Genomic DNA, 115343 nt, shown 5'->3' with positions numbered 1-115343 from the left:
CGGCCAGGTCTACTCGACGATGTCCCGGCTGCTGAAGAACGGGCTCGTCGAGGTCGACGGGATCGAGCCCGGCGGCGGGCCGGAGCGCAAGCGCTACGCGATCACCGATGCAGGCGTCACCGACGTCCAGCGGTGGCTGGCGACGCCGGAGAAGCCCGAGCCGTATCTGCAGTCGACCCTGTACACCAAGGTCGTCATCGCCCTGCTCACGCACCGCGACGCGGCCGGCATCCTCGACACCCAGCGTGCCGAGCACCTGCGGATGATGCGGATCCTGACCGACCGCAAACGCAAGGGCGACCTGGCCGACCAGCTGATCTGCGATCACGCCCTGTTCCACCTGGAGGCTGATCTGCGCTGGCTCGAACTGACCGCCGCACGCCTGGCCAAGCTCGCCGAGGCGGTGGCCCAGTGACTGCTCCCGCCGGTTCCCTGCTCGCCGCCGAGGGCCTGCGCAAGGCGTACGGACCCACCCTCGCCCTGGACGGCGCTGAGTTCTCCATCCACCCCGGCGAGATCGTCGCCGTGATGGGCCCCTCCGGGTCGGGCAAGTCGACCCTGCTGCACTGCCTGGCCGGGATCGTGCCGCCCGACGCCGGCTCCATCGTCTACAACGGCCGCGAGATGGCCGGTATGAGCGATGCCCAACGCAGCCTGCTGCGCCGCAGCGAGTTCGGGTTCGTCTTCCAGTTCGGCCAGCTCGTCCCCGAGCTGACCTGTGTGGAGAACGTGGCGCTGCCGCTGCGGCTGAACGGCACCTCCCGCAAACAGGCCGAGCAGACCGCGCTGTCATGGATGGCCCGGCTCGAGGTCGACGACCTCGCGGGCAAGCGGCCCGGTGAGATATCCGGCGGCCAGGGCCAGCGCGTGGCCGTGGCCCGCGCCCTGGTCACGAACCCGCGCGTGCTCTTCGCCGACGAACCCACCGGTGCCCTCGACTCGCTCAACGGCGAGCGCGTGATGGAACTGCTCACGGAGGCGGCCCGCTCCACCAACGCCGCCGTCGTCCTGGTCACGCACGAGGCGCGGGTGGCGGCCTACTCCGACCGCGAGATCGTCGTACGCGACGGCAAGTCCCGGGACATGGAGCGCCTCGTATGAAGCTCCGTCAGTGGTCGAGAGACCTGGTGATGGGTGCCAGGTTCGCGTTCAGCAGTGGGCGCGAGGGATGGGTCCGGCTCCTGCTGACCGGCTTCGGCGTCGGTCTCGGCGTGGCGCTGCTCCTGCTCACCACCGCGCTCCCCAACGCGATCGCGGTGCGGCAGGCACGGAACGACGCGCGCGCGGACCACACCTACAGCCAGGAGAAGAAGCCGAAGGCCGACAACACCCTGGTGATCGCCGACATCGACACCACGTACCGGCAGAAGGACGTCCGCGGACGGCTGATGGAGCCCGAGGGCGCCCGGGCACCGCTGCCGCCCGGCCTCGACAGGTTCCCGGAGCCGGGCACGATGGTCGTCTCGCCCGCACTGCAGAAACTGCTCCAGTCCGACGACGGAGCCCTGCTGCGGCAGCGGCTGCCGTACCGGATCACCGGCACCATCGCGGAGAGCGGGCTCATCGGCTCGCACGAACTGGCCTACTACGCGGGCGCCAAGGGGCTCGCCGCGAAGATCGACCCCCCGAACGTGGCCCGGATCGACATGTTCGGGGACGAAGAACCCACGTCCGAGAAGACGGACCCCGTCCTTCTCCTGCTGACCCTGGTCGTCTTCGTCGTCCTGCTCATGCCCGTCGGCGTCTTCATCGCCGCGGCCGTGCGGTTCGGCGGCGAGCGGCGCGACCGCAGGCTGGCGGCGCTGCGGCTCGTGGGTTCGGACAGCGGGATGACCCGGCGGATCGCCGCCGGCGAGGCGCTCGCGGGGTCACTGCTCGGACTGCTCTTCGGCACCGGGTTCTTCCTGCTCGGCCGTCAGCTCGCCGCATCCGTCGAGGTGTTCGGCGTCAGCGTCTTCCCCAGCTACATGAACCCCTCTCCCACGCTGGCCCTGCTCGTGGCGGTCGCGGTCCCGGCGGCCGCGGTCATGGTCACCCTGTTCGCGCTGCGCGGGGTCGTCATCGAACCGCTGGGCGTGGTGCGCACGGCGAAGCCCGCGCGGCGCAGGCTGTGGTGGCGCCTGCTGCTGCCGCTGGCCGGGCTCGCGATGCTCTACCCGATGCTCGGCAAGGGCCACACCAACGGGAACTTCAACGAGTACCTGGTCGTCGGGGGCGTCCTGTTGCTGCTGGTGGGCGTCACCGCGCTGCTGCCGTGGGTCGTCGAGACGGTCGTGGCCCGACTGAACTCCGGTGGCGTAGCCTGGCAACTTGCCGTTCGCAGGCTCCAGTTGAGCAGCGGCACCGCCGCCCGCATGGTCAACGGCATCGCCGTGGCGGTGGCCGGCGCGATCGCCCTGCAGATGCTGTTCTCCGGCGTCGAGGGCGACTACACGAAGCAGTCGCGGCAGAACGTGTCACGGGCGCAGATGCAGGTGAGCCTGCCGAGCGACGTCCGGGTCGCCCCAGCCGCCGAGGAGTTCGGCCGGACCAAGGGCGTGCGCCAGGTCATGGCATTCTCCGGTTCGGAGATGGGCGACCGGCGCAAGGACCCACAGACCAGCAGTGACGTGACCGTCGGCGACTGCGCGGCCCTGCGCGAGGTGGCACACCTGCCCTCATGCCGGGAGGGCGACGTCTTCGTGCTGCGGGGCGCCGAATACGACACCGACACGCCGGCCCTGGCCAAGCCGGGCCGCACCCTGTACCTCGACCCCTCGTACGGCGGCGAGAAGGGCACGGAGTTCGCCTGGACGGTGCCGCAGGGCCTCAAGCAGGCGCAGTCCCGTGAGGACCCGACCGGTGTGCGGCGCGGCGGTTTCCTGTTCACCCGCGGCGCCCTGCCCACACAGGCGGAGCGTGGCTTCCGGGGGGAGATCTACCTGGCGCTCGACCGCTCGGTTCCGGACGCCCCCGACCTGGTACGGAACACCGCGGCGCGGGTCGCCCCGTACTCGACCCCCATGACCTGGGCGGCCACCGAGCAGTCGGTGCGGTTCACCTCCATCCGCAGGGGGTTGTTCGTCGGCGCCACGTGCGTGCTGATGCTGATCGGCGCGAGCCTGCTCGTCTCCCAGCTCGAGCAGTTGCGCGAGCGCAAGAAGCTGCTGTCGTCGCTGGTCGCCTTCGGCACCCGGCGCCGCACGCTGAGCCTGTCGGTGCTGTGGCAGACGGCGATCCCCATCGCGCTCGGCCTGCTGCTGGCCTCGGTGGTCGGTCTGACGCTGGGCGCCGTCCTGCTGAAGATGTCCGCCGCCACGGTGAGCGTGGACTGGGCGAGCGTGCTGACGATGACCGGTATCGGGGCGGGGGTCGTGCTGCTGGTCACCGGGCTCAGCCTGCCGCCGCTGCTGCGGCTGATGCGGCCGGACGGACTGCGCACGGAGTAGCCGGTGCGGGGCCCGGTCAGTCGCCGGGCCCCAACACCCGTACGGGCAGCGGCCGAAGCGCCTCGCGCAGGGACGCGGCCAGCTCCTCGTACTCCGCACCCCGTGCGGCGCCCGCGCGCATGGCGAAGGCGACGCGCCGGGTGGGAGCCGGATCCGCGAAGTAGCCGGTGAGGAGCCGGCCGTTGCGGGTCGTCTCCACCTCGACCGCGGTACGCGGCAACAGGGTGACGCCGAGGCCGCCCGCGACGAGCTGGACGAGGGTGGACAGGCCGGCCGCGGTCGTGGTCACCGGGATGTCCTCACGCCCCGCCTCCCGACAGATGTCGAGGGCCTGGTCGCGCAGGCAGTGCCCCTCGTCCAGAAGCAGCAGGTTCAGCTCGCGCAGCGCCTCGCGGGGAATCCCCTCCCGGCCGCCGAGCCAGTGGTCGAGCGGGGTGACGAGAACGAAGTCCTCGTCGAAGAGCGGCAGTTCGACGACTCCGGGCACGCCGAGCGGGACCGCGAGCAGCAGCAGGTCGAGGCGGCCGGTGGTCAGCCCGTCGAGCAGGTTCGCGGTCTGCTCCTCGTGGACCTGGAGGTCGAGGTGCGGATAGCGGTCGTGGACGAGGTTGAGGACGGTGGGCAGGAGGTACGGTGCCACCGTCGGGATCACGCCGAGCCGCAGCGCCCCGGTGAAGGGGGCGCGGACGGCATCGGCCTCCTCCATCAGCGCGCCGATCTCCTCCAGCACCGCCTTGGCCCGTACGGCGAGGCGCTCACCGGCGGGTGACAAGAGCACCTTGCGGGTGGTGCGCTCCAGCAGGGTGACGCCGAGGACCTCCTCCAGGGCGGAGACGGCCCCCGACAGGGCGGGCTGGCTCATGCCGATCGCGGCGGCGGCGTCCCGGAAGTGGAGATGCTCGGCGACGGCGGCGAAGGCGCGCAGCTGGGCGAGCGTGGGCTGGCGGCGACCGTTGGTCCTGGACCCACCCACGGCCATGCCCTTACTCCCGGTTACTGATAGCCGACACCGATCAACGCGACCGAGTGTAGCTATTTCCCTAATCAATGCACCCTGTGCCAGCATCGCAACAGTCCAACCCGTGAGAAGCACCTTGCGCTCGAGGTGCTTCTGTGCTGCAAGGAGAGCGTGTGCTCACTGTCGGTGACAAGTTCCCCGAGTTCGAACTGACCGCCTGCGTCTCGCTGGAGAAGGGCAAGGAGTTCGAGCAGATCAACCACAAGACCTACGAGGGCAAGTGGAAGATCGTCTTCGCATGGCCCAAGGACTTCACCTTCGTGTGCCCGACCGAGATCGCGGCCTTCGGCAAGCTGAACGACGAGTTCGCCGACCGTGACGCCCAGATCCTCGGGTTCTCCGGCGACTCCGAGTTCGTGCACCACGCCTGGCGCAAGGACCACCCGGACCTGCGCGAGCTGCCGTTCCCGATGATGGCCGACTCCAAGCACGAGCTGATGCGCGCGCTGGGCATCGAGGGTGAGGACGGCTTCGCGCAGCGTGCCGTCTTCGTCGTCGACCCGAACAACGAGATCCAGTTCACCATGGTGACGGCGGGCTCCGTGGGCCGTAACCCCAAGGAGGTCCTGCGGGTTCTGGACGCGCTGCAGACCGACGAGCTGTGCCCGTGCAACTGGAACAAGGGCGAGGAGACCCTCGACCCGGTCAAGCTGCTGGCTGGTGAGTGACGTATGTCCCTCGACTCCCTGAAGTCCGCCCTGCCGGACTACGCCAAGGACCTGAAGCTCAACCTGGGCTCGGTCATCGGCAACTCCGAGCTGCCGGCGCAGCAGCTGTGGGGCACGGTGCTGGCGACGGCGATCGCGTCGCGCTCGGCGATCGTGCTTCGCGAGCTGGAGCCGGAGGCGAAGGCGAACCTCTCGCCGGAGGCGTACACCGCCGCGAAGTCCGCGGCGGCCGTCATGGCGATGAACAACGTCTTCTACCGCACGCGGCACCTGCTGTCGGACCACGAGTACGGCAGCCTGCGGGCGGGACTGCGGATGAACGTCATCGGCAACCCCGGGGTCGAAAAGGTCGACTTCGAACTGTGGTCGTTCGCGGTGTCGGCGATCAACGGCTGCGGGATGTGCCTGGACTCGCACGAGCAGGTGCTGCGCAAGGCGGGCGTCGAGCGTGAGGTCGTCCAGGAGGCCTTCAAGATCGCGTCTGTCGTCCAGGCGGTCGGTGTGACGCTGGACGCGGAGGCGGTTCTCTCCGAGTGATCCGGCCGTCGAGGGCCTCGCTCACCCTTGGTGGGCGGGGCCCTCGACGTTGTCGTAGCCGTCCCCGGGGGCTGCGCCCCCGGACGCCTCTCCGGCCGGAACGACTTCGTCCTCGATCTCCCCGAGAGGGGGTGCCTCCGGAGGGGCCGGTTGCTGCCGACCGGTGTCACCGAAGGCCTGTTCGGCGGCGTAGGACCGCAGGTAGCCCACCACCGTGTTCGTCACCGCCACCAGCGGTACCGCCACCACGGCGCCGCCGATGCCGGCCACCATGCCGCCGGCCGCGACCGTCAGGACCACGGCGAGGGGGTGGACGCGGACCGCGCGGCCGAGGATGAACGGCTGGAGGATGTGGCCCTCGATCTGCTGGACCGCGAGGACGACCAGGAGGGTCATCACCGCGGTGAAGACGCCGTGCGTCACCAGCGCCACGATCACCGCCAGCGCGCCGGAGGCGACTGCGCCCACCAGGGGGACGAAGGAGAACAGGAAGATGAAGACGGCCAGGGGGACGGCCATCGGCACGTTGAGGAAGTAGATGCCGATGCCGATGAAGATGGCGTCGATGAGGGCGACCAGGACCGTGCCCCGGACGTAGGCCGTGAGGGTGCGCCAGGCGCGCGGGCCGGCGCCGGCCACACCCGGGCGGGCGGCGGCGGGCACCAGCTTCAGGAACCACTGCCAGATGCGCTCGCCGTCGTAGAGCAGGAAGAGCGTCGAGAAGAACACCAGCAGGATGCCGGTCAGGGCCTCGACGATGACCTGTACGCCCTCCAGGCCCGCGGACGTTATCTGGTCCGTGTTGGCGCCGATCGCCTCGCGGAGGTTCTTGGCGATCTGGTTGATCTGCTTGTCGGTGACGTGGAACGGGCTCTTCAGCAGCCAGTTGCGCAGGTCGTCGATGCCGTTCTGGATCTGGGTGGAGAGCGCGTCGATGTTCTCCACGACCTGCCAGGTCACGAACCAGCCGAGCAGGCCCAGCAGGACGAAGCCCAGGATCACGGTGAGCGCGGTGGCCGGGCCGCGTGGCACACCGCGACGTTTCAGCCGGGCTACCGTCGGCTGGAGCAGCGCGGTCATCAACAGCGCTATGACGAAGGCGAACACCACCAGCTGCACGGTGCTGATGACCCTCATCAGCACCCACACCGTGCCGGCGAGCACCAGAAGCCGCCAGCCGGCCTCGGCCGCCACCCGTACGCCCCAGGGCACTGCCTGCGCGGGGTCGGGGCGGCGTCCGCCGGACACCGGCGGGGGCGGTGCGACGGGCCGCGGGGGCACGACCGGGGCGGGGCGTGACGGTCCGGGCTCGGCGTGCTCCTTCTCCACCTCGGCGCGGCGCTCGTCCAGGCGCTCGCTGATCTCGGTCAGCCCGGCCCCGAGCCGACCCAGCCACCCTGGCACTCGCGACATGATCCGTCCTCTTCCCCCGCTTCTCCGGGTGCTCCCCACCACTCCCCCCTGGAGTCGTCGGTTCCGACCGTACATGGTGGGGGCGGCGGTCCCTGAGACGGCCGCAGCCCCTCACCCATAGACGGTGAGAGGCTGTGCAGGGTTGAGCGCCGCACGCGGGCGGGCTCGTCGGCTCAGTACCAGCTGTTGGCCTGCCAGAAGGACCAGGCCTGGCAGGGGCTGCCGTAGCGGCTGTCCATGTAGTTGAGGCCCCACTTGATCTGGGTGGCCGGGTTGGTCCGCCAGTCGGCGCCGGCGGAGGCGTACTTGCCGGCCGGCAGTGCCTGGAAGAGGCCGTAGGCACCGGAGGAGGCGTTGACCGCCTGGTAGTTCCAGCTGGACTCGTGGTTCACGATGTTGCTGAAGCACTGGAACTGGTCGGCCGCCACCATCTGACGCGCCATCGCCTGGATCTGCGCGACGGTGTACGAGCTCTGGACCGGGAAGCTGGAGGAGTCACGGCTCGCGCTGCGGCTGGCGGCCTCCGCCTCCTTGCGCGCCTTGGCTGCCTCTTCGGCCTGCTGCGCTGCCTTCTGCTTGGCGATCGCGTCCGCGGCCGCCTGCTTGCGGGCCGCTTCCTCGGCGTCCTTCTTGGCGAGCGTGTCCGCGGCGATGGCCTGCACATCCGCCTGCTGCGTCAGCGAAGCCGTCTGGACCTGGGCCTGCTGACCGGCGGGTATGTCGGCGAGGAGCGTCGAGTCGGCTGCGGTCGCCTCGGCGTCGTTCGTCTGGGCAGTGCTGCCCGAGGCGACTCCGACGACGCTTCCGACAGCGGTGACCGCCGTGGCCGAGGCCACTGCGAATCCCCGGACCGAGATCGGGCTCACACGGTTTCCTTCCAGCATCGCCCGCTTCGGTGACCCTGGCGGACGCGATCGTGCCCCTGACACTGGCCTCCCACCTGCGGGGTCACGGGAGGCACGGGCCCGGTGGGCGACTCCCGCTGGGGAGCGCCGCGTGGTGCGCGGGCGGCATACGACGGCTCTATGCAATTGGTGTTCGTGTGGCGCTGCACCGCTGGCGGTACAACTGTGTCGTATGCGGGGCCTGACAGGAACGAGACTCTGCCGTAATCCGGCGCCGCGTTGCAATTCCGAGATGAGTGTGAAAGCTCACATCCCGTTTGGACCACGCGATTCTCGGGATCTCCCGCACATGACAGCGCCGCCCGGCTAAGCTCTACGCCTTTGCCGGACGGCGCCAACTCATGGGTAGCTATCCCATGTTGCACACCTGGGTCAGATCTGCCCGTCCTCGAGCATTTCGGTCACAAGGGCAGCGATCTGGGACCTCTCGGACCGGGTGAGTGTGACATGCGCGAAGAGCGGATGCCCCTTCAGTTTCTCCACCACGGCGACGACTCCGTCATATCGCCCGACACGCAGATTGTCCCTTTGCGCCACATCATGGGTCAGAACGACCCGCGAATTGGCGCCGATTCGGGACAGAACGGTCAGCAGTACGTTCCGTTCGAGTGACTGCGCCTCGTCCACGATCACGAACGCGTCGTGCAGCGAGCGGCCGCGGATGTGGGTGAGTGGGAGGACCTCCAGCATCCCGCGCGCGGTGATCTCCTCGATGACCTCGCGGGTGGTGACCGCGGAGAGGGTGTCGAAGACCGCCTGCGCCCAGGGGCTCATCTTCTCGGCCTCGGTGCCCGGCAGATAGCCGAGTTCCTGCCCGCCCACCGCGTACAGCGGGCGGAAGACCATCACCTTCTGGTGCTGCCGCCGCTCCAGCACGGCCTCCAGTCCGGCGCACAGCGCGAGCGCCGACTTGCCGGTGCCGGCCCGGCCGCCCATCGACACGATCCCGACGTCCGGGTCGAGCAGCAGGTCGAGCGCGATTCGCTGCTCGGCGCTGCGCCCCTTGATGCCGAACGCCTCCCGGTCCCCGCGCACCAGGCGGACGTCACCCTCCGCCGTGACCCGGCCGAGCGCCTTGCCCCGCTCCGACTGGATGGTCAGACCGGTGTGCACGGGCAGGTCGGCCACCTCGGGGACGCGCACGTGGCCGTCCTCGAAGAGGATGTCCACCTGTTCGGCGGACAGGGTCAGTTCGGACATCCCGGTCCAGCCGGAGGAGTCCGTGATGGCCAGTTCCGCGCGGTACTCCTCGGCGAGGAGGCCGACGGAGGACGCCTTGATCCGAAGCGGCAGGTCCTTCGACACGACAGTGACGTCGAACCCCTCCGCCTGCAGGTTGCGGGCGACGGCGAGGATGCGGGAGTCGTTGTCCCCGAGGCGGTATCCGGTGGGCAGAACGCTGGGGTCCGAGTGGTTGAGCTCCACCCGGACGGTTCCGCCGAGGTCCCCGATCGGGATGGGGGCGTCGAGCCGGCCGTGCCGTACGCGGTAGTCGTCCAGGTGGCGCAGGGCCTGCCGGGCGAAGTAGCCGAGTTCGGGATGGTGCCGCTTGGCCTCCAGCTCCGTGACCACGACGATCGGAAGCACGACCTCGTGCTCCTCGAAGCGGGTCATGGCTTTGGGGTCGGCCAGCAGGACGCTGGTGTCGAGAACGTAGGTGCGCCGGTCTGGCTTGGGGCGCTTTGTGCTGGTCACCACGGAAGGACGTACCCCCTCGGATGAGGTCGGGGAGCGACGAGGCGGAGCTGGACCGGTCGTCGGCCGCGATGCACGGGCCGAGGACCGGCCCTCCGCGTCTGCGTCCGTGCTGTGACCGCACGGTCGGGCTGGTGCAAAGGGCCTCCCGGGCGGACGGCCCCGTGCCGTCCGCTGAGATACGACACCCGTGGTTCGGGTGTCGACCTGTCTGGCTTATGCCCTCGAAAATGCGCCGCCATGCCACGGCATATGACGGCGCCCCGGTGAACTCCTCGTTACATCCCGTCCCCCGGGCGGGTGACGCCAGGGGCGGCACGCGGGTCCCGATGGCCTGCGCGCGGGGTGTCCTAGCCGCCGTAGCGGCGGTGCCGCGCCGCGTAGTCACGCAGTGCGCGCAGGAAGTCGACCTTCCGGAAGGCCGGCCAGAAGACTTCGCAGAAGTAGTACTCGGAATGGGCCGTCTGCCACAGCATGAATCCCGACAGACGCTGCTCGCCGCTCGTACGAATCACCAGATCGGGGTCGGGCTGGTCACTCGTATAGAGGTGCCGGCCGATCATGTCGATGTCGACGGACTCGGCGAGGTCCTCCATCGAGGTGCCCTTCTCCTGGGCGTCGAGGAGCATGGAGCGTACGGCGTCGGCGATCTCCTGACGGCCGCCGTAGCCGATGGCGACGTTGACGAGTATGCCGTCGACGTGCGCGGTGGCCTCCTCGGCCTCCTTGAGGACGGTCTGCATCTGCGCGGGCAGCAGGTCGAGCGCGCCGACGTGGTGCACACGCCAGCGGCCGTCGGCGGCGAGGGAGCGGACGACGTCCTCGATGATCCCGAGGAGCGGGACCAGCTCCTCCTTCGGCCGGTCGAAGTTGTCCGTGGACAGCAGCCAGAGGGTGACGACCTCGACGTCCGTCTCGGCGCACCAGCCGAGGAACTCCTCGATCTTGTCGGCTCCGGCCTGGTGCCCCTGCGCGGTGGTCGATCCCGCGGCCTTCGCCCAGCGTCGGTTGCCGTCCATGATGACGCCGATGTGCTTGGGCACCTGAGCGTGGTCCAGGTGGCCTTCCACCCGGCGTGCGTACAGCCTGACGAGCAGGCCGCGCAGCTTGTCGCGCAGGTTCACGTGATTGTCAGCCCCTCCGTGCGGATCAGACAGGCGCGGTCGTGCGCGATCCCCGTCAAATGGCGGTCCCCGAAGCCGAAGCCTACCGCCGGAGCGGGCGGGGGCGGCCAACGGGTGTCAGCGGGTTGGTTTGGGTTCGTGGGTGTCAATGGGAGCGGGCGTGGGGGGATTTGAGCTGATTGCCCACCCGCGTGCGGGGATACGGAACCGGGTCTGTTCAGCTCGTCCGGATGGGGTTTCCCCTGCTCGGGTGACTTGGGAACCGGGGAGGACGTGGTCGGGTCGGCAGCGGGGGGGACGTGAGGCCGCGTTCTCCGGCCCGGGCAGGGCTCTGGGGGCGGACTCCGGGCGGAACGGGCAGGGGCGGCGGGGGCGAGACCTTCGGTGATGCGCGGCGCAGGGGCCGCCCGCGGGCGAAAAGGAAAACGGGCCGGTCCGTGGGGGGGAGACGGACCGGCCCGAGGGGGGGTTTCCACCATAACCCTTCGTAAGGGATCCCGCGCGCATCGGCGTACAACAACTACTCTCCGAAATCATCCGGCAACGCCCCGATGGCCCCGGAACCCCTCATTCAGCGCCTGATCATGGCCGAAATCCGGCGGATTCCCGGGTAATCCGGCCGAAACCCAAGGGATCCAAGGGGTGCGCGCCTCTTTGTGGGGCGCATGACGACACGCTCGGCCATACTCCGCCCGAGTGACTCGCGCCAGGAGCGCCACTTGACGCCGTCGCTAACGTCGCAGTCGTGCCCATGCTCACCACCGCGGAGACGCCGCACCCGGTGCCACTGGAAGTCGCACGGTCCGCGCGGGCCCGCCGGCGCGGGCTGCTCGGGCGCGACGGGATCGACGGCGCGCTGCTGCTGAGTCCGGCGAGCGCGGTGCACACCCTGGGGATGCGCTTCCCGATCGATGTGGCGTATCTGGACCGGACCTTGCGGGTCCTGGCGGTACGGACGATGCCGCCGGGCCGCATCGGCCTGCCCCGCCCGCGTGCGCGCCACGTCCTGGAGGCGGAGGCCGGGGCGATGGAGCGCTGGGGGATCAGACGCGGCGTACGAGTCGCCGTACGGGATCCGTGACGCGGTACCGGCGCGGAGGGCGGCACCGCGCAGCCCCCTCCACTGCGCGGTTCCGCCCGCGCAGCTTCACTTACGCGAATTTACCTTGGTCTGAACTTATACGAGCCACCGCGGCCGACGGGAGTCGGCCCCCATAACGATGCAGAAAATCTACGTCCCCGGCTTGCGCGTCTCGATCAGGAACCGCGTGCTGTGCGCGACAAACGGCCCCTCCGACACGATCCGCTCGTGCAGGGACCGCAACCGGTCTTCGTACCGCTCCACGGTGAAGTCCGGCACCATCCAGATCACCTTGCGCAGGAAGTGCACCACGGCCCCGATGTCGTGGAACTCCATGCGCAACCGGGCCTCCCGCAGATCCGCGACGTACAGTCCGGCCGCTTCGGCCTCCGCGCACGCCCGCCGCGGATCGCGTCCGCCGCGCACCTCCTCCGGCTGCGGTCCAAGGAAGTACTCGACGACCTCGAAGGCGCTCGCCGGGCCGACCTGCTGCGAGAAGTACGTGCCGCCGGGGCGCAGCACACGTGCGATCTCGTCCCAGTAGGTGCGCACCGGGTGCCGACTGGTGACCAGGTCGAACGCGGCGTCAGCGAACGGAAGCGGCGCGTCCTCCGCCGAGGCGACGACCACCGCACCGCGCGGATGCAGCAGAGCGGTGGCCTTGGCGACGTTCGGCGGCCACCCTTCGGTGGCGACGATGACCGGCGGCAGCGTCGGCGCGAAAGCCAGGACCTCCCCTCCCCCGGTCTGGACGTCGAGCGCGGCGGACGCGCGGGCGAGCCGCCGCGCCATCGACCGGGCGTACCCCCACGGCGGCCGCTCCTCGGTGGCCCGCCCCTCGAACCAGGAGAAGTCCCAGCCCTCGACGGGGGCCTCGACGGCCTCGCGGACGAGCTCTTCGAACGAACGGTGGGAGGACATGCCGTGATCTTCCCAGCGCCACGGAACCGGACGCGACCGATTTACGGGTGACCGGATCATGGGTGACCGGCCCAGCGCCGGAACCGGCCCAGCGGGCCGGCCGGCCTACGGCACGAGCGGCCGTACCTCCTCGGCCACGAACCGCACGAACCCCTCCGGGTCCGGTTCGTCGCCGGTCGGCTGCAGGACCACCGTGTCGGCACCCGCCTCCGCGAGTTGCTGCACGGCCTTGGCGACCGTGCCCGCGTCCCCGGCCACGCCATGTGTCGCCCCGCCCTCCTGCTCGATCTCGGCGCGCACCCGGGCGGCGGCGTCCGGGCCGGTGGCGGCACGCAGGTAGACGACGACGGGGTGGGGGTCGTTGCGGCCGCCGCCGCGCGTCCCTCGTCGACGATCCCACGGGCCGCCCGCACGCCCTCCGGTGACGTGGCGGCGGTGAGGAGCGTGCCGTCCGCCGCCTCACCGGACAGCCGCAGCGACCGCGGACCGGTGACCCCGGCGAGGACGCGGACGGCCTGCGCCGGCGGCCAGTCCAGGGCGACGTCGTCCAGCTTCACGTACCGCCCGTCCGTGGTGACCCGCTCGCCGCGCAGCAGGGCCCGCAGCGCGTCCAGGTACTCCCTCAGCAGCGTCATGGGCGACTCGGCGCGGGCACCGACCTGCCCCATCCAGCTCTGGACACCATGCCCGACGCAGAGGACGGCCCGCCCGGGGAACATGCGCTCCAGCGTGGCGGCCTCCATCGCGGTGAGCGCGACGTTCCTGAGCGGGACGGGCAGCAGTCCGACGCCCACGCGCAGCCTTTCGGTCCAGGCGAGCGCGGCGGACGCCGTGGAGATTCCCCCTTCCAGGAAGCAGTCCTCCCACAGCCACAGCTCCTCCAGGCCCGCCTCCTCCGCGAGCCGCGCGATCGTCCGCAGTCGCTCCGGGGGCAGTTGGGGGCGGAACACAGCACCGAGTCCAGTCATGCGGCCTTCCTACCCAGCGGATGTCGGCCGGGCAACACCTTTACGGGCGGCCCGTCTCGGGGCGCTCGTAGTGCAGGAGCACGACACCGTTGCCGAACCGGCGGGAGTCGATCAGCCGGAGGGCGGTGAGTGCGTCGCCCTCCGGGAACAGTCGTTTGCCGCGGCCGAGGAGGACCGGGTGGACGTACACGCGGAACTCGTCGACGAGGTCGTGCCGCAGGAACTCCGCGGCCAGTTCGGCACCGCCGAGCGCGAGGTCGCCGCCCTCCTGTGCCTTGAGCGCGAGGATGTCGTCGACGACCACGTCCCGGACGATGGTGGTGTGCCGGTCGGCGTGCTGGAGGGTGCGGGAGAACACGACCTTCGGCATGTTCCGCCAGATGCGTGCGAACTCGACGACGGAGGCGGAGGCGTCGGGGTCCCGGTCGGCGTCGGGCCAGTAGCCGGCCATGAGCTCGTAGGTGACCCGCCCATCGAGGAAGGCGCCCATCTCCTTCAGGACGTCGTTGAAGTGCTGGTGGAGTTCCTCGTCGACGAGATGCCAGTCGATCTCGCGGTTCGGACCCTCCATATAGCCGTCGAGGGACACCGACATCATCAGGACGATCTTCCTCATGGTCCACCTCATCGACGTTCGACCGGCACCGGCGCCCACGGTACTCAGCGCAGGCGTCTCCTGATCGGTTCCTCCCGGAGTGTCAGCCACCGGAAATCGCCGCGCCGCCGTCGCCCGACGTACCGGCACCCGCCGAGCCTCCCCTCGGGAACGACACCTCCACCCGGCGGTTCTTGCGGCGGCCCTCTTCCGTGGAGTTGTCCGCGATCGGGTAGTCCTCGCTGTAGCCGCGCACCTCGAAGGTGACGTTGCCGCCGAGGCGGGCGGCCAGTTGGTCGTGGACCGCCTCCGCGCGCTGTTTGGACAGGGTCAGGCCGTGGGCGTACGAGCCGAGGTTGTCGGTGAAGCCGAAGACGCGGACGGTGGTCCCGTTCTGCTTCTTGATCTCGTCCGCGATCGCGTCGATACGGGAACGCGCCTCCGGGTTCAGCTTGGAGCTGTCCTTGGGGAACAGCACTTCCGCCTGGAGCGCGAAGGTGACGTTCTCGTTGGTGTCCTCGCGGCGCTCCTCACCACCGAGGTCCTCCACGACGGACTTGATGTCCAACACCTTGGCGGGCGCGAGAGCGGCCCCATCAGCGAGCTTCAGACCCGGGCTGGCGGGGTCGATGGAGGGGGGTGGGGAGGTGGTCACGGCGCCGGGGGGTGCGCTGGGGTTGTCGTCGGCGACGGCTGTGGGACCACCTGCCAACATGAGGGCCGTCAGACACGTCAGCACAGTGGCCGGTCGGTGGGGGCGGCGCATGGGTCGGTCACCCCTCGGAGATGTCGATGGAAGCAGGGGGCATGGAGCCGACCTGGAAGTCGACCTTGTCGGTGCCTTGGGGCGGTGCGGGGAACTGAGCGAACCACTGCACGGTCTCACCGTTCTTGACTCCACCACTGAATTGCGTGCAGAGACAGCGGCCGGAAGTGTCACGCAAGATGAGGTACCTCTTCTTGCCCTTCTGATCGATCAGGCTGGCACCGGCGATTGACCCGCCATTCTTGGCCAGTTCCTGCTCGTCTCCGCGCCACGTGCCCCCGACCCACGGGCTGCCAGTGTTGTTCGTGACGGTTCCCTCAACTGTTACGAAACCCCCGTTGTCGCGCTTGGCGGAGGTAACTGTCAAGGTCAGGCCATTCTCCCCTTTCACCTCAGCGAGCGCCGCCTCCGACTGAGGTGCCTGCGATTGCTCCTGATGTCCGTTGCTGCTGCTCCGGGCAGGAGCGGACGCAGTCGTCGTTCCCTTGTCCGACGTGTCGTCACCTCCTCCACCACAACCGGCCACCGTGAGGAGCAGCCCAGTCGCCACCGCGACCGCACTCAGCGCCCTGCGGCCCTTCAGGGTGTGCCGAAAGTCCATCGGTACGGCTTCCTTTCACTCGGCCAGATATACGGAGAACAGCACGGACGCGTCAGGAAGGTCGACTGGTTTGAAATCCTTAGGGTCGATGTCCACGATCTGGCCGTCGCAGTTCAGTTGCACGGGCTTCTTGGGATCAGCGTTCGAGTCGAAGTCGCATCGTGGTTGGATGACTGCAATGGCATGGGCCCTCGCATGGATGCCCTCCGTGCCGGGAATGACCGAGTCACCCACCGTGTAGTTCGTCCGCACAGCCACCTGGAATCCGGGATAGCCACCCCTGGTTACCGGCTGGATTCCGCCCTCGACGGTCGAGTCGTTCTCAGCGGCCAATCGCTGCGCGGCGGCGGTGGGGGTCCCGTCGTCAGCGGGCAGTCTGCCGCCCAACCAGGTCAGCCAGTCGTCATCCTGCCCGATGACGGCCTCGAGACGGTCCATCAGTTGGTCGCGGGCATCCTGTGCCGCCGCCAAAGCGGCGGCGTCCGCCGCGGACTGAGCTCCGTTGCGGGCAGACGCTGCTTGTGCGAAGGCGAAGAAGGCGAACGCGGCGAACAGCAGGATCCCGGTCAGCCAGATGTAGATAGGGAGGGTCTGTCCACGGTCGTTCAGCCGCTGGGTGAGGGTCAGCCGCCGGTGACGTTGTTCACGGCGCGCAAAATCGCCTGCGAGATGATGTTGTCGAGACCCAAGCCGTGGACCATGGTGAAGATGGCGGCGACGATGATCATCAGCCCCGCATACTCCACGAACCCCGCCCCCGCATCCCGCCCGGCCCCCCGCATCCGGGCCACCACGGTCCGCCCCCACGTGCCCACCCCGCGCCTGATCCTGCTCATCATGGCCCCGGCCCTCCCACCCGATGCGGCAACCACCAACCGAAACACCGTAGGTGAGAGCTCCCTCACTCTTCGTGGGCCCAGGGGCCCAACTTCCGGGCGTCGGCGCGCTCATCGGCTCCACCCCTCGCGAGCCGTCCCGAGCCAGTGAGCGATCGCTTCGCTCCGCGATGAACTGTGCAGCTTCGCGAAGATGCGGTTGATGTGGTTCTTGACCGTCTTCTCGCTGATGAAGCAGGCGGCGGCGATCTGCCGGTTGTTCATACCGGCCGCGATGAGGTCCATGACCTCCACCTCCCTCGAACTCAGCCCGAAGGCCGGCCACCCCGCGGCACGGCGCCGCAGTCCCCCCGCCCGGGCGGGCGGAACCCCCGACGACTGTGCCACAACTGGTTGCAGGTGCGAAGAGACTTCCTTCTCTTCGTAGGAAACGCCGAGCGAAGACCGGACAGCGCACGGGGACACCGTCCGTCGGCCCTCCCTGAGACCCCGTACGGCCGCGATCAGTTCCGCCGCGGTGAACTCCCCGTGGACCAGGTAGCCCGAGGCCCCGCGGCGCAGTGCCTCCGCCACCACCTCGGGTTCTCTGCTGTACGTCAGCATCATCACGGGGGCCTGGGCGGCCAGTCGCGGCAGTGCCGTCAGGCCGTCCGTGCCCGGCATGCGGTGGTCCAGGAGGACGACGTCGGGACGGTGCCGGGCGGCGTACATGAGGGCCTGCGTGCCGTCCGCCGCCTCCGCTACCACCTCGATGTCGTGGTGGACGGCCAGCAGGGCGGTCAGGCCCGCCCGGACGACGGGATTGTCGTCGGCCACGAGGACGCGCAGACGCGGGCCGGGATGTGCCTGGTCAGGCAGGTCAGGCATGTGCGGCCTCCTCTTGCGGGGTGGGGGAAGCGGTCGCGGGGAGGGGGACGTGCAGGTGGATCTCGGCGCCGCCCAGCGGTGAGCGGCCCAGGCTGAGGTGGCCGCCCAGTGACGCGGCGCGTTCCGTCATGCCGAGCAGCCCGAAGTGGCCGGTTTTCGCCAGGCTCTCGGCCGTGGTCGACGGGGGCAGACCGACACCGTTGTCCTCCACCCGCAGGTCCAGCGCCGCGTTGCCGGGCGCCTCGAGTTCGATCCGTACCCGGCTCGCTCGGGCGTGGCGGTGGGTGTTCTCCAGCGCCTCCGAGACGATCGCCAGGACGTGCTGGGCGGTCGTGTACGGCAGGAGCGGGAGGGCGTCCGGTCCTCTCAGGGCCACTGGCGTGTCGGTGCGGTTCTCGAAATCCTCCCTCAGGAGGGCGAGTTCGGCCGCCAGGTCCAGGTGATCCGGTGTGACGCCCGTACGGCGGCGCAGGTCGGAGAGCAGGTCGCGGGACTCCGCCGCCGCTCTGCGTGCGGCCCCGGCGACCAGCGTGGCCTGGCGCTTGAGCGTGTCCGGGTCGCCGTGTTCCGCCGAGGCTGCCAGTGCCTGTGCCGCCAGGGCCAGGCCGTGCAGCGTCTTCGCCACCGAGTCGTGCATCTCCCTGGCCAGGCGGGCCCGTTCGGACTCCACCGCCTCCGCAGCGGCCAGGCGGGCATTGGCTTGGGACAGCGCCTCGCCGGCCGCGCCGAAACGGAACATCAGGTTGCGCAAGGTCACGCCGATGATGCCGGCGGCGACGCAGAAACCGGCGATGAGGAGCGTGCTGGTGGCCGCGCCGGGGTGGTGTTCCCAAGCCCGGAAGACCGAGAACACCACCGCGAGTTGCAGACCCGTGAGGACCCCGGCGCCGCGCCAGCCGTACAGCAGGCCGGACAGCAAGGGCGTGCAGGCCGTGGCGTACGCGAGGGGGGAGGCCGGGGAGGCGGTCAGGAGCAGTGTGGCGACGAAGAGCAGGTCCAGCGCCATCAGCGTGGGGTGCGCGAGGAGGCGCGGGCCCACGCGGTCCCAGTCACGGAGCACGGCGTACGAGGCCGTGACGCCGAGGACGGCTGCCGCGACGACGGCGTGGCGGGGGCCGTCTTCGGGCGTGTTGGCCAGGGCGAAGGGTGTGCCGATCAGGATCAGGGCGAGGCGTACGGCCACGGTCTGGCGGCACAGCGCCTGGAGCGCGCCGAGCTGGAGGCGGACGCTGGCGGGAGCGGGGGCGTCGTCCTCCAAGTACCCGGGGGCGGGGTGACTCGTGCGGCTCATCGTCATCGGCCCAGAATCGATCCGAAGTCCGTCCCCGACCCCAGGAACATCCCCGTCGCGATCAGGATCATCGTCGCCGGGAGCATGAACACCAGGGTGACCAGCGTGGCCTTGGGGATCGTCTTGGCGGCGCGGCGGCGGGCGTTCTGGGCGTCCGTGCGGCGCATGTCAGTGGCCAGCTGGATGAGGGTTTCGGCGATGGGCGAGCCCAGTTCCTCGCCCTGTTGCAGCGCGGAGACGAACTGTGCGACCTGTTCGGAGGAGTTGCGCCTGCGCAGTTCGTCGAAGGCCTGGCGGCGGCTGACGCCCATGTCCATCTGACGCAGGGTGATGCGCAGCTCGTCCGCCCAGGGGCCCTCGTACTTCTCCGCGACCCGGTCGAGGGCCTGCCGGAAGCCGAGGCCGGCCGAGACGACGACCGCGAGGACGTCCAGGAAGTCCGGCAGGGTGCGGTCGATGACGTCCTTGCGTTCGCGGATGGCCTGCCAGATCAGGGCGTCGGCGGCGAACAGCCCGAAGGCGAACGTCGCGGCGGCAAAGAGCAGTTGGCCGTTCGTGAGGAACATCAGGCCGAGGACCAGGCCGAAGATGCCGTAGACCGCCCGGCGTGCGGCGTAGCGGTTCAGGGTCAGGCCGCCGGGGTTGCCCGCCATGTCGATGCGGCGGCGTTTGGCCTCGACTCGGCGCGGACCCATGAGGCGCAGCACGAGTGGGGCGAAGCGGATGCCGAGGCGGTCGACCGCCGAGCCCGCCTTGGAGACCCGGGTCGCGCCGACCTCCAGGGCGAGTGCGAGATCGCTCGGAAGTCTCACGTCCGCGCGGATCATCCGGATGCCGAGGAGGACGCCCGCGACGGACACCGCCATCAGCAGGGCGAGGAGCAGCGGAAGCATCGCGTTCTCCCCCTCACACTTCGATCTTGCCGAGACGGCGGATGACGAAGAAGCCGATCGTGTAGAGGCCGAGGGAGAGCAGGACCAGGCCCTGGCCGAGCGGGGAGCCGGTGACACGGGCCAGGGCGCCCTCGTTCGAGGAGTTGACCAGGATCAGCGAACCCAGGCCGAGCATCGGGACCGTGAAGGCCGTCGCGTTGACCTCGGAGAGCATCGTGCGGACCTCGCGCCGGGTCTCCTTGCGGTCCTCCAGGGTCTGGGTGAGGTTGCGCAGCGAGTTGACCACCGAGCCGCCCGCCTTGTTCGCCAGGACGAGGGTGGTGACGAGGACGATCAGCTCGCGCGACGGGAGGCGTTCGGCCAGTTCGTCCAGGGCGTCGTCGACCGAGCGGCCCAGCGACAGCTGGTCGGCGACCCGGGCCAGTTCCTCGCCCGCCGGAGCCTCCAGCTCCTCCGCCGCCATGGCGAGCGCGGTGCGCAGGGCGAGTCCGGCGGCCGTGGCGTTGGCCAGCAGACGGGCCACGTCGGGCAGCTGGTTGATGAACGCCTCGATGCGCTTCTGCCGCTGCCAGTTGAGGAAGACGGCGGCGCTCCAGATGCCGACCAGGCCGGCGATCGGGCCGAAGAAGGGCGCCAGGGTGGACGCGGCGATCAGCCACAGTGCCACGACGACGGCGGTGACGTAGGTGAAGAACTCCCCCGCCGTCAGATCGAGGCCCGTCGCCGAGAGGCGCATGTGGATGGCGCGTCCCAGGCGGGTGCGGCGCAGCCTGCGGTCCACGGCCGCAAAGCGCCGTACGCGGCCGTCCGCCGTGCGGATCGGGCCGCCCGCGGCTCCGGAGAGCCGGTCGACGAGCTCCCGGCGCTGGGCGCGGCCGGAGGCGTATGCGTGCACGCCCGCGACGGCGAGGGTGCCGGTGAGGACGGTGGCGCCGAGGGCGAGGAGGGCGGGGTCGTTCATGACCGGCTCCTGAGGTGGGCGGGGATCATCCGATGGCCTGCCTCGTGTTCAGTACGTCGAGGGCGTCCGCGACCCCGAAGGCCGGCGGAAGCGGTTCGCCCGCGCCGTACAGCTTCTCCGCGATCGACCGCGGCAGCGGAAGGTGTTCGAAACGGCCGCGGACGATCCGGTCGGGGCCGAGGGGCTGGGGCACGAAACGGGACACGGTGGCGACGCGGAACTGTTCGCGGCCGTGGGACACGACGAGTGCGATCTCCACGACCTTGCGGGAGCCGTCGGGGTACCGGGCGAGCTGCACGACCACGTCGACGGCCGAGTTGATCTGGTCCTTCAGCGCCTCGAAGGGGATCAGGACCTCCGACATCGAGCCGAGGGTCTGCAACCGCATCAGCGCGTCCTCCGCCGAGTTGGCGTGGACGGTGGCGAGGGAGCCGTCGTGACCCGTCGACATCGCCTGGAGCATGTCGAGCGTCTCGCCGCCGCGGACCTCACCGACGATGATCCGGTCGGGCCGCATCCGCAGGCTGTTGCGGACCAGGTCGCGGATGGTGATCTGGCCCTTGCCCTCGACGTTCGGGGGGCGGGTCTCCAGTCGGATCACGTGCTCCTGCTGGAGCTGGAGTTCGGCGGAGTCCTCGATGGTGATGATGCGTTCCTGGGAGGGGATGAGCCCGGACAGCGCGTTGAGCAGGGTCGTCTTCCCGGAGCCGGTGCCGCCGCTGACGATCAGGTTGAAGCGGGCGCGGACGAACGCGGCGAGCAGCATCAGCATCTGCTCGTCCAGCGAGCCCAGGCCGATGAGTTCGGGGAGCGTGTAGGCGCGCGGGAAGCGGCGGATGGTGAGGGTGGGCCCTGTCAGAGCGAGCGGCGGGATGATGACGTTGACGCGTTCGCCGGTGGGCAGGCGGGCGTCGACCATCGGGTTCGACTCGTCGACGCGGCGGTTGACGGTGGAGACGATGCGTTCGATCGTCTGCATCAGCTGCTCGGAGGAGGCGAAGCGGAGCGGGAGCTGTTCGACGCGGCCCGCCCGCTCCACGAAGATCGAGTCGGGGCCGTTGACCATGATCTCGGTGATGGAGGCGTCGGCGAGGAGCGGTTCGAGGACGCCGAGGCCGAGGGCCTCGTCGACGACCCGGCGAATCAGCTGGGAGCGCTCGGCGGAGGACAGGACCGGGCCCTCGCGGCTGATGATGTGCCCGAGGACGCGTTCGAGCCGGACCCGGCGTTCGGCGGTGGCGAGGCTCGACATCTCGGCGAGGTCGATCTCCTCCAGGAGCTTGGCACGGTAGACCGCGACGAGGTGTCCGTCCTCACGGGCGGCTCCCCCGTCGTCGGGGGCGGCGATACGGGAGCGGAGGCTCATGCCGGTCGTCAGCTCCTTCCCGGGATGATGGGTTCCGGGTCGTTGGGCATGGTGGCGCGGCGGGTGACGGTCCAGCCGCTGAAGAGGGGGATGACTGCCGGAACGCGGACGGTGACGGTGGCGGTGGCGGTGTCGGCGCCCTTGGGAGCGTTGACCTCGGGGCTGAGCCAGCCGCTGACGGACGCCATGCCCGCGGCTGCCCCGTCCCTGTTCTGTGAGGCGGCCCGTGCGGCGGCCCGCGCGCCCGACCCGGCCTGGTTGATGCCGTAGCCGATGAGGCCGAGCTGGATGGTGGCCATGCCGATGACGAGGAGGACGGGCAGGAAGCCGGCGAACTCGAGCATGGAGACGCCTCGGTCGTCCCAGCGGCGGGTCGGCCGTCCCGTCCGGGGCGCCCCTCGGCGGCGGAGGCGGGGCCTCATCGGCCGTTCCCCTCCAGTGCCGCGCCTGCCGAGCCGTCGACCTGCCAGCCCGGGTTGACGCCCGGGAAGAACAACGGGACGTCGGCATGGACCGTCGCCTTCATCACCGGCCCCGCCGGGGTGCAGGTGATGTCCGCCCCCTGCCAGGCGTCCGGCAGATGCCGGGCACCCGCCGCCTGGCACGCGCCCGCCACATCTCCCCCCACGGCGAACGCCGCCGTGGCCGCCCGAGCCGCCTCGTCCGCCGCGTTGCCCGCCAGCGAGTACGTGTAGCCGTACAGCACGCACTCCCACAGCAGCGCCAGCACGACCAGCACGAGCGGGAACATCCCGGCGAACTCCAGGGTCACCGACCCCCGGTCGCCACCCTTGCGCCACAGGCTCAGCGCGCCCCGGTCCGACGGCGCCCTGCGCCGCCGCCCGCCGCCCTCCTGCGCCTTCACCAGCTCCAGCTCCCCCGCCAGCGCCCACAGCGCCTGCTTCACGGTGGAGCGGGCGTCGAGGTCCTGGAGGCGTCCGGCGTCCACGACCGACTGGAGTTCCTTGAAGGCGGCCGGGACCGCGGCGCGGGCCACCTTGGTGCCGGTGACGCGTTCGACGAGGGCGGGCTGGATCTCCGTACCGCGCGAGTGACGGTTGACGACCGTCAGCGTCTCCTCGGCCTTGCGGATCTGGAGCCGGTCCCACAGGCGGACCATCCGTTTGGCCGCGCGGACCGCGACCACGTCCGGGGTGACCAGCAGCACCGCGTGGTCGGCGGTCTCGACGGCCGCGGCGGTGGCGGCGGTCATCTGCGAGCCGCAGTCGACGATCACCACGTCGTGACGGGAGCGCAGCGCGCCGAGGATCTGGCGGGTCACCCGGTCGGTGACCTCCTCCCCGCGTTCCCCCTCGGCGGGCGCGAGGAGCAGTCCGATGCCGCTGTCGTGGGTGTAGAGGGCGTCCTGGAGGACGCGCGGGTTGATGTCCGCGATCCCGGCGAGGTCGGCGACCGAGCGCCGGAACTGCACGTCCAGGTACGAGGCGATGTCCCCGGACTGGAGATCGAGGTCGACCAGCGCGACCGTACGGCCCGACGCCCGGGCGGCGAGCGCGAGGTGCACGGCCGCGACCGTGGCGCCGACGCCGCCCTTCGCGCCGGTGACCGCGACCACGGTCCCTCCGGGTCCGGCGTACGGCTCGGGGGCGCCGCTGCTCAGGTGGCGCCGCATGCCGGCGGACCAGGCGGCCGCGGCCTGGACGCGCTCGGCGAGGGCGTCGTAGCCGAGGGGCAGGGTGACGATGCCGCGGGCGCCGGAGTCCATCGCGGCGGTGAGCACGCCGGTGCTGGTGTCGGCGGTGACGAGGACGACCCCGACCGCGGGGAACCGCATCACCAGGTCGCGGATCAGGTCGAGCGCGGGCACCGGCCCGATCCGCTCGTGCACGAGGACGACCTCGGGCAGCTCGTCGAGAGAGTCCCCGGCCAGGCGCGCCAGGGTGTCCAGCAGGGCCGTGGAGTCGTGGACGGGCGGGGCGGGCTCGGCGTCGGGGAGCTGGCCGAGCAGGGTGGTGAGCGAGCGGGCGGCGTCGAGGTCGCCGGCGGCGGGGAGGACGCGGACGGTCATCGGCGACACCCCGCACCGTCGGACAGCGTGGGGACAGGCCCGCTGGGGGCCGGTACGGACCTCATGCGCGGCCTCCTACTTGTCCTGGTCGAGGGTGTACGTACGGTCGCCCGGCGCGATGGTGGTCTGGGAGCCGCCCGCGACCAGGGCGAGCCGGACGTGTGTGGCGAACGACTCGGCGTACGCGACCCGTTGGGCGTCCGCCGTGTCGAGCGCGAAGGTGATGGGGACCGCCTCGGTGGCGGTGCGCCGCCGGTCGTCGCTGGACTGGCCGGGGTCGAGGGCGGTGAGCTTGCCGACGTCGAGGACGCGGGCGTTGGTCACGATGACCTTGGACTCGTCCTTGCCCTTGTCGTTGTCGGCTTTGAAGGTGGCGTAGATGTTGACCCGCGAACCGGGGTCGATCTTGCCCGCGACGCCGGTGGAGGCGTCGATCATGATGGCGATCTCCTGCTGCCCCGGCTGGAGTTCGGGCCGGTCCACGATCATGTCGCTCTGGAGCAGGGAGCCCTTCTCCAGCCGGGTCACGGCGATCTTCCCGCGGATCCGGGCCAGATCGGTGACGGCAGTGACGGGCAGCCACCGCTTCGGCATGGAGATCTTCTGGAACTGGTCGGGCGTGAGTGCCTTGTAGGGATCGATGCCGTTCTTGAGGCGGTACGCCGTGACCTCGGGTCCGACCTTGGAGTTCACGTCGCGGATCACCGACAGCACCCCGGCGAAGGCGCCGACGGCGGCGAGGGCCGAGAGGACCAGCAGGATGACGCCGCGGCGCTGGCGTGAGTTCATGACGCGGACAACCTCGATCGGGGCGGGAACGGCGGGTCGGGCGGTCGGACTGTCGAGCGGTCGAGCGGTCAAGCGGTCGAGCGGTCGAACGTTGTGCGAGACGTACTGCGGACCGACGCTTACGGGGCTACGTGCCGCCGCGCGGCAGCGCGGCGCGGACGGTCGTGGCCGCCGGTGGCTGTTCGGGGGGTGGCGGGAGGGGTGCGGCGCAGAACCCGCAGCGGTCGCCGATGAGTTCCAGTCCGCACCAGTGGCAGGTCTCGCGCCGTACGGACGACACGAGCTGGTAGAGCACGGACACGTCGTGCAGCCCGGCCGCGAACTCGACGAGCCGGTTCGTGCCCCACCAGCGGGCGGAGTCCTGGGGCAGCGGCACGGTCCCGACGCCCTGGACCCGCCAGGCGGGGGCGAGGGAGGCGGTGACCCAGTCGGAGGGCGGCTGCCCGGAGGCGACGAGCATCCGGGTGCCGAACTCGGGGCCGGGTAACTCCTCCTGACCGACGCGGACCAGCCGGGGGCGGGGGCCCGCGAGCACGGCGAACTGTGCGCCCGGCACCCACGACTTGGCGTGGGAGGCGAGCGGGACGGGGACGCGGTCGAGCTTGGCGACCGAGCCGAGGAGGGCGCCGGCGTAGATGTAGTGGGCCAGCAGGCGCGCGGAGGACGCCAGGACACCGGGGCTGAAGTCGCAGACCGACAGCTGGCGTAACTGCTGGGCGAGCAGCGCGAGTCCGAGCGGGGGCAGGTCGATGCCGATCAGCGCGACGCGGTCGCTCTCCAGGACGGAGCGGACGGTGCGCAGCCGCTGCACGGCCGGATCGTCGCCGGAGGCGGGGTGCAGGGCGATGACGTAGCCGTGCTGCTCGATCAGCGCGTGCATGCCGGTCAGGGACGCCTCCAGCGTGGGCTGGGGCTGGACGGCGGCGGGCGGTGTCTGCCGGTCGAGCGGTGGGAGCACCAGGTCGGGACTGGTGACGGCTATCGCGGTCGGCACGGCTGCTCACCACCCCGTTCACTGCGGCGGGGTGGTCAACCACCGCCTCAGATGGCCCCTGTGACGTTCTGTTGCGTCGTCCTGCAACAGCACCATATCCACGGCATGCCCCGCTCAACACAGAATCGGGAAGATCATCTCACCGAAGGTGGGGACGTGATCCACACAGAGTAGGGGCATATGCCCCAACTCCGGACGCCCGCCGGACCGTTGAAGATGCACGAACCCTTGACACCGGGATTGGTCTGGACCAAATTCTTGGAGCATCAGGCGGTGGCCACCGTTCCGCAATGCCCTCCTGCGCCTTCCTCCCTTTCCTTCCCCACATCGGAGGCCGAAGTGGACCGCGTACCAGCCCTGCCCCGCCGCAGACGGACCCTCGCCGGGGCCGCCGTAACCGCGCTCGCCCTCTCCCTGCTGGGCGTCGGCCACGCAGCCGCGGCGGACGTGAACAACGCTAAGAACGCCGGCTTCGAGTCGGGCCTCGCCGACTGGACCTGCTCGGCGGGCAGCGGCACGACGGTGCCCTCCCCGGTGCACGGCGGCGCGGCCGCGCTGAAGGCCACGCCCGCGGGCCAGGACTACGCGCAGTGCTCCCAGACGGTCCCGGTGAAGCCGAACTCGACGTACACGCTGAGCGCATGGGTGCAGGGCGGGTACACCTACCTGGGCGCGACAGGGACGGGCACGACGGACGTGTCGACGTGGACGCCCGACTCGACGAGTTGGAAGCAACTGTCCACGACGTTCACGACGGGCGCCTCGACGACGTCGGTGACGGTGTACCTGCACGGCTGGTACGGCCAGGCGGCGTACTACGCGGACGACGTGTCGGTGTACGGCCCGGACGGCGGCGGGGGCGGCGACCCCTCCCCCACGGTCCCCTCATCCCCCACGGGCCTGGCGGTCTCCGGGACGACGTCCTCCTCCGTGTCCCTGTCCTGGAACGCGGTGACGGGCGCCACGGGCTACAACGTGTACCGCAGCGGCACGAAGGTGGCGTCGGCGACCGGTACGTCCGCGACGGTGACGGGCCTGTCCCCCTCGACCTCGTACTCCTTCCAGGTGACGGCGACGAACGCGGCGGGCGAGTCGGCCAAGTCGGCGGTGGTGACGGCCACTACTGCGTCGTCCGGCGGCGGGGGCGGCACCGGGCTCCCGAAGCACGCGGTGACGGGCTACTGGCAGAACTTCAACAACGGCGCCACGGTGCAGCGGATCTCGGACGTGCCGTCGCAGTACGACATCATCGCGGTGGCGTTCGCGGACGCGACGAGCACGCCGGGCGCGGTGGGCTTCACCCTCGACTCGGCCGGCCTGGGCGGCTACACGGTGGACCAGTTCAAGGCGGACGTCGCCGCGAAGAAGGCCGCGGGCAAGAAGGTGGTCGTCTCGGTCGGCGGCCAGAACGGCACGGTGTCGGTCAACGACGCGACGTCGGCGACGAACTTCGCGAACTCGGTGTACGCGCTGATGCAGACGTACGGCTTCGACGGGGTGGACATCGACCTGGAGAACGGACTGAACGCGACGTACATGTCGCAGGCGCTCAGGCAACTGTCTTCGAAGGCGGGATCATCGCTTGTGATCACGATGGCCCCGCAGACGATCGACATGCAGTCGACGTCGAACGCGTACTTCCAGACTGCGCTGAACGTCAAGGACATCCTGACGGTCGTCAACACCCAGTACTACAACAGCGGTTCCATGCTGGGCTGCGACGGCAAGGTGTACTCACAGGGTTCGGTGGACTTCCTGACGGCCCTGGCCTGCATCCAGCTCCAGGGCGGCCTGTCCCCGTCGCAGGTCGGCCTCGGCGTCCCCGCCTCGACGAGCGCGGCGGGCAGCGGCTACGTGTCGCCTTCCGTGGTGAACAACGCCCTGGACTGCCTGGCGAAGGGAACGAACTGCGGCACGTTCAAGCCGTCGAAGACGTACCCGGACCTCCGGGGCGCGATGACGTGGTCGACGAACTGGGACGCGGCGTCCGGGAACGCGTGGTCGAACTCGGTGGGCCCGCACGTGCACGCGCTGCCGTAGCGGCCACGGGATCACGTACGGCCTGACGCACACCGACGGCCCGCCGCCCCGATGGGGACGGCGGGCCGTCGGTGTGCCAGGACGTCCGGGTCTCAGTCGGTACCCGACTCGATCGCCGCGTGGTCGAGCAGTTCGGCCTCGTCGGCGGTGCCCTCGCCGCGGGAGGCGATCGTCTCCGCGCCACCCTCGGGCATCGCGCCGATCAGGCCGGTCGAGGCCGCCTGGGCGGCGCCGATCAGCGCCGGGTCCGGGCTGCCGCCGACCATGCCGAGCCGGGCATACTGCTCCAGCTTGGCGCGGGAGTCGGCGATGTCGAGGTTGCGCATCGTGAGCTGGCCGATACGGTCGACCGGGCCGAAGGCGGAGTCCTCGGTCCGCTCCATGGAGAGCTTGTCAGGGTGGTAGCTGAACGCCGGTCCGGTCGTGTCGAGGATGGAGTAGTCCTCGCCGCGCCGCAGTCGCAGCGTCACCTCTCCGGTGACCGCCGTCCCCACCCAGCGCTGCAGCGACTCGCGCAGCATCAGCGCCTGCGGGTCCAGCCAGCGCCCCTCGTACAGCAGCCGGCCGAGACGGCGGCCCTCGGTGTGGTAGCCGGCGAGCGTGTCCTCGTTGTGGATCGCGTTGACCAGACGCTCGTACGCCGCGTACAGCAGCGCCATGCCCGGCGCCTCGTAGATGCCCCGGCTCTTGGCCTCGATGATCCGGTTCTCGATCTGGTCGCACATGCCCAGGCCGTGCCGGCCGCCGATCGCGTTGGCCTCCAGGACCAGGTCCACCGGGGAGGCGAACTCCTTGCCGTTGATGGTGACCGGCCGGCCCCGCTCGAAGCCGATGGTGACGTCCTCGGGGGCCACCTCGACCTCCGGGTCCCAGAACCGCACGCCCATGATCGGCTGCACGATCTCGATGCCGGTGTCGAGGTGCTCCAGGGACTTCGCCTCGTGCGTCGCGCCCCAGATGTTGGCGTCGGTCGAGTAGGCCTTCTCGGCGCTGTGCCGGTAGGGCAGGTCGCGCTCCAGCAGCCACTCGGACATCTCCTGCCGGCCGCCGAGCTCGCTGACGAAGTCGGCGTCCAGCCAGGGCTTGTAGATGCGCAGGGAGGGGTTGGCGAGCAGACCGTAGCGGTAGAACCGCTCGATGTCGTTGCCCTTGAAGGTGGAGCCGTCGCCCCAGATCTGGACGTCGTCCTCGAGCATCGCGCGCACCAGCAGGGTGCCCGTGACGGCCCGGCCGAGCGGGGTGGTGTTGAAGTAGACGCGCCCACCGGAGCGGATGTGGAAGGCGCCGCACGCCAGGGCCGCGAGCCCCTCCTCCACGAGCGCGGCCCGGCAGTCCACGCTCCGGGCGACCTCGGCACCGTAGGCCGTGGCACGCCCGGGCACGGAGGCGATGTCGGGCTCGTCGTACTGGCCGAGGTCGGCGGTGTAGGCGCAGGGCACGGCGCCCTTCTCGCGCATCCACGCGACCGCGACAGAGGTGTCGAGACCGCCGGAGAAGGCGATCCCGACTCGTTCACCGACAGGCAGGGAAGTCAGCACCTTGGACACGAGGCTAAGTGTATGCACACTCTCGCATGATTATGCAAGCCCGGGGTCGCGACGGCTCTCCTCCCGTGTCGCAGAGACGGCCACCCGGGCGCCTCGCGCCCTGGACGGAGTGATCTGTCCGGCGAGCAGCGCGGCCAGCGCGAGGACGAATCCGGTCAGCTGGAGGCCGGTGAAGGACTCGCGGAGCAGGAGTACGCCGAGGGCGGCGGCGACGAGCGGGGACAGCAGCCCCAGCAGGGCCGTCGCGGTGACCGGCAGGGTGCCTATGCCGCGGAACCACAGGGTGTAAGCGAGCAGACCGCCGACGAGCCCGAGCCACAGGTAACCGGCCACCGCCGGAGCGCCGATCCCGTCCGGGACGCCCTCGGTGAGCAGCGCGGCGGGGAGCAGCACGATCCCGCCCGCGGTGAGCTGCCAGCCCGCGAGCGTCATGGCCCCCACGCCCGCGGGGCGCCCCCAGCGTTTGGTGAGGGTGACACCGAGCGCCATGGCCCCGGCGCCGGCCAGCCCGGCGGCGATGCCGAGCGGGTCGAGGGCGGCGGTGGGCCCGATGACGACGAGTCCGACGCCGACCACGCCGATGACGCCCCAGGCCAGACGCCACACGGAAGGACGTTCCCGTAGAACGGGCACGGCGAGGAGGGCGACGACGATCGGCTGGGCCGCGCCGAGGGTGGCGGCGACACCACCGGGGAGCCGCTCGGCGGCGAGGAACAGCAGCGGGAAGAACACGCCGATGTTGAGCGCACCGAGCACGCCCGCTCTCACCCACCACGCACCGCGGGGCAGGGTGCGGGTCAGGGCCAGGACGAGCAGCCCGGCGGGCAGTGCCCGCATGAGCCCGGCGAACAGCGGATGCCCCTCGGGCAGCAACTCCGCCGTGACGCTGTACGTCGTCCCCCACACCGCGGGCGCTATCGCCGTGGCGAGCGTCGCAGCGGCCCGGCCGGCCGGGACGGCGGGGGCGGCGGGGGCGGCGGGGGCGGCGGGGGCGGCCGTCGCGGCCCCGTTCATGCTTGTCGTAGTCACTTGCTCACTGTCGGACCTCCCCGTCGATGAATCCAACACATGCTTGTCATGGCATCCATCTCTGCGGAAGATCGATGTGTGGATCTCCAGCAGATGCGGTACGTCCTCGCGGTGGCCGAGACCGGCAGCTTCACGCGGGCCGCCGAGCGGTGCTTCGTCGTCCAGTCGGCGCTCAGCCACCGGATCGCGAACCTGGAGCGCGAACTGGGCCTCAAGCTGTTCGCGCGCACCAGCCGCCGGGTGCAGCTCACCGCGGCGGGGGAGGCCTTTCTGCCCGCCGCCCGGCAGTGCCTGGAGGCGGCCGAGCGGGCGAGCGTGGACGCCGCGGCAGCGGTGGGAGAGGTACGCGGCCGTCTGGCCGTCGGAGTGATCCCGACCGTCGCCGCGGTCGATGTCCCGGCCGCGCTGCACCGGTTCCGCGACGAGCATCCGCGGGTACGGATCGCGCTGCGCGTCGGCTCGAGCGACGAACTGGCGGCCGGGGTGCGCGAGGGCGGACTCGACGTCGCCTTCCTGGGGTTGCCCGAGACCGACCGCCCGCTCGGCGTGCGGGCACGGGAGCTGGCCCGCGACCGGCTCGTGGCCGTCGTCGGCACCGCACACCCGCTCGCCGCCGCCGCCGAGGTCGACCTGGCGCGGTTGGCCGAGGAGACATTCGTCGACTTTCCAGCCGGCACGCCTGGCCGCGCTCAGAGCGACCAGGCCTTCACCGCCGCCGGCCTCGGCCGTGAAGTCGCGTTCGAGGTCACGGCCGCGGACCTGATGACGCGTATCGTCCGGCAGGGCCTCGCGGTCGCCCTCCTGCCGGCGGCGTTCACCCACCATGTGCGGGACGTGGTCACGGTTCCGGTCGCCGACGGGCCGGTGAGGGTCGAACACCTGGTCTGGAGTGACTTCAATCCGAGCCCGGCGACGCTGGCGTTCCTGGACGTACTGACCGCGCATGACCCGTGCATCGGGTGATGGAGATGGGGGTCGCGCGGGCAACGGTCAGTCGCACCGGGCTGATGCAGGTCACCGGTGCTCGTGCTCTGACCGGGACGATGCGGGCGGGATGCTCTGTTCGTACTGGAAGACGTTGTGCGGGTCGTACTTCGCCTTGATTTCGCGCAGCCGGTCGAAGTTGGAGTCCCAGTAGGCGGTTTCCCAGTCCTGCTGCCCGATGTTCGGCACGTTGACGTAGGCGCCGTTCACGTAGGGGCGTAGCGCCTGGCTGAACTCGGCGATCCAGGCCTGGCACCGCGAGGTGAGCGGGTCGCAGACGCCTGGCTGGGTTCCACGCTTTCCCCAGCCGACGCCGGGCTCGGAGTAGAAGAGCGCGTCGCGGTGCGGGAACGCGGTGCCGCCGCGGGGACTCTTCCTGACGTTCCCGCCGAAGGCCTGGACGAAGAAGTTGGTGTCATCCGTCGGGGCGTCCTTCACGAACGAGGTGACGATGTCGATCGCTTCGCTCGGGAACGGCTTTCTGGTGAACTGCGAGAAGAACTTCCAGTTCGCGGGTTCGAGCTCGGTCGGAATCTGGAACCCTGCATATACGTCACCCCAGTTACCGACCTGCGTAGTGACGTCGGGGCTGTCGATCGACAGGATCGGAGCCAGCAACTGCTTCGCCTCGTCCGGCGTTCCTTCGGGGAGAACCCCGAACAGGAAGATCTGGTTTCTGTGGATCTCGAGTTGGGTTCCGAGGCGGTCGTCGGTGGTCGGCGCCGTACGCTGGTATGCGTCGAAGATGGCATGGAGGTCCCCGATGCCCTTCCATGTCGCCGTCAGATAAGTGACGCTCTTCAGCGGCGCCACTTTGTAGGTGAGCGACGTGACGATTCCGAAGTTGCCGTTCCCCGCCCCGCGGAGCGCCCAGAGCAGGTCCGAGTCGTGATGCAGATCCGCTTTGATCACCTCGGCGCACTCGTCACCCGACGGGACGACGATCTCGGCTCCCACGAGGCTGTCGCAGGCCATGCCGAGCCAGCGGGTGAGGAAGCCGAATCCGCCGCCGAGCGTCGCACCGGACAGGCCTACGCTGCCCTCCGTTCCGGTGGTCACCGCGAGGTTCTGTTTCGCGAGCGTGGTCACCGCTTCCAACTGGTTGAGCCCGGCGCCGACTGTCGCGATGTGAGAGCCGGCGTCGATGTGGACCGACTTCAGCTCGCTGATGTCGATCACGAGGCCGTTGTCCACGTTCGACCAGCCCTCAAGGCTGTGGCGGCCGCTCCGCACCCGCAGCGCGACGTCATTCTGCCGCGCCCACGTCAGGGCGTTGACCACGTCCTGGGTGTTCTGGGCGAAGACGATGACCAGCGGGTAGTGAGAGAAGAGTTGGTCCCAGCCGAGGCGCGCATCTGTGTACCCGGAGTCGTTGGGGCGGACGATGCGGCCGGTCAGCTCCGCCGGTTTGCATTTCGCGCCTCCGGGCCTCTTGGTGGCGGCGCTCGCGCTCGGGGCCTCCGCGGCCATAACGCCCGGCACAGCGACCGCGCCTGCACCGGCGGCCGCGGTCGCCTTGAGCAGGCCGCGACGAGAAAAGTCGTGCAATGGTCCGCATCCTCTCGAGCGCACCACGCCAGTTTTAAATGAGGCAAACCTTTTTCGCCGGCCGACGTGGTCAATTTCTTTTCGGGCAATCCCTCGGGCCCGAAGATTAACCGGCGCGGCTGGGATGCCGTTCCGGACACGCCAACTGAGGACCATGACGACATGCTGAAGGAGGATATGGCGGGTGGGCCTGAATTCGGCTCAGCCGAGTTGATCGGACGGGGACTCCACGCCTTGGCACGAAGGAGCGCGACGCGGTGCTCCGGGCGTGGACAGCGGTCGGCGTGCCCACGGACACGGAGCGGACGGAGCGGGCGGACCGGCTGCCTGTGAGTCAGCCCATCGGGCGGTAGTGCCCTAGCACTGCCGCCAGTTGGGCGAACCACTGCTGCGACTCCTCGCGGCGTTTGGCGTTCACCACGCACTCGAACACGCGGCCGTCGACGTGCACGACCGCCACCATCAGCACCTTCTCGTCGGCACCGGGGCGGTAGTGGACGCTACGGATCACCGGCCACGGGAAGTCCGCCGTCAGACCGCGCATCTCGAAGGCGACGCCCGCGGCGTCCACCACGACCGAGTTGTGACGGTCGGCGGCCAGGAAGTCGGGTCCAGATGGCACCTGGGGTGCCGAGGGAGCGTACGACGGGTAAGGGGTGTAGGCCGGTGGCGGCGGTCCGAAGCCCGGCGGTCCGGCCGGTGGCGAGGGGTGGCCGTATCCAGGGGGACCGGATACGGGGGGACCGGATACAGGGGGACCGGATACAGGGGGACCGGATACAGGGGGATTGTGTCCAGCAGGCCCGTATCCAGGGGGACCGAATCCCATGGTCAGTCGTCGTCCTTCTCGACGGCGGCGGGTTCCTCCTCGCCGTCCTCGAAGTACGCGTCCAGCACCTCGTCGAGCCGGGTCTCCCACTCCTCGAAGCGTGCGCGGGAGTCGGCCTCGATCTCGATGGGGTACCAGCGGCGTTCCGGGGTGTGCACGGTCACCGTGAACCGCTTCCCGAAGCGCGCGGTCTCCGTCTCCACTGCGCCGATCTCGTCCCAGCGGAACTCGCACTCCTGGTCGTCCAGGCGGAGTCGTACACCGCTGCGGTCGGCGACGATCCGGGCGCGGCGGTCCGCGGCCTCGAACACCGGGCCGTCAGGGGCCTCTTGCTCCCCGCCGGGGGACTCCTCGCCGGGGACTTCCTCGGCGGCGGCCTCCTGCTCCGGTGCCCCGACGGCGGCCTCCTTCTCCGGAACCACATTTTCCGGCTCTACGGAGTCCTCCGGCTCCACGGAGTCGTCCGGTTCGACGGAGTCCTTCTGGTCCACGGACACGGGTGAGGTGAGCCCGGGGATGAAGGCCGGGTCGATCCCGGCGCCGTCCAGGGGCTGGCTGCTCGAACCAATGCGCTGCTCCACAGCGGGCAGTATGGTCCAAGATCCTGTGCCGGACACAGCCAGCCCCTGCATCGTTATACGAATCCAGCCCGATGTCCTACGTCCCGGGTGTCTTGCGTCCGGCCCTCATGTCGTATCACCGGACGGCTAGACGAAGAGGCTCACCACCGCCGCCACCGCGAACCCGGCCACCGACAGCACGCTCTCCAGCACGGTCCACGTCCGCAGCGTGTCCCGTTCGCTGATCCCGAAGTACTTGGCGACCATCCAGAAGCCGCCGTCGTTGACGTGCGAGGCGAAGATCGAGCCGGCCGAGATGGCCATGATGACCAAGGCCGTGAACGCCTGCGAGTGGTGGTCCTCCGTCAGCAGCGGCGCGACGATGCCCGCCGTCGTGACGATCGCGACCGTCGCCGAGCCCTGGGCCACACGCAGGACCAGGGAGATCAGGTACGCCAGCACGATCACCGGCAGACCCACGTCGTGGAAGGTGTCGGAGAGCGCCTGCGCGACCCCGCTGCCCTTGAGGACCGCGCCGAAGACCCCGCCCGCGCCGACCACCAGCAGGATGTTGCCGACCGGCTTGAGCGAGGCGGTGGACACCGTCTCCAGCGACTTGCGGGACCAGCCGCGACGGATGCCCAGCAGGTAGTACGCCAGCAGCAGCGCGATCGTCAGCGCCACGAAGGGGTGGCCGAAGAACTCGATGACCGAGCGGGGTGTCGAAGGGTCGAAGGCGATCGAGGAGAAGGTGGCCAGGAGGATCAGGACCAGGGGTGTACCGATGATCGTGAAGACGATCGAGAGCGGTACGGGCTTCTCCGGCGGTGTCACACCGGCCGCCCGCTGCTCCCGCTCGAGCGCCGCCTTCGCCTCCTCGGCCGCCTCGACCATGTCCTGCGGCACCGGGACGAAGATCCGCCGGCCGATCCACGCGGACCACGCCCACGCGGCCAGCACGGCCGGGATGCCGCAGAGGACACCCATCAGGATGACCATGCCGAGGTCGACCTTGAGCAGACCGGCGGCGGCGACCGGGCCCGGGTGCGGCGGCAGGAACGCGTGGGTCATGGACAGGCCCGCGAGCAGCGGCAGGCAGTAGAGCAGGATCGACTTGCCGCCCCGCTTCGCCGCCGCGTACACGATCGGCGCGAGGACGAAGATGCCGACGTCGAAGAAGACCGGGATGCCGAAGATCAGGCCGGTCAGGCCCATGGCGAGGGGTGCGCGCCGCTCGCCGAACAGGCCCAGCAGTCTGGACGCCAGCACTTCGGCGCCGCCGGAGACCTCGAGGACCGCACCGAGCATCGTGCCGAGTCCGATGATGATGGCGACATGGCCGAGGGTGCCGCCCATGCCGGACTCGATGAGGGAGACGGCGTCGGAGCGCTGGACCGTGCCGAAGAGTTCGGTGACCGACAGGCCCGCGCCGAGGCCGACGGCTATGGAGACCGCGAGCAGCGCCACGAAGGGCTGGAGTCTCACCTTGATGATCAGGACGAGCAGCAGCACGATACCGAGCGCGGCGACGGTGAGCAGGCCGGCGGTGCCGTGGACGAGGGCGAGCAGGCCGCCGGTGTGGGGTGGGGGTGGTGGCGTGGGGGACGCCGCGAGCGAGGAGAAGGGCATGGGCATGACAGGGGGTCCTCTTGCTTCTCGTAATTCCATGGGGTTCGGGGCAGGGGTGATCGCGGCACGGTGTCCCAGGGGTGGTGGGCACCGCGCCGTGACGGCGTACGGAGTGCGGGAGTGAGCGGGAGCCGACGGGGCGTCAGCCGAGGACGGCCAGCGCGTCGATCTCGATCAGCAGGCCGGCCGGGAGGCCCACGTAGACGGTCGTCCGGGCGGCGGGCGGCTGGGTGAGGCCCTGCTCCTCGAAGTAGGCGTTGTAGATCTCGTTCATCTCCGCGAAGTGGTCGACGTCCGTCAGATAGACGCGGATCATCATCACGTCGTCCCAGGTCGCGCCGCCCTCATCAAGGATCGCCTTGACGTTGGCGAGGGTCTGGAGGGTCTGCTCGCGCAGGGTGGGCCCCGCGGGCGTGGGCGGCTTGCCCTCCTCGGTGGGCAGGAAACCGACCTGGCCGGCGACCTGGAGGATGTTCCCCTTCTTCACGCCGTGCGAGAACTTCGCGGGCGGGGTGGTGTGGGTCTTCGGGGTGAGGGCGATCTTGTCCGTCATTCGGGGTCCCTTACTGGTGTTCTGCCGGAGTACTCGCCGCTGATCGCGTCCGCGGTACGGCGCACCTGCGGGAGCAGGGTGAGGAGTTCCTCGGCGGTGACGACGACGTTCGGTGCGGAGACCGACATGGCGGCGACCACCCGTCCGTCGGCGCCGCAGATGGGGGCGGCGACGCAGTTGATGGACTCCTCGTGGCCGCCGAGGTCGGTGGCCCAGCCCTGTTCGCGCACCTGCTCCAACTCGCGCAGGAACGCTGCAGCGTTGGGGGTGGAACGGGCCGTGTAGTGGGGGTAGTCGAGCTTCTCCGCGAGGGCGCGGCGCTCGGCGTCGGGCAGGTCGGCGAGGAGCAGCTTGGCCACGGCCGCGACGGTGATGGCGACGGGCTTGCCGATCCGGGAGTACATGCGGACCGGGTAGCGGCTGTCCACCTTGTCGATGTACAGCACCTCGTTCTCCTCGTAGACGGCGAGGTGCACGGTGTGGCCGCACTCCTCGTTGAGGCGGACGAGGTGGGGGTGGGCGATCTCGCGGATGTCGAGGTTCTCCATCGCCTCCTGGGCGAGGGCGAAGAGACGGGCGCCGAGGCGGTAGCGCTGGTCGGACTGGCGGTAGACCAGGCCGTGCTCGTCGAGGGTCCGCAGCAGGCGTAGCGCGGTGGACTTGTGCACGCCGAGCCGGTCGGCGACCTGCCCGAGATCGGCGGGTCCCTCCGCGAGCAGCGGCAGGATGCTCAGCGCCCGGTCGACGGTCTGGCTCATGGCGTGACTACCTCCTCCTCGGCCCGCGGTGCGGCTTCGGTCCAGCCGGGGCCGAGTCGAAGTGTCCCCCACGCGGTGTCGTCGAGGGCGGCCAGGCGGTCGGCGTGGTCGCGGGCGGGGGGCGTGGCGAGGTCGCCGGGGACGGTGAGCGCGGCGGCGGCCATCAGGTGGCCGTGGCGCAGCCGGTCCCGGACGGGCAGTCCGCGCAGGGTCGCGGAGAGAAAACCGGCGGCGAAGGCGTCCCCGGCTCCGACGGCGGCCACGACGTCGACGTCCAGCGCGGGCACGAAGGTGGCGGCGCCCGTGGCGTCCTCGCCCGCGCCGTCGGTGTCCTTGCCGAGCGCCGTCGCCCCGCCCCGGCCCTGCTTGACGACGACGATCTCCGGTTCGGGCAGCGCCTCCCGGACGGCCCGGGCGCCGTGCAGTCCCCACGCCTCGCGTGCCTCGTCGTCCCCCACGAACACGATGTCCGCGCCCCGCGCCAGTTCCAGCAGCACCCGGGCTCCCGCCGCGTCGCGCCAGAGTCCGGGACGGAGGTTGACGTCGAAGGAGACCAGCGGGCGGCCGAGGCTGGGCGCGGTCAGCTCGCGCAGCAGGTCCAGGCAGGGCCCGGACAGCGCGGCCGTGATCCCGGACAGGTGCAGCACGCGGCCGGCGCGCACGGCGTCCAGGTCGACGGTGTCCACCGTCATCGCGGAGGCCGCCGAGCCGGCCCGGTAGTACGCCACCTCGTGGGCGTCGGTGGCCCGGTCCCCGGCCGTGCGGAAGTAGACCCCGGTGGGCCGCGCCGCGTCCCGCCGTACGGACGACACGTCGACGCCGTACGCCCCGATCGTCGCGACGAGGTGGTCGCCGAAGCCGTCCGCGCCGACCCGGCTCACCCAGCGCGCGGAGTGCCCGGCGGCCGCGAGCACGCAGGCCACGTTGGACTCGGCGCCGCCGATGGCGCGCTCGAAGGACGGAACGTCGGCGAGCCGCCCCGGCACCGTGGGCAGGAACGTGACCATGGACTCGCCGAGCGCGACGACGTCCACGACGTCGGGGGCCTTGCGGGATCCGCCGGTGGTCACGATGGTCGTAGCTCCTCTGTGGGGTGCGGGTCCGGTCGGTGTCCGTTGACCCCGCGTCGGCCGAGATGTTAGACAGCCGTAAGCGATACATGCAATGGCCGTTGCAAGCAGTGCAACGGCCCAGATCAGGAGGCTCCATGGGCACCGAGGCGCTCGTCCACCTGGCCGATGAACGCGTCGACCACCGCTTCAAGGGCCTCCCGCCGGATGCCGAGGGCCTGACCGTCGGCGAGCTGGCCGCCCAGCGCCGCAATCTGTTCACCGGCGGATTCACGACACCCGTGCTGGCCCTCTCCGCCGAGCGCCTTGAGCACAACCTGACGCTCATGGAGACGTACGCGGCCCGCCATGGCCTCGCCTTCGCCCCGCACGGCAAGACGTCGATGGCACCGCAGCTCTTCCACCGCCAGATCGAGCACGGCGCGTGGGGCATCACGCTCGCGATGCCCCACCAGGTGCGCGTGGCACGGGAGTTCGGGATCCAGCGGGTGTTCCTCGCCAACGAACTGCTCGACCCGGCGGCCCTGCGCTGGGTCGCCGACCAGCTGGCGGCGGACGCGGACTTCCGGTTCATCTGTTACGTCGATTCCGTACGCGGCGTAGAACTCATGGACGCGGCGCTGACCGGAACCGCCCGTCCGGTGGACGTGGTCGTGGAGCTGGCCGCCGGCGAGGGGGCCCGCACCGGTGTGCGGACGGAGGCGGAGTGCGCGGCGGTCGCGGACGCGGTGGCCGCCACCACGACGCTGCGGCTGGTCGGGGTCGCCGGATACGAGGGCGAGGTGCCGCAGCCGGACCCCGACCGGGTGCGTGCGTGGCTGCGCCGGCTGGTCGCGCTGGCCGTCGACCTCGACATGGCCGGGCGCTTCGCCGGATGCGACGAGATCGTGGTGAGCGCGGGCGGCAGCGCCTGGTTCGACGCGGTCGCGGACGTCTTCACGGAGATCCCCGAACTCTCCGCGACCGTCCTGAAGTTGCTGCGCTCGGGCGCGTACGTCTCGCACGACGACGGCCACTACCGCAGGATCACCCCGTTCACCCGGATCCCGGAGGAGGGCGTGCTGGAGCCGGCGTTCCGGCTGTGGGCGCAGGTGGTGTCCCGGCCCTCCCCCGAGCAGGCCTTCGTCAACGCGGGCAAGCGGGACGCTGCCTACGACCTGGACCTGCCCTTCGCCCAGGTGGTGCGCCGGGACGGCGAGGAGCGGCCGGCCACCGGCGTCTCGGTGACCGCCCTGTCCGACCAGCACGCCTGGTTGCGCACCACGCCCGAGGCGGACGTGGAGGTCGGCGACTGGATCGGCCTCGGCCTGTCGCACCCGTGCACGTCGTTCGACAAGTGGCAGCTGATCCCGGTGGCGGAGGCGGACGGCACGGTCGTCGACTACATCCGCACGTTCTTCTAGGCCGACCACAGCGCACGTTCTTCAAGGTCGACCACAAAGCACGTTCTTCCAGGTCGACCACATCGCACGTTCTTCGAGGAGGCCCCGTGGACGGTATGGACCCCGTGGATTTCACCGACCTCGCCGATCTCGTCATACGGGACGCCGACGTCGTCGACGGCACCGGCGATCCCTCCTACCGCGCCGATGTGGCGATCAAGGACGGCAGGATCGTCTCGATCGTCAAGGAGGCCGCCCAGGCGGGCTGCCAGCGCCCCCGGGCGGTGCGGGAGCTGGACGCCGAGGGTCTCGCCCTCTCCCCCGGCTTCATCGACATGCACGCGCACAGCGACCTCGCCCTGCTGCGCGACCCCGACCACAGCGCCAAGGCCGCACAGGGCGTGACGCTCGAGGTCATCGGGCAGGACGGGTTGTCGTACGCCCCGGTCGACGACCGCACGCTCGAAGAGGTGCGCCGCGCCATCACCGGCTGGAACGGGTACGGCGACGACATCGACTTCACCTGGCGTTCGGTGGGCGAGTACCTGGACCGCCTGGACGAGGGCATCGCGGTCAACGCGGCCTATCTGATCCCGCAGGGCACGGTCCGGATGCTGGCCGTCGGCTGGGAGGACCGGGAGGCGACACCCGAGGAGCTGGACCGGATGCGGCGGCTGGTCGCGGAGGGCATGGAACAGGGCGCGGTCGGCATGTCGTCCGGGCTCACCTACACGCCCGGCATGTACGCGAAGGACGCCGAACTCACCGAACTGTGCCGGGTGGTGGCGTCCTACGGCGGCTATTACTGCCCGCACCACCGCAGTTACGGGGCGGGCGCCCTGGAGGCGTACGAGGAGGTGGTGGGCCTGGCCCGGGAGGCCGGCTGCCCGCTCCACCTCGCCCACGCCACGATGAACTTCGGCGTGAACAAGGGCCGCGCCCCCGAACTGCTGTCCCTGCTCGACGAGGCACTGGCGGCCGGCGCCGACATCACGCTGGACACCTACCCCTACACCCCCGGCTCCACGACGCTGGCGGCGCTGCTGCCGAGCTGGGCGAGCGAGGGCGGCCCGGCGGAGATCCTCAAGCGGCTCACCGACGACACGACGGCCGAGCGGATCCGCCACCACTTGGAGGTCGTCGGCGCCGACGGCTGCCACGGCGTGCCCGTCGAGTGGGACACCATCGAGATCTCGGGCGTCACCGACCCTGCGCTCGCGTCGTACGTCGGCAGAACCGTCCAGGAGTCGGCGGACCGGCGCGGCGAGAGCCCGTGGACCGTCGCCCGCCGCCTGCTGACCGGGGACCGCCTCGGCTCGACGATCCTCCAGCATGTGGGCCACGAGGAGAACGTGCGGGCGATCATGCGGCACCGCGTCCACACCGGCGGCTCGGACGGCATCCTCCAGGGCGACAAGCCGCACCCGCGGGCGTACGGGACCTTCCCCGAGTATCTGGGCCGGTACGTACGGGACTTGGGGGTGCTGTCCCTGGAGGAGTGCGTGGCGCATCTGACCGGCCGCCCGGCGGCCCGCCTCCGCCTGCCCGACCGGGGCCTTGTGCGCGAGGGCCACCGCGCCGACCTGGTGCTCTTCGACCCGGCCACGGTCGCGGCGGGCTCCACCTTCGAGCGGCCGCGCACGCTGCCGACGGGCATCCCGTACGTCCTGATCGACGGCCGCTTCGTGATCGAGGACGGCCGGCGGACGGACGTACTGGCGGGGCGGTCGGTCCGCAGGACTCCCGTGTGACCGCCCGCCCCGCGGCGGGTGGTGCTACGGCTTGGGCAGGACGCAGCCGCTCGCGTTCAGGTTCAGCTTGTTGCCGACGCCGAAGCAGGCCGGGATCTGGTAGGTCTCCTCTGCGTAGTTGATGCCCTGGCGGACGGTGACGTTGCCGCTCGCGTCGACCTCGCAGGGGTTGTTCTCCGTGCAGCGCTCACCGTCCTCGTTGCCGGTGTTGTTGACGGCGACGACCTTGCCGGTGGCGTTGTCGATGACGGGCGATCCGGAGGTGCCGCCGATGGTGTTGCAGGCGGAGGTGTAACGGACCGAGTCCTTCCAGGTCCAGTCGCCCTCCTTCAGGCGGTACACGAACCCGTCGATGTTGCAGCTGTAGATGCGCTTCCAGTAGCCGGAGACGACCTTGATGGCGGTGCCGGCGACGGGGTGGGTGTCGGCGACAGTGAGCGGGCTGATGCCGTACGAGCTCTTGATCTGCGCGTAGGTGCGGGTGAGCTGGTAGATCGTGATGTCCGTGTCGGTCATCGTCGAGTACGCGACCTTGCTCGCGCGCAGCGTCGCGATCCTGGTGCCGGACGAGTTGAGCAGGCCGAAGGAGCGGCTGGAGGCCTGGTCGACGATGACCTCGCCGGGCCCGGGGAACCCGGTCTCCAGGCAGTGGCCGTTGCTCAGGACGAGCGCGGGGTCGCTGTCCGCGGAGTTCGGGAAGCGGATGACGGAGCCGGAGCAGTTGCTGAGCGAGACGGTGCCGGCGAAGTCGACGGCCTGGATCGTGGCCGTCCTGTCCTTCGTCGCCGTCCCGGCGGCCGCGGCGGTGGCCGCTGGGGCGGCCGTGACCGTCGCCGTCCCGGCGACCGCGGGTGCCGCGACCGCCGGCGCCGCGCCGGCTCCGGCCAGGGCCAGAGCGAGGAGCGCGGCGGCGAGAGGCTTTCTCATGTGGGGGGTCCCCTCTCGATGAGGTGCGATGACGTGGACGGCCGGAGGTCTTCCGGCCGCCCATGATTTGTCATGCGCATTGTGAATGGAGGGGCGTGCGGGGACAAGGAGCGGTTTTCGGCCGCAGGCTCCGGGCGGCTGTCCTACTTCGGCCCCTTGGTGGCCCCTCGTCCGCGGCCGGGTTTGCTGCCGGAGTTGCCCGGCGCGGTGGCGCTCATGGTGCCGGTGGGGGAGGCGGAGGACGCCCCGGCGGCGGGCGCGGCGGACGTGGGCGCCTCGGAGGCCGGCACCGGGGCGGCGCCCCGTGCGGCGCCGGGCGTGGCGGACGCCGTGGCGCCCGCGGCCACGGATGCGGCGGTGCGGGTCGGCTCGGTGGCGGAGGAGGGGGCGGCGGTCCCCTCGGTGGGCGACGCGGACGGTGCCGCCTTGGGCCGGGCCGACTGCCCGGCGTCCGTGGGTGCGCCGGAGGAACCGGAGCCGAAGCCGCCGGCGAGTGCGACGGCGACGCCCACGGCACCGAGCGCGCCCACGGCGAGGGCCGCACGGCGAGGCAGCGGGGAGCGCGACGGGGTCCGGGCCCGGCGCCGCGAAGCGCGGGTCTCCCCGACGACTCCGTGATCGCTGACGCCATCGGGGATCACAGGCGTCACAGGCAGCTCGCGGGTCTCGTCGTAGGCGTTCTGCCAGCCATGGGCGGCCGCCGGATCGGCGTAGCCCCCGTAGTCCGGCTCTCCTACCGCATACGGGTGATACACGTTCGGCTGATTCCGGTCCTCGCCGCCGTCCGGATGCGAGCCACCGGCGGGGTATCCGGCTGCCGCACCGTTCGCGGCGTTCGACCCGTATGCCCCGTCATTCGGGCCGTACGCCCCGTCACCGGGGTGATGCTGCCATGACATGTGGGCGCATTGTAGAGGCGAGAGGGATTGGTGGTGCAGTCGCGGTGACAACCGGCCGATCCGTCCCGTCTCACGTGGTGGAAAACACGCCGCGCGCGCTGTTACGCGGCCGTAAGCTCGCGGACATGCAGGTGATCCAGTCCACGAAGCTCGCCAACGTCTGCTACGAGATCCGGGGTCCGGTTCTCGAGGAGGCGATGCGGCTGGAGGCGGCGGGTCACCGCATCCTCAAGCTCAACACCGGCAATCCGGCCGCCTTCGGCTTCGACTGCCCGCCCGAGATCCTCGAGGACATCCTCCGCAACGTCTCGACGGCACACGGCTACGGCGACGCCAAGGGCCTTCTGGCCGCGCGCCGGGCGGTCGTCATGCACAACCAGACCCTCGGCATCGAGACGGACGTCGAGCACGTCTTCATCGGCAACGGCGTCTCCGAGCTGATCGTGATGGCCATGCAGGGCCTGCTGGACGACGGCGACGAGGTACTCGTACCGGCACCCGACTACCCCCTGTGGACCGCGGCGGTGTCCCTGTCGGGCGGCACGGCCGTCCACTACCGCTGCGACGAGCAGTCGGACTGGATGCCGGACCTCGCGGACGTGGAGCGGAAGGTCACCGACCGCACCAAGGCGATCGTCATCATCAACCCGAACAACCCGACGGGCGCGGTGTACGACGAGGCGGTCATCCGGGGCCTGACGGACATCGCCCGCCGCCACAACCTGCTCGTCTGCTCCGACGAGATCTACGACAAGATCCTCTACGACGGCGCGCGGCACATCCCCACCGCCTCGGTGGCCCCGGACCTGCTGACCCTCACCTTCAACGGCATGTCGAAGGCGTACCGGGTGGCCGGCTACCGGGTGGGCTGGATGTCGATCTCGGGCCCCCGGGCGCACGCGGAGTCGTACATCGAGGGGCTGACGATCCTGGCGAACATGCGCCTGTGCGCGAACATGCCGGGCCAGCACGGCGTGGTGGCGGCGCTCAGCGGCCGCCAGACGATCAACGACCTGGTACTGCCGGGCGGACGGCTGAAGGAGCAGCGAGACGCGGCGTACGACCTGCTGACCCAGATCCCGGGCGTGACGTGCGTGAAGCCGAAGGGCGCACTGTACCTCTTCCCCCGCCTCGACCCGCAGGTCTTCAAGATCAAGGACGACCGGCAGATGGTCCTGGACCTCCTGCGCCGCGAGAAGATCATGGTCGTCCAGGGCACGGGCTTCAACTGGACCGAGCCGGACCACTTCCGGGTGGTGACCCTGCCGACGGTGGTGGACCTGACTTCGGCGATCACCCGCATCGGGAACTTCCTGGACGGCTACAGCCAGCCGTGACGCTCGTGATGCACGAACACCGACCGATTCTGCGATTCAGCCAACTTTAGACGACTTCTAAGCTAAGATGGCTTCCTGTCAGAGCACGGGAGGCCATCTCATGTACGAACCGATCCGCACCAAGTCGGTCCACACGATGGCCGACGCCACCGACGCCGACTTCCCGCACCGTTCACGCGAGGAGGAGCTGGACATCCAGCTCGCGGGCCATCTGGCGGCGCTGCTCACGGTGACGGACGAACTGCGCGCCCTGGCCCCCTCCGCAGACCTGGACACGGCCGCGGAACGGCTCGCCGGGCAGGTGACGCGGTTGCGCGGCGGTGTACCGCCGACCCGGGCGACGGCGACGACCCGCGGGGCGCGGGTGACAGCCCTCCACCGCCGCGCCCACGCGCTGGCGGGCCGCGCCCTGGTGGTGGCGGCCTCCCGCGCGGACACGGCGGCGGCGATCCTGTCGGCGGAACGCATGGACGCGCACAGCGCCGCACTGGTCGACCCGCGCGAACCGATCACCGCGGGCTGACCCTCCGAGCCGCCCGACGGCTCCCCCGACGGCCCCGGTCCGCGTGGACACCCAGAGACGCGCGGACCGGGTGCCACAGCACTACGGTGTGAGCACCTTCGAGCCCAGCTTGCTCTGCGCGAACTCAAGGTTCTTCATCACACGTTCGCGATGCTCAGCAGGGAGCTTCCCGCCTTTGAGGAGGCGTTCGCAGCACCTCTTCGACTCCTCGTACTGTCCGACCCAGAAGGCGGAGACCGCGAGTTCGTCGAGCACGCGCCACTCGTACCAGGCGAACTCGACGAACAGGATGTCGTTGGGGCGCGGGAGCGCCGCCGCCCGCCGCGCAGACTTGTACGCAACCTCCCATCGCGGTCCGTTGAGCCGGGCCAGGCGCGCCAGGTCGCCGAGGGCTTCCACACGTGAGGGACGGCTCTCGTGCGCGCGAAGGTACCGGTGCATCACCTCGACCAGCGGCCGCTGAAGTTCTTCCGCGAGCCGTGCGGCATAGAGGCCGGCGCAGTAGACCTCCTCACCCCAGCCTCCCATGGCGACGCGGCGGTCGTAGGCTTCGAGGGCCTTCTCCGGCTCACCGGCGTCGCGCCAGCTCTGGGCGAGGTAGAAGACGTAACGGGCGTTGTCCGGCTCCTTGAGCAGACCTTCCTGAAGGATCTCCGCGTCGCGCAGGTACTTCTTACGCAGGCCCTCACCCCTGAGGCGGCCCCCGCCACCCACGATGAGCATGTTGACGCCGTCGAGAGTCCCTTGAGAGAACCGTGCGTCGCACTCGAGGTACTCGTGCAGGACGCCGACGTACCGCCACGGCAGCCGCGTGGAGACCAGGGTGGTGCGCCAATGGACGAGGGGCCCGTGGTGGATTGCGACCCGGTAGGCGTCATGGGTCAACTTCGGCATGCGAAAGCCGGGCTGCACCTCCATCACGTCGTCGGCGTCGATGAAGAGGAGGTAGTCGGCACTGCTGCGGGCGAGTTCGATCGCCTCGGTGCGGCTTCCGTCGTACCCCTTCCATGGCCGTTCGTACAGTTCACCGGGCAGATCGCTGTAGACCTCTCGAATGACGTCCTGAGTACCGTCGGTCGAGCCCGTGTCCACGATGACCCAGGTGTCGATCAAGGGCCTGACGGATTCGAGACAGCGTCGGATCACCGGAGCTTCGTCCTTGACGATCATGTTCAGACAGATCGTTGGCTTCACGTGTCCCATCCAACTCAGCGGCAGCTAATGACCGATATGTGACGGTATCCAGCCACTCGAGGCGACGCAAAGAGGCGGGACCGAAGCAGCGTTTTTCCATAGGCGAACCAGAGGCCCGGTGGGTGCATTCGGGTGGTCTGGTGCCCCAAGTGCCTGCCGAATGGCGGCGTCTTCAGGACGGCCTCGTAACGTCGGCGGAAATGACGGTGGTTGGATTCCGGTACCGCTGGCGCCGTCACGGTCTGTTCTGCGTCGGCGACCCGAGATCAGCCACACCCATCCGCCCCTCACTATTCCAACGAGATGTGACAAGTGAAACGTACGAGATTGTGGGCAGGGCTGGCCGGAGCCGCGGCGATCGCCACCGGCGTGACCTTCTGGGCGATTCAGTCCGAGTCGGCCGAGCCTCCGGATTCCAAGGCCATGTCGGCGACCCAGAAGGCACAGGAAACGAGCCGGCTCCTGCAGACCGCCCTCAAACAGCAGCAGCAGCGGGACTCCCAGGGTGCCACCCTGACGTACAGGCGCGTACTGGACCTGGATCCTGACAACAAGTTCGCGTGGTACGGCCTGGGCGTCGTCGCGCAGACGAGCGGCAACACATTCGGCGCCCGTGCGGCCTACGACAAGGCGCTGAAGATCGATCCGTCATTCATGTCGGCGCTCTACAGCGAGGCGATGATGCTGAAGTCGAGCGACCCCGACCGGGCCGAGGGGCTTCTGAAGCGTGCCGTGGCTGCCGAACCGAAGGCGGCCATGCTCCAAATGCAACTCGGGCAGATGCTGGCAGCGAAGGGCCGCGACAAGGAAGCCAAGGAAGCGTACCGTCGCGCCGCCGCGGCCGATCCCTCGCTCCGCCCTCAAATTCCGGAACCGTACCGGGATTCCGTAGGCCACTCGTCGACGCCAAGCCCCGCAGAGAGCATCGGATGACGTCGTCCCCGGGTTCATTGGGGGGCCTCGGCCCTGTGTGATCCCGGTCAGTATGGCCACGGCCGAGGAGACGGCCGAGCCCTTCCTGCTGGGTCTTTGGCTCCCGCAGGAAGGGCTCGGCCATGTCCCATGCCCGTCCATGCCTCCCGCACTGCCGCCCGTGAGGCAACCGGCGCGTCGCTGTCCGAGGTCGTGGCACGCATCCACACCGGCCAACAGGGCCTGCAGACACCCACCGCGCAACTGGTGGCAGGCGCGGGCACAACGCGGACGATGCCCCGAAACCCAGGCATCGGAGCATCGTCGCTCATTCCCGCGTGAAGCAAGCAGTCCGTTACGGACCCGGAACCACGCCGCAGACCACCCAGGCGGTGAGACTGCCCCCACTTCCCGCTCTGGTAACCGTCCACCCGGAGGCCGGGGAACCCACGACACCGATGGGATTGCTTGCCCTGAGGGGGCCAGTTTCCGACACGCCTCCACCGCCGAGGGCGATGTCGTTCCCCACACAGTCCACGCTCGCTGTGTCGTCAGCAGCGGGATCAGTCGGGCTGTCGAAGACCGGCGCGGACACCAGGATGTAGGTGTCCTCAGGCGAGCCGGTGGCCCCTGTGCCACCGGTAGCGCCGGTGCCACCGGTGGCGCCCGTGCCACCGGTGGCGCCCGTGCCACCGGTGGCGCCCGTGCCGCCGGTAGCACCCGTGCCGCCGGTAGCACCCGTGCCGCCGGTAGCACCCGTGCCGCCGGTAGCGCCGGTAGCGCCCTCACCCGTCGCACCCGTAGCACCGGTAGCACCAGTGGCACCAGTGGCACCAGTGGCCCCCGTCGCGCCGGTAGCACCAGCACCAGTTGCACCCGTCGCACCCGTGGCACCCGTGGCACCCTTAGGACCAGTAGGGCCGGTGGCACCGGTAGCACCCTTCTTGCCCTTTTCGCCCTTCTCGCCCTTCTCGCCCTTGGGCCCGCGGTCGCCCTTCGGTCCGCGGTCGTGGTCGCGGTCGCGGTCGCCGCCGACGGCACTTACAGCGCCGTTCGGATTGCCGGACCTGTGGATCGCGTCGGCGATGGCCGTCGCGCTCGGGGCGACATTGAGCGCTACGGCAAGCGCGCCCACCGACACCAGCGTGGCGGTCTTCGCGCGTGAACTTCGGATCGTTCTACGGCTCACCAGAGAACCTTCCTGGAACGTGGATTGACCACACCTCAAGCGCGGGCACTTGATTTTCCTCCGCATGAGTGTCACAGCGCCTGCGGCTACGGACGGAGTCATCCTCAACCCTGGGCGAATGAATGATTACTGATCGGACCCGTGTCCCACGTCAAGATCACCCGTGCGGCCCCCTGAATGGCACTTAGTCATGCATGTCGAGGAGCAATGAGACGCAACTTCCTTTCCTTCGCGGCAAATTGCCAGGACGCCCCCGCATCGGCAGACACTCTTGCTCCACACCTTCCTCACGGGCGGCCTTACCACGTGGGCACCTACTCATTTCGTCGTGGTACTGAATTCACGAACGCTGGCGAAGCTCAGCGATTCGCGGCGCACCTTCAGGTGCGGGCAGGGCTTCCGGGTCCTGTCGTAACCACCTGCGCGAAGCCTGCGGGCCCACGGTGTCACCCTGACGGCACTCCCCCTTCTCCGATAAAGAGATCAGCGGGCTAATTCACCGGCTCGAGGACACCTCCACAGGCGACATCGCCGCGCATGACTTCCATTCAGGTGATCGCTCGACCCGTCCGCCGTTGCGGCTGCCCGGCCCTATATATAACGGGGCAGTTCCTGCAACAGACCATGGGAGACCCACATGGTGATCGCCGCGCCGCTTCCCCAGCCACGCGAGGAAATCCGGAGCACCGATGCGGTCCAACCCGCAAGACGCAGAACGGGGCTGTGGTGGTGGCCGTGCGCCCTCACCCTCGCCCTGAGCAGCCATGGCCTCGCCGCCTCTCTGCTGAGCCGCGACGAACTGGTCACCTGGGACGTGGTGAACCGCGACACCGGCCAGATCCTCGCCACTCTGAAGAACGTCGACGCCGTGCACGGCACCTATTACCTGCTGATGCACATGTGGGTTAGCCTCTTCGGCGATTCCGTCATTTCCCTGCGACTTCCCTCGGTATGTGCCGTGGCCGGAGCCGCCTCCGTCACGAGCCTGATCGGAAACCGGCTCTTCGGGCACCGCGCCGGAATCCTCGCCGGAATCCTCTTCGCCCTCGTCCCGGCGGTGAGCCGTTACGGTCAGGAGGCGCGCAGTTATGCGCTGGTGATTCTCATGGTCGCCCTCGCGACACTCTTCGTCCTCCGGGTTCTGGACAACCCCCGCAGTCCGTGGCGCTGGGCGGCCTACGCGCTCACGCTGACGGGGGTCGGACTTCTCCACCTCATCGCACTGTCCGTCGTAGTCGCCCACGCCTGCGTGCTCGCTGCCCACGCACGACACGACCGCTCCGTCTGGTGGAAGTCCGCCCTGGTCCTCTCGGCCGTTGCCGCCTGCGTCACCCCGCTGGCCCTGCTCGGCCGTTCCCAAGCCCACCGCCAGCTGTACTGGGTCCCGGAGCCCGATCTCTGGGCGCTCTCCTCCATCTGGCCCGAGGTCTTCGCATCCGCCGTGTGCTGCGGAGCGCTGATCGGCCTCGCATGCCTGGCCCACCCGCCCCGCAAAGCCCCCGCGCTCCTGTGCGCCGTCTGGGCCGTTCTACCGTGCGTCCTCGTCTGGCTGGCCTCCCACGGAGACGTCTCCTACTTCCGTCATGTGTACATCCTCTTCACCCTCCCGGCCTGGGCACTCCTCGCCGGCGCCGGCCTCGCCGCGACCTTTCACTCCCCGAAGGCGACCGCAGCGCTCCTCGCGGCACTGGCCGTCCTCACGCTGCCCGACCAGAAGCGCATGAGGGAGCCGTTCGAGCACAACGCCCCCGTCCCCCTTGACTACGCCGCCGCGGCGGCCGTGGTCACGAAGTACCACCAGCCCGGCGACGCCGTCGTCTACGACCGCCAGGACACCTGGAAGCTCGACAGCGGTGTGCAGTACTACCTGCCCCGCGACCTGAAGATGCGAGACGTGTTCCTGGCCAGGACCCCCACGGCCATCAACGATCTGTACGCGGTCCAGTGCCCGGTCCCGGACCTGTGCCTCAGAGGCGAGCAGCGCATCTGGCTGCTGACCCAGGGCACCGGCCCGGACCCCTTCGCCGCCATCAGCACGGAGCAGGCGAGCGCATTGCGGACCCGGTACCAAGCGACCATGAGCACATCCATGACGGGTATGACCGTCACCTTGCTCGTGCGGAAGGAGAAGAGCTGAAGCACCTGAGGTGCTCAGCCCGTCCTCCGGAACCCCACGGCAGGTCCGGAGGATCGTATGCCTGTTGTCCGCGACGGCGACGCCGCCCGGGGCCGAACGGGGGAAGCGGGCCGTAACGGGCGGGTCGTGCCTGCGGCCCGCTCCGCCGTGCCACTACGGGTGAGGCATGGCACTACTCTCTCCTACCGCCGCCCAGGACACTTGCGCTGTTCCCGCCCCGGAGACAGAGCACGACCGGTGGATGACATCCGTCGGCCTGTGGCTGTGGCCTTCGGTGGTCACCCTGGTCGTGGCCACCTACCGGATCGGCGAACCGCTGCTCGGGCGCGACGAGTTGACCAGCTGGGACATGTCCGGTCGCAGCACCGGCCAGGTACTGGCCACAGTCCAGCACGTGGACGGGGTGCTGGGTGCGTACTACCTGATCCTGCACGGATGGACCAGCCTCTTCGGGGACTCGGCCACGGCTCTGCGGATGCCCTCCGCATTGGCCATGGCCGGCGCCGCCGCCTGTGTGGCACTGATCGGACAGCGGCTGTTCGGCCGCCGCGCCGGAGTGGCCGGCGGCGTGTTGTTCGCCCTTGTTCCCGGGGTGAGCCGATTCGCTCATGAGGCCCGTCCCTACGGCCTGGTGATGCTGGCCGTGGCCCTGGCCGCGCTGCTTCTGCTGCGGGCCCTGGACCGCCCGGACAGCCCCTGGCGATGGGCGGGTTACGCCCTCGGCCTGGCGGCTGTGGGACTGTTCCATCTGCTCGCGCTGACGTGTCTGATCGGGCACCTGGTTCTCATGGCCCTGCGGGCCCGGCGCGAGCGCCGAGCGTGGTGGGGCTTCTGTCTCGCGGTCCTGGTCGGTCTCGCCTCGCTGGTCCCGGTGGTGTTGCTGGGCAGGGCACAGACCGTCCGGCAGATCTGGTGGATCGCCAAGCCGACGGCCTGGAGCCTGATCGACATCTGGCCGCAGGTGTTCTACACCGCCCCGTGCGCGGGGACGATGATCCTGCTCGCCATGGTGGCGTGCCGACAGCGCCGCGACGCCGTCGTCTTCTGCGCCGTTTCCGCCGTGGCGCCCGTCCTCCTCATCTGGGCGGTCTCCCACGGGGACATCTCTTACTTCTACTTCCGGTACATGCTGTTCACCCTGCCGGCCTTCGCCGTCCTCGCCGGGGCCGGGCTCGCCGCCGCGACACGGTCCCGGCCGGCGCTCGCGTCGGTCTTCGCGGCTCTCGCTGTGCTCACGGCACAGGAACAGGCATCAATGCGGGAACAGTTCGGGCACTACTGGCCGGGCGGCCCCGACTTCGCGGCTGCCGCGCAGACCATTCAGAAGTACTACGTGCCCGGCGACGCGGTCGCATATCCGAGGAGGGAAGAGGAGGCCATCTCGCTGGGCGTCCGCTACTACCTTCCTCGCGCTCTGAAGCTGCGCGACGTCTTCCTCGCTCAATCGCCCACCGAACGCAACGATCTGGCGGCGACCGAGTGCCCGGAGCCGGCCCGATGCCTGCGGGACGAGAAGCGGATCTGGCTGGTGGTCAGGGGGAACGAGACGGATCCGCTGAACGCACTGACGGCGTATCAGTCAGCGGCTCTGCGCGCCCACTACACGCTGTCCGGGGTCGAGCGTCCCAGCGGTCTGGCAGTGGCTCTGCTGGTGCGCACCTCGTAGTTGCGTGGGCCGCCTGATGTCCAGCCCGTGGATTGGCACCGAATCTCTCCGCCGATTCCGACAGTTGGATTCCGTGCCCGAACAGGCCCGGGCACCACAGGAGCCCACTCCGCGTCGCGGGCGCGCCAGGCGATGCCTCGGGGCCTCGAGGGCACCTCGCAGCAGGAGGCGGAAGTCTCGGGCCTGGGCCGGGACATAGCCTGCCTCACCAGGCTCGCCCGCCGCAGCGGCATCATCGCCCTGGCGCGGCCGGACCATACCGGACACGCCGCACATGCCAGCCGGCGCGGGGATCGTGGCTCCATGCCACCGCCGCGGTGTCTCGCTTGGTGCCGCTGCCGTTGTGGGTGTTCAAAGGCCCGTAATACACCGGTATGGCGTGTCTGCGCACCCCTGACCTGCACCGGTGTATAGGTTCGCGAACGATCGTCCACAACGGCGGAATGAGTCCAACCGATGAGCACGATGCCGACCGTTATCCCTGCCCAGCCCGCACAGCGCGACAGCACACCTCCAGCCGCCCCGGCGCCCCTGCAACAGCGATCGCGCAGACTGGTACGGCGCTATGGGCCGGCCGTCGGATGCTACGCGGTATTGAAACTGGTGGGCTTCGCGGTCTTCATGCGACTGGTCGACTATTCCGGCTACTACCTCACGAAGTCTCCGCGCCTCGGCGGCGGCGCCCACCCCTGGGACGTGCCCGCTTCCTTCGACGGCTGGTGGTACCAACTAATCGCACAGTTCGGGTACGACCCACAGCTGGTGCCGATCACCAATTCCCCCTGGTACACGTTCCAGGAGAACTCGGCCGCGTTCTTCCCTCTCTACCCGGGCCTGATGCGCCTGGTCTCCGAGATCACCGGCCTCGGCCTGTACGGTGCCGGGATGCTGGTCGCGGTGGTTGCTTCGCTGTTGGCCGCGGCCGGCGTCTTCGCCGTGGCGGAGCGGCTCGGCGGGGTTCGCGCCGGTGTGATCGCGGCCGGCCTCTGGGCGGTCATGCCGGGATCCGGCGCGGAGTGGGCGGTCTACTCGGACTCCACCTTCGTCGCGCTCGCCGCTTGGTCCTGTTACGCGGTGATTACCGGGCGATGGATCACTGCCGGGGTACTCGCCCTGACGGCCGGGCTCAGCCGGCCGACCGCGGTGACCCTGATCGCAGCAGTGGGCCTGGCAGCACTCGTAGCGCTTTTCCGGCACAGGGACCGAGTCGAGCGCCCTCTGATCGCTATGACGCTGGCGCCGCTCGGGCTCCTGGGATACGTGGGCTGGGTCGGCTGGCGGATGGGCGACTGGGGCGGCTACTTCAAGCTCCAGCGCGGCGCCTGGCTGCACTTCTTCGACGGTGGCCAGTTCACTTTCGCCACCATGCGGAGCATCATGCTCGGACGCAACGACTACGTGTTCGCCGCTCCCGTCCCAGACCTCCTGGCCGCACTGATCATCCTGGCACTGCCGATCCTGATCGTCCTGTTGGTGCGACTGCGCCCACCCGCCGTCCTGATGGTCCATACCCTGGCCACCGTGGCGATCCTCGTCTGCAACCAGCAGATCTTCTCCAACGTCTCTCGCTTTCTGCTGCCCGCCTTTCCGTTGCTCATCCCGCTCGCCATCGCCCTGAGCAGGCTCAGCCGACCCGCGCTGGTGACTGTGCTCGGCACTTGTGCGCTCGCCTCCGGTTGGTTCGCCGGATTTGCGATCTTCGAGCTCGGTGCCCCCTAGTGCTGTGACCGGAAAGGTTTGCCGGAAAGCTCACGGCGTCCGGTGCTGGGGGTACCCCCACGCCTTTCGGGCTGTGGGGGAGCATCGCAAGGCGGAGCATCGCCCGCGTACTGGATGTACTCCGGTGATGCGACAACGCAGCGAGGTGCCGTGCCGGGCGTCGCGAGCCGGTGAACCTTTCCGGTCGCAGCACTAGCAACTCCGGCCTGCCGACGGCGGGCCGGAGGCAAGCCCAGCGTTCGTGCATGAGGCAGGGGCCCGCCCCGTACGCCGTTGTACGGTGCGGCCCCCGGCCTCTGTTCGCCGAGTTCATACGGAGTCGTTCAACGCCTGCAGCGTCCTGCTGGTCCCCGACCCAGGTCCAGCGGCCTGGCGCCGGGCGTGGACCCCTGGGTCGTCAAGAAGGGGCCCTCACAGAACTACAAGCGGCCCTTATCTCTCCGGGATCCCACCGAAGTGTGCCGTGCCCGAATCGTCCAGGGCACGGCACACATTCGTATAGAGCTTCGACCAATCAGACCGCTCCTCTCGACCAATTTGGCGACCGTTCCGTGCGCCTTCCATATTTTGACGTCCAGTCAGCCCAAAGATGCCGATGAGGTTCGAATGCACCTCTGGAGGTCACTCCATTCGTTCCACAAGGAGCAATTCATGAGTCCTGAGAACAGGACCGCGTCAACCGGCCTCGGCCCGCTTCCGCAGCGGGGCCGAAGGCTCGCGGGCGCCACGATGGCGACACTCGCCCTCGTGATGCTGGGCTTCACCACCCCCGCACTGGCGGGTACGCCGGCGGGCAAGATCGGCGGCGACGACTGCAGGGACGGGAAGAAGGCCGACGGCACTCACCTCGCGGTAGGTGCGGTAGGTGCGGTAGGTGCGGTAGGTGAGGACGGCAGGTGCAAGGAGAAAGGCAAGACGGGCGCCACAGGCCCGACGGGCCCGATCGGGCGCACGGGAGCCACCGGGGCGACGGGGGCAACCGGGGCCAGCGGGGCCACCGGGGCGACGGGGGCCACCGGGGCCACCGGTGCCACCGGCAACACGGGGCCGTGTATCGAGTGGGACTCCGTCATCACGGAGGGCGTGGAGTACGACGCCGTCATCTTCGCTGGGAGGGTGTTCGCCTCTGCAGGGCCGCCCGGCACCCCCGCAGGGCCCGCCGGCTTCATCGTCGTGGCCGATGCGCCGCCGAACCTCTGCGCCCTCGGGGTAGCCGTTGACCCGGGAGCGACTCCCTCACCGGACGACAACACCTTCTACATCAAGGGAGTGGACACCGAGGGTTTCGCTCACATCACCACCTGCACCGGTACGAACCCGAACCTCGTTTGTGCCCCGTTCCCACCCACGCCGGCCGCCGCGCTCCGCTCCCACAAGCCGCCTCGCGGGTCGGTGTCGGGCGCGCCACGGAACGGCGCGGATCTCTCCATCAAGGACCTGAAGACGGGCAAGGGTTTCCTTAGGGACTGAATCGCCGGACAGAGCCTCATGGAGCCGCCACATGGGCCGACGCCCGCACCCGTACCCCGTTGTACGGGTGCGGGCCCGGCCCGTTGGAACACGGTGCTGCCACCGCGGCCGGTCCTGTCGACGTCGCAGGTCAGGGCAAGTCCGACCGGCCGCGGAGTTCAAACGGGGCGTCAGCCCAGGCGCTGCACCAGGGCGCGGTACTCGTCCCACAGCTCCTTGGGGGTGTGGTCGCCGAAGGTGTTGAGGTGCTCGGGGACCAGGGCGGCCTCCTCGCGCCACACCTCCTTGTCGACCGTCAGCAGGAAGTCGAGGTCGGACTCGGAGAGTACGAGGCCGTTCGTGTCCAGGGCACCCCTGGCCGGGAGGATGCCGATCGGGGTCTCGACGCCCTCGGCCTTGCCCTCCAGGCGCTCCACGATCCACTTCAGGACGCGGCTGTTCTCACCGAAGCCCGGCCAGACGAACTTGCCCTCGTCGTTCTTGCGGAACCAGTTGACGTAGTAGATCTTCGGCAGCTTGGACTGGTCCTTGTCCTTGGCCACGTCGATCCAGTGGGCCATGTAGTCGCCCATGTTGTAGCCGCAGAAGGGGAGCATGGCGAAGGGGTCGCGGCGCAGCTCGCCGACCTTGCCCTCGGCCGCTGCGGTCTTCTCGGAGGCGACGTTCGCGCCGAGGAACACGCCGTGGTTCCAGTCGAAGGACTCCGTCACCAGCGGGACCGCCGTGGCGCGGCGGCCGCCGAACAGGATCGCCGAGATCGGCACGCCCTTCGGGTCCTCCCACTCGGGCGCGATGATCGGGCACTGCGAGGCCGGGACCGTGAAGCGGGCGTTGGGGTGGGCTGCGGGGGTCTCCGACTGCGGAGTCCAGTCGTTGCCCTTCCAGTCGGTCAGGTGGGCGGGCGACTCCTCGGTCATGCCCTCCCACCAGATGTCGTTGTCGTCGGTGAGGGCGACGTTGGTGAAGACCGCGTTGCCCCACAGCGTCTTCATCGCGTTGGCGTTGGTGTGCTCACCGGTGCCGGGCGCGACGCCGAAGAAGCCTGCCTCGGGGTTGATCGCGTACAGGCGGCCGTCCTCGCCGAAGCGCATCCACGCGATGTCGTCGCCGATCGTCTCGACCGTCCAGCCGGAGATCGTCGGCTCCAGCATGGCGAGGTTCGTCTTGCCGCAGGCGCTCGGGAAGGCGGCGGCGACGTACTTGGACTCGCCCTGCGGGGGCGTGAGCTTGAGGATCAGCATGTGCTCGGCCAGCCAGCCCTCGTCACGCGCCATGACCGAGGCGATACGCAGCGCGTAGCACTTCTTGCCCAGCAGCGCGTTGCCGCCGTAGCCGGAGCCGTACGACCAGATCTCCCGGGCCTCCGGGAAGTGCGAGATGTACTTGGTCGAGTTGCAGGGCCAGGGCACGTCCTCCTGGCCGGGCTCGAGCGGGGCGCCCAGCGAGTGGACGGCCTTGACGAAGAAGCCCTCGGAACCGAGCTCGTCGAGGACCGCCTGGCCCATGCGCGTCATGGTGCGCATGGAGACCGCGACGTAGGCGGAGTCCGTGATCTCCACGCCTATCGCGGAGAGCGGCGAGCCGAGCGGGCCCATGCAGAAGGGCACGACGTACATCGTCCGGCCGCGCATGGACCCGCGGAACAGGCCCTTCTCGCCCTGGAAGATCTCCCGCATCTCCGCGGGCGCCTTCCAGTGGTTCGTCGGACCCGCGTCCTCCTCCTTCTCGGAGCAGATGAACGTCCGGTCCTCGACCCGGGCCACATCCGTCGGGTCGGAGGCGGCGTAGTACGAGTTCGGGCGCTTGATCGGGTCGAGCTTCTTGAAGGTGCCCTTGCGGACGAGCTCATCGCACAAGCGCTCGTATTCGGCCTCGGATCCGTCACACCAGACCACGCTGTCCGGCTGCGTCAGTTCGGCGATCTCGTTGACCCACGAGATCAGGTCCTTGTGCTGGGTGGGGACGGTTGAGGGAGCCGCGATGTCGCGCGCCACGATCGCTCCTAGATGAGGGATTTTGTGTTGATTGCCCCGTGGGGGCTGCGACCCGGATGCTTCGTAGCCGCTCATCCGGTGCCGACCGCACTCATTTGATCATCCGACGAGATTGCGCATCTGTCCAGAGGACGTCACACCTGAGCGGAGTGGGGATCGCCACATGTCGCCGCGTTTCTTTGCGTGCGCGTAGAGTTCGACAGAAGGTTTTTTTGCGCGGCGGCCGTATCCGCACAGTCCGGACGGGCCGGGTGATATCGGTCGCACTCTGATCCACTACTTACGGTTCCGTAGGTACCATGCCGCGCATGACTGCGTCCGTCCCCGACGCGCCCACGGACTCGCCGGCAGCAGGCCGCGGGCCCGTAGCGCTCTCCCTGCCCCACCCGGTCAAGCCCAAGCTCCGCGGCTGGCTGCACCTGGGGATGTTCCCGGCCGTACTCATCGCGGGCCTCGTCCTCACGGCCCTCGCGAACTCCACGCGCGGCAGAATCGCCTGCGGCATCTACGTCCTGACCGCCTGCCTGCTCTTCGGCGTGAGCGCGCTCTACCACCGCGGCAACTGGAGCCCGCGCATGGACGGCGTGCTGCGCCGGCTCGACCACGCGAACATCTTCCTGATCATCGCGGGCACCTACACGCCACTGACCCTGCTGCTCCTGCCGGGCACGAAGGGGCGGTGGCTGCTGTGGGGGATCTGGGCCGCCGCGGCGGCAGGCATAGCCTTCCGGGTCTTCTGGGTCGGCGCCCCACGCTGGCTCTACACGCCCTGCTACATCGCGATGGGATGGGCGGCGGTCTTCTTCCTCCCGGACTTCATGCGGGCGGGCGGGATCGCGGTGCTGGTGCTCGTCGTCGTCGGCGGCCTTCTGTACAGCGCGGGCGGCGTGATCTACGGCATCAAGCGGCCGAACCCGTCACCGCGGTGGTTCGGCTTCCACGAGGTCTTCCACTCCTTCACGCTCGCCGCGTTCGTCGTGCACTACGTGTGCATCTCCCTGGTGGCGTACCAGCACACCTAGCGGCTCTCAGCGTCTTCCCGGCCACGGCTCCTGGAGCCGTGGCCATTTTCGTGTGCTCGGAGAAGCTCTCTCTTGACTGTAGAATAGAATTTGATAGTTACTCTCACTTCATGGTGACTGTCACGCACGACGAAGCGGTGCGGCGCGATCGCCGCCGTTGGTGGGCCCTCGGGGCCCTGGTCGCGAGCATGCTGGTGCTCGGTTTCGACATGACGATCCTCAACGTGGCGCTGCCCACGATGGCTCGGGACCTCGGCGCTTCCACCGGGCAGCAGCAGTGGATGGCGGACGCGTACGTCGTGGTCTTCGCGGCGCTGATGCTCCCCGCCGGCCTCCTCGGCGACCGTTTCGGGCGGCGGCGCATGCTGATCACCGGACTCGGCCTCTTCCTGGCGGGCTCCCTGGTGGGCGCCCTGGCCGGGGGCGTGACCGGCGTGATCGTCGCCCGTGCCGTCATGGGCGTCGGCGGGGCACTGATCATGCCGCTCGCCCTGTCCGTGCTGCCCTCACTGTTCACGCCCGAGGAGCGCACCAAGGCCGTCGGCGTCATCTCGGCCGCATCGGCACTCTCTATGCCGCTCGGCCCGATCATCGGCGGCTGGCTGCTGAACCACTTCTGGTGGGGCTCGGTCTTCCTGATCAACGTGCCGATGGTCGGTATCGGCGTCGCGGCCTGCGTCCTCCTGCTGCCCGAGACCCGCGACCCGGCTGCTCCAAGGGTGGACGCCGTCTCCACCGCGCTCACCGCGAGCGGCCTCGGCGCGCTCGTCTACGCCATCATCGAGGCACCCGGGCGGGGCTGGGGCGACCTTCTCGTCCTCGCCCTGTTCGCCGTCGGCACCGTGCTGCTGACCGGCCTCGTCCTGCGGGAGCGCCGGGCGATCCGGCCCATGCTCGACATGACGCTGCTCGCACAGCGGGGCTTCCTGCTCAACACGATCGCCGCGACCCTGGTGATGTTCGTGCTGTCCGGCCTGATGTTCGTGCTACCGCCCTACCTCCAGGCCGTGCTCGGCCACGACGCCTTGGGTACCGGACTGCGTCTGCTGCCGATGATGGGCGGACTGATGATCGCCGCCCGGGGGGCGCAGCCGGTCGTCGCCCGGTTCGGCGCACGGGCCGTGGTCAGCGCCGGCCTGGTGGTGCTCGCGTTCGCGGCGTTCCTCGGCAGCCGTACGACGGTGGACTCCGGGTACGGCTTCACCGCGCTGTGGCTGTCCATCGTGGGCGTCGGCTTCGGCTTCTCGGTGGTCCCGGCCATGGACGGGGCGCTGGCCACCCTGCCCAAGGACCGGGCGGGCAGCGGCTCCGGACTGCTGATGACCTTGCGCCAGGTCGGCGGCGCCATCGGCATCGCCCTCCTCGGCAGCCTGCTGGCGGGCGCCTTCCGGGACCGCCTCGACGTGACCGGGCTGCCCGCACAGGCGGCGCACACCGCCGGGGACTCGGTCGTCGCCGCGCACATCGTGGCCCAGCAGGCGGGCTCGGCCCACCTCGCGGCCTCGGCGAACAGTGCGTACGTCCACGGCATGAGCATGGTCCTGCTGGTGTGCGGCCTCGCCGCTCTCGTCTCGGCGTTGCTGGCCGCGGCGTTCCTGCCGGGCGCGGCCGCCGCACGGAACGAGCCGCGTGAGACCTCCGAGATGGTCACCTCCCAGGCCGATGCCGGACAATGACCCGCATGACGGCCGCACGTTCCCCCTACTCCCCCGCCGACCGCCCCCGACTCGGACTGCGGGAGAGGAAGAAGATCAAGACCCGCGAAGCGATCCGTGCCGCGACGTACGCGCTGATCAGAGAGCAGGGGTACGACGCCACGACGATCGAGCAGATCGCCGACCGGGCCGAGGTGTCGCCGTCCACCGTCTTCCGTTACTTCCCGACCAAGGAGGACATCGTCCTCACGGACGAGTACGACCCGCTGATGCTGGAGGCGTTGCGCGCACGGCCCGAGGACGAGCCGTGGATGGACTCCATCCGGTACGTGATGGGCAAGGCCCTCGACCTGAGCGAGCAGGAGGATCCCGAGGTGCTCCGGCTGCGGGCGCACCTCGGGGTCCAGGTCCCCGCCATCCGCTCCCGGTACTTCGAGAGCATGTCGGAGACCGGGCGCCTGCTCCGCCAGGCCCTCGCGGAGCGCACCGGCCGCGACCCGGAGAGCCTTGAAGTGCGCGTCTGCGCCATGGCGCTCATCGGCGGCATGATGGAGGTCTCCATGTACTGGGCGGAGAACGGCTTCGACGGCGAGCTCCGTGATCTGATGGAACGGGCGCTGGACGTCATGGAACACGGACTCGAGCGGAAACCCGAAGGCTCCTGAGCGGCCCGCGTGCCATCCTGACCAGGTGAACGGACCCGAGATCCACATCGAGTTCGCCCCCGAGCTGGGGCTCTTCGTACCGCATGCGCGGCGCGGGCGCCCCACGCAGGTCGTCACCGACGGGGCGTCCACGCTCGGTCATGTCGTCGAGTCGCTCGGTGTGCCGCTGACCGAGGTGGGGGCGCTCGTCGTGGACGGCCACACCGTGGCCGCGTCCCATGTGCCGGCTGCCGGGGAGACCATCGAGGTGCGCCCCGTCGAGCGGCCCCAGCGGGTGCCGGGCGCTCCGCTCCGCTTCCTCCTCGACGTCCACCTCGGCACCCTGGCCCGCCGGCTGCGGCTGCTCGGCGTGGACGCGGCGTACGAGTCCACGGACATCGGGGACGCGGCCCTCGCGGCACGGTCCGCCGCCGAGCGCCGGGTGATGCTCAGCCGTGACCGGGGGCTGCTGCGCCGCCGCGAGCTGTGGGCGGGCGCGTTCGTCTACAGCACCCGGCCCGAGGAGCAACTCCGCGACGTGCTCGACCGGTTCGCGCCCGAGCTGCGGCCGTGGACGCGCTGTACGGCCTGCAACGGCCTGCTCCGCGACGCCACCAAGGACGAGGTCGCCGACCAGCTCGAACACGGCACGCGACGGACGTACGACGTCTTCGCCCGCTGCCTCGACTGCGGCCGCGCGTACTGGAAGGGCGCGCACCACGACCAGCTGGAGGCGATCGTGGAGCGCGCCCTCGCGCAGGGATCGAGCCCGGGCTAACGCCTCTTCATGTCACCCCGGGAGCACGCCACCCCGTCCCCGTTCGGGTCGAGGCCCAGCGGGTCGTCCTTGCCGTTGACCTTCAGGCGGCCGTAGTCGTTCGCCTTCAGCCAGGCGCAGCGGGCGGCCGTCGTCTTCTCCACCTCGGGCGGGAAGACCGTCGGCACGCACACGTTGACCGAGCCGTAGTGCCGGTCGCAGCCGGAGATGGTCGGGCTGACTTTCTGCGAGGTGCGCTTGGGACCCGCGCTCGTCGTCCTGCCCTCCAGGGAGTCGGCGAAGGAGTGGACGTGGGCGGTGGCGGTGTCCGCGCTCAGGGCCGCCGGGCCCCGCAGGTGGATCCACTGGGCCACGGACGGGACGCCGTTCGCGTCGGCCGCGAAGAGCATGTACCAGCCGGGCGGGGCCAGGTCGGGGTTGCTCGTCACGTTCAGGTCGACGTTGTTGCCGTCCGCCGACAGCGGCAGGTCCACGAACCGCTGGTTCGGGTCGGAGGAGTGGGTGACCGCCGCGGGCCGGATCAGCTCCGCCTTCGCGATGGGCCGGTCGACCGTGATGCGCTGCGTGGTGCCGTACGTCCACTCGTTCGTGATCACCGAGGTGATCGTCGGGCGGGTGCCCTTGAACAGGTACGGCGGGGAGTAGACCGACACGTTGTGGTTCCACGTGCCGTTGCCCGGGTTGTCGCCGGTCGCCATGACGCGGCCGTCCGGCAGCAGGAACGCGGAGGAGTGGTAGCCGCGGGACTCGGGGTCGGCGGCCACCGGGTCGAACGTGGAGGTGTTCGGGTCGAAGATCGACGACTCGTAGACCGGGTCGGCCCGGTTGTGCAGTGCGCCACCCGTCTCCAGCACCTTGCCGTCGGGCATCAGGACCGCGGAGACGTACATCTTGCCCTGGTTGCCGGTCTCGGCGACCTTGCCGCTTCCGAGGTCGACCGTGCCCTGCGGCAGCGGCGGCCCGGCGACGTAGGACGGGTTGGCCTGCTTGAGGTCGATGATGTCCGTCAGCCGGCCCGCGTCCGGGTTGGAGTCGATGTTGCCGCCGCCGATGGTGAGGACCTTCTGGTCCTGCGCCGGGGGCAGCAGCACGCTCGCCGACTGGTCGCGCTCGTCCTTGTTCTGCAGGCCGGGGATCTGCGTGATCGTGTTGGCGTTGTAGTCGTAGATCGCCGAGCCGGTGCCCGGGATGTTGTTGCCGAAGACATGGCTGCCCGAGTAGAACAGGCGGCCGTCCTGCATCAGGATCATCGACGGGTACAGGCCCCAGTACGACCAGGTCTGGTTGACCTTCCACAGCGGCAGCCACTGCTGGTCCTTGTCCGACCAGTACTCGGTGGTCACCGAGCCTGTGGAGTCCTCGCGCAGTCCGCCGAAGGAGATGACGTCACCGTTGCCGAGCTCGGTCGCCGACGGGTACCAGTGGCCGTCGTTGAGGTCGTTCGTCTTGGAGTACGTCTCCGTCTTCGGGTCGAAGATGTACGAGTCCTTGAACCCCTCGTAGCCGTGCCCGCCCGGCACCGGGTACGCCTTGTTGCCGCTGAGCACCAGCACGCGCCCGTCCTGGAGCTGGATGTGCCCGGCGCAGAACATGTCCTTCGGGGTGGGGATCACCTTGTACGAGCCGTTCGACGGGTCGTAGACGGCGCTGGTGAACGAGCCCGCCGCGAAGTTCTCCTCGCTGTTGCCGGAGCCGGCGATCAGCAGCACCTTGCCGTTGTTGAGGACGACGGAGTGCATGGAGCGGACCGGGTTCTGGGTGGGAAGGACCGTCCAGCTTCCGTTCGCGCACTGGTCGGCGGTACCCGTGCACTGCGCGGGCGGCAGCGGGTCGGCGACCTGCTCCATCGTGTAGTCGTCGGTGGTGACGGACCCGGTGCCGTAGACCGACACACCCCAGGTGATCAGGTCGGTGCCGTCCGGGACCGCCGGGGTGCGCACGCTCGCCTGGGCCCAGGCGGAGCTCATGTCGAGGGTCTTGAGGTCGGTCCAGTACTGCCAGCCCGCCGTCTTGTCGTGCCGGAACAGGGTGACCGAGGTGTCCGGGGTCGTCGACTTGTACCAGAGCGACAGGTCGTACTGCTTGCCCGGCGTGACCACCGGAGCGCAGTTCGCGGACTCGGTGATGAGCGCCTTGCGGTCGCCGCTCACGCGGCGGGTCAGCTCGACCTTCATGGCCTTGCCGCCGGTGTGGGCGTCGCTGGTGGTGGTGAAGGTGAAGTCGTTGTCGCCCCAGCCGGACTTCTCCCAGCAGTACGGCATCCCGTCGGTTCCGGCGGTCTCGAAACCGGGGTTCTTGATGAGGTTGGCGGCGGACGCGGGCTGCGGCGAGGTCAGGAGCAGGCCCGCGGTCAGGCCCGTCACGGCGAGCAGGGCGGTTCTGCGTCTACGGGATATGCGGAGTCTGCGGACGGTTCTCATACGGCTCTCCTTGCTGTGCGGCTCCCGCTCTCCGGGGCGCGGCCCCGGCGGGGGAGGTAGACCAGCGCCTCGGTCCCCACGAAGCGCAGGACGAAGGTCATGACCAGCGCGAGCGCGGTGGCGGGCAGTACGCCCACGCCGAACGTGCCGACCAGCAGTGCGATCAGCGGGATGCGCAGCACCAGGTCCGCGTTGGCGAGGAGCGCGAACCGGCCCACCCGGTCCCACCAGCGACGGTGCCGGCGCCGCTCGCGGAACAGCAGTTGCTCTATGAGCAGGAAGTTCCAGGCGACGCCGAGCTGGTTGGCGAGGATCTCCGCCGGCAGGTAGTGCACTCCGAGCCTGGTCAGCGCCCACAGGCCGACCAGGTTCGGTACGAAACCGGACGCGCCGATCAGCCCGAAGGCGACCATGCGCGCGAGCGGGGAGGCGGTGCGCAGCCCCACCAGGTGGCGCAGGAAGCGGAAGCCCTCCTGCGCCGTCGACTTGGACCGGCCCGCGAACCGCTCCTGGAAGACGAACGGCACCTCGGTCACCTCACGCGGCCTGCTGCGCACGGCGAGTTCCAGGAGGATCTTGTAGCCGAGCGGCCGGAGGATCTCCGCGGTGACCGCGCTGCGGCGGATCGCGAAGAAGCCGCTCATCGGGTCGCTGATACCGCGCAGCCTGCGCGGGAACAACGTCTTGGTCAGCCAGGTCGCGCCGCGGGAGACGGCGATCCGGTAGCCGCCCGCGAGGCCGGCCCGGCTGCCGCCCTTGATGTAGCGGGAGGCGACCACGAGCCCGGCGTTCGTGCGCTCTCCGGTGCCGATCAGCTCCGGGACCAGGGAAGGCGGGTGCTGGAGGTCGCCGTCCATGACGACGATCCAGTCGGAGCCGGCCGCCTTCAGTCCCTCGACGACGGCCCCGCCGAGCCCGCCGACCGGCTCGTCCCGGTGCAGGACGGTGACCGGGAACGGGCAGTCCTGCGCCTCGCGGACGATCACGTCCGGGGTGTCGTCGGTGGAGTCGTCGACAAAGAGGACCTCGCAGGGCAGGCGGGACGGCACCGACTCGGTGATCCGATGCAGCAGTTCACGGATGTTCCCCGACTCGTTGAAGGTCGGGACGACGATGGTGACGGCCCCCGGCTCGGGTGGCTCGGCGGCCCTTACGGCCGGATCGCCCAGTTCGCCGGGGACGGTGGATTCCTGGCTCATCGGCCGCCTCCCGCCGACCGGTCGACCCGGCGGATCTCGATCCGGTCCGGCCCGGTGCCGAAGGTGGCGACCGGCGTGGAGTGCTGGAGAGCGGCCCTGACATTGGGCAGGTCGACCGCGTCGCGCCGCACCGTCGGGGACGCGACCACGTAGTCGAGGTCGCGCCAGCCGCGCGGCATCGTCCTGGTCACCGCCGGGTCGAGGTCGGCCTTGTAGAACCAGACGGCGCCGAGCCCGGGCCGGTACCCGGCGTGCACCAGGTCGAGCCAGAGGGCGTCGTCGACGAGGACCCGGGTGTCCTTCGGGTCGCTCACCTGGCTGCCGAGCCAGTGCGAGGCGGCCCGGTAGGGGGCGTTGGCGTCGGCGGTGACGGCGGTGCGGTCGCCGTCGTACCAGCGCGGCACGACGTACGCCCCGGCGGCGGCCACGAGCAGGGCCGCCACGGCGTACCGCGCCCAGGTGACGTACGGCATCTCGGTCCCGCCGCGCCACCGGCGCGTCACCAGGTGGACGACGCTCGCGGCGGTGCCCGCCAGGACCAGGGCGAGGAAGGGCAGCGCCTGGATGACGTACATCGCGGGCAGGTAGCCGCTCGGCCGCATCGCGACCAGGGTGAGGACGGCGACGGCGAGCGCGGGCCCGGCGAGCGTCCGGGCGGTGACCGACCAGCGCAAGGTGAGCAGGACCAGCAGCGCCCCGGCGAGGCCGCCGAGCGGCAGGACACGGTCGTAGTAGAGCCAGGAGTGCAGGACGCCGTAGGAGCCGGAGCCGGGGTCGAGGATGAATCCGGAGCCGGCCCGGCTCATCTGGTAGCGGATGCCGTCCCACAGGGAGACATGGCCCGCGCCCGGCAGCAACTCGCCCTTGAGCAGGGCGAAGAGGGGGTACGACAGCCCGATGAGCGCGCACGCCGTGATCGCGCCGGTGAGCGCGAACTTCCGGGTGTCGCGGTGGCTGTGGCGCCACATGGTGAGGAAGACGGCGGGCAGGACGACGAGCATCGTCTCCTTGGTCAGGACGCCCGCGGCGGCGGCGAGCCCCGCGCCGAAGTGGTGCCAGAGGTGACGGCTCGGGGAGGCGGCCAGGGTGAACGCGAGCAGCGTCCACATCACCGCGATGTTGTCGAGGAAGATCTCCCGCTGGAGCACCACCGACAGCGGGGAGAGCCCGAAGAGGACCATGGCCAGTCCGGAGGCCCACATCGGCAGCTTCAGACGGCGGGCGAGGACGTGGACGAGGACCGCGCTCACCGCGCTGACCAGCAGCATTGCGACCCGCATCGAGCCGACCGTCATCAGGCCGGCGTCAAGGTGGGCGGGGATCCAGGTGAGCAGGGCGATCTGGATCCAGCCGAGCGGCGGGTGGTCGTACCAGTAGGTGTAGTGGGCGAGCCCGTGGCCGTTCTGCACGGCCCATGCCTGGGCGAGGTAGGTGCCCTCGTCGTCGCTGAGGGTCGGGTAGTCGGCGATGTTCCAGCCCTGCACCGTCAGGATCGCGGCGAGGAGCACGCCGCACAGGATCAGATCGGGACGAGAGCCGCGGAAACGGAACGCCGGACGGGGGACGGGGACGGTTTCGGGGACAGGTGTGCCCTGCGCGGGGACCTTCGTCTCGGTCGCCGCGGGAAGAGTGGAGGTCACGCAGCAACGTCCTCTCGGGACTCGCGGATCACGCCGGTCGTGGCCAGGTGGGCGCCGACGTGGCTGGTCAGCTCCCAGTCGTTGCGGCCGCGCTGCTCGCGCCAGACGGCGCGGATCGCGGCGCCGGCGAGGAGCACCTGGTAGAAGGGGCCGCCCACGACGAGCTTCCCGTAGTGGACCAGGCGCACGCGCAGCCCGTACTGCTTGCCGAAGTCGTGCAGTCCGACGACCTCGAAGACGAAGGTGACCGCGGCGGTCACGAGCGGAAGGAAGGTGAGGAAGGCGACGCCGACCGGAACGTCCAGGAAGAGGGCGACTGCGGCGTTGAGTGGGATGACGACGCCGGAGAACGCCTGCAGGAACGGCGTCATCAGGGTGTAGCGGGCGAGCAGCCGCTGTCCGAAGCCGGGCAGTTGCCTCCAGTCCTTCTTGCGGTAGACCTGGAGGAAGCCCTGGTTCCAGCGGGTGCGCTGCTTGAGCAGAGACATCAGCGAGCCGGGGGTTTCCTCCCGGGTCACCATGTCGGAGTCATAGGCGACGACGACCTTCTTGCCGACGCTGGAGAGCCTGACGCCCAGGTCGCAGTCCTCCGCGAGGCAGTCGGGGTCCCAGCCGTCGGCCTCCCGGAGGACGTCGGTCCGGACGAAGACGGTGTTGCCGCCGAGCGGGATGAACCCCTTCTGCGCGTGCAGGTGCAGCCGGGAGCGGAACCAGAAGAAGTACTCCAGGCAGTTGCGCAGGCTGTACCAGCTCGAGTGGAAGTTGATCAGCTGCACCCCGCCCTGGACCACGTCCGCGCCCGTGGTGCGGAACGCGTGGTCGACATGGGCGAGCAGCTCCGGGTGGACCTGGTCCTCGGCGTCGAAGACCCCGACGACATCGCCGCGGCAGTGCGGCAGCGCCGTGTTCATGGCCTTCGGCTTGTTCTTCTTCTCGTGGTGGTCGACGACGACGCGGACCCGTGCGTCCCGGGTCGCGGCCCTGCGGGCGACCTCGGTGGTCTCCGGGTCGTCGTGTCCCACGATGACGATGATCTCGAAGTCGGTGTGGGTGGACTCGAGCAGCCGCTGGATCGTGTGGTCCAGCACGGCCTGCTCGTGTCTCGCGGGCAGCAGCAGCGAGAACGACACGTGCTCGGCGCCGTCCGGACTGCTGAACCGGGTGGAGGCGAGCACCTCGGGCGTGCGCCACGCGTGCATCTGCCACCACAGAGTGAAAGCGGCCATCCAGAACAAGGCCAGCGAGACGACGGCAATGAAGACAGACGTCAGCAAAAAGATCCCCCCAGATCCCCAAACCCCCTGTCGCGACAGGGTGTTACTTCTGTCGCGCCACCATGGAGAGACTAGGAGGGAACTGTGAAGCCCGGGAGCTCTTCAGATAAATAGCTTGTTTCGGAACAGCCGGTTCCTTACGGGGATCTATCCGAACACCTGCTCAATCCGACCATCTGGAACCAATCGTTCCATGAGGCGTTTCAGCCGCTCAGCGCCGTGCGGAGCCGTTCCGGGTCGGTGGTTGGGGCATCACACGTGAAGTTACGGCAGACGTACGCGGTCGGTTCATCACCGACCAGGATCCGGTCAACCAAGAGCGGCAGCTCATCACTCTCCGGGGTGCCGATGGCCACGACCGCGCCGGGTGCCGTGCCCAGAAGTGCCGTGCGGTGCAGGGCCCTCGTGGCGGGGTCGTCGAGCGCCGGGCCGACGACCGCGACCTCGCGCGGCCCGTCGAGGAGCGCCTCGGCGACCGCGAGCCCCCACCCGATGAAGCGCGGCACCCGCGGCCCGAGCGCCTTGACGACACCCAACGCCCGCTCGGCGGCGGCACGGTGGGGTTCCGAACCGGTCTGGGCGGCGTACGACAACAGCGCGCCCGCGGCGGCGGTCCAGCCCGACGGGGTGGCGTTGTCGGTGGGGTCCTGGGGGCGGCGGATGAGCTTCTCGGCGTCCGCGGCGGTGTCGTAGAGCGTGCCGCTGTCGTCGGTGAACCGCGTGAGCACGTGGTCGAGCAGGAAGCCGGCGAACTCCAGCCACACGCCCTCACCGGTGACGGAGGCGAGCGCCAGGAAGCCCTCGGCGACGTCCGCGTAGTCCTCCAGCACACCCGCGTTCGCGCCCACCCGGCCGTCCTTCGACGTACGGGCCAGGCGGGCGTGCTCGTCCAGGTGCAGCCGTACCAGCAGGTCGGCGGCGCCGAGTGCGGCGTCCACGAGGTCGGGGCGGTCGAAGTACGCGCCGGTCTCGGCGAGCGCGGCGATCGCGAGGCCGTTCCAGGCGGCGACCACCTTGTCGTCACGGCCCGGGGCGGGGCGCTCGGCCCGCTTCTCCAAGAGGCGGCGCCGGATCGACTCGATCCGCTGGGCGTCGAACACGCCTTCGCGCTGGGGAAGCTGGAGCACGGAGGAGCCGTGTTCGAAGGTGCCCTCCTCGGTCACCCCGAAGTACTGCGCGGCGAGTTCGGCGTCGTCGGCGCCGAGCACCTCACTGAGCTGTTTCGGCGTCCACACGTAGTACGCACCCTCGACGTGCCGGCCCGTTCCGCCCTCCCGTCTCCCGCCACCGCCCTTCTGAGGACGCTCCCCCAGGCTCCGTCCGGGGGGACCCCCATCGCGCGGCGCCTCCTCTTCGCTGTCGGCGTCCAGCGCGGAGGCGAACCCGCCCTCGGCGGTGCGCAGTTCCCGCACCATGAAGTCGGCGGTCTCCAGGGCGACCCGGCGGGCGAGGTCGGAGCCGGTGGCACGCCACAGGTGCGCGTAGACGCGGCACAGCAGCGCGTTGTCGTAGAGCATCTTCTCGAAGTGCGGCACCACCCAGTCCCGGTCGACGGAGTAGCGGGCGAAGCCGCCGCCGAGCTGGTCGTAGATGCCGCCTCGGGCCATGCGCTCACAGGTGTCCTGCGCCATCTGCAGGGCGCCCTCGGAGCCGGTGCGGGCGTGGTGGCGCAGCAGGAACTCGATCACCATGGACGGCGGGAACTTGGGCGCCCCGCCGAAGCCGCCCCGCTGCGCGTCGTACTCACGGGTGAGTCCGAGAAGTGCCTGGGCGAGCTCCTCCTCGCCGGGCGCCCGCGTGTCGCCGTAGCTGATCTCGCGCTGGGCGAGGTCCCGCGCGATCTTCCCGGCGACCTCGGCCACCTCGTCCCGCCGGTCGGCCCAGGCCTGCTGGACGCCTTCGAGGACCTGCCGGAAGGCGGGCATGCCGTGGCGGGGGGCGGGCGGGAAGTAGGTGCCGAAGTAGAAGGGCTCGGCGTCCGGGGTGAGGAAGACGGTCATGGGCCAGCCGCCGTGGCCGGTCGCGGCCTGGACCGCCTCCATGTAGACGGCGTCGACGTCGGGGCGTTCTTCGCGGTCGACCTTGATGCTGACGAAGTGCTCGTTCAGGTACGCGGCTGTCGCGTCGTCCTCGAACGACTCGTGAGCCATGACATGACACCAGTGGCAACTGGAGTAACCGACGCTGAGCAGCACCGGCACGCCCCGTTCACGGGCCTCGGCGAAGGCCTCGTCCGACCAGGGCCACCAGTCGACGGGGTTGTCGGCGTGCTGGAGCAGATACGGGGACGTCTCATGGGCCAGTCGGTTCACCGTTCCACTCTCCCACGGCAACGGGCACCGCGGAGAACAGCGGTCTGACCGGGCGGGCCCACAAGCGCGTTTCGCGTGTGCGGGCGCCTTCCGGCCACGGCGGTGTCGCCCGGCGGTGCCGAATCGGCCGGAACCGTTCACGGCACCGCGGAGCGCAAGCTCATCCCGAGGCGAGAGCAGCCGGGGACGAGCAGGGAGCCGCCGGCTCGGCTGAGCCGTCAGCCCTGCTGAGCCTTGGGCGTGCCCTTGGCCGCCGCCGTGCCCGAGCCCTTCTTCCCGGCTTCCTCGCTCGAGGCATCGGCGTCCTCCTCGAAGGACACCTTGCCCATGTGCTTGTTCATGGACTTCATCAGTCCCCACACGGCCAGTGCCATCACCGCGAAGACGATGAAGCCGAGGACACCGGGGGTGACCTTGTTCTCGTCGACCTCGGCCAGCGGCACCAGGTGCGTCACAGCCAGGCTCACGCTTGCGCTCATGTCAGGCATTGTCCCTCAGGACCGGCGGACGCCTGCAAAGAGGTCGTCCTCCGGGAGCGAGGTGTCCACGAGCGACTTCGCAAGCTCGTACTCCTCCGTCGGCCAGATCTCCTTCTGGAGTTCCAGCGGGACCCGGAACCAGCCGCCGTCGGGGTCGATCTGCGTGCGGTGCGCGATCAGCGCCTTGTCGCGGATCTCGAAGAAGTCGGCGCAGGGGATGTGGGTGGTCAGGGTGCGCTCGGCGCGGTTGAACTCGTCCCACCGCTTCAGCCACTCCCCGTACGGGGACTCCAGCCCACGCTCGAGCAGCGCCTTGTGCAGGGCCTCGGTGCGGGGCCGGTTGAAGCCCTGGTTGTAGTACAGCTTCAGCGGCTGCCACGCGGGGCCGAACTCCGCCTCCGGGTACTTCTCGGTGTCCGCCGCGCCCTCGAACGCCACCATCGAGATCTTGTGGGTCATGATGTGGTCGGGGTGCGGGTAGCCGCCGTTCTCGTCGTAGGTGGTGATCACCTGCGGGCGGAAGTCGCGGATCTTGCGGACCAGCTCGCCGGCCGCCTTGTCGACGTCCTCCAGCGCGAAGCAGCCCTCCGGCAGCGGGGGCAGCGGATCGCCCTCGGGCAGACCCGAGTCGACGAAGCCCAGCCACTCCTGCTTGACGCCGAGGATCTCGCGGGCCTCGTCCATCTCCTTCTTGCGTACCTCGTGGATGTGCTCCTCGATGTACTTGTCGCCCTGGAGCTTCGGGTTGAGGATGGAGCCGCGCTCCCCGCCCGTGCAGGTCACCACGAGCACGTCCACCCCCTCGGACACGTACTTCGCCATGGTGGCCGCGCCCTTGCTCGACTCGTCGTCGGGGTGGGCGTGCACGGCCATCAGTCGCAGTTGGTCAGTCAAGACTCGATCCTCGGTCAGTCGGCAAGTCGGCGCCCGGTGTGATGCGGCGCGATGGGCGGCTTCTATAGTGACCGAACCGGGGGGCGAAAAAATTCCGGGCCCGGTCCCCGGACGTCCTTTTCGGGACATCCGTCCCGGCCCCCGGTCGAGAGGACGATCATGACCACGGTGAGCACGCGGCTGCCCGAGGACCGCTACGGGCGCTCCTCGGACGAGCGCGCCGACCGCACGCTCAAGATCGTCGGCAGTGCGCTGGGAGCGGTGCTCCTCGCGCTCGTCGGCTGGTTCGCGTACCACTATGTCGGCCAGAACGAGATCAGCGGCCAGGTCATCACGTTCGAGGCCTCGCAGGACACGGTCAAGGCCCACCTGGAGGTACGCAAGGACGCCGACGCCACCGGCTACTGCACCCTGCGGTCCCAGGCGGCGGACGGAACCGAGGTGGGCCGCGCGGACTTCCGTTTCGGCGGGCACGCCACAGAGATCGACAAGGTCGTCACGCTGCGCACCACCGCGCCGGGGACGACGGCGGAGCTGCTGGGCTGTCACGCCGACTGACATCACTCGTGTCGCGTAGCCGCTGACCTGCGTTGACGTAATTCTGATGGCTTATGTCCTCCCCCTTTCGCCGGTGAATTGTTAGGCTCGTGGTTTCGCCCACCCATGGAGGAACATGCTTCTGGGTAGGGCGATGCTTTGTATTCCAAGTACCGACGAGGAGCACCTGTGACCCAGACCAGCGAGAACGTCACCTGGCTGACCCAGGAGGCGTACAACCAGCTCAAGGCCGAGCTGGAGTACCTTTCTGGTCCTGCGCGCACGGAGATCGCCGCCAAGATCGCGGCCGCGCGCGAGGAGGGCGACCTGCGTGAGAACGGCGGGTACCACGCGGCCAAGGAGGAGCAGGGCAAGCAGGAGCTCCGTGTGCGCCAGCTGACCCAGCTCCTGGAGAACGCCAAGGTCGGCGAGGCTCCGGCGGCCGAGGGCGTGGTGGCACCGGGCATGGTCGTCACGATCGCCTTCGACGGTGACGAGGACGACACCGTGACCTTCCTGCTGGCCTCGCGCGAGTACGCGAGCGGCGACATCGAGACCTACTCGCCGCAGTCCCCGCTGGGCACGGGCGTGAACGGCAAGAAGGTCGGCGAGGACGCCGAGTACGAGCTGCCGAACGGCAAGAAGGCCATGGTGCGCATCCTCAAGGCCGAGCCCTACCAGGGCTGAGCCTTCTCCCGACACTTCGCGGCCCCTGGGCGCTTCGGGCGCGCCCCGGGGCCTCGTCGTGTCCGGAGGCCTTGTCACCCCGGGGCCGAGAGCCGGTGGCCTCCGGCCGAGCCGCCGGAGGCCACCGTGGTGTCATGCCGTCGCCGAGCGGTACTTGCGGACCGCGAGCGTACGGAAGACCAGGAGGATCACCACCGACCAGATCAGCGAGGCCCACACGGGGTGCTGCATGGGCCAGGCGTCGGGCGTCCGGAAGCCCGGGGGAAGGTTCCCGAACAGCTCGCGGCACGCCTGCACGGTGGCGCTGAACGGGTTCCACTCGGCGATGTGCCGCAGGAAGGACGGCATCTGGTTCGCGTCCACGAACGCGTTCGAGATGAAGGTCAGCGGGAACAGCCAGATCAGGCCGCCCGAGGTCGCCGCTTCGGGAGTGCGCACGGACAGGCCGATCAGCGCGCCGATCCACGAGAACGCGTAACCGAGCAGCAGGAGCAGGCCGAATCCGGCGAGCACCTTGCCGAAGTTCTCGTGCGCGCGCCAACCGACGATCAGGGCGACGACCGCCAGGACCACGAGGGTGAGCGCCGTCTGCACCAGGTCGGCGATGGTACGGCCGGTCAGCACCGCGCCCCGTGCCATCGGCAGGGAGCGGAAGCGGTCGATGAGGCCCTTGTGCATGTCGTCGGCGATGCCCGCGCCCGCGCCCGCCGTCGCGAACGTGACGGTCTGGGCGAAGATGCCGGCCATCAGGAACTCGCGGTAGGCCTGGGTGGTGCTGGACGAGCCGACCTGGATCGAGCCGCCGAACACGTAGGTGAACAGCACCACGAACATGATCGGCTGGATCAGCCCGAAAATGAGCATCTCGGGAATCCGGCCCATGCGAATCAGATTCCGCTGGGCGACGACCAGTGAGTCGCGGACGGACTGGACGACGGGGTTGGCGGGCGCCGCGACGGGCACGGCGTCGGTTCCGGCACTCACTTGGCGGTCTCCTTGGTGCGCTTGCGGGCCTTGGGGTCCTCGGCCGCGCCGTTCTCCTCGGGCTTCTCCTCGGCGGCGTGGCCGGTCAGGGACAGGAAGACGTCGTCGAGGGTGGGGCGGCGCAGCCCGATGTCGTCCATCTCGATGCCGCGGCTGTCCAGCTCGCGGATGATCTCGGCGAGCAGCTTGGCGCCGCCGACGACCGGCACCGTGAGCTTGCGGGTGTGCTCCTCGACCGTGGTGTCGGCCTTGCCGAAGCGGCCCAGCACCTCGGCGGCGGTGGCGATGTGCTCGCGCTCGTGCACCACGACCTCGACGCGCTCACCGCCCGTGCGTGCCTTGAGCTGGTCGGAGGTGCCGCGTGCGATGACGCGGCCGTGGTCGACGACGGCGATGTCGTGCGCCAGATGGTCGGCCTCTTCGAGGTACTGGGTGGTCAGCAGCAGCGTCGTGCCGTCGGAGACGAGCTGCTTGATGACCTCCCACAGCTGCTGGCGGTTGCGCGGGTCGAGACCGGTCGTCGGCTCGTCCATGAACATCACGGGCGGCCGGACCACCAGGGCGGCTGCGAGGTCGAGGCGGCGGCGCATACCGCCGGAGTACGTCTTGGTGGGGCGGTCGGCGGCGTCCGTGAGGTGGAACTGCTCCAGCAGCTCGGCCGCCCGCTGCTTCGCCGCCTTGCCGCGCATCTGGTAGAGCCGGCCCACCATCTGGAGGTTCTCGCGGCCGGTCAGGTACTCGTCGACCGCGGCGAACTGCCCTGACAGGCCCACCGAGCGACGCACCGCGTCCGGGTCCTTCAGCACGTCGATGCCCGCGACGAGCGCCCTGCCGCTGTCGGGGCGCAGCAGGGTGGTCAGGCAGCGGACGGTGGTGGTCTTGCCCGCGCCGTTGGGCCCGAGGAGGCCGAGCACGGTGCCCTGGGGGACGTCGAGGTCGACGCCGTCCAGAGCCCTTACGTCGCCGAAGGTCTTCACCAGGCCTTCGGCATGGATGGCGCCTGGCATATGAGTTCTCCACGTCGTCGGAAAAAACGGCGAGCCGCCGGGGACAGGGGTATGGCAAAGTACGCGCAAAACGCGATGAGGGCGAGACCCGTCACAAGGTGACGAGACACACACCATAACGCGATGTATCGCGTCTCTCAACAGATTTTCGCCACTGCTTCCGACACCGCCCCCGACCTCAGTCGATGACGGTGTAGCCCGCCTCCCGCAGCGCGTGCCCGACCTCCACGCAGTGCTCCGGGCCCTTCGTCTCGAGGTGCAGCTCCACCTCCGCCTCCGTCAGCCCGAGCCGGGGATCGGTCCGCACGTGGCTCACGTCGAGGACATTGGCGTCCACCAGCGACAGCACCCCGAGAAGCGTCGCCAAGGCACCCGGGCGGTCGGTCAGCCGCAGCCGTACGGCCAGGTAACGGCCCTGCGCGGCCATGCCGTGCCGCAGGATGCGCTGCAGCAGCACCGGGTCGACGTTGCCGCCGGACAGCACCGCGACCACCGGGCCCTCGAAGGCGTCCGGATCGCTCAGCAGCGCCGCGACCGGGCTCGCGCCGGCCGGCTCGACGACCAGCTTGGCCCGCTCCATGCAGAGCAGCACCGCGGCGGACAGCGCGTCCTCGGACACCGTGCGGACCTCGTCGACCAGATCTCGGACGATACGGAACGGCACGTCACCGGGCCGCCCCACCCTGATGCCGTCGGCCATGGTCGCCGCGCTCTCGACCGACACCGGCCGCCCGGCCGCCAGCGAGGGCGGGTACGCGGCCGCGCCCTGCGCCTGCACGCCCACCACCCGCACGTCCGGCCGCAGCGCCTTCACCACGGTCGCGATGCCCGCGACGAGCCCGCCGCCGCCGGTGCCGACGACGATCGTGCGCACATCGGGGCACTGCTCCAGGATCTCCAGGCCCACCGTCCCCTGACCCGCGATGATGTCCGGGTGGTCGAACGGGTGGATGAACACCGCGCCCGTCTCCGCCGCGTACTCCTGCGCGGCGGCCAGCGTCTCGTCCACCACCTGGCCGTACAGCCGTACGTCAGCGCCGTACTCGCGGGTCGCGCTGATCTTCGGCAGCGGGGCGCCCTTCGGCATGAACACCGTGGAGCGCACACCGAGCAGCGCGGAGGCGAGGGCCACGCCCTGCGCGTGGTTGCCCGCGCTCGCGGCGACGACTCCCGCGGCACGCTCCTCGGGCAGCAGTCCCGCGATGCGCACGTACGCGCCGCGCAGCTTGAACGACCCGGTCCGCTGGAGGTTCTCGCACTTCAGGTGCACCGGGGCGCCGACCAGCTGGGACAGGTGCCTGCTGCCCTCCATGGCGGTGACACGTGCGACGCCCGAGAGCATCTTCTGGGCGCCCCGGACGTCGTCCGGCGTCACCGTCGGCAGGGAGTCGGCCGTGCTGTAGTTCATGACCACCAGTCTCGCAGTTCACGCCCGTCCGCAGCGGGTGTGACCAAGGCGCGGAACGGGTTTGCACAGCCCTGGTACGTCTTGCGCCCCGGCCGCGTACCCTGTCCCCCAACCCAGCTCCCCACGCACGAAGTGAGCCCCCGGCGATGCCCACAACACCTGAGATGTCGATGGACATGACCGAGATGAGCGCTGTCGGTGACACCGGTCTTCTGGACACGCTGCAGCACGAGGTCGCGGTGTTCGCGCGCCGTGCCGAGCAGACGCGGCTCGGCGGGGTCGGGCAGGTGCGCAACTCCATGGACCGTGCCGCGTACCTGCTGCTCAACCGCTTGGACAAGGAAGGCCCCATGGGCGTCAAGGCGCTCGCCGCGAGCATGGGCATCGATTCCTCGACGGTCACCCGGCAGGTCGCCCCGCTGGTCGACACCGGTCTCGTCAAGCGCACCTCGCACCCGGAGGACGGTCGCGCGGTGGTGCTCCAGCTGTCGCCGCGCGGGCTGTCCCGGCTCGAGGAGGTACGTTCCTCCAGACGCCAACTCATGGCCGAACTGACGCACGACTGGGCGCCGGAGGAACGCGAGACGTTCACCGCGCTCCTCACCCGCTTCAATGGCGCGCTCTCCGCCCGGCAGGGCACGCAGGGTGTCGCAGGACCGGAGTCCCAGCCGGCGTCCTGAGCCTCGCACGCGTACGCCGTGACGCCGACACACGCGCGTGCGGGTGCTCCAAGGCTCTTGACCCGGGGGGCGCCGCCGGTCTCCTATGAGAGCGGGTCCCTGTCGTCCGTACGCCGTCCGGTGTGCCGCACGCCCTCGACGTCGTACGTACGCGACGGGTCCCGTCCCCTCACGGTCACCCTCAGGCGGGAGGCGCGGTGCGAGAACGGCATGCGTCCCACGGTGCCCGCCGGGCCCGGGAGTTCCAGGCGTTCGTCGCGGGCGCTGCCGGGCGGCTGCTGCACGCCGCGACCCTGCTCACCGCGGAGGCCCCCGACGACAACCCGCGCGCACGGCGCCTGTTGACGCTGGCCCTCGCGCAGACGTACGCCTCCTGGGACCGGCTGCGCGGCGAGGACCCCTACGCCCGGGCACGCCAGCACCTGGCCACCCGCTTCGCGCGCGAGGCGTGGCACCAGTACGGGGCGATCGGCCGGCACCGGCCGGCCCCGTGCAGCCCGCTGGTGAACCTGACGCCGCAGGAACGGCTGATCCTCGTCCTGAGGATGTACGAGGGGGTCGCCGAGGAACAGACGGCGGCGCTGCTCGGCCTGCCCGTCGAGCGGGTCCGGGCCATCTGCGCCCGGGCGATGGCGACACTGCTGCATCCCCCGGCGAGGACGGCGCCGGCGAGGACGGCACCGGAGGTGGCGCCGTCGTGACCGTGCCGTACGCGGACGTGCGCGGCCCCCGGCCCTCCGCGCACCGCCGAAGTGCCCTTCGCGGGCCGTGCGCCCGAGGAGGTGCCCGGTGAACGTGTCCGAACGGGAGGCGACCGTGCGGCGGATGCTGGAGCGGACACCGCCACCGGTGCCGCCGGACCTGTACGGGGACGTGGTGCGGCGCGGCAGCCGCCTGCTGCGCCGCCGCACGGTGGCCCTCCGTGTGCTCTGGCTGGCCCTGCTGGCCGCGGCGCTCGCCTTCACCGTATGGGCGTCGCTCGCCCGCCCCTGGGTGGAGCCGCCGTCGACGACGACTCCACCGATCAGCGACTGGTGAGGCCGAGGGTGAGGCGGTGCCTCAGCCGAGGGCCTGCTTCAGGTCCTCCAGCAGGTCGTCGACGTTCTCGATGCCCACGGAGAGGCGGACCAGGTCGGCGGGGACCTCGAGGGCCGAGCCGGCCGCGGACGCGTGCGTCATGCGCCCCGGGTGCTCGATCAGGGACTCCACACCGCCGAGCGACTCGCCGAGAGTGAACACCTCGGCCCGGTTGCAGACCTCGACGGCCGCCTCCTCGCCGCCCTCCACCCGGAAGGACACCATGCCGCCGAACGCCTTCATCTGCTTCGCCGCGACCTCGTGACCGGGGTGCTCCGGCAGGCCCGGGTACAGGACGCGCTTCACGCGCGGGTGCCCGCCGAGCATGTCGGCGACCTTGGTGGCGTTCTCGCTGTGCCGGTCCATGCGCACGGCGAGCGTCTTCGTGCCGCGCAGCACCAGCCAGGAGTCGAACGGGCCGGCGACCGCGCCCATCGCGTTCTGGTGGTACGCCAGCTGCTCGCCGAGCTCCTGGTCGTTCACGATCAGTGCCCCGCCGACGACGTCGGAGTGGCCGCCCATGTACTTGGTCAGGGAGTGCACGACGACGTCCGCGCCGAGCGCGAGCGGCTGCTGGAGGTAGGGGGTGGCGAACGTGTTGTCGACGACGAGCCGGGCGCCCGCGTCACGGGCGATCTGAGCGACGGCGGCGATGTCGGTGATGCCGAGCAGCGGGTTGGAGGGGGTCTCCACCCACACGACCTTCGTCCTCGGGGTGAGGGCGGCCCGCACGGCGGCCGGGTCGCTGGTGTCGGCGACCGACCACTCGACGCCCCACCGGGAGACGACCTTGGCGAACAGGCGGAACGTACCGCCGTAGGCGTCGTTCGGGATCACCACGTGGTCGCCGGGGGCGAGCAGCGTACGCAGCAGGCAGTCCTCGGCCGCCAGTCCGGACGCGAACGCGAGGCCTCGCCGGCCGCCCTCCAGGGCGGCGAGGTTCTCCTCCAGGGCGGTGCGGGTGGGGTTGGCGCTGCGGCTGTACTCGTAGCCGCCGCGCAGCCCGCCGACGCCGTCCTGCTTGTAGGTGGAGACCTGGTAGATCGGCGGGACGACCGCGCCCGTGAGGGGGTCGGCAGTGTTCCCCGCGTGAATCGCGAGGGTCTCGAAGTGCTGACTGATGTGCCTGTCGCTCATGGGCTCCGAGGGTAGTGCGCCGACGGCCCGGACGCGGGATCGCGAGGCCGGGCGCCCCGGAACGGGGCCGCCGCAGCTGGGAACGGTGCCCTCCGCAGCCGGAATCGGGGGCCGCCGCACCCGGGAACGGGCCCGGGCGGCGGGGTTTTCCACAGGCGCGGCGACCGGGATGGCCAAGTGTCGGACCGGTCTGGTTCGCTTGGGCCCATGGTGATTCTTTGGGTCCTGATGGCACTGGCCCTGTTCAGCATGGTCCTGCTCCCCGTCCTCATGCGCCGGCGAGCGGGCATCCAACAGGTCTCGCCGGGCGACCCGGACGCCGCGGACCCGGCGAACTACGGGTTCGTGCGCCAGGAGGAGCTGGACGTCCGCATGCCCGGCCCCGACGAGGACCTGCTGGACGTCCTGGACGTGGTGCAGCACACGCAGGACTACCGCGCGGCCGCCCAGCTCCTGGCCGGTACGGAGGCGGAGGGCGAGACGCGCTGGCAGCGCGTGCAGGCCTTCGCGGGCGCGGCGTCCCTGGAGCTGCAGCAGCGGCCCGGCGGCGTGAGCGAGACGCCGGGCGGACAGTGGCTGCGGGTGTGGCGGGCCGAGGCGTCCAAGGACGCGGGGGGCGCGGCGGTGCACGCGGAGTTCCTGGTGCAGCAGGCGTGGCGCACGTCGACGCCGGGGACGGAGGACTTCCGCATCATCATGGAGGAGGCCAGGTCGGCGTGCGGGGAGGCGGCGCTGCTGGCCCCCGGCGACCCGGTCCCCTACATCGTCGAGCTGTCCGTGGCCCGCGGCCTTGCCTACCCGCAGCCCGAGTTCGAGCAGCTGTGGCTGAAGATCCTCGACCGGGCGCCCACCCACATGGGCGCGCACCTGGCGGCGCTGCACTACTGGTGCGAGAAGTGGCACGGCTCGCGGGAGCTGGCGTACTCCTTCGCGGAGGCGGCCGCGGCACGCGCCCCGCAGGGTTCGCTTCTCGCGGCCATGCCCCTGTTCGCGGTCTTCGAGCACCTTCCCGAGGTGAACCTGGTCAGCAGCTTCTACCGGAGCGAGGTCGTGACGAAGGCCATCCACGGCGCGCTGCACGCGGTGCACTCGGCCCGCCCCGACGACCCGATGCTGGCGCACGTCCGCCATCTGCTGGTGTTCTTCCTGGTGCGCAGCGAGCGCTGGGCGGAGGCGATGGCCCAGCTCGTCCACATCGACGGCCACGTGGGCGCGTTGCCCTGGACCCTGACCGCCGATCCGGCGGCGGACTACGCGGTGTACCGGGCGCTGGCTGTGGCCGGGTACGAGGCGAACGGGGGGAGCCCGGCGACCCTGTCGCGCTGAGCCGGTCGACGGCCCGCGACGGCTTCGAGTGGGCACTGCGCAACGCGCGCCTGTCGACCTACCCACGTGGCTGCGCTCCGATCCGCAGCTGGGGGTCGGGCCGAGGCCGGCGCATCGCCGGCCTCGGTGTCACGGGCTCTGCGTGTAGGGGTCACCGAGTGAGGTGGACGGTGACCTGCGTGTCTGTGCTGCTGATGTTCACGGCGTGGACGTAACCGCCGGCGGTGCGGTAGAGCCCGGTCCCTCCGGTGATCGCGAGATCGACCTCACCCGAACCGGCCGGGGTGACGGAGAACCGCCCCTGAACGGTGATCTGCCCTTGGGCCAGGGTGAAGCTTGCGACGCACTGCAGATCGAAGTGGTCCACCGGGCCGACGCGCGTCAGCGTGCACACCTCTCCGTAGGTTCCGACCGTCGCGCCCTGATTCAGCAGCTCGCCGCTGATGACGAATTCGTCTCCCTGGCTGGGGCCGGAGGGATTCACGTCGACGGAGCTGGTCTGCGTCGACCTGGCCACCAACTGGAAGACCTCTTCGCGTGGGACTCCCGGGCCGCTGCTTCCGGCGGCCGTCGCAGGTGAAGCGCAGGCAAAGGCGATGGCCGTACCGACGGCCACCCCCAGGGAGCGTCGCTTGATCGGCTGCATTCCGGTTCTCCTCGGTAGCGGCTGATGACGGAGCCCGAAGGTATCCACCGTGGCCGCACGACGGTGGGAGCCACCGAAAGGCATCCGGGTGATCACCGCTCAGGCCTCCGGGTGACCTCGGCGGAAGCGCTGCGACACGGAGCCCGGCGAGCGGGATCTCGCTCAGTCACCCAGGGGAGGGCGCCTTCGCGGCGGCTCACCCCGGCGCCTCACGCACCGTGAAATCATATTCACCGAAATACCGTTGCACAGATTTTTGGAATTGCGACGACCGGGTACTGTCATCTGACTGGCGAAACGATTCTCCGTCGATTTATTCCCCCAAATGCCGGATACCTGGGCGCCCGGTGGCGCTCGTTAGGTGATCGTGACTTGGAACGAACCGGAAGATCAGATCCCCGTCGGAAGTGGCGCCGGCTGGCACGAGTCGGCCGGCGGTGACGTGCGCCTCAAGGGCTGTTCCGACCTTCTTGAAGACTTCCTCAAGAAGATCAGCGACATGGAGAGCGAATACCTGCGCGCTCTGGACGGAGCATCCTGATACAGAGCTCGGAGGAACTTCGAGAATGGACAGGCTTCAAGGCGAGCCAAGCCTCTACGACTTTCAGTTCGCCCTGAGATCCGATCATGATGTGCTCGGCCAGCACTCTTATCATGTCGATCCCCTTGAGACGCATCCCGTGTGGAGCGCCCCCGGCCCGGACATCGCGCCGAACGGCTGGGACCCCGACGAAGAGCTGGCCCAGATGCTCTCCACCGTGTCGGCCGTGGACCCCGCTCCGCCCTCGCTGGACGGCCAGCACCGCCACCGGATCGACCGGCGGCGGCCCCGGCCGGCCCACCACATCCTTGACGGCGGTCAGCGGCTCAGCCCCGTCACGCTCCTGGTCGCCACGATCGCCGCGTGCGCGGTGGCGATGCTGGGCTGGTCCACCGCCTACTCCTACAACCAGCTGCGCGAGATCGCCGCCACGGTCCTGCCGGCGCCGCTCGCCCAGTGGTGGCCGCTGACGGTGTACGGACCGTGGTTCGTGGCCGCGCTGTCCATCCTTCGGGCAGCCTTCCAGCACCGCACCGCCCGGCGGTCCTGGTGCGTCATCCTGATCGCCTCCGCGACGGCAGTGGCCCTGTGCATCAGCCACTCCTCGTACTCCGTGCTCTCGATGGTGATCGTCGGGATTCCGCCGATCACCGCCCTGGTGTGCTTCCGGGAGCTCGTCGGCCAGGTGTCGTGCAAGTACCGCCCCCGGCACGCCGCCCCCGGCAAGGAGCCGACCGGCGGCGGCTGACCCAGGACTCCGCGCGAACGACACACACGGATCGGCACCCGCCGCGAGCGAGCGGGTGCCGATCCGTGTGGTGCGCTGTCATCCCGCCATGGACGGGGCGTACGGCGACAGGGCCGGAGCGAGCTGCACACCGGGGGCCAGGCCGAGTGCCACCAGGGCGTCGGGCAGACCGCGTCCGACGCGGGTGGCCTCCAGCGTTCCGGGGGCGGCCAGTTGGCGGCAGCTCCCGGCGATGATCTCGAACAGGTGCTGCACCCGGCCGGGGCCACGCGGCAGCAACTGGCCGTGGAAGTCCTCGTGATGGGCGAGAACGAGGGCGGCGAGGCCGGCGACATGGGCGGAGGCGGTGCCGGTGCCGTCCAGGGCCGTGTAGCCGCCGCGCGGGGCGCACGACAGGACCGCCACTCCGGGGGCGGCCGCGTCCACGCCGGGGCCGTAGCAGCTGAACGGCGCTGCGAACAGCCCTTCGGGGGTCAACTGCGGCCCGACGTGGGTGGCTTGCGAGGTGTCCGGCGGGTACGAGCCGAAGACTCCCAGCGCGCCGACGGTGAACACGGTGGGCAGCGAACCCGGGAAGTTGACCGGGCCACCGGTGTCGCCCGCAGGTGCGACGCAGGCGATGCCCGCCGCGTAGGCGTCGGCGAGTTTGCGGGAGACCAGCGCCGAAGGGTACGGCGTGGCCACCGCGAGATGGGCGATGTCGACCTCGCGCTCGATGCAGTGGTCCAGAGCGGCGATCAGGTCGCTGAAGTGCCCGCCGGGCAGCACCTGGCAGACCTCGATCTCGGCGTCGACGGCGATGCCGATGATCCCCTTGCCGGTGTCCGCGCCGGCGATGATGCCCGCCGCGTGAGTGCCGGTGCCCAGGGTGTCGTGGGCCCAGCCGTTTTCGGTGCCGCGCACGAGATCGACACCGGAGCGCACGCGTTGCCGCAGATCGGGGTGCTCGGTGCTGACGCCCGAACCGATGACCGCGACCCGGACGCCGAAGGCGCGGAACGTGGGCGGCAGCCGGTCCAGGCGCATGGCCTGCTGGCCCCAGCCGTACTGCTGCCGCTGCTCCAGCTCCGGGTAGACCTGGGCCAGCGGGGTGAGGGTGACCAGGTTCTCCTGGGTCGCCGACAGGTCGGGCCGGTGGATCCAGCGGTCGGCGTAACCGCCCGCGGGGCGGACGTAGAGGGACTGGACGGTCTCCGCGGTCTCGGTCGCCAGGGTGAGGGTGACCGTCCCGTCGGCCGCGGTGACGCCCTGGCTCGGCCAGGTCGCCCCGATCAGGAACACCCCCGCGCCCGCCAGCGGTTCACCCTCCGGGCCGCACACGCGCAGCGAGATCTCCGCGGGCTCCTCCAGCGGCATGACCAGCCCCGGATCGCGCAGTGGCAGCACACCCGCGGTCGGCGCGGCGGCGGGTCCGGTTCCGGACAGCGGCAGATCCGGTTCGATGTGCACATGCAGCGACCGCATGGCCGGCACCTGGGCCTCGGCCGCCTCGACGACCGCGATCTCCGGGCATGAGGGGTGCAATCCGGCCGACTTCAGCTTCTCCGGCGACCGGAGTCTGCGGGTCACCGTCACCTCGGGCATACGCTCCAGCCGGTCGCACAGCGCGTCCATGCCGAGTTCGGCGACTCCCGGCGGGAGAAGACTCTGCGGCAGGGGTGTCACCATGTACCGGGCCCGGCGCGGCTGCACCGTGATCGGTGACGGGCCGCCCTTTCTGTGCGGCCCCGTCTCTTTGCCCTCGGGTCCCGTCCCACCGGAAATCGATCCCTCGGACCCGCTCTCCCGGTTGTTTCCGGGTCTTTCCTTGACCATTGCGTCCACCTTCACCACGCCTGCGTCGTTCGTCTGCTCCTGATCCGGTGACGGGCGGCCGCGCTTCCACAGTGATGCGGTGTGCCCGGGAACCGCTCCTGGGCACACCGCATCGCGCGCCGCCGGACGTCAGCCGATACCGAAGGGCATCTGGCCGAAGCCGAAGCCGGGCTGCTGGTACTGCTGCTGGTAGGGCTGACCGAACTGCTGGCCGCCCGCCCCGCCGGGGCCCCACGGCTGCATGCCCTGCTGGCCCTGCTGGCCCTGCTGGCTCTGCTGGACCAGCGTCAGGATCGCGATCGGCAGCGCCTGCTGCACGGACTGCTCCACCGCGTGCCGCACGCCCTGGCGCAGCGTCGTGTGCAGCGCGATGGCCAGGTACGGGTGCGCCTGGTGGGCCATGCCCTGCTGCTGAAGCTGCTGCTGGACCTGCTGGATCTGCTGAAGCGTCTGCTGCATGCGCTGCGCGATCTGCTGGCTCGCCTGCTGACAGGCCTGCTGGATGGTCTGCTGGACGACCTGCGCGATCGGCTGCTGGCCGAACTGCTGCTGGCCGAACTGCTGGCCGAACTGCTGCAGGGGCTGGGTACCGGTCATCACCGACATGAATGCTCCGTTCGATGGCACCAGGGGTGAAAGCCGACATAGAGAACCTATGCGGACTTTGTCGGAAGATCCCGACGCCCTGAAGCTAAGGTGGCGCACTCACGATCGCAATCCGATGACCATCTCGACCGACAGTGCGATGGGACCGGTTCGGTGACGCGCTCGGTGCGCGCCAAGCCCCGCAGCGCAAGGCCGGCGCGGCCGGGACAGGGTTTCGGCCCGGCCGCCCGCTCGCACCTCCAACCGGATGAACCTCAGTCCCCGCCGCTCCCGTACGGCCTGGTCAGAATCTCCATGTTGTGGCCGTTCGGGTCGTCGAAGTACGCGCCCCGGCCGCCGTCGTTGTGGTTGATCTCGCCGGGGCGGTGATGGTATGGGTCCGCCCAGTACCGCAGGCCCCTGTCCCGGATACGGGCGAAGATCACGTCGAAGTCGTCCTCGGAGACCAGGAACGCGTAGTGCTGCGGAGTGATCGAGCCGGTGGTCTCCATGTAGTCCAGCGTCACGCCGTTGGGGATCTCCACCGGGGTGAACGGGCCGAACGGCGGCGCCACCTCCAGGCCCAGCAGGTCGGCGAGGAAACGGGCGGACGCCTCCTTGTCGTGTGCGGCGACGATCGTGTGGTTGAGCTCCACGGACATGGTCGGGCCTCCTGTCCCCCGGTTGCCGGAACCACTTTCCAGGCTAGGCAGCGGGAGGGGGCGGCACATCGGTCTTCGGGCCCACGCCGCTGCGACCTTCGACCGACGACGCACGTGAGGCGGCCACTGGGGCCGCCTCACGTGGTGCTGTCGGGGGGATTCTCAGATGGTGGCCGTGTCGATCACGAACCGGTACCGGACGTCGCTGCTCAGCACCCGCTCGTACGCCTCGTTGATCTCGGAGGCGCTGATCAGTTCGATCTCGGCGCCGATGCCGTGCCCCGCGCAGAAGTCCAGCATCTCCTGCGTCTCACGGATGCCGCCGATCATGGAGCCCGCGAGGGTCTTGCGGCCGCCGATCACCGAGAACAGGTTGAGGGAGATCGGCTCCTCGGGGGCGCCCACATTCACCAGCGCGCCGTCGACCTTGAGCAGCGACAGCAGCGCACCGAAGTCCATCGGCGCCGAGACGGTCGAGACGATCAGGTCGAAAGTGCCCTGCAGCTCCTCGAAGGTCTTCGGGTCGCTGGTGGCGTAGTAGTGGTCGGCGCCCAGCTTCAGCCCGTCGTCCTTCTTGCGCAGGGACTGCGAGAGGACGGTCACCTCGGCGCCCATCGCGTGCGCGATCTTGACGGCCATGTGGCCGAGGCCGCCGAGGCCGACGACGGCGACCTTCTTGCCGGGGCCCGCGTTCCAGTGGGCGAGCGGCGAGTACGTGGTGATGCCCGCGCACAGCAGCGGGGCGGCCACATCGAGGGAGAGGCCGTCCGGGATGCGTACGACGTAGTTCTCGTCCACGACGATCTTCTCGGAGTAGCCGCCGTAGGTGGTCTCGCCGTCCTTGTCGAGGGCGTTGTACGTGCCGACCATGCCCTTGAGGCAGTACTGCTCCTCGCCGCGCAGGCAGTTCTCGCACTCGCGGCAGGAGTCGACCATGCAGCCGACGCCCACGCGGTCGCCGACCTTGAACTTGGTCACGCCGGGGCCGACCTCGGAGACGACGCCCGCGATCTCGTGGCCCGGAACCATCGGGAAGATCGCCTCGCCCCAGCCCTCGCGGACCTGGTGGATGTCCGAGTGGCAGATACCGGCGAACTTGATGTCGATCAGGACGTCGAACTCGCGGACCTCGCGGCGCTCGATGGTGGTGCGCTCGAGCGGGGCCTTCGCGGCGGGTGCGGCGTATGCGGCAACGGTGGTCATGCGGAGTTTCTCCTAGGGGTCGCGCGCCCGGCTGCCTTCCACCGGGCACGGCGTCCAGCCTGCCGGACGGCGGCGGAGGCACCCAGACCACAGCTCTGCCTACGACCGGCCGTCCTACTACTGGCGGGGTCAGGCTCCAGGTCGTACGACCCGGAATACTGGACGTATGGATGAACAGCTCGACTCCCTGCCGGAGCCCGCAGCGGGAGCCGGCCAGGCCCTGGACCGGCGCGCCGAGCTCAGCGAGTTCCTGCGCACCCGCCGGGCCCGGCTCAAGCCGGAGGACGTGGGGCTGCCGGACTTCGGTCGCCACCGCAGGGTGCCCGGGCTCAGGCGCGAGGAGCTGGCGCAGCTGGCAGGCGTGTCCGTGGCGTACTACACACGCCTGGAGCAGGGCAACGGACGGAACGTGTCCGCGGAGGTGCTCGACGCGATCGCCCGCGCATTGCGGCTGACCGACGCCGAGCATGCGCATCTGACGCACCTCGCCAAGCCGAAGGCCCACAAGAAGAAGCCGGCGACCAGGACGCAGCAGGTGCGGGCGGCGCTCAGGCAGCTGCTGGACTCCTTCGACGGGGTTCCGGCGTACATCGTCGGGCGGCATGCGGACATCCTGGCGTGGAACCGGATGGCCGCGGCCGTCTTCGGGGACTGGGCTCAGCTGCCGCCGCAGGAGCGGAACTGGGCGCGGATGACGTTCCTCAAGCCCGAGTACCAGGACCTGTTCGTGGACTGGGAGCAGAAGGCCATCGACATCGTGTGCCAGCTGCGCTACCAGGCAGGGTGTCACCCGGACGATCCGCGGCTGTCGGCGCTGGTCGGAGAGCTGTCGGTGAAGAGCGAGGAGTTCCGGCGGCTGTGGGCGACGCACGACGTCAAGGAGAAGAGCCACGGGCTGAAGCGGTTGCGGCATCCGCTGGTGGGCGACCTCGCGCTGCACTTCGAGTCGTTCCGGGTGCCGGACGACGGTGAGCTGGCGCTGGTGACGTACCACGCCGAGCCGGGCTCGGCTTCGGCGGAGGCACTGCGGCTGCTGGCGAGCTGGGGCACGGACGCCACCCGCGCGGGCGCGACCGCGCCGCACGCCTGACGGGCTCGACTCAACCGCGTCGCACCCTCACGGCCGGCGGGCACGACCGCATCGCACGACGGCCCACCGGAGGCATCGCTTCCGGTGGGCCGTCCGCCGTCTAGCGGCTCACTTGGCGTAGAACGCGTTGTAGACGGAGATCGTCGACTTGTTGCCCTTCTTGTCGGCGATCTTGGCGTGGAACGACAGGCCCTGGCCCTTGGCCGGGTTCTTGTAGGTGATCCGGCCGTTCTTGACCGTCAGCTTGGTCCAGGTCCTGCCGTAGTCGTACGACACCCACACCGAGAGCGACCGGAGGTTGCGGCCCGCGGCCGCGCCCTGGACGGTGACCGGGATCGTGACCTTCTTGCCGGCCTCCACACGGCTGTCCGGACCGGTGGTCGCGCCGAAGCGGACGGTCGAGGCGGGCAGCTGGGCGCTGTCCACCTTCTTGGACTTGAACGTCCAGCTCGCGTCGATGCGGGTGGACGCCGCCGCGACCTTCACGCTGCGGATGACCGAGGTCGTCAGCGTGTACGTGGCCTCGGCAGAGGGAACGGCGAAGGGCTTCACGCCGAACAGCGGATCGTCGTTCGTGCCGACCTTGGTGCCGCCCCGGTACAGCGTCGTCTTCACCGACATGAACTCGGACGATCCGGCGTGCCCCTGCCCGTCCGCGAACAGCGGCAGGTACCCGTAGATCTCGTTGCCGACCCGGAAGAGGCCGTAGTCGGAGTTGATCAACGGACCGAAGACCGCGGTGTTGAGGGTCTTGGTGTAGGTCTTGCCGCCGGTGAGGATCTGCGGGCCGCCCAGCGTGTAGTACGCCTCCGGGACCGGGAAGCCGTCCGCGTCCTTCTTGCCGCCGTACTGCGAGAAGTCGAACGTCCACTGCGCCTTGTCACCCGTGGACACGTAGAACGTGCGCGCGCCGCGCAGGTTCTGCTCGACGGAGATGTTGGAGCCGCTGTCGGTCGGTGTCTCGGCGTAGGCGCCGACCGCGCCGGTCTTGCCGCTGCTCGCGGCACCGAGGTTCAGCTTCAGCGTGGCCAGTTCGTCCGCCTTGTAGTGGCGTACGTGCGCGCCCTGAAGCTGCTTGACCGCGGAGCCGGTGAACACGTCGTACTCGGCCGTGCCGCCCTTGGCCCACTGGCCGAACCAGGACTGGGAGAGACCGGAGGGGACCGCCTGGCCGGCCTGCGCCAGGCGGATGTCCGCGAACGACGGAGCGGACAGGGCCAGTCCGGTGCCCGCCGGGTCGTAGACGTACGACACCGTCGCGGACAGCGGCTTGGCCGACGCGTCCGGGACCGTGATGTCGGCGGACCTGGCCTTGTCGAGGTCCAGGGTGATGGCGGTGTCCCTGGTGACGCTCACCTTGGGCTGGACCAGCCAGTCGACGCCGCCCTCGATCGAGGTCGGGTCCTTCATGGACAGGGAGTCCAGCAGGTACGTGCCCTTGGGCACGCGGATCTTCACGGTCGTCGCGGAGCTCTGGGAGAAGTACTCCTTGCCCGCGTCGGCGCCCGAGGCCGCGACCAGGTCGCTGAGGTGGACGGGCGTCTGTCCGTCACGGCCCACGTACTTGAGGGTGACGTCGTACGACTCCGCCTCGCGTTCCACGGCCGCGGCCGTGCGCACGCTCTGGCCGCCGCCCGTCGCCGTCACATACGCCGAGTACGCGCCGTCGACGGTGCCGCCCAGCTTGCTGTTGACGGCTACCGGGACCGACGCCGTGCCGCCCGCCGGGACGGTAACCGTCTTCGCGCCGAGCGTGAAGAAGCCCGAAGGAGCCGCCTGGCCCTTGGGGTTGGTGGTTGTCAGCGACAGCGTGAGGGTGACGGCGGCCTTGCCGGTGTTGCGGTACGTCAGCTGCTTGGTGACCGGCGTGTCGTCGGTGTGCGGCCACTGCGCGGTGCCGAAGCTCAGGGACGACGGGTCGGCGAGCACGGTCTGCCTGATCGCCTTGTCCACGGCTATGCGGCCCGAACCCTGCTGGAACGGCGTGTATTCGCCGCCCTTCGCGGAGCCCGTCAGCGCCGACTTCAGCTCGGCGAACGTCCAGCCGGGGTGCTCCTGCTTGAGGATGGCGGCGGCGCCCGCGACGTGCGGGGTCGCCATCGACGTACCGGAGATGGTCAGGTACCCGGCCGGGTTCTCGCCGACCTCCTGGTCGATGAGGCTGCCCGGGGCCGCGGCGGCGGTGATGTCCACGCCGGGCGCGGTCACATCGGGCTTGATCGCACCGTCGAGGCCGGGGCCACGGCTGGAGAAGTCCGCCAGCCTGTCCTTGTCGTCGACCGCGCCGACCGTGAGCGCGTCGGCCGCGCTGCCCGGGGAGCCGATGGTCTTCTCGCCGCTCTCTCCCTCGTTGCCCGCGGCGATGGCGAACAGGATGCCCTTCTGCTCGGAGAGCTTGTTCACCTCGGCCTCGAGCGGGTCGATGTCGGGCGTGTCGGCGCCGCCCAGGCTGAGGTTGACGATGTCGGCGCCCTGCTGGGCGGCCCACTCCATGCCCGCGAGGATGCCGGAGTCGTCGCCGTAGCCGTCGTCGTCGAGGACCTTGCCGCTGAGGATCTTGGCGCCGGGCGCGACGCCCTTGTACTTGCCGTGCGACTTCGCGCCGGTGCCGGCCACGATGGACGCCACGTGCGTGCCGTGGCCGACCTTGTCGGCGGTGGTGGCGGAGGTGGAGAAGTTCTCGGCCTCGATCACCTGGCCCTTGAGGTCCGGGTGGTCGGCGTAGACGCCCGTGTCCAGCACGGCGACCTTGACGCCCTTGCCGGTGTAGCCCGCGGCCCAGGCCGCCGGGGCGCCGATCTGCGGCACGGACTTGTCGAGGCTCGCCTTGCGGACGCCGTCGAGCCAGACGTGCGCGATGCCGGAGGCGGTGGCGTCGCCGTCGGTGACGGCCTTCCACAGCTCGGCCGCGTCCCGCTGGGGCGTGAGGACCGCGTCGGCGTTCAGGGACGTGAGGGTCCGGCGGAGCGTGCCCGCCTCGCGGACGTCGGCCTTCGCGGTACGGGCGGCGCCCTTGTAGCCGACGATGACCTTCAGGCCGTTCTTCTGGTCCGCGCGGGTCCGCGACGAGTTGAGCTCGGTGACGTCGAACAGGCGCCGGTCGATCTTCCCCTCGGCGATCAGAGCGGCCGCGTCGGTCGGCACCACGTAGGTGTGTCCGGCGGCCTTGCGGACCTGAACCGGAACGTTCTCGCGGCCCTTCGCCCGCTCCAGGCCCACGACACGGCCCTTGGCGTCGACGACGACGCGGTCACCGGTGATGAGAGTGATCCGGTGCTGAGCCGTCAGGCCGCCGGCGGGGCCGTGGGCCGCGGGGGCGGGCTTCGCCGACGCCGGGCTGGTCATGCCCGCCGCCAACGCCACGGCGGCCGCTGTTGCGACGGTCGCCGCGCATGCTCTTTTCACTTGTCTGCGCAAGACTCCCCCTGGAGATGAGGTGCCGGGCGAATCCCCGTTCACCCGGCCGGGGGTGGTCTCGTGCATGCACACGTCATCCCCCGGATCACGCAGTATGTCGGGGGATGATCAACGCCTCAATACGGGGGCCGTAACGACTTGCACCGGCCGGGCGTCCACGAGACGACCTGCCGAACGTCCTGCCGAAGGGCCTATGGAACGGCCTACCGAGCGGCCTACGGGGCGGCGTTCTCCTTGACGGTGATCCTGCCCTTGCGGATGGTCGCGAGCCGGGGGGCCTTCTTCGCGATCGACGAGTCGTGCGTGACCATGATGAACGTCAGCCCGTGCTCCTTCCACATGCGTTCGAGCACGTCCATGATCTCGTCGCGCATCGACTCGTCGAGGTTTCCGGTGGGTTCGTCGGCTAGCAGCACCTTCGGCTGCTTCACCAGCGCGCGGGCGATGGCGACGCGCTGCTGCTGACCGCCCGACATCTCGCCCGGCAGATGCCCGAGCCGCTCTCCGAGTCCCACGGAGTGCAGTGCCTCGGCGGCCCGTTCGCGCCGCTCCCCGGACTTCACCCCGAGGGGGACCAACGCCGTTTCGACGTTCTCCTGCGCGGTGAGGGTGGGGATGAGGTTGAAGGACTGGAAGACGAAGCCGATGTTCTCGCTGCGCACCTTGGTGAGCCGGGCCTCGGAGAGCCTGGCCAGGTCGACGCCGTCCAGTTCGACCTGCCCGGTGGTCGGCTTGTCGAGTGCGCCGAGCATCTGCAGCAGCGTGGACTTGCCGCCGCCGGTGGGGCCCTGGATGACGAGCCGGTCGCCGTCGCCGATGGTGAGGTCGACGCCGTCCAGGGCGTTGATCGTCTCCTTGCCCCGCGTGTAGCGCTTGGTGACGCCTCTGAGTTCGTACATGGGTCAACTCCTGGGATGCGGAAGGGGTGCGGGGCGGGTGCTACTCGACGCGGCGCAGGGCGTCCGCCGGACGCAGGCGAGGCGCGCCAGCCGCCGAAGGCGCCGGCGATCAGACCGCCGGCCACGGCGAGGGCGACCGCGAGGGCGATGGTGGTGAGGCTGACCGGCGCGGTGAGCGCGACCTGAAGGGTCCGCGCGGCCTGCCGTCCCGGACCGCCGAAGCCACCGCCGCCGGGGCCGCCGCCGAAGCCGCCGCCACCGCCACCACCGCCGAGCTGGGCCTGGAGCGTGGGGCTGATCGCGGTGACGGCGTACGCGCCCGCCAGGCCGAGCGCGATGCCGATGGCGCCGCCGACCAGGCCGTTGACGACGGCCTCGCCGACCACCTGCCGGGTCACCCGACCCGACTTCCAGCCGAGCGCCTTGAGCGTGCCGAACTCACGCACCCGGCGGGAGACGGCGGAGGAGGTGAGCAGGCCGGCGACCAGGAACGCGGCCACCAGCACCACGACGGAAAGCCACTTGCCGACGTTGTCGGCGAGGCTGGAGGCGGTGGACAGCGAACCGGATACGGTGCTCGCCAGGTCGGCGGAGGTGGTGACCGTGGTTCCCGAGACGTTGGTCTGGATGGCCTTCTTCACACCGGCGATCTGCTGCGAGTCGGTCGCCTTGACGTAGATCGTGGTGACCTTGTTCTTCGCGTCGGCGAGCGTCTGGGCCTGCTGAAGCGGGATGTACAGGTTGGCCGCCGAGTCACCGCTGTCGGCCGTGGCGATGCCGATGATCTGGAACTTGACGCTCTTGATGGTGACCGTGCCGCCGACCTCGAGCTTGTTCTCCTTGGCGTAGGCCGAGTCGACGACGGCGACCTTCGCGTTCGTCTCCGACGTCTTGAAGGTACGGCCGCTGGTGATCTTGGAGGAGGTCAAGGGGCCCAGTGCGGGCTTGGTGACGTCGGTGCCGTAGACGGAGTAGTTGTTGACGTCGAAGTTGGCGCCGCCCCCTTCCACCTGGCCCTGCGGCTGCCCGCCGCCGAAGCCGCCGCGTCCGCCCTGCTCGCCGCTGTTCTGGTTCTGCCGGAACTGACCCCGCGTGAACTGTCCGCTGATCTTGATGACCCGAAGGCTCAGCCCACCGACGGCCTCCGAAACGCCCTTCTGCGTCCCCACCTTGGTGACCGTGCCGCTCGCCAGCGTCTGGAAGCCCTGCACCATGACGCGGTCGCTGCTCTGGGTCTCCTTGGAGTCGCTGCCGCGCGCGTCGAAGTTGAAGCGCGGCCGCTGCGAGCTGCCGGAGGTGGGGTCGGCCGCCTTGGTGACGGTCATGTCGGTGCCGAGTCCGTACAGCGACTGCAGCACCTTGTCCTGTGCCTTCCCCATCCCCGAGGACACGGAGTTGACCACGATCACAAGTGCGATGCCCAACGCGAGCCCGGAGGCGACGACGAGGGCCGCCTTTCTCCGGCGGCGCAGTTCGCGCCTCAGGTAGGTGAAGAACATGGCCGCAAGCTAGGGAGGCACCCTGATGAACCCATAAACCGGACATAAGAGAACGATGAGAAGCGCGCCCGCCCGGCATCCCGTGAACACGACGATGCCGCCGGCTGCCCGCGAGGGCGGCCGGCGGCATCGAGCGGGGAGGCGTCGACCCGGGCGTCAGACGGCCGAACCCGCCTTCCACTGGGCCCAGCTCATGTTCCAGCCGTTGAGGCCGTTGTCCGGGGCGACCGTCTTGTCGCCGGTGTTCTGGACGACCACCACGTCACCGATCAGCGAGTGGTTGTAGAACCACGCGGCCGGCGTGCTCGGGTCGTTCGCGCCCTTCTTGTCCTGCAGGCCGACACAGCCGTGGCTGGTGTTGACGTTGCCGAAGACGGACGGGGCACCCCAGTAGTTGCCGTGGATGAAGGTGCCCGACGTGGTCAGGCGCATGGCGTGCGGCACGTCCTTGATGTCGTACTCGCCCTTGCCGTCGGAGTCGGTGAAGCCGACCGTCGCGCCGTTCATCCGGGTCTGGGTGAACTTCTCCGAGATCACCATCTGACCCTCGTAGGTCGTGTGATCCGGCGCGCCCGCGGAGATCGGTATGGTCTTGACGACCGTGCCGTCCTGCGTCACCTTCATCTGCTTGGTCTTCGCGTCGACGTAGGAGACCTGGTTGCGGCCGATCTTGAAGGTGACCGTCTTCTGCTGCACGCCGTATATGCCGCTCGCGCCCTCGACACCGTCGAGGTTCAGCTTCATGGTGACGGTGGAGCCCTCCTTCCAGTACTGCTCGGGACGGAAGTCGAGCCGGTTGGCGCCGAACCAGTGGCCGACGACCTCCTGTCCGCTGCTGGAGGTGACGCTGATCCCCTTCTGTACGGCGGCCTTGTTGGTGATCGCCTTGTCGAAGTTGATCGAGACGGGCATGCCCACGCCGACGGTCGTGCCGTTGTCGGGTGTGAAGTTGCCTATGAAGGAGTGCGCCGGGGCGACGGTCGTGAAGGAGGCGTTCTCGTGGGCGTCGCGGCCCGCGGAGTCCTTGGCCGTCACGGCGATCTTGTACGTCGTGGCCCGCTCGAGCTGAGTGGTCGGCGCCCAGCTCGTCTTGTCGGCGGACATCTGTCCGGCGACCGCGGTGCCGGACGCGGTGGTCATGGTGACCTCGGTGAGCGTGCCCTTGGCGACCGTGACCTTGGCGGCGTTGTTGATGGAGGCGTTGTCGGAACCGTCCGCCGGCGTGATCTTGATCTGTGCCTCGGAGGACTTCTTGGCGGCCGCCTCGTCGACCGAGGCCTGCGAGTCCTTGTCGTCCCCGCCCCCACCCGCCGCCGAGCTGCCTCCGCTACACGCGGAGAGCATCAGCACCCCGCCGAGCAGTGCGGACGCGGCCATCAGGCCCTTGCGCCGCTTACTGTTCGTCATCACACGCTTCTCCATGGTTGCCGAATCCCCAAAACCCCGTTGAGTCCCCCGCAGGAACCCTCAACGCTACGACCGGTTCGTCCGGTTCCACATCCGTGGCCGGTGTGGGACACACCACGCCGGCCCGACGGGTGCCCGATGAGTCCCGGTGCCATGCGGGACACCAGGGAACGCCTTTTGAGACGACGGTGCCCCGGGCGCCGGTTGCCACCCGGGGTCACCATTTTCCCAAGACATGTCAGCCGAGTCGGACCCCCTCGTCGTCCTCGTCTCCGCCCGGCTCATCATCCTCTCCGAGCGCCCAGTCCGGCGAATCGGGGTCGTAGTCGACGATTTCGCTGCTCCAGGAGGCCTGGGCGAGTTCGACGCCCGGTACCTCGCCCAACAGGACGGCCGGCTCGACGAGATACGCGACGGCCTCGGCCGTGTCCTCCGTCACCGCGCTCTCCGTGTAGGCGCGCTCACCCTCGGGCATGTCCGGGTCGTCCGCGATCCGGCGCAGGGCGGCCTTGGCGACCGCGTCGACATCGTCGATCTCGACGACCAGTTCCACGCGAAGGCGGACATACCGTGATGTCTCAGAAGTGCTCATGGCGCGCAGCGTACGGCCCGGAGAGCTCGCGACTTTCCCACGACCCGCGCCTTTCACTAGCATCGCTCCACACGGCCAATTCGTAAGCGCCCCAGGGGGATCGGAATTTCGTGTCCGCCGCACGTCGATCGTCGTCCACCGCCCGCCGGACGTTGCTGACCGCCACCGCCGCGGGGACCCTGCTGGGTGCCCTGTGGTTCGTGCCGTCCGCGAACGCGACCCAGAACACACCGGAGAGTCCGCGGATCGCGACCTCGACGACCACCGACCGGACGACGGCGGACACGGCGGGTGTGACGGGCGCGACAGCCCACACACAACTGGCCGACACCGGCAGCGTGGACACGACGCCGTACGTCATCGGGGGGACGCTGTTCCTGGCCCTGGGAGCGGGTTTCGTGGCCTATTCGGTACGACGGGAACGCATCGAGGGCTACTGACGCCCACCGTCCCGGAAGCCGGAAACCGGCGCACCGGCGGCTGTGGGCCGCCCGTCGCGCCGGTTCCCCGCTCGGTGGGATCAGTTGACCCGTACGATCTGCCAGAGCTGGTTGTTCCCCCCGTTGTCGCTCCACTGGATGACCGACGCGCCGTTGGCCGTCGAGGCGCCGGAGACGTCGGCCAGTAGTCCGCTGCCGGCGTCGACCAACTTGTAGAAGCCACCGCCCGCGGCCGTCAGCGTCCACTTCTGGGAGGCCGCGCCGGACGACGCGCTCTGGACCAGTGAGGTACCCGTCGAGGTGGAGCCGTTCTGCACGTCGAGATAGAGGCCGCTGTGGACGTTCCTGAGCGTCCACGAGCCACCGCTCGCCGTGAAGGTCCACAGCTGGCAGTCACAGGCCGTGTTCTGCCACTGGTCGAGCGCCGTGCCCGCGGTGGTCGAGGCGCTCGGGACCTCCAGGTACTTGCCGCTGTTCTTGTTGACCAGGACGTACTGGCCGCTCGACAGTGTGGGCAGGGCTGTCTGGTCGAGCGTCCACCGCTGGCAGGCGCAGCCGGTGTTGTCCCACTGCCCCGCCGCGGTGCCGACGGTGGTGGAGGCGCTCGGGATCTCCAGGTACTTGCCGCTGTTGCGGTTGACGGCCGTGAAGCCGCCCGCCGGGCTGGGGGCGACGGCCCACTCGTGGTCGAGGGTGCCGTTGTCGTCCCACTGCAGGACCGTGGCGCCGTTGGCGGTGGAGGCGTTCTGCACGCCCAGCACCTTGCCGCCGGCCACGTTGAAGATCTTGAAGTAGCCGGAGGCCTGCTGGACGAAGCGCCACTGCTGGTCGGTGGCGTTGTCGGCGTTCTGCTGGGTCGCGCTCACGCCGTTGGTGGTGGAGCCGCCCGCGATCGTCAGCAGCAGGCGGCTGTTGGCATTGGTGGCCGTGTAGGTCGCGCCGTCCGATATGCCGCCGCCCAGGTCGATGGTGCCGTAGGTGACGGGGTTGAGCCCCGTACTCGTCAGGTGGCCACCGCTGAAGATCTCCAGGCTGTGGCCGTCTGCCAGCGGGACCATGCCGCGGCTGTAACCGCCGGGGGTGTTCGAAGCGATGCGCGTCCAGGTGCCCGCCGCGCCGTTCTGCGTGTTCAGGAAGATGTCGGTGCTGCTGTTGGCGCTGACCGCCAGGGTGCCGTTGGGGCCTCCGGTGGGCAGCCAGACGATGTACGGGGAGCTGGTGGGGACGTAGCCGTCGGTGGTCTTCAGCGCGATGCCGGTGGCGGACCCGAACGCCTCCGGGTTGGAGGAGATCTTGTAGTACACCGCGAAGCCGCCCTCGGGCGCGCCCCAGTACTCGTACGTCATCACGTAGTTGCCGTTCGGCAGCTTCGCGATCGTCGGCATGCCCGGGCGGTCGCTGTACGTGGAGGTGGCGACGTCGTTGACGACCGGCCCCCAGTTGATGCCGTCGGTGGTGACCTGGTGCACGATCTTCTGGCCGTAGTTCGGGTCGCGCTGGTCGGAGTAGTAGACGATCAGCTTGGAGCCCGAGACCATCAGGAACGGCTCCCACACGGGGGTCTGGCCGTTGGTCGGGTCCGCCTTGCCGCCGGTGGCGATGGTGCTGACGAACGACCAGGTGCTGCCGTGGTCCGTGCTCGCGTACAGGTCCAGCTCGGTCGTCGACAGGTCGCTCGGGATGGAGTTGCCCGCGGCCAGGATCGTGCCGGCCGGGAAGCCGCCGACGGCGGTCGGCAGCTCGTACAGGAACGGCTGGTAGCGCATGCCGTAGCCGTTGTGCGTGTCGCTGATGCTGGAGATCTGCGTCCAGCTGTTGCCGTTGTCGGTGCTTCGGTAGATCGGGAAGACAGGGGTGCCGGAGGAGTACTGCTCGAACGTGGCGAGCAGGGTGCCGTTGGACGAACCGCTGTACTGCAGGCGCACGGCCCGCGGATAGAGCGAGCCCGGGGAAGGAGTGCCCGACGGCGGGGTGTACAGGGTCTGCGAGGCCCGCGAGACGGCGTGGGCCTTGGCCGGTGCGGGCAGGACGAGGGCGGCGGCCGCTGCGAGCAGCGCGAGCAGCAGCGTGATGACGTGGGGACGTGGAACGGCGCGGTGTCCGGCGCCTTCCCTGTCGGTGGACATGTGCGGCTCCCTTGGGCTTGGGGCAGGGAAGGGTGTGCATGTGGTGCAGGAGACCCCGCCGCCACCGAGCACTGGGCGGTGACGGCGGGGGCCGGCGGGGTGACCGCCGGGGGTCGGCGGGGTGACAGGCAAGCGGCAGAGATGTCGTCCCCGCCGCCACCGAGGCCGGTGAGCGGTGACGGCGGGGGGTCGGTGGGACGTCAGCCGGCGGTGGGGCGCAGCCGGACGACGTTCCAGGAGACGGGCGGCAGGCTCACGGTGAGGCGGCCGTCGGTGACCGCGCCGGTGTCCGCGCCGCGCGGCCGGATCCTCTCGGGGTCGTGCACGGTGTTGGTCGCGCGCAGGTCCGGGTCGGCGAGGACGGAGTGCTCCACCGGCGCGTAGCCGGGGAAGGCCCGCAGGTCGAGGGCGAGTTCCACGTCCTCGGTCTGGTGCCGGTTGACCGCGAAGACGGTGAGTTCGTCGGCACCCTCCGCCTCGGACACATGAGTGGCGACGGCGTCCAGGACGGGAACCTCGCCGAACCGTGCCGTCTCGTACACGGGGGCGACCGGCTCCACCCGCAGGACTGCCCCCCGCGCGTGGCGGGCCGCCTGGGCGAACGGGTGGAACGTCGTCTGCCGCCAGCTGGGGCCGCCGGGCTCGCTGCGGATGGGTGCGATGACGTTGACGAGCTGGGCGAGGCAGGCGGCCGTGACGCGGTCGCTGTGCCGGAGCAGGCTGATCAGCAGGCCGCCGACCACGACGGCGTCGGCGACGTTGTACTCGTCCTCGATGACCCTCGGCGCCACCGGCCAGTCGGTGGGCTTCTCCTGGTTCTCGAAGCGGGACAGGTACCAGACGTTCCACTCGTCGAAGGAGAGATTGATCCGCTTCTTGCGGCGCAGCTTGGCCCGGATGTGGTCGGCGGTGGCGACCACCGACTCCACGAAGCCGTCCATGTCGACGGCGGAGGCGAGGAAGCTGCCGAGGTCGCCGTCGAGTTCCTCGTAGTAGGCGTGGCAGGAGATGTAGTCGACCTGGTCGTACGCCTCCTCCAGCACGGTCGCCTCCCAGGCGCCGAACGTCGGCATCGAGGAGCTGGAGCTGCCGCACGCGACCAGTTCGAGGTCCGGGTCGATCATGCGCATGGCGCGACCCGTCTCGGCGGCCAGGCGGCCGTACTCGGCGGCGGTCTTGTGGCCGGTCTGCCAGGGGCCGTCCATCTCGTTGCCCAGGCACCACATGCGGATGCCGAAGGGGTCCTGGGCGCCGTTCTTGATCCGCTGGTCGGACCAGGTGGTGCCGCCGGGGTGGTTGGCGTACTCCAGCAGGTCGAGGGCCTCCTGGACGCCCCGGGTGCCGAGGTTGAGGGCCATCATGGGCTCGACGCCGGCCTTGCGGGCCCAGGTCGCGAATTCGTGCAGCCCGAAGGCGTTGGTTTCGGTGCTGTGCCAGGCGAGGTCCAGACGGGTGGGCCGGTCGGCGACCGGGCCGACGCTGTCCTCCCAGCGGAAGCCGGAGACGAAGTTGCCGCCGGGATAGCGGACGGTGGTCACGCCCAGCTCGCGCACCAGCTCAAGGACGTCACGGCGCAGACCGTCCTCGTCGGCCTGCGGATGGCCGGGTTCGTAGATGCCGGTGTAGACGCAGCGGCCCATGTGCTCCACGAACGAGCCGAAGGTCCGGGGATTGACGTCGGCGACGCGGAAGGCGGGGTCGACGGTCAGGGAAGCGTGCAGCATGGAAGGTGGCTCCGGGGGGTGCGCGGGGTGGCCGGGAGAGGAGGTCGGGCAGGGATCACTTGAGGCTTCCGACGGTCAGACCGCCGCGCCAGTACCGCTGCAGCAGCAGGAAGGCGATGACCAGCGGCAGGATCGCCACCAGCGAACCGACGACGACCAGGCTGAACAGCGCGTTGGCGCCGCTCTGCACCATCGCCCCCTGGTACCAGGACGTAAGGCCCACGGTGAGCGGGAACAGCTTGTCGTTGTTGAGCATCACCAGCGGCAGGAAGAAGTTGTTCCAGGTGCCGACCATGGAGAACAGCAGCACCGTGACCAGGGCGGGCCTCAGCGTCGGCAGGGCCACCGACAGCAGGACGCGCATCTCCCCGGCGCCGTCGACGCGGGCGGCTTCCAGCAGCTCGTCGGGCAGCGACTCCTGCACGTACACCCGCACCAGGTAGACGCCGAACGGGTTGAGCAGCGAGGGCAGGATGACCGCCCACATCGTGTTGGTCAGCGCCACCTTGCTCAGCAGCAGATAGGTGGGGATGGCCAGCGCGGTCGCGGGCACCATGATGGCGCCGAGGAGGCTGGAGAAGAGCAGGTTTCGGCCGGGGAAGCGGTACTTGGCGAAGGCGTACCCGGCAAGGGTCGCAACGGCGGTGGCACCGACCCCGCTGACGCCCGCGTAGACCGCGGTGTTGCCGAGCCAGCGCAGGTACTCGCCGTCGTCGTACGTGAACAGCTGCTGGAGGTTGGTGAAGAAGGAACCGGGCGAGCGGAACCACAGGGCGGCGGTGGTGAACAGCGCGTCGTTGTTCTTGGTGGAGGCCACCAGCAGCCACCAGAACGGCAGCAGGAAGTAGAGGATCATCGCCACCATCACCACGTTGACGGTGACGCGCCCCTTGGCGGCGGTGGGGCGCCGGCGGGGGGCCGGGACGGCGACGGCAGTGGTAGCGGCGGTCGTCACTTCAGTCCGCTCCTTCGGCGCGTGAGGAAGAGGAAGATGTAGGAACCGATGAAGACCACCGCTCCGAGGGCGAAGGAGATGGCGGCGGAGTAGTTGAACTCCGAGTACTGGAACGCCAGGTTGTAGGCGTACAGGTTCGGCGTGTAGTCCGGGCTGATCACCGAGGACGCCGTCGGCTCCAGGACCCGCGGCTCGGTGAAGAACTGGAGCGTCCCGATGATGGTGAACATCAAGGTGAGCACCAGCGCCGAAGAGACCATCGGGATCTTGATGCGCAGGGCCGTCTGGATCTGGCCGGCCCCGTCCAGCTTGGCCGCCTCGTAGACCTCGCGGGGCAGACCTTGCAGGGCCGCGTAGAGGACGATCATGTTGTAGCCGGTCCACTGCCAGGTCACGATGTTGCCGAGCGACGTCAGCATCAGGTTGTGCGAGAGCAGGTTGACCGATCCGAGCCCCAGGGCGTTGCTGATGGAGTTCACCGGGCCGAACGTCGGGCTGTACAGGAAACCCCACATCAGGGCGCCGATCACCGCGGGCACGGCGTACGGCATGAACAGCGTCATCCGGAAGACCTTGGCGAGCCTGCTGGTGACCTCGTCGATGATCAGCGCGCCGACCAGGGCGAGGGCGAGCATGACCGGGATCTGCACCAGGCCGAAGAGCACCACGCGGCGCACGCCGGACAGGAACTGCGGGTCGGTGAAGGCCTGCTTGTAGTTGGCGAACCAGCTGAAGTGGTCGCCTCCCACCAGCGTCGAGGTCCTCAGGCTCAGCCAGAAGGCATAGCAGAGCGGGGCGATGAGGAAGGCGAGGAACAGCAACGTGAACGGGGTGACCAGCAGCAGGCCCATGCCGCGGTGCCGGGTCCGGGCCTTCAGCCGCCCAGGCCGCGGGCGGCACCGCGGCGGCCGGGACATCACGGCCCTTGGCGGCCGCCGCTGCCGAGGGCGCGGCCGCGGCGGCCGCCGGTGACCCCTGTCGGAGCAGGCTCATCAGATCTCCTTGAGCGTTGGGGCAGGGCCCCCGCCGACGGTGAGGAGGCACGGCGGTCGGCGGGGGTGGCGGGCGGGGCGAGACCCCGGAGGGTTACTGGCTGACCTTGAATCCCTGCTTGGACGCGTAGCCCGCCACCTGCTGCTGGATGTTGTCCGCCACGGACGACCAAGGGGTCTGGCCCTGGAGGGCCTTGCCCACCTCACTGGTCTGCGTGTTGTAGGCGTAGTCCTGGAACGGGCTCCAGTCGAAGGTGCCGATGTTGTTCGCCGCGGGTCCGAAGATCTTGTTGACCTGCTGGCCGCCGAAGAATTCGTACTTCTTGTCCTGGAAGTACGAGCCGTTCAGGATCGGGGTGGCGAGCGGGAACAGGTACGCCTGGTCGATGCCGATCTTCCAGGCGGCCTCGGAGGTGCCGAACAGCTCCCGGGCGACCTCGGTGGCCTGCTTGGGGTTCTTGGTCTGGCTGGTGACCGCGAAGGTCGAACCGCCCCAGTCGCCCTGGGCGTTGCCACCCGCCGTCCACTGCGGCAGCGGGGCGGCGCGCCACAGGCCTCCCGTCTTCTTGGCCACGCTCTGCAGGTAGCCGGGGCCCCAGCCGGCGGCAAGGTAGGTGGCGTACTTGCCGCTGCTGAGCCCGTTGTAGAAGTCGGTGGTGGCGTACGACGCGGTGTCGACCAGCTTGTTCTTCACCAGGTCGCCCCAGTAGTCGTACACCTTCTTGGCGCCGTCGTCGTTCGTCTTGACGCCGATGTTCGGCAGCTTGCTCGCCGAGTAGGTGTACGGGCGGGAGCCGGCCTGCCACATCAGGCCCTGCAGCCAGCCCGCCGCGGACTCGTCGCTGCCGAAGTCGGTCATGTACGCCTTCGGGTCGGCGGCGTGCAGCTTGGCCGCCTCCTGCTTGTACTCGTCCCAGGTGGTGGGGACCTTCAGCTTGTACTTCTTGAAGATGTCCTCGCGGTACAGCATCGCCATCGGGCCGCCGTCCACGGGGATGGCGTAGACGTGGTCGCCGTCGGAGACCTGGTTCCAGGCCCAGGGAACGTAGTTCTTCTTGTCGTCGTTCGCGCCGTACTTGCCGATGTCCAGCAGACCCTTGGTGAGCTGGATCGTCGGCAGCTCCTGGAACTCCAGCATGACGACGTCCGGGGCGCCCTGACCGGCCTTCAGCGCCGTCTTCAGCTTGGTGTACTCGTCCTGACCGACGCCCGCCTGCACCCAGTCGACCTGGACGTCCTTGTGGGTCTTGTTGAACTGGTCCACGACCTGCTTGAAGTCCGGGTACCAGGCCCACACCTTGATGTGCACCGGGCCGCCGCCCGCCGCGCCGGAGCCGCTGCCGCCGCCCGAGCCGCCGGAACCGCAGGCCGCGACGAGCACGCCGGCGAGGGCGGCGGACGCCGCCACGAACGCCCCGCGGAGAAGGCGGGGCTGCCGGCGGGCCACGCGACGGGAGCCGCCTATCGGATGCTGTCTGCTGGTAGACATGCGCATTCTCCTGAGTGAGGTGCCTGGGAGCGGAGGCTGAGGCCGGGAGAGGAGGGTGCTGGGGGTGCGGAAGAGGAGGGACGATTCGGTTCGGTTCGTTCGATATCCCGAACGTCATTCGGCTGGCAGATCAGCGATGGGTGTTCGGGATGCTGTGCTGGGTTCGGTTCAGACCATCTCTGCTACGCTTCTGCAGCGCTGCAGAAGTGTTAACCCACAACTTGCCGCGCTGCAAGAGGTAACGCAGTGGAAACTTCAACCGGCTCGAACCCGGCTGCACCGGACGAAGGTGAGATATGGGAAGAGGCGTGACCCTGCGCGACGTCGCGGCCCGCGCGGGCGTCTCCAGCCGCACCGTGTCCAACGTGGTGAACGGCTACGCACCGGTCTCCGAGGCCACCCGCGCCCGCGTGCAGCAGGCCGTGGACGAACTCGGCTACCGGCCGAACGTGCTGGCCCGCAACCTCGCCGCCGGGCGCTCGGGCCAGATCGCGGTGGTCGTGCCGTACCTGGACACGCCGTACTTCGCCGAACTGCTGCAGGGCATCATCCGCGCGGCCCGGGTACAGGGTTACAACGTCCTGATCGACCAGACCGACGGCGACGCCGAACACGAGAAGATGTTCCTCAGCCGCGGCTCCCAGCAACTGCTGTTCGACGGGGTCATCTTCAGCCCGCTCGGCCTCGCCCAGTCCGACCTGGCCGCCCGCGATCCGGCCCTTCCGCTGGTGGTGCTCGGCGAGCGGGTCAGCGACGGCGGCTTCGACCACATCGGCATCGACGACGTCACCGCCTCCCGCGAAGCCACCGAGCACCTGCTCGGCCTCGGCCGGCGGCGTGTCGCGGCGATCGGCGACCAGCCCTACCGCACCGGTGAGGCGGCCCAGCTGCGCACCCGCGGCTTCCGGCTGGCACACGAGCGCGCCGGGATCCCGGTACGGGAGGAGCTGATCATCTCCACCCCGCGCTTCAACCGCTCCGACGGCGCCACGGCGATGGCACACCTGCTGGACCTCGAGGAGCCGCCGGACGCGGTGTTCTGCTACAGCGACCTGGTGGCGCTGGGCGCGATGCACACACTGGCCGCACGCGGGCTGCGCGTCCCGGAGGACGTGGCGATCGTCGGCTACGACGACATCGAGGACGGCCGCTACTCCAACCCGTCGGTCACCACGGTCTCCCCGGACAAGAGGATGATCGCGGAGACGGCGGTGGAGCGGCTGCTGAAGCGGATCGGCAACTCGACGCCCGTACCGGGGCTGGAGATCCGGGCGCCGCACCGGCTGGTGGTGCGGGAGAGCACGGTGGGCCGGCGGGCGGCGGAGGCCGAGTAGGCGAGCGGCCTCTGCCGGGCGCCGCCGCGGCAGGACGATGGTGGGCCGACGGGCAGCGCAAGCGCGTGGTGTCAGTCGGCGGTGGCGCGGCCCGGGGCGACCAGTCCCGTCTCGTAGGCGAGGACGACGGCCTGGGCGCGGTCACGGAGCGCGAGTTTGGCGAAGATCCGGGCGACGTGGGTCTTCACGGTGGCCTCGCTGAGGGTGAGGGTTTCGGCGAGTTCGGTGTTCGAAAGGCCCCGGCCCATCAGGGTCAGCACCTCCAGTTCACGGGGGGTCAGCGGAGCCAGGTCGGGGTGGACCGCGGCCGTGCGGGCGGCGGCCGCCGCGGTGGCGGGGCGGTGAGCCGGGCCGGCCTCCTGGGCGGTCGCGTAGCGCTCGACCAGCCGACGGGTGATGGAGGGGGCGAGCAGCGCGTCGCCGGTGTTCACCAGTCGCACGGCTGCGGCGAGGTGGGCGGCGGTGACGTCCTTGAGCAGGAAGCCGCTCGCCCCGGCGGCGAGCGCCGCGTAGACGTAGCGGTCGAGGTCGAAGGTGGTGAGCATGATGACCCGGCAGTGCGGGAGCAGCCGCAGGATGCGCTTGGCGGCTTCCAGGCCGTCCAGGTCGGGCATCCGGATGTCCATCAGGACCACCTCCGGACGCAGCCGTTCGGCTTCCGCGACGGCCTGCACGCCGTCCGCCGCCTCGCCGACGACCTCGATGCCGCGTGAGGTGAGGATGAGGCGGAAGCCGGTTCGGATGAGCTCCTCGTCGTCGGCGATGAGGACACGCGGGGCGCCGGAATCCCGGCCCGGGTTCGAGTCCGAGTCCGAATCCGAGTCCTGCGGGTTCGGAACCCGGCTCGGGGCGTGGTGGGCGCGGCGGTCGGCGGCGGACTCGGTCACGGGCGTTCCAGGGGGATGCGGGCGCGGACACGGTACCCACCGCCGATGCGGCGCCGGGCGTCGAAGTGGCCTCCGTAGACGGCGACGCGCTCCCGCAGGCCGATCAGGCCCCGCCCCGCTCCGTCGCCCTCGCGCTTGCGGGTGCCCGGTCCGGCACCGGTGCCCGCCTGATCGGCGGAGAGCACGCTCGGTCCGCTGTTGAGCACCTCGACCCGCAGACTGTGGTCGGCATAACGCACCGTCACCGCCGCCCTGCCGCCGTCGCCGTACTTGAGGGCGTTGGTCAGCGCCTCCTGGACGATCCGGTAGGCGGTGACGTCGATGCCGGGCGGCAGCGGGCGCGGTTCACCGGAGATGCGCACCTCGACCGGCAGGCCGGCGAAGGCGATCCGGTCGACGAGGGTGCCCAGGTGGCTCAGACTCGGTTGTGGTGCGAGCCCGGAGAGGTCTCCTTCGCCGTACCGCCCGGCCCGGTCGTCGTCAGCGTCGTCGCCGTCGGGCGACGGCGCCAGCAGTCCCAGCAGGTGGCGCAGTTCGGTCATCGCGTCGCGCCCGGCGCCCTCCACCGCCCGTAGTGCGGTCTCCGCCTCGCCCGGCAGGCTGGCCAGCACCTCGCGGGCGGCGCTCGCCTGCACGACCATCAGGCTGACCTTGTGGCTGACGATGTCGTGCAGCTCGCGGGCGATGCGGGCGCGCTCGGCCGCCACCGCCGTGCGGGCGGCGGCCTCCCGTTCGCGCTCCAGCAGCCGGCGCCGGTCCTCCAGGACCTTGGCGTGACGGCGGCGGGCGCGCACCAGCAGCACGGCGCTGCCCCCGGCCACCGCCAGGCTCACCGCCGCGAGGGCGATGAGCAGCCGACCCGTCCCCGATGTCCACACGTCGTCCATCGTCGTCCATCGTGTCAGGCAGGCGGCGAGCGGGCGTCCGTCTGCGGGCCCACCCCCGTACATCGCCAGGATGACCACCGCCGCCGGTTACCTCCGGGGGCTGACGCCCGCGCGTTCCACGCCGCCTACCGTCCCTGCCATGACCACCGAAGACATCAGCGGCGCAGCCCCCGGGGCCGATTCGGCCGGCGTGCGTGACCGGGCAGTCGTCCGGGTGGGCGGCCTGCGCAAGGAGTACGGCGACACGGTCGCCCTGGACGGGGTGTCTCTGGAGATCGGCGCCGGGGAGGCGGTGGCGGTGATGGGTCCGTCCGGCTGCGGCAAGTCCACCCTGCTCAACATGATCGCCGGGCTGGACCGGCCGAGCGCCGGCTCCGTGCACGTACACGGCGAGGACCTGGGCGGGATGAGCGAGACCGCTCTGGCGCTCTTCCGGCGCCGCCGGGTCGGCATGATCTTCCAGTTCTTCAACCTCATCGACGACCTGCCCGCGATCGACAACGTCGCCTTGGCCGCCCAGCTCACCGGAACGCCGGCCCGACAGGCCCGGCGCCGGGCGCTGGAGCTGCTGAACGAACTCGGCATCGCCGACCGCCAGAACGTCTACCCCGCCGCGCTCAGCGGCGGCGAGCGACAGCGGGTGGCGGTGGCCCGTGCGCTGATGAACCGCCCCGCGCTGCTGCTGGCGGACGAGCCGACCGGCGCCCTGGACAGCCACGCGGGCGAGCAGGTGATGGACCTTCTCATCGACCTCAACGAACTGGGCCAGACCCTGCTGCTGGTGACCCACGACCAGCGGCTGGCCACGCGCTGCGCCGGCCGCCTGGTGACGATGGCGGACGGTCGGATCACCGGCGAGCGGACCCTGGAGCGGTCGGCATGAGCGCGGTGTGGCGGGCCTCGCGTGCGGCCGTGCGCCGCCGCCGGCTGCAGACCGCCGTGATCGGGGTGGTGGTCCTCGTCTCCAGCACGGCCCTCGTGGTCGCCCTCGGCCTGCTGGACGTCGCGTCCGGGCCGTTCGACCGGCTCTTCGCCCAGGCGCACGGCGCGCACGTGGTGGCGACCTTCGACGCGGCGAAGGTCTCCCGTGCCGAGCTGGCACGGACCGCGCACCGTCCGGGCGTGCGCGCCGCGGCCGGGCCGTTCCCGGAGGCCGTGGTCGAGGTGCCGCCGAGTGCGACGTCCCAGATTCCCGGGGTGGCGCCCGGCGGCCCGCTGACCTTGGTGGGGCGGGCGGCCCCCGGTGGCCCGGTCGACCGGCTGGACCTCTTCGCCGGGCACTGGGCCACCGGCTCCGGCCAGCTCGTCCTGGCGTTGCCGGACGCACCCGGGCTGGCCAAGGGGCCGCACTCTCCGGTCGGCAAGCGGATCCGGCTGCCCGGCCTGGCACCGCTCACCGTGGTCGGCCTCGCCGCCGGCGTGAGCGGGACCGCGCAGGCATGGGTGGCCCCGCAACAGATCGAGGCCCTGCACCCCGCGACGTACCAGATGCTGTACCGGTTCGAACGGGCCGCCACGGCCGACCAGATCACCGCGGGCACCGCGGCGGTGACCGCCGGCCTGCCGTCCGGCTCGCTGGTCGCCCACCAGTCGTATCTGACGCTGAAGGCACAGGTGGCGGCCTCGCCCAACGCCTTCGTGCCCTTCCTCATGGCCTTCGGGATCCTCGGCCTGCTCGTGGCCGTGCTGATCGTGGGCAATGTGGTGAGCGGTGCCGTGGTGTCCGGCTTCCGGCACATCGGGGTGCTCAAGTCCCTGGGATTCACGCCGGGACAGGTCGTCGCGGTCTACCTGGTGATGGTCTGCGTCCCCGCGACGGCGGGCGCGCTGGCCGGCACGGCTCTGGGCGCCGTGGTGGCACAGCCGCTGCTGCACCAGGTCTTCCAGGGTGCGGACCTCGGCACGGTGATGGTCACTCCGGCGATCGCCTCCTGGGTGTACGCGACCACGGCGCTCGGCATGCCCGCGGTGGTGCTGCTGGCGGCGCTGATCCCGGCGCTTCGCGCGCACCGGCTCCCCGCGGCACGTGCGATCAGCGCGGGCAGCGCACCCAGTGGCGCACGGGGGTCGACGATCCAGCGATGGCTGGCCGGGGTGCGGCTGCCGCGCTCGGTGACGCTGGGCCTCGGCCTGCCCTTCGCCCGGCCCGGACGGGCGCTGCTCACCGTCTGCGCGGTACTGCTCGGGGTGGCGACGGTGACCTTCGCCACCGGTCTGTCGGCCACCATGGTCTCCTACGGCGACGCCGTCGAGGGTGTCGGAAAGGTGCAGGTGCTCGTCCAGCGCGGGGAAGCCAGGTTCGGGCAGACGGACCCGCGGCACGGCGACGCCGCGACCCAGACGCTGTTGCGCTCTCTGCCGCACGCGGCCGATGTGTCCGCCGTGGGCTTCGCCGACGTGCGGATGCTCGGACAGAGCCAGGACGTGTCGATCGAGGGGGCGCGCGGGGGGCGCTCCGTACTCCAGGACGACCTGGCCAGGGGCCGGTGGATGCGGGCGCGCGGAGAGGTGGTGGCCTCCGGCAGGTTCCTGTCCAAGTACGGTCTGCGTCTCGGCGACTCGTTCACGCTGGCCGCGGCGGACGGCCGACAGGAGCGTGCGACCCTGGTCGGGGAGGTCATGTCCGGGCCTGCGGACTGGATGCGCGCGGACTGGACGACGGTGACCGCCCTGATGCCGGATGCGCAGGCCGACCAGTACTGGGTGCGGCTCACCCCCGGAGCCGATGTGGGCGCCTATGTGAAGGCCGTTCGGGCCGCCGATCCCGGCCTGTACCCGAGCGAGAAGACGTCGGTGAACGCCGGGACGGTGACCGTGATCAGTTCCGCGTCCGCGCTGACCCTGATGCTGTCGGTGGTCGCCGCGATGGGGGTGTTCAACACGGTCGTGCTGAGCAGCCGGGAGCGGCGGCGCGACCTGGGGACGCTGAAGTCGATCGGCATGGCACCACGGCAGGTCACGGCGATGCTGGTGGTGTCCATGGCCGGGCTCGGCCTGCTCGGCGGGCTCCTGGGTCTGCCGCTGGGAGTCGCGGCCTACCGTCTGGTGATCCCGATGACCGAGCACAGCGCCCATCTCGCCTTCCCGGCACGGATGCTGAACGTGTGGCACCCGGGCTCGATGGCCCTGCTCGCCCTGGCCGGGGTGGCGATCGCCGCACTGGGCGCGGTGATACCGGCGCGGGCGGCGGCCCGGCAGACCATCGCCCGGGTCCTGCGCACCGAGTGACGGCGCACCGGAGTGACGGCACACCGGCGTGACAGCGCGCCGAATGACGGCGCACCGGAGTGACGGCGCACGGCGTGACAGCACACCGGCGTGACAGCGCGCCGAATGACGGCGCACCGGAGTGACGGCGCACGGCGTGACAGCACACCGGCGTGACAGCGCGCCGAATGACGGCGCACCGGAGTGACGGCGCACGGCGTGACAGCACACCGGCGTGACAGCACACCGGCGTGACAGCGCACCGGGTGACAGCGCGCCGAATGACGGCGCGCCGCGTCGGAAGAGGTGGTCAGGCCTTATCCGGCGGGCGCCCCCACGCGGGGCCACCCCTGGGGCGGCCCCGCACCGGGTGCTCAGGCCAGCGGTCCCGTGACCGACTCCACCGCCGTGAGCAGACGGCCGTCGCGCAGGAACGCGTCCGCCGCCGCGAGGTCCGGGGCCAGGAACCGGTCCGGGCCGGGGCCCTCGGCGCCCGCCTTGCGCAGGGCGGTGATCGCCGCCTGGCTGGCGGGGGCCGGGGTCAGGCCCTCGCGCAGTTCGATGGCGCGGGTCGCCGCGTACAGCTCGACCGCGAGGACACGGGTCAGGTTGTCCACCGCCGTGCGCAGCTTGCGGGCGGCCGACCAGCCCATGGAGACGTGGTCCTCCTGCATCGCGGAGGACGGGATCGAGTCGGCCGAGGCCGGTACGGCGAGCCGCTTCATCTCGCTGACCAGCGCCGCCTGCGTGTACTGGGCGATCATCAGGCCCGAGTCGACGCCCGCGTCGTCCGCGAGGAACGGCGGCAAGCCGTGCGAGCGGTTCTTGTCGAGCAGCCGGTCCGTGCGGCGCTCGGCGATGGATGCCAGGTCCGCCGCCGCGATGGCGAGGAAGTCCAGCACGTACGCCACCGGCGCGCCGTGGAAGTTGCCGTTGGACTCGACACGCCCGTCGGGAAGGACCACCGGGTTGTCGACGGCCGAGGCCAGCTCGCGCTCGGCGACCAGGCGGGCATGGGCCAGCGTGTCCCGTCCGGCGCCCGCGACCTGGGGGGCGCACCGCACCGAGTAGGCGTCCTGGACGCGCGGCGCGTCGTCCTGGTGGTGGCCCGTCAGACCCGAGTCCTTCAGCACGGCCAGCATGTTGGCGGCCGACGCGCCCTGCCCGGGGTGCGGGCGGATGGCGTGCAGCTCCGGCGCGAGGACCTTGTCCGTGCCGAGCAGCGCCTCCAGGGAGAGCGCGGCCGTGATGTCGGCCGACTTGTAGAGGGTGTCCAGGTCGGCGAGGGCCATGAGCAGCATGCCGAGCATGCCGTCGGTGCCGTTGAGGAGCGCAAGGCCCTCCTTCTCGCGCAGCTCGACGGGGGCGATGCCGTGCTCGGCGAGGAGTTCGGCGGCGGGGCGTACGACGCCGTCGGGGCCCTCGGCCTCGCCCTCGCCCATGAGGGTCAGCGCACAGTGGGACAGCGGGGCCAGGTCGCCGGAGCAGCCGAGCGAGCCGTACTCGTGCACGACCGGGGTGATGCCGGCGTTGAGGATGTCGGCCATGGTCTGCGCGACCTCGGGGCGCACGCCGGTGTGTCCGGAGCAGACCGTCTTCAGCCGCAGGAACATCAGCGCGCGCACGACCTCCCGCTCCACCCGGGGGCCCATGCCGGCCGCGTGCGAGCGGACGATGTTGCGCTGCAGCTGGGTGCGCAGCTCCTGGCTGATGTGCCGGGTCGCCAGCGCGCCGAAGCCGGTGCTGACCCCGTAGACGGGGTCCGGCTTCGCGGCCAGTGCGTCCACGATCCCGCGGGCCGCCGCCAGGGCCGTCAGGGCTTCCTCGGAAAGCTCGATCCGGGCGTCCGCGCGCGCCACGGCGAGAACGTCGGACGCGGTCACCCCGGACGTCCCCACCACCACAGTGTGCATATCCATATTCAGGAGCGTACGCAGTGAATTCGAAGATGTCACCAGTGGGGTGCGGGTTCACCCCTTACCGACCTCCGGCGGCTCAGTGAAGGCCACGGAACCCGAGGTGTCCGGCGGCTCAGTGCCGGCCGCGGAACCTGCGGCGCTCCCCGGCGGGCGGCGGCTCGTCGGCCAGGCGCACGACGGGGTCGTCCGGTCCCTCGCGGCCTGCGACCACGGGCTTCGCGGCGTGCAGGGCCTTCGCCCGGTACTGGGCCGCGTCGGCGAGCCGGAACAGCCGGCGCGCCGAGCGCACCGGGCCGATCGGGTCCTGGGTGGAGGCGACCCCACAGGCGACACCGTCGCCGATCTCCAGTTCGGCGGCCCGGCGGCACACCTCGTCGGCGGCCCGCACCACCTCGTCGGCCGACGGGCCCACCGTCAGCAGGCAGAACTCGTCACCGCCGAGCCGGGCGACCAGCGCACCCGGCAGCATGGCACCGCACAGCGACAGCACCGACCCGAAACGTTCCAGCAGCCGGTCGCCCACGGCGTGTCCCTGCGTGTCGTTGACCCGCTTGAGCCCGTTGACGTCGCAGACGACGAGCGAGACCGCGACCCCGTCGGCCCGGTGCTGTTCGATCGCCTCCTCCAGACGCACGTCGACGGCACGGCGGTTGGCGAGGCCGGTGAGGGCGTCGGTGAACGCGAGCCTGCGGGCCTCCTCCAGGCGCTCGGTCTGCGCGATGCCGGCGGCCACCACGGAGGCGAGGACGGTGGCGAAGTCGGCGTCGTCGCCGTCGAAGACGGGCTCACCGGCCGGACGCGCCACATACAGCTCGCCCCAGGCGCGGCCGTGCAGCACCACGGGCGCGACGACACAGCAGCCCCGGCCGCGCCGGCGCAGCGCCGCGACCCGCTGGTGGCAGTACCCGGCGTGGCCCGCGGCGGCCCTGGGCGGTCTCCACCCAGGCGCTCGGGCCGCCGCCGCCCGCCCAGCGCTCGTGCAGGAACTCGGTGATCTCCGGGAACTGGTGCACGGGGTAGGCCTCGTGCTCGGGGAACTCCTCCTCCTCGGGCGCGCGCTCCCCCACGTTGACGAGGACCCGCAGCCGCCCGGCCTCCCGCTCCCACACCGACAGCGCGGCGAAGTTCCCGGCGAGCGCCCGGCACGCGCCCAGCGCGGCGGCCCGCCAGGCCTCGCGCGGAGTGTGCGCCGCCGCCATGCCCTGCGCCAGCGCCACCACGTCCCTCAGCCGACTGTCTTCAGCCACGGCTCCAGGCTAGGGCGTGTCCCGAAGGTCCCGCCTGCCTCGCGACGCCATGCACCCTCCCTCAAATTCTTCGAGCAAGGGGCCCCGGAGCAGGCACCTGACGCCGCGAGGCCCGCCCTTCGGGTGAACGACGGGACCTGGGCGACACACCCCGGGCCGTGTCGCGGAGCTTCGCGGCATCGCGACGCCTTCGCTCGTCCGCTTACTCCCCCGGCCACTGCGGCGTGCGCTTGTCGTTGAAGGCGGCCACGCCTTCCGCGCGGTCGCCGGAGAACGCCACCGAGCGCCATGCCGCGTCCTCGACCTCCAGACCGGTGCGCAGGTCCAGGCCGTGGCCGAGCCGCAGGGCGCGCTTCGCGGCGCGCAGGCCGACCGGGGAGTTCGCGGCGATACGGGCGGCGAGGGCGAGCGCCTCCTCACGGTCCCGGCCCTCCGGTACGAGGTCGTCGACGAGGCCCAGCTCCCGCGCCTCGGCCGCCTCCAGGCGCCGGGCCGTGAAGATCAGTTCCGCGGCGCGCGCGGCGCCCACGCGGCGGGGCAGCAGTTGCGTACCGCCCCCACCGGGGATGACCCCCACGGACACCTCGGGCAGCCCCACCACCGCCGTGGAGTCCGCCACGATCAGGTCGCACGACAGGGCCAGCTCGAAGCCGCCGCCCAGCGCGAAGCCGTGCACGGCGGCGATCGTCGGCATCGGCAGCTCCAGGACGCCGGTGTAGGCGGCGCGGGCGAGGGGGCGCTGGCGCATCAGGTCGGCGTCCGTGAAGGAGTTGCGCTCCTTCAGGTCCGCGCCGACGCAGAACGCCCGCTCGTGCGTCGACGTCACCACCGTCACCCGGGCGTCCCGGTCGGCGGCGAGGTGCGCGCACGCGGCGGCGATCGAGCGGGCCATGTCCGTGGACACCGCGTTCATCGCCTTGGGCCGGTCCAGCGCCAGCTCCGCGACATACCCGTGCCGCCGTACGACGACGTACTCGCCGAACCGCCGCTCGTCCCCCTGCTCCGCCATGACACCCTCCCGGTTAACGCGGGTTAACTACACGACGCCCCCGATCATCGCAGCCGAGGCGGCCCCGCGAAAGCCGCCGCGCACCTTCGGCGGGTGTGGGCCATTGACCGGCCCATGTCCCCGTTCGGGTGAATTCGAGTCACCTCCGCATCGCCCGCGCTCCTTCTCCACATAATCTGCGCACCGCTACGGCACTTGGGGGAGTGCGGGCGACCGGGGAGGGACGGGCGATGACGGACACGGCCACCGACGACACCACGACGACGGTGCACAACGGCTCCGGCCCCCTCTGGCTGCGTCCGGTGGGCCGGCACCGCAAACCCCGCCACCGGCGCATGGCGCTCGCCGTCGGCGGGTTCGCGCTCGCCGCCGGGGCCCTGAGTCTCGTACGCCTGGCACCCGAGTCGGTGACGGGCGGGGGCGGCACCGCGGAGGCCGAGCCCCGGATCGGCGCCGGCCAGACCGCGGTGACAGCCGGGGGCGTGCCGTCCAAGGGGGCCGCGGGGCCCGCGACGACCGCCTTCAGGGGAAGGGCGAGCGCGGTGCCGGCCGTGTCGGGCGACGTGAGCCCGTCCGGGCGTCCGGGTACGCCGGCCCCGCGGGTCACGGATCCGGCGACCGGCATCCCGGAGGCACCCCCGACCCCCACGGCTTCGCGTTCACGAACGCCAGAGCCTCCGGTCACGACGACGGCCGCGCCGCCGTCCGCCCCGTCCCCGACCGCGACCACTCGGGCACCTGCGCCGTCGGCACCCGCCACCACGGACCCCCCGGGCCTGTGCGTGCCGCTCGTGGGGCTGTGCGTCCACGGCCTGTGAAGCGCATGACCGCGAGGACGGAGGAGGAGCGCCTACGCCGGCCCGTCACGCCGGGTCAGCAGCCACGGCTCGATCACGCCGAGACCGCGCACCGGCCGCTGCCACATCGGCTGGAGAGCGAAGCGGTAGGTGGGCGGCTCCTTGCCCTCCTTCTCGGCGGCGGCCGCCGCCTCCGCGGCCTCCGTCTCGGAGGCTGGGGCCTCTGCCGTGCGGATCAGCTCCTCCGCGAAGTCGTGATCCACCAGGACGGCGTCGCGGGGCGCTATCGAGGTGAGCCGGCTCGCCAGGTTCACCGTCGTACCGAAGACATCGCCCATCCGGGTGGTGACCGTGCCGAAGGCGATGCCGACCCGCAGCTCCGGCATGGTCTCGTCGTTCGCCATGGTCTCGATCAGGCGCAGGGCGATCTCCGCGGCGATACCGGCGTCGTCCGCCGCGTACAGCACCTCGTCGCCGAGCGTCTTGATGAGCCGGCCGCCGTGCGCGGCGACCAGGTCGGCGGCGGTGGTCTCGAACGCCTCGACGAGTTCGCCGAGCTCCTCCTCCTCCATGCGGCGCGTCAGGCGGGTGAAGCCGACCAGGTCCGCGAAGCCGACGGCGAGGCGGCGGTCGACCATCTCCTCGTCGTCCGCGGCCTGCACCACCCGGCCGG

Annotated in this window: 98 protein-coding genes and 3 pseudogenes (2 of these 101 cut by a window edge); 35 read left to right on the top strand and 66 right to left on the bottom strand. The window is 70.3% G+C overall.

What is annotated here, in order from left to right:
• The 3 genes in view from N8I84_RS25515 to N8I84_RS25505 are tightly spaced (each overlapping or abutting the next) and all read left to right on the top strand, a layout consistent with a single transcriptional unit that may run on beyond the window.
• Positions 1–415, top strand: partial view of a PadR family transcriptional regulator gene (locus N8I84_RS25515; protein ID WP_263231772.1) — the 3' portion only. Its footprint begins 110 nt before the window's first position; only the last 415 of its 525 coding nucleotides appear in the window; its start codon lies beyond the left edge, outside the window; the stop codon is at positions 413–415.
• Positions 412–1101 (top strand): ABC transporter ATP-binding protein, encoded by a 690-nt coding sequence (locus N8I84_RS25510; RefSeq protein ID WP_200419071.1) that lies wholly within the window; start codon positions 412–414, stop codon positions 1099–1101. Before N8I84_RS25515 ends, N8I84_RS25510 begins: the two co-directional genes overlap by 4 nt.
• Positions 1098–3428 (top strand): ABC transporter permease, encoded by a 2331-nt coding sequence (locus tag N8I84_RS25505; protein ID WP_263231770.1) that lies wholly within the window; start codon positions 1098–1100, stop codon positions 3426–3428. Before N8I84_RS25510 ends, N8I84_RS25505 begins: the two co-directional genes overlap by 4 nt.
• A gap of 16 nt (positions 3429–3444) precedes the next feature.
• Here the strand turns inward: N8I84_RS25505 and N8I84_RS25500 are convergent, their stop codons facing one another.
• Positions 3445–4407 carry a LysR substrate-binding domain-containing protein gene (locus N8I84_RS25500; RefSeq protein ID WP_263231768.1) on the bottom strand — a complete coding sequence of 321 codons (963 nt, stop codon included), beginning with the start codon at positions 4405–4407 and terminating at the stop codon, positions 3445–3447.
• 152 nt (positions 4408–4559) lie between these two features.
• Here N8I84_RS25500 and N8I84_RS25495 point away from each other — a divergent pair, with 152 nt between their 5' ends.
• Together N8I84_RS25495 and N8I84_RS25490 are read left to right on the top strand one after the other, a co-directional pair.
• Complete coding sequence (locus N8I84_RS25495; protein ID WP_103838369.1) at positions 4560–5114, top strand: peroxiredoxin; 555 nt, start codon at positions 4560–4562, stop codon at positions 5112–5114.
• A 3-nt stretch (positions 5115–5117) separates the two neighbouring features.
• Entirely contained in the window at positions 5118–5651 is a 534-nt protein-coding gene (locus N8I84_RS25490; RefSeq protein ID WP_263231766.1) for an alkyl hydroperoxide reductase, read from the top strand.
• 21 nt (positions 5652–5672) lie between these two features.
• On the opposite strand, the gene N8I84_RS25485 is transcribed toward N8I84_RS25490, so the two are convergent.
• The 4 genes from N8I84_RS25485 to N8I84_RS25470 all read right to left on the bottom strand — a co-directional run bounded on the left by N8I84_RS25485 (position 5673) and on the right by N8I84_RS25470 (position 10788).
• Positions 5673–7064 (bottom strand): AI-2E family transporter, encoded by a 1392-nt coding sequence (locus N8I84_RS25485; protein ID WP_263231764.1) that lies wholly within the window; start codon positions 7062–7064, stop codon positions 5673–5675.
• A gap of 173 nt (positions 7065–7237) precedes the next feature.
• The gene (locus N8I84_RS25480; RefSeq protein WP_263231763.1) at positions 7238–7930 is read right to left on the bottom strand and encodes a lytic transglycosylase domain-containing protein; all 693 of its coding nucleotides are present in this window, start codon (positions 7928–7930) and stop codon (positions 7238–7240) included.
• A gap of 411 nt (positions 7931–8341) precedes the next feature.
• Entirely contained in the window at positions 8342–9667 is a 1326-nt protein-coding gene (locus tag N8I84_RS25475) for a PhoH family protein (protein ID WP_263231761.1), read from the bottom strand.
• 347 nt (positions 9668–10014) lie between these two features.
• Positions 10015–10788 (bottom strand): isoprenyl transferase, encoded by a 774-nt coding sequence (locus tag N8I84_RS25470; protein ID WP_263231759.1) that lies wholly within the window; start codon positions 10786–10788, stop codon positions 10015–10017.
• 751 nt (positions 10789–11539) lie between these two features.
• On the opposite strand from N8I84_RS25470, the gene N8I84_RS25465 reads away from it, so the two are divergent.
• On the top strand, positions 11540–11869 hold the full coding sequence (locus N8I84_RS25465; RefSeq protein ID WP_263234884.1) for a DUF192 domain-containing protein: 330 nt from the start codon (positions 11540–11542) through the stop codon (positions 11867–11869).
• Between the two features lie 150 nt (positions 11870–12019).
• Here the strand turns inward: N8I84_RS25465 and N8I84_RS25460 are convergent, their stop codons facing one another.
• From N8I84_RS25460 to N8I84_RS25385, 16 genes and pseudogenes are all read right to left on the bottom strand, one after another.
• Entirely contained in the window at positions 12020–12790 is a 771-nt protein-coding gene (locus N8I84_RS25460; RefSeq protein WP_263231758.1) for a class I SAM-dependent methyltransferase, read from the bottom strand.
• Positions 12791–12895: 105 nt separating this feature from the next.
• Positions 12896–13758, bottom strand: a pseudogene (locus N8I84_RS25455) (LLM class flavin-dependent oxidoreductase).
• A 40-nt stretch (positions 13759–13798) separates the two neighbouring features.
• On the bottom strand, positions 13799–14374 hold the full coding sequence (locus tag N8I84_RS25450) for a dihydrofolate reductase family protein (RefSeq protein WP_263231757.1): 576 nt from the start codon (positions 14372–14374) through the stop codon (positions 13799–13801).
• An 82-nt stretch (positions 14375–14456) separates the two neighbouring features.
• Positions 14457–15119, bottom strand: coding sequence for an OmpA family protein (locus N8I84_RS25445; protein ID WP_390898943.1), 663 nt, complete (start codon positions 15117–15119; stop codon positions 14457–14459).
• Between the two features lie 7 nt (positions 15120–15126).
• A complete protein-coding gene (locus N8I84_RS25440) occupies positions 15127–15720 on the bottom strand; it encodes a hypothetical protein (RefSeq protein WP_263231754.1) in 594 nt (197 codons plus the stop codon).
• 15 nt (positions 15721–15735) lie between these two features.
• Positions 15736–16329, bottom strand: coding sequence for a pilus assembly protein TadG-related protein (locus N8I84_RS25435; RefSeq protein WP_263234883.1), 594 nt, complete (start codon positions 16327–16329; stop codon positions 15736–15738).
• 14 nt (positions 16330–16343) lie between these two features.
• On the bottom strand, positions 16344–16556 hold the full coding sequence (locus tag N8I84_RS25430; protein WP_263234882.1) for a hypothetical protein: 213 nt from the start codon (positions 16554–16556) through the stop codon (positions 16344–16346).
• A gap of 111 nt (positions 16557–16667) precedes the next feature.
• On the bottom strand, positions 16668–17423 hold the full coding sequence (locus N8I84_RS25425; RefSeq protein WP_263231753.1) for a response regulator: 756 nt from the start codon (positions 17421–17423) through the stop codon (positions 16668–16670).
• Positions 17416–18720, bottom strand: a complete 1305-nt coding sequence (locus tag N8I84_RS25420) for a sensor histidine kinase (RefSeq protein WP_390898942.1) — start codon at positions 18718–18720, stop codon at positions 17416–17418. Before N8I84_RS25420 ends, N8I84_RS25425 begins: the two co-directional genes overlap by 8 nt.
• On the bottom strand, positions 18717–19607 hold the full coding sequence (locus tag N8I84_RS25415; protein WP_263231750.1) for a type II secretion system F family protein: 891 nt from the start codon (positions 19605–19607) through the stop codon (positions 18717–18719). Before N8I84_RS25415 ends, N8I84_RS25420 begins: the two co-directional genes overlap by 4 nt.
• A gap of 13 nt (positions 19608–19620) precedes the next feature.
• The gene (locus N8I84_RS25410) at positions 19621–20568 is read right to left on the bottom strand and encodes a type II secretion system F family protein (RefSeq protein ID WP_263231748.1); all 948 of its coding nucleotides are present in this window, start codon (positions 20566–20568) and stop codon (positions 19621–19623) included.
• Between the two features lie 25 nt (positions 20569–20593).
• Positions 20594–21934, bottom strand: coding sequence for a CpaF family protein (locus N8I84_RS25405; protein ID WP_263231747.1), 1341 nt, complete (start codon positions 21932–21934; stop codon positions 20594–20596).
• Positions 21935–21942: 8 nt separating this feature from the next.
• Positions 21943–22278 carry a TadE/TadG family type IV pilus assembly protein gene (locus N8I84_RS25400; protein WP_263231746.1) on the bottom strand — a complete coding sequence of 112 codons (336 nt, stop codon included), beginning with the start codon at positions 22276–22278 and terminating at the stop codon, positions 21943–21945.
• A 74-nt stretch (positions 22279–22352) separates the two neighbouring features.
• Positions 22353–23963: an AAA family ATPase gene (locus N8I84_RS25395; RefSeq protein ID WP_263231745.1), complete on the bottom strand. Its 1611-nt coding sequence runs from the start codon at positions 23961–23963 to the stop codon at positions 22353–22355.
• 75 nt (positions 23964–24038) lie between these two features.
• The gene (gene cpaB / locus N8I84_RS25390) at positions 24039–24752 is read right to left on the bottom strand and encodes a Flp pilus assembly protein CpaB (RefSeq protein WP_263231744.1); all 714 of its coding nucleotides are present in this window, start codon (positions 24750–24752) and stop codon (positions 24039–24041) included.
• A 127-nt stretch (positions 24753–24879) separates the two neighbouring features.
• Complete coding sequence (locus N8I84_RS25385) at positions 24880–25746, bottom strand: hypothetical protein (RefSeq protein ID WP_263231743.1); 867 nt, start codon at positions 25744–25746, stop codon at positions 24880–24882.
• A gap of 339 nt (positions 25747–26085) precedes the next feature.
• On the opposite strand from N8I84_RS25385, the gene N8I84_RS25380 reads away from it, so the two are divergent.
• Positions 26086–27786, top strand: coding sequence for a chitinase (locus tag N8I84_RS25380; protein ID WP_263231742.1), 1701 nt, complete (start codon positions 26086–26088; stop codon positions 27784–27786).
• A 92-nt stretch (positions 27787–27878) separates the two neighbouring features.
• Here the strand turns inward: N8I84_RS25380 and argG are convergent, their stop codons facing one another.
• A complete protein-coding gene (argG, locus tag N8I84_RS25375; RefSeq protein WP_263231741.1) occupies positions 27879–29333 on the bottom strand; it encodes an argininosuccinate synthase in 1455 nt (484 codons plus the stop codon).
• Positions 29334–29363: 30 nt separating this feature from the next.
• Positions 29364–30362 carry an EamA family transporter gene (locus N8I84_RS25370; RefSeq protein WP_449334046.1) on the bottom strand — a complete coding sequence of 333 codons (999 nt, stop codon included), beginning with the start codon at positions 30360–30362 and terminating at the stop codon, positions 29364–29366.
• 78 nt (positions 30363–30440) lie between these two features.
• Between N8I84_RS25370 and N8I84_RS25365 the strand changes: the two genes are divergently transcribed.
• Positions 30441–31325, top strand: coding sequence for a LysR family transcriptional regulator (locus tag N8I84_RS25365; protein WP_263231740.1), 885 nt, complete (start codon positions 30441–30443; stop codon positions 31323–31325).
• A 51-nt stretch (positions 31326–31376) separates the two neighbouring features.
• Here N8I84_RS25365 and N8I84_RS25360 read toward each other — a convergent pair whose 3' ends face one another.
• The 7 genes from N8I84_RS25360 to N8I84_RS25330 all read right to left on the bottom strand — a co-directional run bounded on the left by N8I84_RS25360 (position 31377) and on the right by N8I84_RS25330 (position 38293).
• Positions 31377–32921, bottom strand: a complete 1545-nt coding sequence (locus N8I84_RS25360) for an FAD-binding oxidoreductase (RefSeq protein ID WP_263231738.1) — start codon at positions 32919–32921, stop codon at positions 31377–31379.
• A gap of 307 nt (positions 32922–33228) precedes the next feature.
• On the bottom strand, positions 33229–33516 hold the full coding sequence (locus N8I84_RS25355; protein WP_263231737.1) for a hypothetical protein: 288 nt from the start codon (positions 33514–33516) through the stop codon (positions 33229–33231).
• A gap of 209 nt (positions 33517–33725) precedes the next feature.
• Positions 33726–34304 (bottom strand): hypothetical protein, encoded by a 579-nt coding sequence (locus N8I84_RS25350; RefSeq protein WP_263231735.1) that lies wholly within the window; start codon positions 34302–34304, stop codon positions 33726–33728.
• Positions 34305–34430: 126 nt separating this feature from the next.
• Positions 34431–35912, bottom strand: a complete 1482-nt coding sequence (locus tag N8I84_RS25345) for a GntP family permease (RefSeq protein WP_390899053.1) — start codon at positions 35910–35912, stop codon at positions 34431–34433.
• A 142-nt stretch (positions 35913–36054) separates the two neighbouring features.
• The gene (locus N8I84_RS25340; protein WP_263231733.1) at positions 36055–36465 is read right to left on the bottom strand and encodes a RidA family protein; all 411 of its coding nucleotides are present in this window, start codon (positions 36463–36465) and stop codon (positions 36055–36057) included.
• Positions 36462–37223: an IclR family transcriptional regulator gene (locus N8I84_RS25335; protein ID WP_263231732.1), complete on the bottom strand. Its 762-nt coding sequence runs from the start codon at positions 37221–37223 to the stop codon at positions 36462–36464. The genes N8I84_RS25340 and N8I84_RS25335 overlap by 4 nt, the downstream gene beginning before the upstream one ends.
• A complete protein-coding gene (locus tag N8I84_RS25330) occupies positions 37220–38293 on the bottom strand; it encodes a sugar kinase (protein WP_263231730.1) in 1074 nt (357 codons plus the stop codon). The genes N8I84_RS25335 and N8I84_RS25330 overlap by 4 nt, the downstream gene beginning before the upstream one ends.
• A 137-nt stretch (positions 38294–38430) precedes the next feature.
• On the opposite strand from N8I84_RS25330, the gene N8I84_RS25325 reads away from it, so the two are divergent.
• The gene (locus N8I84_RS25325) at positions 38431–39696 is read left to right on the top strand and encodes an amino acid deaminase (protein ID WP_263231729.1); all 1266 of its coding nucleotides are present in this window, start codon (positions 38431–38433) and stop codon (positions 39694–39696) included.
• A 95-nt stretch (positions 39697–39791) separates the two neighbouring features.
• Positions 39792–41426 carry an N-acyl-D-amino-acid deacylase family protein gene (locus N8I84_RS25320; RefSeq protein WP_263234880.1) on the top strand — a complete coding sequence of 545 codons (1635 nt, stop codon included), beginning with the start codon at positions 39792–39794 and terminating at the stop codon, positions 41424–41426.
• A 24-nt stretch (positions 41427–41450) separates the two neighbouring features.
• Here the strand turns inward: N8I84_RS25320 and N8I84_RS25315 are convergent, their stop codons facing one another.
• Both N8I84_RS25315 and N8I84_RS25310 read right to left on the bottom strand, forming a co-directional pair.
• The gene (locus N8I84_RS25315; RefSeq protein ID WP_263231727.1) at positions 41451–42353 is read right to left on the bottom strand and encodes a S1 family peptidase; all 903 of its coding nucleotides are present in this window, start codon (positions 42351–42353) and stop codon (positions 41451–41453) included.
• Positions 42354–42496: 143 nt separating this feature from the next.
• Positions 42497–43252, bottom strand: a complete 756-nt coding sequence (locus tag N8I84_RS25310; RefSeq protein ID WP_263231726.1) for a hypothetical protein — start codon at positions 43250–43252, stop codon at positions 42497–42499.
• A gap of 125 nt (positions 43253–43377) precedes the next feature.
• Here N8I84_RS25310 and N8I84_RS25305 point away from each other — a divergent pair, with 125 nt between their 5' ends.
• Positions 43378–44589: a pyridoxal phosphate-dependent aminotransferase gene (locus tag N8I84_RS25305; RefSeq protein WP_263231725.1), complete on the top strand. Its 1212-nt coding sequence runs from the start codon at positions 43378–43380 to the stop codon at positions 44587–44589.
• Positions 44590–44689: 100 nt separating this feature from the next.
• Positions 44690–45112, top strand: coding sequence for an SCO4983 family protein (locus N8I84_RS25300; RefSeq protein WP_263231724.1), 423 nt, complete (start codon positions 44690–44692; stop codon positions 45110–45112).
• A gap of 81 nt (positions 45113–45193) precedes the next feature.
• Here N8I84_RS25300 and N8I84_RS25295 read toward each other — a convergent pair whose 3' ends face one another.
• The gene (locus N8I84_RS25295; RefSeq protein WP_263231723.1) at positions 45194–46306 is read right to left on the bottom strand and encodes a tetratricopeptide repeat-containing glycosyltransferase; all 1113 of its coding nucleotides are present in this window, start codon (positions 46304–46306) and stop codon (positions 45194–45196) included.
• Between the two features lie 312 nt (positions 46307–46618).
• Here N8I84_RS25295 and N8I84_RS25290 point away from each other — a divergent pair, with 312 nt between their 5' ends.
• From N8I84_RS25290 to N8I84_RS25270, 5 genes are all read left to right on the top strand, one after another.
• Positions 46619–47239, top strand: a complete 621-nt coding sequence (locus tag N8I84_RS25290; protein WP_263231722.1) for a tetratricopeptide repeat protein — start codon at positions 46619–46621, stop codon at positions 47237–47239.
• 1805 nt (positions 47240–49044) lie between these two features.
• Positions 49045–50544 (top strand): glycosyltransferase family 39 protein, encoded by a 1500-nt coding sequence (locus N8I84_RS25285; protein ID WP_263231720.1) that lies wholly within the window; start codon positions 49045–49047, stop codon positions 50542–50544.
• A gap of 241 nt (positions 50545–50785) precedes the next feature.
• Complete coding sequence (locus N8I84_RS25280) at positions 50786–52210, top strand: glycosyltransferase family 39 protein (RefSeq protein ID WP_263231718.1); 1425 nt, start codon at positions 50786–50788, stop codon at positions 52208–52210.
• Between the two features lie 456 nt (positions 52211–52666).
• Entirely contained in the window at positions 52667–53929 is a 1263-nt protein-coding gene (locus tag N8I84_RS25275) for a glycosyltransferase family 39 protein (RefSeq protein WP_263231716.1), read from the top strand.
• A 651-nt stretch (positions 53930–54580) separates the two neighbouring features.
• Positions 54581–55399, top strand: coding sequence for a hypothetical protein (locus tag N8I84_RS25270; protein WP_263231715.1), 819 nt, complete (start codon positions 54581–54583; stop codon positions 55397–55399).
• A 170-nt stretch (positions 55400–55569) separates the two neighbouring features.
• Here N8I84_RS25270 and N8I84_RS25265 read toward each other — a convergent pair whose 3' ends face one another.
• A complete protein-coding gene (locus tag N8I84_RS25265) occupies positions 55570–57393 on the bottom strand; it encodes a phosphoenolpyruvate carboxykinase (GTP) (RefSeq protein ID WP_263231713.1) in 1824 nt (607 codons plus the stop codon).
• 308 nt (positions 57394–57701) lie between these two features.
• Here N8I84_RS25265 and trhA point away from each other — a divergent pair, with 308 nt between their 5' ends.
• From trhA to N8I84_RS25245, 4 genes are all read left to right on the top strand, one after another.
• Positions 57702–58415, top strand: coding sequence for a PAQR family membrane homeostasis protein TrhA (gene trhA, locus N8I84_RS25260; protein ID WP_263231711.1), 714 nt, complete (start codon positions 57702–57704; stop codon positions 58413–58415).
• Positions 58416–58525: 110 nt separating this feature from the next.
• Positions 58526–60091, top strand: a complete 1566-nt coding sequence (locus N8I84_RS25255) for an MFS transporter (RefSeq protein WP_263231709.1) — start codon at positions 58526–58528, stop codon at positions 60089–60091.
• Between the two features lie 5 nt (positions 60092–60096).
• Positions 60097–60735, top strand: a complete 639-nt coding sequence (locus N8I84_RS25250; protein ID WP_449334045.1) for a TetR/AcrR family transcriptional regulator — start codon at positions 60097–60099, stop codon at positions 60733–60735.
• A gap of 25 nt (positions 60736–60760) precedes the next feature.
• Positions 60761–61492, top strand: a complete 732-nt coding sequence (locus N8I84_RS25245; protein WP_263231707.1) for a Mut7-C ubiquitin/RNAse domain-containing protein — start codon at positions 60761–60763, stop codon at positions 61490–61492.
• On the opposite strand, the gene N8I84_RS25240 is transcribed toward N8I84_RS25245, so the two are convergent.
• From N8I84_RS25240 to mca, 7 genes are all read right to left on the bottom strand, one after another.
• The gene (locus N8I84_RS25240) at positions 61489–63912 is read right to left on the bottom strand and encodes a galactose oxidase-like domain-containing protein (RefSeq protein WP_263231705.1); all 2424 of its coding nucleotides are present in this window, start codon (positions 63910–63912) and stop codon (positions 61489–61491) included. The genes N8I84_RS25245 and N8I84_RS25240 overlap by 4 nt on opposite strands.
• Complete coding sequence (locus N8I84_RS25235; RefSeq protein ID WP_263231704.1) at positions 63909–65111, bottom strand: glycosyltransferase; 1203 nt, start codon at positions 65109–65111, stop codon at positions 63909–63911. Before N8I84_RS25235 ends, N8I84_RS25240 begins: the two co-directional genes overlap by 4 nt.
• Positions 65108–66751 carry an ArnT family glycosyltransferase gene (locus tag N8I84_RS25230; RefSeq protein ID WP_263231703.1) on the bottom strand — a complete coding sequence of 548 codons (1644 nt, stop codon included), beginning with the start codon at positions 66749–66751 and terminating at the stop codon, positions 65108–65110. The genes N8I84_RS25235 and N8I84_RS25230 overlap by 4 nt, the downstream gene beginning before the upstream one ends.
• Positions 66748–68025 carry a glycosyltransferase gene (locus tag N8I84_RS25225; protein WP_263231702.1) on the bottom strand — a complete coding sequence of 426 codons (1278 nt, stop codon included), beginning with the start codon at positions 68023–68025 and terminating at the stop codon, positions 66748–66750. Before N8I84_RS25225 ends, N8I84_RS25230 begins: the two co-directional genes overlap by 4 nt.
• A 203-nt stretch (positions 68026–68228) precedes the next feature.
• Complete coding sequence (locus N8I84_RS25220) at positions 68229–70337, bottom strand: thioredoxin domain-containing protein (protein WP_263231701.1); 2109 nt, start codon at positions 70335–70337, stop codon at positions 68229–68231.
• 218 nt (positions 70338–70555) lie between these two features.
• The gene (locus tag N8I84_RS25215; RefSeq protein ID WP_263231700.1) at positions 70556–70825 is read right to left on the bottom strand and encodes a hypothetical protein; all 270 of its coding nucleotides are present in this window, start codon (positions 70823–70825) and stop codon (positions 70556–70558) included.
• 6 nt (positions 70826–70831) lie between these two features.
• Positions 70832–71710: a mycothiol conjugate amidase Mca gene (gene mca, locus N8I84_RS25210; RefSeq protein ID WP_263231699.1), complete on the bottom strand. Its 879-nt coding sequence runs from the start codon at positions 71708–71710 to the stop codon at positions 70832–70834.
• Between the two features lie 159 nt (positions 71711–71869).
• Here mca and N8I84_RS25205 point away from each other — a divergent pair, with 159 nt between their 5' ends.
• The gene (locus N8I84_RS25205) at positions 71870–72268 is read left to right on the top strand and encodes a DUF4307 domain-containing protein (RefSeq protein ID WP_263231697.1); all 399 of its coding nucleotides are present in this window, start codon (positions 71870–71872) and stop codon (positions 72266–72268) included.
• Between the two features lie 168 nt (positions 72269–72436).
• Positions 72437–72934, top strand: a complete 498-nt coding sequence (gene greA, locus N8I84_RS25200; protein ID WP_200419021.1) for a transcription elongation factor GreA — start codon at positions 72437–72439, stop codon at positions 72932–72934.
• Positions 72935–73066: 132 nt separating this feature from the next.
• Here the strand turns inward: greA and N8I84_RS25195 are convergent, their stop codons facing one another.
• From N8I84_RS25195 to ilvA, 3 genes are all read right to left on the bottom strand, one after another.
• On the bottom strand, positions 73067–73918 hold the full coding sequence (locus N8I84_RS25195) for an ABC transporter permease (RefSeq protein WP_263231695.1): 852 nt from the start codon (positions 73916–73918) through the stop codon (positions 73067–73069).
• Complete coding sequence (locus tag N8I84_RS25190) at positions 73915–74925, bottom strand: ATP-binding cassette domain-containing protein (protein WP_263231694.1); 1011 nt, start codon at positions 74923–74925, stop codon at positions 73915–73917. The genes N8I84_RS25195 and N8I84_RS25190 overlap by 4 nt, the downstream gene beginning before the upstream one ends.
• 178 nt (positions 74926–75103) lie before the next feature.
• On the bottom strand, positions 75104–76333 hold the full coding sequence (ilvA, locus tag N8I84_RS25185; RefSeq protein WP_263231693.1) for a threonine ammonia-lyase: 1230 nt from the start codon (positions 76331–76333) through the stop codon (positions 75104–75106).
• 164 nt (positions 76334–76497) lie between these two features.
• Between ilvA and N8I84_RS25180 the strand changes: the two genes are divergently transcribed.
• The 3 genes from N8I84_RS25180 to N8I84_RS25170 all read left to right on the top strand — a co-directional run bounded on the left by N8I84_RS25180 (position 76498) and on the right by N8I84_RS25170 (position 78051).
• Complete coding sequence (locus N8I84_RS25180) at positions 76498–77013, top strand: MarR family winged helix-turn-helix transcriptional regulator (RefSeq protein WP_390899052.1); 516 nt, start codon at positions 76498–76500, stop codon at positions 77011–77013.
• Positions 77014–77210: 197 nt separating this feature from the next.
• Positions 77211–77714, top strand: coding sequence for a sigma factor-like helix-turn-helix DNA-binding protein (locus N8I84_RS25175; protein ID WP_263231690.1), 504 nt, complete (start codon positions 77211–77213; stop codon positions 77712–77714).
• Between the two features lie 88 nt (positions 77715–77802).
• The gene (locus N8I84_RS25170) at positions 77803–78051 is read left to right on the top strand and encodes a hypothetical protein (protein WP_263231688.1); all 249 of its coding nucleotides are present in this window, start codon (positions 77803–77805) and stop codon (positions 78049–78051) included.
• Between the two features lie 21 nt (positions 78052–78072).
• Here the strand turns inward: N8I84_RS25170 and N8I84_RS25165 are convergent, their stop codons facing one another.
• Positions 78073–79227 carry a cystathionine gamma-synthase gene (locus N8I84_RS25165; RefSeq protein ID WP_263231686.1) on the bottom strand — a complete coding sequence of 385 codons (1155 nt, stop codon included), beginning with the start codon at positions 79225–79227 and terminating at the stop codon, positions 78073–78075.
• 207 nt (positions 79228–79434) lie between these two features.
• Here N8I84_RS25165 and N8I84_RS25160 point away from each other — a divergent pair, with 207 nt between their 5' ends.
• Entirely contained in the window at positions 79435–80553 is a 1119-nt protein-coding gene (locus N8I84_RS25160; RefSeq protein WP_263231684.1) for a hypothetical protein, read from the top strand.
• A 151-nt stretch (positions 80554–80704) separates the two neighbouring features.
• On the opposite strand, the gene N8I84_RS25155 is transcribed toward N8I84_RS25160, so the two are convergent.
• A complete protein-coding gene (locus N8I84_RS25155) occupies positions 80705–81199 on the bottom strand; it encodes a dirigent protein (protein WP_263231683.1) in 495 nt (164 codons plus the stop codon).
• A 361-nt stretch (positions 81200–81560) separates the two neighbouring features.
• Between N8I84_RS25155 and N8I84_RS25150 the strand changes: the two genes are divergently transcribed.
• Together N8I84_RS25150 and N8I84_RS25145 are read left to right on the top strand one after the other, a co-directional pair.
• Positions 81561–81740 carry a hypothetical protein gene (locus tag N8I84_RS25150; RefSeq protein ID WP_263231682.1) on the top strand — a complete coding sequence of 60 codons (180 nt, stop codon included), beginning with the start codon at positions 81561–81563 and terminating at the stop codon, positions 81738–81740.
• A 139-nt stretch (positions 81741–81879) separates the two neighbouring features.
• A complete protein-coding gene (locus tag N8I84_RS25145; RefSeq protein WP_263231681.1) occupies positions 81880–82488 on the top strand; it encodes a DUF2637 domain-containing protein in 609 nt (202 codons plus the stop codon).
• Positions 82489–82566: 78 nt separating this feature from the next.
• Here N8I84_RS25145 and N8I84_RS25140 read toward each other — a convergent pair whose 3' ends face one another.
• The 4 genes from N8I84_RS25140 to N8I84_RS25125 all read right to left on the bottom strand — a co-directional run bounded on the left by N8I84_RS25140 (position 82567) and on the right by N8I84_RS25125 (position 86753).
• On the bottom strand, positions 82567–84156 hold the full coding sequence (locus N8I84_RS25140; RefSeq protein ID WP_263231680.1) for a S8 family serine peptidase: 1590 nt from the start codon (positions 84154–84156) through the stop codon (positions 82567–82569).
• Between the two features lie 276 nt (positions 84157–84432).
• Positions 84433–84909 (bottom strand): hypothetical protein, encoded by a 477-nt coding sequence (locus tag N8I84_RS25135; RefSeq protein ID WP_263231679.1) that lies wholly within the window; start codon positions 84907–84909, stop codon positions 84433–84435.
• A 254-nt stretch (positions 84910–85163) separates the two neighbouring features.
• A complete protein-coding gene (locus N8I84_RS25130) occupies positions 85164–85550 on the bottom strand; it encodes a VOC family protein (protein WP_103840070.1) in 387 nt (128 codons plus the stop codon).
• Between the two features lie 162 nt (positions 85551–85712).
• Entirely contained in the window at positions 85713–86753 is a 1041-nt protein-coding gene (locus N8I84_RS25125; protein ID WP_263231677.1) for an NAD(P)-dependent alcohol dehydrogenase, read from the bottom strand.
• A 166-nt stretch (positions 86754–86919) separates the two neighbouring features.
• On the opposite strand from N8I84_RS25125, the gene N8I84_RS25120 reads away from it, so the two are divergent.
• Complete coding sequence (locus N8I84_RS25120; RefSeq protein WP_263231675.1) at positions 86920–87843, top strand: helix-turn-helix domain-containing protein; 924 nt, start codon at positions 86920–86922, stop codon at positions 87841–87843.
• 108 nt (positions 87844–87951) lie between these two features.
• Here N8I84_RS25120 and N8I84_RS25115 read toward each other — a convergent pair whose 3' ends face one another.
• The 5 genes and pseudogenes from N8I84_RS25115 to N8I84_RS25095 form a co-directional block, all read right to left on the bottom strand.
• Entirely contained in the window at positions 87952–91188 is a 3237-nt protein-coding gene (locus N8I84_RS25115; RefSeq protein ID WP_263231673.1) for a S8 family peptidase, read from the bottom strand.
• A 287-nt stretch (positions 91189–91475) separates the two neighbouring features.
• Positions 91476–92159 (bottom strand): ABC transporter ATP-binding protein, encoded by a 684-nt coding sequence (locus N8I84_RS25110; protein WP_263231671.1) that lies wholly within the window; start codon positions 92157–92159, stop codon positions 91476–91478.
• 40 nt (positions 92160–92199) lie between these two features.
• A pseudogene (locus N8I84_RS25105) lies at positions 92200–93658 on the bottom strand (ABC transporter permease).
• 156 nt (positions 93659–93814) lie between these two features.
• Positions 93815–95065, bottom strand: coding sequence for a L,D-transpeptidase (locus N8I84_RS25100; RefSeq protein ID WP_263231669.1), 1251 nt, complete (start codon positions 95063–95065; stop codon positions 93815–93817).
• A 238-nt stretch (positions 95066–95303) separates the two neighbouring features.
• Positions 95304–95657 (bottom strand): hypothetical protein, encoded by a 354-nt coding sequence (locus N8I84_RS25095; RefSeq protein ID WP_263231668.1) that lies wholly within the window; start codon positions 95655–95657, stop codon positions 95304–95306.
• Positions 95658–95809: 152 nt separating this feature from the next.
• Here N8I84_RS25095 and N8I84_RS25090 point away from each other — a divergent pair, with 152 nt between their 5' ends.
• The gene (locus tag N8I84_RS25090; protein ID WP_390899051.1) at positions 95810–96097 is read left to right on the top strand and encodes an LPXTG cell wall anchor domain-containing protein; all 288 of its coding nucleotides are present in this window, start codon (positions 95810–95812) and stop codon (positions 96095–96097) included.
• Positions 96098–96177: 80 nt separating this feature from the next.
• Here the strand turns inward: N8I84_RS25090 and N8I84_RS25085 are convergent, their stop codons facing one another.
• From N8I84_RS25085 to N8I84_RS25065, 5 genes are all read right to left on the bottom strand, one after another.
• Complete coding sequence (locus N8I84_RS25085; protein ID WP_263231666.1) at positions 96178–98223, bottom strand: RICIN domain-containing protein; 2046 nt, start codon at positions 98221–98223, stop codon at positions 96178–96180.
• A gap of 200 nt (positions 98224–98423) precedes the next feature.
• The gene (gene arfA / locus N8I84_RS25080) at positions 98424–99947 is read right to left on the bottom strand and encodes an arabinosylfuranosidase ArfA (RefSeq protein ID WP_263231664.1); all 1524 of its coding nucleotides are present in this window, start codon (positions 99945–99947) and stop codon (positions 98424–98426) included.
• 55 nt (positions 99948–100002) lie between these two features.
• Entirely contained in the window at positions 100003–100902 is a 900-nt protein-coding gene (locus N8I84_RS25075; protein ID WP_263231663.1) for a carbohydrate ABC transporter permease, read from the bottom strand.
• Positions 100899–101753: a carbohydrate ABC transporter permease gene (locus tag N8I84_RS25070; protein WP_263231661.1), complete on the bottom strand. Its 855-nt coding sequence runs from the start codon at positions 101751–101753 to the stop codon at positions 100899–100901. Before N8I84_RS25070 ends, N8I84_RS25075 begins: the two co-directional genes overlap by 4 nt.
• Before the next feature lie 235 nt (positions 101754–101988).
• Complete coding sequence (locus N8I84_RS25065) at positions 101989–103383, bottom strand: ABC transporter substrate-binding protein (RefSeq protein WP_263231659.1); 1395 nt, start codon at positions 103381–103383, stop codon at positions 101989–101991.
• Positions 103384–103679: 296 nt separating this feature from the next.
• Between N8I84_RS25065 and N8I84_RS25060 the strand changes: the two genes are divergently transcribed.
• On the top strand, positions 103680–104717 hold the full coding sequence (locus N8I84_RS25060) for a LacI family DNA-binding transcriptional regulator (RefSeq protein WP_263231657.1): 1038 nt from the start codon (positions 103680–103682) through the stop codon (positions 104715–104717).
• Between the two features lie 71 nt (positions 104718–104788).
• On the opposite strand, the gene N8I84_RS25055 is transcribed toward N8I84_RS25060, so the two are convergent.
• Complete coding sequence (locus N8I84_RS25055; protein ID WP_263234879.1) at positions 104789–105481, bottom strand: response regulator transcription factor; 693 nt, start codon at positions 105479–105481, stop codon at positions 104789–104791.
• A gap of 119 nt (positions 105482–105600) precedes the next feature.
• On the bottom strand, positions 105601–106491 hold the full coding sequence (locus tag N8I84_RS25050) for a sensor histidine kinase (RefSeq protein ID WP_263231656.1): 891 nt from the start codon (positions 106489–106491) through the stop codon (positions 105601–105603).
• A gap of 139 nt (positions 106492–106630) precedes the next feature.
• On the opposite strand from N8I84_RS25050, the gene N8I84_RS25045 reads away from it, so the two are divergent.
• Complete coding sequence (locus tag N8I84_RS25045; RefSeq protein ID WP_263231655.1) at positions 106631–107374, top strand: ABC transporter ATP-binding protein; 744 nt, start codon at positions 106631–106633, stop codon at positions 107372–107374.
• Positions 107371–109719, top strand: coding sequence for an ABC transporter permease (locus tag N8I84_RS25040; protein WP_263231653.1), 2349 nt, complete (start codon positions 107371–107373; stop codon positions 109717–109719). The genes N8I84_RS25045 and N8I84_RS25040 overlap by 4 nt, the downstream gene beginning before the upstream one ends.
• A 353-nt stretch (positions 109720–110072) precedes the next feature.
• Here the strand turns inward: N8I84_RS25040 and hutH are convergent, their stop codons facing one another.
• The 3 genes and pseudogenes from hutH to N8I84_RS25025 all read right to left on the bottom strand — a co-directional run bounded on the left by hutH (position 110073) and on the right by N8I84_RS25025 (position 113873).
• Positions 110073–111611: a histidine ammonia-lyase gene (gene hutH / locus N8I84_RS25035; RefSeq protein WP_263234878.1), complete on the bottom strand. Its 1539-nt coding sequence runs from the start codon at positions 111609–111611 to the stop codon at positions 110073–110075.
• Between the two features lie 118 nt (positions 111612–111729).
• A pseudogene (locus N8I84_RS25030) lies at positions 111730–112816 on the bottom strand (diguanylate cyclase domain-containing protein).
• Between the two features lie 250 nt (positions 112817–113066).
• Positions 113067–113873, bottom strand: coding sequence for an enoyl-CoA hydratase/isomerase family protein (locus tag N8I84_RS25025; RefSeq protein ID WP_200418992.1), 807 nt, complete (start codon positions 113871–113873; stop codon positions 113067–113069).
• A gap of 230 nt (positions 113874–114103) precedes the next feature.
• Here N8I84_RS25025 and N8I84_RS25020 point away from each other — a divergent pair, with 230 nt between their 5' ends.
• Entirely contained in the window at positions 114104–114691 is a 588-nt protein-coding gene (locus N8I84_RS25020; protein ID WP_263231652.1) for a hypothetical protein, read from the top strand.
• A gap of 32 nt (positions 114692–114723) precedes the next feature.
• Here N8I84_RS25020 and N8I84_RS25015 read toward each other — a convergent pair whose 3' ends face one another.
• Positions 114724–115343, bottom strand: the 3' portion of a protein-coding gene (locus N8I84_RS25015; RefSeq protein WP_263231651.1) for an adenylate/guanylate cyclase domain-containing protein. It continues 520 nt past the right edge of the window; 620 of the gene's 1140 nt are visible here — the last part of the coding sequence; the start codon falls outside the window, past its right edge; its stop codon occupies positions 114724–114726.

The sequence above is a fragment of the Streptomyces cynarae genome, from assembly GCF_025642135.1.
GTDB lineage: Bacteria > Actinomycetota > Actinomycetes > Streptomycetales > Streptomycetaceae > Streptomyces > Streptomyces cynarae.
Note: the sequence above shows the minus strand (reverse complement) of the source record. Positions and strands in the feature narration are given on the sequence as shown.

Excerpts from the sequence above, each read along its gene's own strand:
- N8I84_RS25315 (WP_263231727.1), bottom strand. The coding sequence starts at position 42,353 with ATGAGAAAGCCTCTCGCCGCCGCGCTCCTCGCTCTGGCCCTGGCCGGA.
- N8I84_RS25505 (WP_263231770.1), top strand. The coding sequence starts at position 1,098 with ATGAAGCTCCGTCAGTGGTCGAGAGACCTGGTGATGGGTGCCAGGTTC.
- N8I84_RS25065 (WP_263231659.1), bottom strand. The coding sequence starts at position 103,383 with ATGTCTACCAGCAGACAGCATCCGATAGGCGGCTCCCGTCGCGTGGCC.
- N8I84_RS25180 (WP_390899052.1), top strand. The coding sequence starts at position 76,498 with ATGTCGATGGACATGACCGAGATGAGCGCTGTCGGTGACACCGGTCTT.
- N8I84_RS25250 (WP_449334045.1), top strand. The coding sequence starts at position 60,097 with ATGACGGCCGCACGTTCCCCCTACTCCCCCGCCGACCGCCCCCGACTC.
- N8I84_RS25500 (WP_263231768.1), bottom strand. The coding sequence starts at position 4,407 with ATGGCCGTGGGTGGGTCCAGGACCAACGGTCGCCGCCAGCCCACGCTC.
- N8I84_RS25325 (WP_263231729.1), top strand. The coding sequence starts at position 38,431 with ATGGGCACCGAGGCGCTCGTCCACCTGGCCGATGAACGCGTCGACCAC.
- N8I84_RS25215 (WP_263231700.1), bottom strand. The coding sequence starts at position 70,825 with ATGCCTGACATGAGCGCAAGCGTGAGCCTGGCTGTGACGCACCTGGTG.
- N8I84_RS25095 (WP_263231668.1), bottom strand. The coding sequence starts at position 95,657 with ATGAGCACTTCTGAGACATCACGGTATGTCCGCCTTCGCGTGGAACTG.
- N8I84_RS25190 (WP_263231694.1), bottom strand. The coding sequence starts at position 74,925 with ATGCCAGGCGCCATCCATGCCGAAGGCCTGGTGAAGACCTTCGGCGAC.
- N8I84_RS25120 (WP_263231675.1), top strand. The coding sequence starts at position 86,920 with ATGGATGAACAGCTCGACTCCCTGCCGGAGCCCGCAGCGGGAGCCGGC.
- N8I84_RS25440 (WP_263231754.1), bottom strand. The coding sequence starts at position 15,720 with ATGGACTTTCGGCACACCCTGAAGGGCCGCAGGGCGCTGAGTGCGGTC.
- N8I84_RS25430 (WP_263234882.1), bottom strand. The coding sequence starts at position 16,556 with ATGAGCAGGATCAGGCGCGGGGTGGGCACGTGGGGGCGGACCGTGGTG.
- N8I84_RS25135 (WP_263231679.1), bottom strand. The coding sequence starts at position 84,909 with ATGTCGGTGATGACCGGTACCCAGCCCCTGCAGCAGTTCGGCCAGCAG.
- N8I84_RS25025 (WP_200418992.1), bottom strand. The coding sequence starts at position 113,873 with ATGGCGGAGCAGGGGGACGAGCGGCGGTTCGGCGAGTACGTCGTCGTA.
- N8I84_RS25125 (WP_263231677.1), bottom strand. The coding sequence starts at position 86,753 with ATGACCACCGTTGCCGCATACGCCGCACCCGCCGCGAAGGCCCCGCTC.
- N8I84_RS25460 (WP_263231758.1), bottom strand. The coding sequence starts at position 12,790 with ATGTCCTCCCACCGTTCGTTCGAAGAGCTCGTCCGCGAGGCCGTCGAG.
- N8I84_RS25240 (WP_263231705.1), bottom strand. The coding sequence starts at position 63,912 with ATGAGAACCGTCCGCAGACTCCGCATATCCCGTAGACGCAGAACCGCC.
- N8I84_RS25445 (WP_390898943.1), bottom strand. The coding sequence starts at position 15,119 with ATGCGCCGCCCCCACCGACCGGCCACTGTGCTGACGTGTCTGACGGCC.
- N8I84_RS25340 (WP_263231733.1), bottom strand. The coding sequence starts at position 36,465 with ATGACGGACAAGATCGCCCTCACCCCGAAGACCCACACCACCCCGCCC.
- N8I84_RS25160 (WP_263231684.1), top strand. The coding sequence starts at position 79,435 with ATGGTGATTCTTTGGGTCCTGATGGCACTGGCCCTGTTCAGCATGGTC.
- N8I84_RS25235 (WP_263231704.1), bottom strand. The coding sequence starts at position 65,111 with ATGAGCCAGGAATCCACCGTCCCCGGCGAACTGGGCGATCCGGCCGTA.
- N8I84_RS25425 (WP_263231753.1), bottom strand. The coding sequence starts at position 17,423 with ATGCCTGACCTGCCTGACCAGGCACATCCCGGCCCGCGTCTGCGCGTC.
- N8I84_RS25140 (WP_263231680.1), bottom strand. The coding sequence starts at position 84,156 with ATGGTGACACCCCTGCCGCAGAGTCTTCTCCCGCCGGGAGTCGCCGAA.
- N8I84_RS25040 (WP_263231653.1), top strand. The coding sequence starts at position 107,371 with ATGAGCGCGGTGTGGCGGGCCTCGCGTGCGGCCGTGCGCCGCCGCCGG.
- N8I84_RS25310 (WP_263231726.1), bottom strand. The coding sequence starts at position 43,252 with ATGTCATGGCAGCATCACCCCGGTGACGGGGCGTACGGCCCGAATGAC.
- N8I84_RS25490 (WP_263231766.1), top strand. The coding sequence starts at position 5,118 with ATGTCCCTCGACTCCCTGAAGTCCGCCCTGCCGGACTACGCCAAGGAC.
- N8I84_RS25405 (WP_263231747.1), bottom strand. The coding sequence starts at position 21,934 with ATGAGCCTCCGCTCCCGTATCGCCGCCCCCGACGACGGGGGAGCCGCC.
- N8I84_RS25345 (WP_390899053.1), bottom strand. The coding sequence starts at position 35,912 with ATGCCCTTCTCCTCGCTCGCGGCGTCCCCCACGCCACCACCCCCACCC.
- hutH (WP_263234878.1), bottom strand. The coding sequence starts at position 111,611 with ATGCACACTGTGGTGGTGGGGACGTCCGGGGTGACCGCGTCCGACGTT.
- N8I84_RS25275 (WP_263231716.1), top strand. The coding sequence starts at position 52,667 with ATGAGCACGATGCCGACCGTTATCCCTGCCCAGCCCGCACAGCGCGAC.
- N8I84_RS25060 (WP_263231657.1), top strand. The coding sequence starts at position 103,680 with ATGGGAAGAGGCGTGACCCTGCGCGACGTCGCGGCCCGCGCGGGCGTC.
- N8I84_RS25165 (WP_263231686.1), bottom strand. The coding sequence starts at position 79,227 with ATGAGCGACAGGCACATCAGTCAGCACTTCGAGACCCTCGCGATTCAC.
- N8I84_RS25415 (WP_263231750.1), bottom strand. The coding sequence starts at position 19,607 with ATGCTTCCGCTGCTCCTCGCCCTGCTGATGGCGGTGTCCGTCGCGGGC.
- trhA (WP_263231711.1), top strand. The coding sequence starts at position 57,702 with ATGACTGCGTCCGTCCCCGACGCGCCCACGGACTCGCCGGCAGCAGGC.
- N8I84_RS25410 (WP_263231748.1), bottom strand. The coding sequence starts at position 20,568 with ATGAACGACCCCGCCCTCCTCGCCCTCGGCGCCACCGTCCTCACCGGC.
- N8I84_RS25395 (WP_263231745.1), bottom strand. The coding sequence starts at position 23,963 with ATGACCGTCCGCGTCCTCCCCGCCGCCGGCGACCTCGACGCCGCCCGC.
- N8I84_RS25485 (WP_263231764.1), bottom strand. The coding sequence starts at position 7,064 with ATGTCGCGAGTGCCAGGGTGGCTGGGTCGGCTCGGGGCCGGGCTGACC.
- N8I84_RS25285 (WP_263231720.1), top strand. The coding sequence starts at position 49,045 with ATGGTGATCGCCGCGCCGCTTCCCCAGCCACGCGAGGAAATCCGGAGC.
- cpaB (WP_263231744.1), bottom strand. The coding sequence starts at position 24,752 with ATGAACTCACGCCAGCGCCGCGGCGTCATCCTGCTGGTCCTCTCGGCC.
- N8I84_RS25020 (WP_263231652.1), top strand. The coding sequence starts at position 114,104 with ATGACGGACACGGCCACCGACGACACCACGACGACGGTGCACAACGGC.
- N8I84_RS25465 (WP_263234884.1), top strand. The coding sequence starts at position 11,540 with ATGCTCACCACCGCGGAGACGCCGCACCCGGTGCCACTGGAAGTCGCA.
- N8I84_RS25450 (WP_263231757.1), bottom strand. The coding sequence starts at position 14,374 with ATGAGGAAGATCGTCCTGATGATGTCGGTGTCCCTCGACGGCTATATG.
- N8I84_RS25085 (WP_263231666.1), bottom strand. The coding sequence starts at position 98,223 with ATGTCCACCGACAGGGAAGGCGCCGGACACCGCGCCGTTCCACGTCCC.
- N8I84_RS25045 (WP_263231655.1), top strand. The coding sequence starts at position 106,631 with ATGACCACCGAAGACATCAGCGGCGCAGCCCCCGGGGCCGATTCGGCC.
- N8I84_RS25320 (WP_263234880.1), top strand. The coding sequence starts at position 39,792 with ATGGACCCCGTGGATTTCACCGACCTCGCCGATCTCGTCATACGGGAC.
- N8I84_RS25115 (WP_263231673.1), bottom strand. The coding sequence starts at position 91,188 with ATGACCAGCCCGGCGTCGGCGAAGCCCGCCCCCGCGGCCCACGGCCCC.
- N8I84_RS25305 (WP_263231725.1), top strand. The coding sequence starts at position 43,378 with ATGCAGGTGATCCAGTCCACGAAGCTCGCCAACGTCTGCTACGAGATC.
- N8I84_RS25335 (WP_263231732.1), bottom strand. The coding sequence starts at position 37,223 with ATGAGCCAGACCGTCGACCGGGCGCTGAGCATCCTGCCGCTGCTCGCG.
- N8I84_RS25400 (WP_263231746.1), bottom strand. The coding sequence starts at position 22,278 with ATGCTCGAGTTCGCCGGCTTCCTGCCCGTCCTCCTCGTCATCGGCATG.
- arfA (WP_263231664.1), bottom strand. The coding sequence starts at position 99,947 with ATGCTGCACGCTTCCCTGACCGTCGACCCCGCCTTCCGCGTCGCCGAC.
- N8I84_RS25420 (WP_390898942.1), bottom strand. The coding sequence starts at position 18,720 with ATGACGATGAGCCGCACGAGTCACCCCGCCCCCGGGTACTTGGAGGAC.
- N8I84_RS25155 (WP_263231683.1), bottom strand. The coding sequence starts at position 81,199 with ATGCAGCCGATCAAGCGACGCTCCCTGGGGGTGGCCGTCGGTACGGCC.
- N8I84_RS25070 (WP_263231661.1), bottom strand. The coding sequence starts at position 101,753 with ATGGGCCTGCTGCTGGTCACCCCGTTCACGTTGCTGTTCCTCGCCTTC.
- ilvA (WP_263231693.1), bottom strand. The coding sequence starts at position 76,333 with ATGAACTACAGCACGGCCGACTCCCTGCCGACGGTGACGCCGGACGAC.
- N8I84_RS25270 (WP_263231715.1), top strand. The coding sequence starts at position 54,581 with ATGAGTCCTGAGAACAGGACCGCGTCAACCGGCCTCGGCCCGCTTCCG.
- N8I84_RS25130 (WP_103840070.1), bottom strand. The coding sequence starts at position 85,550 with ATGTCCGTGGAGCTCAACCACACGATCGTCGCCGCACACGACAAGGAG.
- N8I84_RS25300 (WP_263231724.1), top strand. The coding sequence starts at position 44,690 with ATGTACGAACCGATCCGCACCAAGTCGGTCCACACGATGGCCGACGCC.
- N8I84_RS25255 (WP_263231709.1), top strand. The coding sequence starts at position 58,526 with ATGGTGACTGTCACGCACGACGAAGCGGTGCGGCGCGATCGCCGCCGT.
- N8I84_RS25205 (WP_263231697.1), top strand. The coding sequence starts at position 71,870 with ATGACCACGGTGAGCACGCGGCTGCCCGAGGACCGCTACGGGCGCTCC.
- N8I84_RS25280 (WP_263231718.1), top strand. The coding sequence starts at position 50,786 with ATGACATCCGTCGGCCTGTGGCTGTGGCCTTCGGTGGTCACCCTGGTC.
- N8I84_RS25100 (WP_263231669.1), bottom strand. The coding sequence starts at position 95,065 with ATGACGAACAGTAAGCGGCGCAAGGGCCTGATGGCCGCGTCCGCACTG.
- N8I84_RS25110 (WP_263231671.1), bottom strand. The coding sequence starts at position 92,159 with ATGTACGAACTCAGAGGCGTCACCAAGCGCTACACGCGGGGCAAGGAG.
- N8I84_RS25050 (WP_263231656.1), bottom strand. The coding sequence starts at position 106,491 with ATGGACGACGTGTGGACATCGGGGACGGGTCGGCTGCTCATCGCCCTC.